This is a genomic window from Devosia sp. WQ 349K1 (genome assembly GCF_016595685.1).
GTDB lineage: Bacteria > Pseudomonadota > Alphaproteobacteria > Rhizobiales > Devosiaceae > Devosia.
On the sequence record NZ_JAENGO010000003.1, the window covers coordinates 1 to 115,343 of the forward strand.

Consider the following 115,343-nt stretch of genomic DNA (forward strand, 5'->3'; position numbering starts at 1 on the left):
TGCGTAAATCCAGAACCTCATCATTGGTGGCGGCACGAGTTGTGTCACCAGCCAAACGTCGCTTGCCAGCTTCCATGAACTCCTTTGACCAAGAGTAATAGACGCTCTGGGCGATGCCTTCACGCCGGCACAGCTCAGCAATGCTGTCCTCGCCACGCAATCCGTCGAGCACGATCCGGATCTTGTCCTCGGCCGAAAAGTGTCGTCGTGTCGCGCGGCGAATGTCCTTCACAACCTGCTCTGCGGATGATTTCGTCTTCGTTGTTTTCGTCGTCATTCTGGGTCTTTCGTCACGCAGACGAGACCAGAACTCTACTTAAATCGCAAACCCATTTCTGAGACATAGGTCCTGATCCCAAACAGTCTGCCCCTACTCTTGCGCAGTCAACTACCACAGCCATTTCAGACGTTTGCCAACTCTCGCCATTCTCCAGAGAGCTGTCGCTACGACCGTATCACATAAACGGGGCCAATTCCCGGATCAGCAGGCCGAAGGCAACCATAAGACGCATGCGATAGACTGCGAACGCAGGCTATTTGGCAACAACCATGGGACGATTGATGCCGCCTGAGTCGAACGAGCTCAGGCGGCACGTGAAGGGGCAGATATTCAACGCACGCTAGTTACTAAAAGCATGCCAGTGCTTTGCCAAAGTCGAGGGCGTGTGCATGTTGTTGTAGAGGTACTCCCAGAACGCTTTGCGTTGCTCGGGCCTGACCAACTTCCACACAGCATTCACCGCCATGTCGCCACCGTAATAGGCATAGACGAAGGGGGCACGCAGGTTGTGGCTAAGGAAGGCCAGACGCGAGCGGGCGGTTATTGGGTCCTGCAAGGCCTTGTCAGCCATAATCGGGACGATCTCATCGAGCGACATGCCTAGGGCGTGCATCATCCAAGCGGCGTTGCAACGCATAGCGCTGCGCAGACGCTGTAGGGCGACACCGAGCTCGTCTTCAGGACCGTTGACCCAATCTAGGAACTCCATCCCGTTGTCGGCAATGCCTTCAAAGATGGCGGAGCTGGCCGACGACGTAACCACCTGCGCACCGTCTAGCGGCATGCTTTCGGCCTCAACCATGTTCTCGCGGATATTCATATGCACGAGATGGCCAGGGAACACTTCATGCGTCGCCAGATGCTTGAGCGAGAAGCGCGTGTAAGGGAAGTCGAGGTTAAGCAGCACCTTGCGGGTTGGGTAGTCGCAATAGGCTGAAAACGGCACTGCGGTTACGCCTTCTGGCGTCATGCCTTCATGATCGTACGGATACATTATGGCGGTAACGCGGGTGCGGGCCTCGGCGATCAGTTCGTTGAGAACGGCAAGGACCTGAGCGGTTGGAACGCGTGCCTGCGCTTCGTAACGCTCAAAATCTTCCGCTAACGTGCCGCCGCTGTAGCCAAGCTCGTCAAGCTTTTCGCGGATTGTCGCGCGATAACCATCGAGTTCTGCATCTGGGACGAGGGTCTGCGGGACGCGGATTTGGCGGGCGACGCGGTCTGCAAAGGAGATTGGAGTGCCGTCAAATGTGTCGATCAACGCGAGTAATGAGTCGATCATTTCGGCCACGTAGTCAGCGCGCAAGGCGCTTTCCGCTTCCGCCGGCAGACGAGCCGCAAGCGCATGGAGCTTTTCGCGAGCGTCGTCATAGCTAACCAGTGGCAGAGGGACAACCTCTGCCATCGCGACTGGGATCAGGCCTTCCTTATTGAGAAAGCCGTCGCTGTTCTGGGTGGCGCGATACAGCGCGTCTAGGCCAGCGGTGAGTTCTGCAAGTTCCTTGCCGATCTTCATCGGATCAATCCTTAAACGTGACCAGCGACGCGCTTTGGTTCGTATGGCGCTTCCATTTCAGCGATGTCTTCGGCTGTCAGCTTCACTTCGAGCGAAGCAATCGCGTCATCAAACTGGTGGAGCTTGGAAATGCCAACGATTGGAGCGGTGATGCCTGGGCGACGCGCGACATAAGCATAAGCTATCTGTGCCGCTGGACGGCCATGGCGTTCGGCGACGTTACGAACGGCCGCGACGACGGCGTCGTCTGTTTCCTTGGTGCGATCGTAAAGGGCGGATGCGGTCTTGTCGGTCTGCGAGCGAGTTGAGTCCGGCTCTGGACGCGCAGCCAGACGACCACGGGCGAGAGGCGACCAAGGGGTGATGCCAATGCCTTCCGACATACACAGCGGCAGCATTTCCCGCTCTTCTTCGCGGTAGATCAAGTTGTAATGGTTCTGCATGCAGACGAACTGCGCCCAGCCGTTGGCGCGCTGCATGCCAATGGCCTTCATGAATTGCCACGCGTGCATGGACGAAGCGCCGAGGTAGCGAACCTTGCCCTGACGGACGACATCGTTGAGCGCGTCGAGGGTTTCTTCGAGCGGTGTTTCGTAATCAAAACGGTGCAACGAATAGAGGTCGAGATAGTCGGTGTTGAGGCGCTTGAGCGTGCCATCGATGCTGTCGAAGATATGCTTACGCGACAAGCCACGGTCGTTCACGTCGCCGCTCATTGGATTGTAGAGCTTGGAACCGTAGACGAGCTTGTGGCGCGGGACATTCTTAAGAACGCGACCGACAACTTCTTCCGAGGCGCCGAGCGAGTACATGTCGGCGAGGTCGAAGAAGTTAATTCCGAGATCGACGGCCTTTTCTAGAATCGGACGGGACCGCTCCTCGTCGAGCACCCATGGCGCCCAAGTTGGCGAGCCAAAGGTCATGCAACCCATACCAAGCTTGGAGATTTTCAAGCCAGTTCGGCCAAGATTGACATATTCCATTAGCACACCTCGATAGAATTCTGGGTTCTAAGATGAGGACACTAGGGACAAAAACGCCCAAAATGCCCAGAAAATACCGCCCTTCTGCACAAATTCACGGCTTTCCGGAATCAAGTGCAGAAAATGCGCAGATGCACTTGCATACACAACTGCGTGACCCTAGGGTAGGTGTACTAACAGAGCAGTACACATGTTCAAGTTTGACGCATCAAGCATAGACAAGTCGCTCCCCGTCCCCGTCGGGACGCAGCTCTACGGGCTGTTGAGCTATTTCCTGTCGTTTGCCGATCTGCCTCGTGGCACCAAGCTGCAGTCAGTGCGTCAGCTCGCGGCTGAAATCGGCGTCGCGCCGATGACCGTCAGCCAAGTGTACCAACAGCTACGCGATGAAGGTTTCATCGAGATGCGTTCGGGGTTGGGGGCATTTGCAGCTCGCGACCCGGGCGCCCCTTCCGAACAGATCAACCCGCTCACTCTTCTTAGCCGCGATATCGACGCCATTCTTGCCAAGGCCGATGGTCTCGGGATCAACGCGATGTCGCTCGTATCGATGATCAGCGCCCGCGCTCATATCCGTTCGACCGAAACGGGGCTCAAGTTGGTCTTCGTCGTCATCTTTGAGGAGGTCGGCCGGGACTATCTCGAGCAGATCCGCCCTACTCTCTCCTCGCTCGACCAGATCACGCTCGTGACCCTAGACGAGCTGCGCTTTGACGAAGCGGCGCGTCAGCTCTGCTTTGATGCAGATCTGGTGCTGACTTTCGGCAATCGTGAAGCGGAAGTGCGCGCGACCTTGAAGGGCCTCAATGTTTTTGGCCTGAAATTCATTCCCAGCCAGACCACACGCCAGACTTTGGCCGGTCTCGACTCTCGTGCCAGAGTCGCCGCGGTATCGCGCTTTAAAGAGTATATCGCCGTCATGAGACCGAGTGTGCGCGAGTTCGCACCGCACGTTGCGGACGTCGTCGTCACCTATACGGACGCGGCCGATTTGAAGGCCGTCATCCAGAGCTGTGATGCAGTTGTGTACGCATCAGGCGCTGATGACGTGAATGAACTGGCACGGAAGGGCGTGCCTTGTTTTGAGTTTAGGCACGTACCCGACCCGGTCGCGCTGGACACAGTTTTGGCCCCCAAATTGGCGTTACTGCGCCAAGGCAAGGCAACCAGATAGCGGGCACTCCACCCGTCCAAAAAGAAGTACAAGGGAAAAACATGAAGAAGTTTCTTATGGCAACCAGCGCCATCGTTGCGCTGAGCATGATGCCAGTTTCGGCGATGGCAGAAACATTGGTCGTCGGTCTTGACGTTGATGCGGGCACTCTCGACCCACGTCAAAGCCGCGACTCGTCCGCCAATCGTGTTGCTGACCTCATCTATTCGGGTCTCGTCCACATCACCCCCGGCCTAGAAGCCGTTCCTGATCTCGCAGCCGGCTGGGAAAGCCCAGACCCGCAGACAGTGATCTTCACGCTTCGCCCTGACCTTAAATTCTCAGACGGCAGCCCGCTTACCGCCGAAGACGTCGTCTACACCTTCACAACGCTTCTCGATGCAGATTTCAACGCGCCGCAGCGCGCGCTTTATGCGCCAATCAGCGCAATCGAAGCTGTTGACGCTACTACCGTAAAGTTCTCACTTTCAGCTCCATACGCTCCCCTGCTGAGCTACCTCGACATTGGTATTGTGTCCAAGGCACTGGCTGAATCCGGTCACGACCTCGCCCTCAACCCGGTTGGCGCAGGCCCAATGAAGCTCTCGAACTGGGTTCGCGGCTCGGAAATCATCCTCGAGAAGAATGAAAACTTCTGGGGCACTGCAGCAGCGTTTGACAGCGTCTCTTTTAAGGTCATTGGCGACAACTCCGCACGTGCGCAGGCTTTTGAAGCTGGCGACCTCGATGTCATTCAATCTCCCTTGCCGCCTCAGGATATTGAACGTCTGCGTGGCGACGACCGCTTCGGCAACGTCGTTATTCCGGGTCTTGGCGTGACCTACGTACACTTCAACGTCAATGATCCGCTGCTCGCAGACGTGAAAATGCGCCAAGCGTTTTCTATGCTAATCGATCAGGAGACCATCGTAAACGACATCTACCAGAAGGTAGACGAAGTCGCGACCTCGATCCTGCTTCCATCGTCGTGGGCCTATGATCCAAAGATCGTGCAGCCGGCATTTGACTTTGACGGCGCAAAAGCTCTCTTCGCGGAAGCTGGCTGGACCGACACCAACAACGATGGTTTCCTCGACAAGGACGGCGCACCGCTCGAAGTTATCCTGTCGACGCACTCGGAAGACACAAACCGCGTTCAGACCGTTGAATTCATGCAGGCCATGTTCGAACAGGCTGGCGTGAAGGCTATTGCTCAGATCACTGACTGGCCTTCGTTCTCGACCAACTATGTTCAGCAGGGCAAGCACCAGATCGCCGTCCTCGGCTGGCTCAACATTGTTGACCCCGATCGTCTCATGTTCGCACAGCTCTCGACCGGTGGCCCGACCAACTGGGGCGGCTACTCGAACGCTGAAGTCGACAAGCTGCTGCAGGACGGTCGTTCGACCCTCGACGTGGCGGGTCGTACTGCTGCCTACCAGGCTGCCGCGACCATTCTCGCTGAAGAACTGCCGTACTACATCATCTCGGCTCAGGGCTACCAGCTGTTCCACAGCAAGGACCTGCCGATTGAAGTTCAGGCAACTCCGCGCGGCAACCTTCGTGGTTTGATCGGCCTCAACGACTGAGAGCTAACGCTCTGGCTGGCGCTCCGGCGCCAGCCACTCCTCCCAATTCCAGGACTAGTGTCATGGCTTTCAATCAGCGCCTCAGCGCGGAATTTTACGCACGCGTACAACGCGACCTTCGCACCAAAATGGACCGCGAAGGACTTGACATCCTCGTTCTCGATTCCAATGACGACATCCTCTACACCACTGGCTTCACCCACTACACAACCGAACGCCCGGTGTGTGTGGTTCTGACGCAAACCTCGACCTATCTGCTGATCCCTGAGCTTGAGCGGCACCACGCCAGCTCGCAATATGATGGCGCAGAACTGGTGGTCTATTTCGAATTCCCGGGCCGCGATCCTGCCTTTGTCGTGTTGGCGCGTACCCTTGGTAATCTGACTGGCACAATCGGCCACAGTTTTGGCATGGCTAACGGCCGTGTCAGCCACATTCAGGACGCCTTTCCGAACGCGCGGACGAAAGCAACCGTTCTCGTCTCGACGCAGCGTCAGATTAAGTACGCTGAAGAACTCGTACTGCACCGCGAAGCGGCCCGCATTTCCGACAACATGGTCAATGCTGGCGCTGAGCTGATCTCAGATGCGCTGCGTACCGGCAAAACCATGCCGAGCGAAATCGAGATCGAAGGCTTCGTCATTCGCAATGCGCTCGACACTATGCAGTCTGAGCACGACGACATTATGTATGTGGCAACGCTTGCGGGTGGCCTCGTCTATTCAGGCCTGCGTTCATCTCTGCCCCACGGCATGCCATCCAAGCACCGTCCGCAGCGCGGCGAGAGCATGATCCTCTCACTTGGATGCCGCGTCGGTGGACGCGCAGCTGAGAGCGAACGCACCTTCATTCTGGGCGAGCCAAGCGCTGAGCAAGAAAAGTTCTACACACTGGCACAGACCGCTCAGGCCGTTGGCACGGCGGGCTTGGTTGCTGGCCAAACCTGTTCGACAGCCGATGATTCAGCTCTCGATTTCTATCGCGAAAACAATGTCTTCCAGTTCTGTCCTCACCGTGTTGGTCACGGCATGGGCGTGCAGTTCCACGAGCCACCGTGGGTGGAAGGCGGCGACGAGACTATTTTGCAAGCAGGTATGATCTGTTCGTCCGAGCCCGCGCTTTATGTGCCGGACCTCGGCGGCTTCCGTCTCGCCGATACGGTTCTGGTTACCGAAAACGGTCCAGAATCCCTAACACATTATCCCCGCAAGCTGGAAGAGATCATCCTCGGATGATCACTCTCCCCTCCAACTAAGGGTAGGTCGCAATGCTCGCCTACGTCATTCGCCGCATGCTGCTGCTGGTCCCGATGGCTATCGGAATGGTGGTTGTCACTTTCGGCCTCCTCCTCATTATTCCTGGCGATCCAGCTTCGGTTCTCCTTGGGCAGGATGCGACCCCCGAAGCCATTGAACACCTCCGGACTACGCTCGGATTGAACGATCCTTGGTATGTGCGTCTTTGGGACTATTTCGCTGCCCTTTTGCAGGGCGACATGGGGCGTTCAATCTTCCAGAACCAGCCCGTCAGCGAGATCATCTTTGGTCGTCTCGGCGCAACCATCGAGTTGGCTGTAGTTGCGCTACTCTTGGCAAGTCTGCTTGGAATCACACTCGGCGTACTCGCTGCAATCCGTCAGGGCTCTTGGGTTGATACCGTGACCATGCTGTTCGCGCAGCTTGGTGTGTCGATGCCCGTGTACTGGCTCGGCCTCCTGCTGATGCTGCTATTCGCCGTAACTCTCGGTTGGTTACCCTCGATTGGTCGCGGCGTACCTATGCATGAAGCGGTATGGTTGGCGCTTACCGGACAGCCGCAAGTTCTGTGGGACAGCGTTCGCCACATCGCCCTGCCCGCGCTGGCGCTTGCGGCAAACTCTGCAGCGATCATCTCGCGTCTGGTCCGCGCCTCAATGCTGGAAGTCCTGCGTGAAGATTTCGTGCGTACCGCATACGCAAAGGGTCTGCGTCGCGGTCACGTGGTTGTTCACCACGCTTTGCGTAACGCCCTGCTGCCAGTTCTTTCAGTCATCGGCCTGCGTTTTGGAGCTTTGCTCGGAGGCGCGGTTCTGACGGAATCCATCTTTGCTTGGCCCGGCCTTGGTCAGCTGACAATTGCCGCAATCTCGCAGCGAGACCTGCCCCTCATTCAGGGCATCGTCCTCACCTTCGCCATCGTGTTCGCTCTCGTGAACCTGATTGTTGACCTCCTCTACGCCGCGGTCGATCCGCGCGTACGTCTCGGATAACGACCATGCGTTTGCCTAAAGCACTCAAAAACACCTCTCTGGTCGTTGGCGCCATCATCACACTATCCATCGTCTTGCTGGCAATCTTTGCGGATTTCTTCGCAACACACGCCGTCGAGCAGATGGACATGAAGAACCGGTTTTCGACGCCGACTGCAGCGCACATTCTTGGCACCGACAATTTCGGTCGCGATCTCTGGTCGCGCCTTATTTACGGCGCGCGCATCTCGCTCACCATTGCGGTGATCTCGGTGACGGCGTCCGCTCTGATCGGCACTGTCGTTGGTCTGGTTGCTGGCTATTTCGGTGGCTGGGTCGATCAGCTTCTTATGCGCATCACCGACATTTTCCTCGGCTTCCCAGCAATCGTTTTGGCACTTGCGATCGTCGCAGTTCTCGGACCTGGCGTATTTAACGTCGCTCTCGCCATCATTGTTGTGGCGTGGACGGAATATGCCCGTGTCGTGCGTTCGACCACACTCGTCTTGCGTGAGCAGAACTATGTGCAGGCCGCCAGGGCGCTCGGCGCCGGCCCGGTTCGCATCATCTTCAAGGAAATCCTGCCCAACGCGCTCGGCCCGATCATCGTACTGGCCTCACTCGGCCTCGGCACTGCGATCATTTCGGAATCCGCGCTGAGCTTCCTCGGCTTTGGCCTGCCACCTCCAGAACCAACCTGGGGCTGGACGCTCGCCTACGGCACACGCTTTATGCGTGACGCGCCATGGCTTTCCATCATCTCGGGCCTGACCATCATGGTCACCGTGCTCGGCTTCAATCTCCTCGGCGACGGCCTGCGTGACATTCTCGATCCGCGTCAGCTGTCCCGTGGCGGCGGCAAAGCTGCCAAGTAACTAAGGAATAAAATCATGGTCAAAGCGATTAATCAGCTGCGTCCCAAGTTCACCACCAATGCCGACGGTTCGGATGCCGTGCTTTTCATCACAGAGCTCGTCGGTGAAGAAGACGGTCCAACCATTGGTATTTCGGCGTCGATCCACGGCAACGAAAATACCGGCTCGCAGGCAATTCTCGATCTCTACCGCCAACTCAAGGATATGCCGCTCAAGGGCCGTATCCTGCTGCTGCCCGTCGCGAACCCATCGGCGTTTGCCGTTAACGAACGCTATGCAACCATCGACAAGGTCGACCTAAACCGTCAGTTCCCTGGCAACCCGAACGGCACCTATTCTCAGCAGCTCGCTCACGCGATAACCAATGAGTTCCTCAACGTCATCGACGTGCATATCGACCTGCACTCGGGCACCGATCGTCCGACCGTTGACTATGTCTACATCTGGAACGACGAACGCCTGTCGCGCGCTTTCGGCTCGAAAGTTCTCTACCGTCCTGTCGAAAACAAGCAGGGTACAGTCTTTGGTGGCACCACCAAGACCGTAACCATCGACACCCGCAACATCCCAGTTGCCGTGATCGAGCTGGGCGGCGGCATTGTGGACCAGACCGGCTACGTTAAACAGACCGTTGATGGCGTGCTGAACATGCTCAAGACCACCGGCACCATCGCTGGCGAACCTTGGGAGAACCCAAAGCAGGTCGTTGTTAGCGAACTCGCTGGCGTCCGCCCGACACAGGGCGGCTTCATCGAAACTCTCGCCCCTGCGAACGGCGAAGTTATCAATGGCGGTGAGCTGCTCGGTCGCGTTGTCAGCCCATACACCTTTGAGGTGCTGGAAGAGATCAAGACCCCGTTCGAGAACGGCATCATGATCATGCAACACCTCACCCGCAACGTCGTCCAGTCCGGCGACTACGCGTATATGATCGGCAACCTCGACGGCGCCACCGATTGATAAAGGCACCCCGGTCAACCCCTAGACCGGATTAGGAGACGATGGCGATGAGCACAACGAACGCTATGCAAAAACCAGCGATTGAGGTTTCTAATCTCAATATTGAGATTAGAGGCGAGCAAGGCTCATTCGCCGTCGTTTCAGATATGAGTTTGGCGGTGCATCCGGGGGAAACCCTTTGCATCGTCGGCGAGAGCGGTTGCGGCAAGTCCATGACCGCCCTCTCCCTTCTGCGACTGCTGCCAGAAGCTGCACGTGTCGCCAGCGGCTCCATGCTGATCGACGGGAAAGACTTCCTTGGCATGAGCCAGCGCGAAGTTGAGCAGTTCCGTGGCGAAAAAATCGCAATGATTTTTCAGGAACCGCTTACCGCACTCAACCCTGTGCTACGCATTGGGGTGCAGATTGCCGAAGCCGTTCGCGCGCACCGCAAATGCACTAAGGCTGAGGCGAATAAGCGCGCTGTTGAAGTGCTCACGCTGGTGCAAATGCCAGACCCTGAACGCCGCGCGTTGCAGTTCCCGCATGAGCTTTCCGGCGGCATGCGTCAGCGGGCGATGATCGCACTGGCCCTTGCGTGCGAGCCCTCCATCATCATCGCCGACGAGCCAACCACGGCGCTAGATGTGACCATTCAGGCACAGATTTTGGGTCTGATTTCAGACCTTCAAAAGCGCCTTGGTACAGCTCAAATTCTAATCACCCACGACCTTGGCGTCGTGTCTGAAGTGGCTGACCGCGTTATCGTTATGTACGCCGGCCGCAAGGTGGAAGAAGCCTCCATTTACGATCTCTTCGACAACCCACTTCACCCCTATACCGTCGGCCTCATGGGCGCCGTTCCCGGCGCTGGCAAGTCCAGCCAAGCAGGCGACCGCCTAGCCGACATCTCCGGCACCGTTCCACCCATTTGGGACCTGCCCAAGGGCTGTGCGTTTGCGCCGCGCTGCCCGAACGCGTCCGCACGTTGCCTAGAAGAACGTCCGCCATTTGAAGAAAAACGCCCTGGCCATTGGGCCGCTTGCTGGGAGCACGATAATGCAGCCTGAAAGCACTCCCCTGCTCTCCGTTGAAAATCTGCAAGTTCACTTCCCTATTCGCGCCGGGGTTTTGCAGCGCCAAGTCGGTGCGGTGAAGGCTGTCGACGGCGTCAGCTTCGCACTCAACCGTGGTGAGACGCTTTCGCTAGTGGGTGAAAGCGGCTGCGGCAAGACTACAACCGGCCTCGCGCTGATGGGCCTCGTTACGCCTACTGGCGGCAAGGTCGAGTTTGACGGCCAAGGGATCAAGGGTTTTAACCGCAACGCTCTGAAGGCTTATCGCCGCCGGATGCAGATCGTGTTCCAGGACCCGTTCTCGTCCCTCAACCCGCGCCAGCGCGTGAAGGACATTATCCGCGCGCCGCTCGATATTCATAACGTCGGTACCAAAGAAGAGCGTGAGGCACGTGTCGCCGAACTTATGGCTCGTGTCGGCTTGCGCCCTGATCAGGCTGACAATTTCGCCCATCAGTTCTCCGGCGGACAGCGCCAGCGTATTGGTATTGCCCGCGCTCTCGCATTGAACCCTGACGTGATCGTTTGTGACGAACCGGTGTCGGCACTCGACGTTTCGGTGCAGGCGCAGATCCTCAACCTTCTCAGCGATCTGCAGCGCGATTTGGGTGTGTCCTATCTCTCGATCTCGCACGATCTCGGGGTGGTTGAATTCATCTCCCATCGCGTAGCGGTGATGTATCTGGGCAAGATCGTTGAGATTGCGCCCAAGACGACCATCTTCTCGGCGCCGCTCCACCCCTATACCGAGCTCTTGATGCGATCCGCGCCAGCACGTGATCCGCGCAAGCGCCACAGCTTCTCTGCCACCAACGACGATATTCCGAGTGCGACGCGCAAGCCGAGCGGCTGCTCGTTCCACACGCGCTGCCCCTTCGCGACCGCCCTCTGCCAAACAACCGAGCCTGAACTGACGGCCCGTGCCGACGGCCAGCAAGTCGCCTGCCATCACCGCTAAGAGAGTGTGACCATGACCACTTCATTCGTTTTCACTGGCGGTAAAATTCTCGATACGACTGAAGGCATTCTCCGCGACGACCTTGAGGTTCTCGTTGTTGGCAACACCATTGCCGAAGTCGCGCAGACCGTGTCGCGTCCAGAGATCGCTCAGGTCATCGACCTCGCGGGCAAGACCCTCATGCCCGGCATGATCGATTGCCATGTGCACGTCGTCGCCGAAAATCTCGATCTTTGGGGCAATATGATTGCCCCCTCCTCACTCTCCGCTTTGCGCTCGGCGCGCGTCATGGAAGAATCGCTGCAGCGCGGGTTCACGACGCTACGCGATCTCGGTGGCGCAGATCACGGTCTCGTCTTGGGTGTTGATCAAGGGCTGATCAACGGTCCGCGTCTCATCATCTGCGGCAAGGGGCTGACCACCACTGGCGGCCACGCCGATCTGCGTAAGCGCACTGATGATCGTCCCGGAATTATGTCCGAACGCCTCGGCTCAATGGGGCTGATCGTTGATGGCGTCGATAATGTTCGCGCGGCCTGCCGTTCGTTCATCAAGGAAGGCGCTCATTTCATCAAGGTGATGGCAAATGGCGGGGTTTCTTCGCCGAACGACCCAATCCACTCGATCCAATATTCCCGTGCGGAAATTGAAGCGATGGTCGAAGAAGCCGACAATGCTGGGCTCTATGTCTCGGCCCACGTCTACACCGACAAATCCATCCGCCGCTGCGTAGAGCTGGGCGTGCGTTCGCTCGAGCATTGCAACCTGATCGAGCCGGACACTGCCAAGCTGGCCGCAGAAAAGGGCTGCATCGCTGTTCCAACGTTGGTTGCCTACGACGCTCTTGCACTCGAGGGCGAAGCGCTGGGCCTCGGCGCAGCCGAATTTGCGAAGATCGACACTGTTCGGTCTGGCGGCCTGCGCTCGCTTGAAATCATGCGCGATGCCGGACTGCCAATGGCATTCGGCTCGGACCTCTTGGGAGAACTGCGCAAATATCACTGCATGGAATTTGAACTGCTCGCCAAGGTGCTCACGCCAGCCGAGATCATCCAATCTGCAACCCTAGTCGGCGCCAAGCTCTGCCACCTCGAAGGCAAGGCGGGCATCATCGCCGAAGGGGCCTTCGCAGACCTTATCGTCGTTGACGGCAATCCACTGTCCGACATCTCGCTTTTGCAGGGCGACGGGATGCATATGCCGGTGATTATGGCGAATGGGCGAGTGGTCAAATCTAGGCCATAACCATAGTCTTTTCGCACTCCCGTCCAGCATAAACACCTGTCCCTCGAACAAGGTTGGCGATCTAACGCGAATTTGGGCCTGTTTGTATGACAAAATGTTGAGGAAGACGACGAAATTGGCAAAGATCTGAGCGACTGGCGAGGAAGTGGAGAAAAACATTCGCCGGCCGCCGTCGCGGCACCCTTCCTCGGATAATCAAATCCAGATTGTGCTAGGCAACCTACGGGTCAGGGACAGCTTTGCGCCCTCATTTCAGACATTTGTTCAACTGCCGTCAGCTCCTAAAAGCAGACGCACTTCGCTCCATGCCAAACTCAAATTTTGCGGCATCGCGGCATAGCTGCCTAGCTGCATAGCTGCATAGCTGCATAGCTGCATAGCTGCATAGCTGCATAGCTGCATAGCTGCATAGCTGCATAGCTGCATCGATGATGTGCCGGCCCTGCCCTAGTGTCGTCAACCGCCCCCTTCTCCGACATGCAGCTGCTTCAATTTCACAAACTAAAACCCGTATTTCCGACCAGAATACCCCAGCTTAAGCTGTAAACTCGAGCGATATTCGTCGTCTTAATGAAGCGATCAGCGCAAAATTGGACGAGCTATTTGAAAAGGCCAGAGAGATTGTCCTCAGGCGAGGTAAAGAGGCCGAAGCGCTCGCAGAACGATTGATCTACGAAAGGTTAGTCACGAACATTTTTTAGCCCCAAAAACGAAAACACCGCAGCCTGGTGGACTGCGGTGTTGTTGTTTGTCGGTGCTGGAAGAAGTCTTAGGCTTCCTTGACCTGGGAGATGAGTTCGACGAGCGACTGCTTGGCGTCGCCGAAGAGCATCGAGGTCTTTTCGTCGAAGAAGAGTTCGTTCTCGACGCCGGAGAAACCCTTGCCTGGACCGCGCTTCATGGCGATGACGCTCTGGGCTTCCGAGACCTTGAGGATCGGCATGCCATAGATGGGCGAGGACGGGTTGGTGCTGGCGGCAGGGTTGACCACGTCGTTGGCTCCGATGACCAGCACCACGTCGGTTTCCGGGAACTTCTCGTTGATCTCGTCCATGTCGATCAGCTTGTCGTAAGCGACACCGGCTTCGGCGAGCAGCACGTTCATGTGGCCGGGCATGCGACCAGCGACGGGGTGGATGGCGAACTTGACGTCGCCGCCGCGCTTTTCGATGAGGTCGGCAAGTTCGCGGACCTGATGCTGGGCCTGGGAAACGGCGAGGCCGTACCCCGGGACGATGACCACGCGCTTGGCATAGGCCATGCGCAGGGCTGCGTCTTCAGCCGAGACCGGCTTCATTTCTCCGCCGGTCGAACCATCTGCGGCAGTCGCGGCTACGCTGTCCGAACCAAAGGCGCCGAACAGCACGTTGGCGAAGGAACGGTTCATGGCCTTCGACATGGCGAGCGAGAGGATGATGCCGCTGGCGCCATCGAGTGCGCCGACGATGATCAGGATGTTGTTGTCGAGCGCGAAGCCGGTCGCCACGGCGGCAAGACCTGCATAGGCGTTGAGCAGCGAGACCACCACCGGCATGTCGGCGCCACCGATCGGCAGAACGATGAGCACGCCGATGGCCAGCGAGACGACCAGCATGACGATGAACACTGGCCAGGCATCGGGCACAATGATCATCCAGACAAAGCCGATGACGGCAATGCCGAGCAGGATGAAGTTCGAGATGTTCTGGAAGGGAAAGGTGATTGGCTTCTGCGGCAACCAGCCCTGCAGCTTGCCAGCGGCCATGATCGATCCGGTGACGGTCAGGCCACCGAGCAGCACTTCGAGCGCGAGGGCCGCAACGTGGCCGCTATCGAGGTGATTGGTGGTGAAGCCGTGGTGGTATTCGCCCAGGCCCACGAGGGTTGCAGCCAGCGCACCAAAAGCGTGGCTGATAGCGATACGCTGGGGCATGGCCGTCATCGGCACGAACATGCCGAGCGGATAGCCGATGGCGGCACCGGCGAAGATGCCGACCACGATCCAGTGATATTCAACGATACGGGCGTGGAAGAGCGTTGCTACCACGGCAATGAGCATGCCGAGGGCTGCCATCTGCATGCCGCGGCGCGCCGTTTCCGGACGACCGAGGACGCGCAGCGCGTTGATGAAGAGGAATGCCGCTACAAGGTAGGCGATCTGAATAAAGGTATCGGTCATTTCGCTGCCTTATCGGCCTTCTTGTTGTCGGTCTTGAACATGGCCAGCATGCGGTCGGTGATCAGGAAGCCGCCGACGACGTTGGCCATGGCCATGGCCACGGCGATGGTGCCGAAAATGGTGCCGAGCCAGCCGTGATTGGCGCCGGCCAGAACCAGCGATGCCACGAGCGAAATGCCGGACATAGCATTGGTCGCCGCCATCAGCGGGGTGTGCAGCAGGGGCGGCACGCGGTGGATGGTCATGAGGCCGACAAAGCTGGCCAGCAGGAACACGAAGAGTTGGATGGTCGTTGTTTCGGGCATGAACCAGCCTCCGTGTTAAGCGGCTGCGCGAGCAGGCAGAGCCTGATCGCCAGCGAGGGCATCGAGAATTTCGTCGCCAGCCTGCAAATTGAGCGGGCCCGCCTTGCAGAGATGGGTCAGCAGGGTGCGCATGTTGCCGCTGTAGAGGCGGCTGGAATCGGTGGGCGCAGCGCTTGGCAGATTGGTCGGGCCGATCACGGTGACGCGGCCGTGGCGAACGATCTGGTCGGGCTTGGTGATTGTGACATTGCCACCGGTTTCGGCGGCCATGTCGATGATCACCGTGCCGGGAAGCATGGCCGCGATGGTTTCCTCATCGATGAGGATCGGCGCGACGCGACCCGGGATCTGCGCGCTGGTGATGATCAGATTGGTGCGCGACAGGGCCTCGGTGAGGGCGCGGCGCAGGCGGAACTGCTGGTCGTCGCTCTGGGCGGCAGCGTAGCCGCCAGTGCCTTCGGCCTTTGCATCCGGAACGTCGGGGAAGACAAACTCAGCGCCGAGGCTTTCAACCTGCTCGCGGGCGGCTTCGCGCACGTCAAAGCCATAGGTGACTGCGCCGAGACGGCGGGCGGTAGCGAGGGCCTGCAGACCGGCAACGCCGGCGCCGAGGGCGATCATCTTGGCCGGGCGGACGATGCCTGCGGCGGTCGTCATCATCGGCAGGAGGGTATCGAGATGGCGTGCGCCTTCGAGAACCGCTGAATAGCCGGCGATGGAGGCCTGGGACGACAGGACATCCATGCTCTGGGCGCGGGTGATGCGCGGCAGGCGCTCCATGCCGAGATGGAGGATCTGCGCCTTGGCAGCAGCATCGGCGACGGCAGCGTCGCGGCCACCAAGCGAAATCACCACCTTGCCGGGGGCAAAGCCGGCGAAATCGGGTGCGCGGACGGCCAGAACCAGATCGGCGGCGGCAATTGCCTCGGCGCGCGCAAGAATCTTGCCACCGGCAGCGCTATAGTCTTCGTCTACAAAGCCAGCATTCAGGCCAGCACCAGCCTCGACGACGATGTCGTATTGGGCGAGCTTGCCAATATCTGCTGGCACTAATGCAACGCGGCGTTCCCCTGGCAACGTTTCCGCCAGCACAGCAATGACGGCCTTATGCGTATTCTGGCCCATTAAAATTCCTCTCAACTAGCCCAGGACCGCTGAGAGCGGCCTCGCGGGCGGTCGAGGAATATGGGCGATGATGTGGCAGCAGTCAGCACCCCGCCAGCTATAAGACTTTGGTATTAGTAGATTAAAATCTGACGCTTAGGGTTTCCGGCGTTCGAAAATACGCAGAATAATCGTACTTTTAAATTATCCTCCGACGCACCCTATTTAGAACTGATGTACAAAAAGTCGCAGGTTAGCCCGATTTACTATGAAAATAACGGCCCAACTCCCATACAAGAGTTCGGTTTCATGTAAAATGTAGCATCAATGGTTTTCAAAATAGCTTCTACTTACAGTCATGCGTAACCTGAAAATCTCCACGAACTTTTGGAGATAGAAAAAGAACAACCCCGCCTAGAGTTTGGCACTGCATTTCTTTAATCCCGTCAGTTTCCGTCGTAACGACAAGCGACAGAATCCGTCCATCAGAACCCGACGCAACTGGAGCTGATGCGCGAAAAGCGTCATTGGCATTGAATCTTTTCCACCCTGCTGCGCCCGCTTCCTCGGTGGCGTCGGGCAGGGCGAGCAGATTGCTGAAGCGCGCCAGAGCCAGTCAAAGCCCTTCTAGGGCCCTTTCGAGGGCAATGATGATCACAACATGGTCGCGGTTGTTCTTCTGGGCAGGGAGCTCGAGCGCGGCCGAAACCCGCTCGAGTTTGCCCGGATCATTATCCACCAGGTCGGCAACACGTAAGGTCCGCTCGTCGGTCGTCCGTGGGGATAGGCATCGGCACCACAACACGATCAGGTGCCGCCGGAAAGACCACCAACGGCCAGTTTGTCTATGGGAGGTATTTAACTTGGCTGAAAACGAAGCGCTGGAGCCTCGGCTCTCTCGCCGACATTTCTTGGCAGCCGCAGGCGCCGAGGCTGCAGTGTCTCTGGGGCCAGTGGCGCCCCTCCTGGCCCAGGAAGTCGCTGCAACGAGCGGCTGGAACGACACTACAGATGTTATCATCTGTGGGCTCTGGTGGCGCGGCAAGTGCTGCGGCGATTCTAGCCATCGGCAATGACGCAGAGGTCATTCTGCTCGAAAAGTCCGCCACTTATGGTGGGACAACTGTCAAGTCGGGTGGCGTGTACTACGTCCCGAACAACGCTGCAATGAAAGCCGAAGGCATCGAGTACCCCGAGGATGATGCAATGCGTTTTCTCGCCCGCGGTGCTTATTAACAGCCAGTTCGCTTTCGGCCCTAACCGAGACCTAGGTATCCCGCCGAACCAATGGCTACTTTAGATCATACACCGCCCAAAGCGGACATTCAGCAAACGCCCCCATTGTGGTCATTCTGATATCGTTCAACATTTCCCGAAAGCTGCCGTTGGGCGGGATCCGCTCCACCACGTTTAGGCGCCCCTGTCTCCCAGCCGGTGGTGTGTGGCTGACGATTGTTGGGGGCGTCTAATTCGATGGATCGGCTAGTCCAAACATAGTCAACGCGCTGTCTGTTATGGACGCCTCAGCGTCGTCGCCCGCATTCGTCTTTCACAACCTGAGATACTTGGGGAAAAGATGTGCGCTCTTAGCTCCGCTATGTAGTTACAACGGAGCGCCCTATAAGATGCCGATGCATACTCCAGATTGAATATTGAATATTGAATATTGAATATTGAATATTGAATATTGAGGATTGAAGGCTGAAGATGAAGTCAAAGAAAAATAGCTCGAAACAGAAGGGCCGAACACGGCTGAAGCGCCCTCTGAGCAGCCTACAGGCTCAAATTAGAGCTGACCCATCTTCCTCCAAACTGGTCGCGAAAACTGCGAAGCAGTCGTCTCTAAGGAACCTGATTGATCTTCTTGAATGGTACATTCCGCGGTATCGCATAAAAGACAACTTGGTCTCCCTACGACCGAAGCGACCATCGCAACTGCCTGAATATGTCCAAAGTGCAGATGGTTCCCTAGGGGAGCAGATACGGTGGACCGTCGCGGCGACCAAGCTTCACATAGTGGAAATACTGCAGCACAATAAAAATCTAAATTTTACTAACACCAAAATAGAAGATTATTCATCCAGCCTAGATCAATCTCTTTCTGAAATAGAAAATGAGATGTGGAGCTTCTCGGCGATCTCTCAGCTGCTATTCGCATTCGCTGCAGTGAAAGGGTTAGAAACACAAAGGGCTTGGCTCACATCGAATGGCTACGTATCGACTCCTTCGATCTCAAATCTTATATTGTACAGCAAGGCAATCGCGTGCGAAGTTGATAGGCATCCAACAGATATTCTTGAAATATTGAATATCTCACTATACAATAACCTGCGCAACGAAAAGCTGAATCTCTTTCTATATGCAATAACGTTTAGCCCAATATTGCATAAAATGGTGTACGAACAGCTCGTGCAGATGTACGCCTACTTCCCTGTCGTTGATCAATACGAAGCGCTCATAAACGTAGCGACCTCCTCCATCGACGTTGACGCGCAAAGCATTCTTTCAGTTCATCCCGAAATTCTTGAGCTGATGGAGCAGGCAGGCGACTGGCGGTTTAAACCGGCGCAAAGACTTGTCGGCAATCCACAGAGAGGCGAGATTTCTCTTCCCATTATCCCCCCCTCAGCTTCCAGCTTTTTGAACAGCATTGGTATTGTTGATGCGCCCGCCACAGCTGCCGATCGTACGTACGACATCGCACTCGCGAATGAATTTCTTTTCCAACCACAGAGCCCAAGGGGTTATTTGGCTTCCGCCTTTTACGGGATTAAGACGGCTGAAACGTTAGAAGAAGTACAGGCTGCTATCACCCGCCGCAAGCTTGCAGCTATACATTTCGGGTGTAGCGCTGCCTCCCCTCACCCGGCCATCAAGTTGACATTTGATAGCTTGAGCACTCACCTCGGGCGCTCTGACTCTGCCTTCGAGCAGAGAGAAATTTTCCTCATCAGCAGTCTTTGCGGAATAGAAGAAGGAAGATTGCATGAGGTTCTCCTCATGCTCTATGATTTTACAAACAATGATCCTTTAGGCACATCGTATTTCCCATCTGCTCGTTTACTTCCACTGCTCACTGAAGACACTGTCAGCCACCTCGGGGAGGACCCAAGAGTCGCGGTTGCATTAGCCAGAGTAGCGGTTCATTTGGGCGAGGAAGGTGAGAACCTTGTATATCTAGCAGTCGAGCAATTTCTTACTTCTCGTGGCCTCTTGAAACCCAGCGAGTTGGCCGCGAACGACAGCTCCATTATCGATTTCCTATACGAGGCCTGCACTACAAGTTCACTGAGGCAGTCGCTCGAGTTCACCTCCAAAGAAGAAATGGAGGAAGAGCGCATCCATATTTTGTTCAATTTGGAGCAGGCAAACCCAGAGCGGGAAGATGAATATCTGTCGGAAGTTCATGACATTATTGGGCAGCAGACAATTGATGAACTGCTGAAAAGGTTTCACATTGGCAAAGTGCAGTGCGACGAGGAAGCCCTCTCCAAATGGGCAGCAGCCGATCTTTTGCCGAAGTTTAATAGGCTTAATGACTTTATCGAGGCCGGCCTTCTGCCGGTTGAAAAAAACGCTGATACCGAATTTTTGGCCTACCTAACGTCGGGCAGCGCTGAGAAATTCACGTTTGTCATACCTAGTAATGAATCTTTGGATATCGCGAAAAACATCCTCAGCGAGCTTATACAGAAGTACGCAGTAGATCCTCGTTACGGGGTAGATTCTTATCTTAGCCTGGGCATGCGGCACGGCGCTGTCGCGGAGCATCTGCGCTCACCGTTGCTGGCTGAGAATATTTTGACCCCAAAAGGTCTTACAGAGTACCCAGAAGACTGCTTTTGGAAGGACTATTACCTGCAGGATGGCTCAGACGCGTATGGCAATGCAATCGGAGCCATTCTTGCTAAATTCTCGGAGGCGTTCGACGAGAAGCTCGAGCAGGTCAAGGAAGATTTGCTACATGTACGGAGACCCGACAAGCCGCTAGGATTAGTTGTCTGTGATTGGGCTGAATCGACCGTATTATCTCTATCCTCAAGATTCGCGACAGCATCAACAATTTCAGATTTTCTCCCAGAATTTAGTGCTGTTTTCTGGGCCAATCTAGACAATAATCTAGTAGAATCGCGTAGATATATTGAAGTTGAATTGTCAAAGCAACTCAATGACCTCATCGACAATATGGAAGAGGAAGTGAGGCTAGCTACTGGCAGACCGAGGCTGTCTCCCTTTTCAGACGCGCTGATGCGCGCCCGCCAAGAACTGGCGAACTCGATAAAGGATGTTTCATCGTGGCATAATGTCGCCCGATCAACAGACGTAGAGCCGCTTGGTCTAGTGGATATAATATCCGCTGCGCAAAAGATCGTTACACGCCTTTATCCCGAGTTTCAGCCAAAGGTTCACTTTAGCGGAGATACGCAAGTCTCCCTGACGTACTCCCTCCACATCCTAATTGAGGTTTTCAAAGCACTATTTACAAATGTGTACGATCACTCTGGATGGAAATCTCCGACGATCGAGGTGACTATAACCGTGATTGGCCAAAACGCGCTTGGTGTGGACTTTACAAGTGACTGTGTCGATGTCGATAAGGCTGAGCAGGCCGCTCTAGATAACAACGAAAAGATCCGAACTGGTGAGTATGAAAAAAAGCTGCCCAAAGAAGGGGGATCTGGCCTTGCAAAAGTCGCGAGATCAACCGTGAGAGAAGGGAAGCCCAATACCATCGTAACAGTTGACCGCGAGCGTTCACGCTTCGGTGTGAGTATGATCTTCAATCTGGTAAACTATTAGAGGTCGATCATGCGAGCGTTATTCGTCGAGGACAATCCTAAAAAGCGCGAGCAACTAATCAGCTTCTATGAGGCTGAATTTCCCAGTGACGAAGTAACTCAGGCATCCGCTTTGATTCCGGGTCTCCGGCTAGCACGTGAAATCAGGCCTGAACTTGTAGTCCTAGACATGACATTGCCGAACTATTCTGTTGCGGACAGCAAGGGCTCTCCGGTTGAGCTTTTGCCATTCGCGGGCAAAGAATTTGTTATGAGAATCAATCGGATGAACATCGACGTCAAAGTCATCATCGTCTCGATGTTCGAAACTTTTGGCACGCTACCAAATCTCATTACTTTGAACAGCATAGATGCGGAGCTGCGGAACCGCTTTCCACGTGTCTATATTCGGGCGGTTCACTACAATCCATCGCAGCCTGAGTGGAAAATTGCCATTAGGGATGTCAGGCTGGATCTGGAAAAAATTGAAAATACTTATCGTTGACGACGAAAACAGCAAAGTCGTGGAAATATTCTCTGTCCTCTCTAATTCGGGAATCATCAGAGAAGATATTGTGGTGGTTACCACGGGATCGGCGGCCCTTAAGGAGCTGAGGAACGAATATTTTGATCTTCTGATTGTTGATATGTATCTGCCAAATCGTATTGGAGAGGCGCCCAGTATGTCAGGCGGTGTCGAGCTGTTGAAGCGCATCCGTCGGGGAGGAGATGTGACTCCGCCGGAGTACATTTTCGGTCTCACATCAAACTTAGAAGCGATGGAGATTTCCAAGGAAGAGTTCGCGGCCCAATCTTGGCAACTGGAGGAGGTCAGCGCGGTAAAGACAGGTTGGAAGCTAAAACTAATGGAGAAGCTTCGCTATCTAAAGGCAAGAGAAGAATATCATCTGCTTGAGGCTGGCAAGGCGTCCGAGCAGAAATCTGTGAAGTATGATCTACTTTTGGTCTGCGCCTTGCAGGAACCAGAATTGTCGGCATTGCTTAAGGTGTCCAACGGCGAATGGTCGGTTGTCTCCTTTCCCGGCGATCCCCACTTGTATTGGCATGCGGATCTAAATTCTGGCGCAACGACTATACGCGCAATCGCACTTTGCCTACCTCAAATGGGACTGGTGGCAGCTGGAGTAAGCGTTTCCAAGGCAGTGACGTTATTCAAACCTAGAGTCGTTGCTATGTCCGGCATTTGTGCTGGCCGAAAAGGCGACTGCAAGCTCGGTGATGCAATAGGGGTCAACCTGACATGGGATTATGGAAGTGGCAAGTTTACTGAGGTAGATGGATCAGTTGTATTCGAGCCTGCCCCTTTCCAAGCGCCGGCCACTGCGCGTGTGGTTGGTGTCTTGACCGAAATCCGCGCAGACGCCACGGAAATCGGCAATATTTACAGGGACAGCCCAGGTTATCGGCCCGCTTCTGTGCCAGAGTTTCATGTGGCCCCCATGGGATCCGGAGCCGCAGTTCAGAATCACAAGGAGTTCTTCTCGGGTGTGGTAACGCAACAACGTAAGATTCTGGGCGTTGATATGGAGGCGTTCGCGGTTGCTTGGGCAGCGCATGAGGCGCTCGAACCTCAGCCCCACTGGCTCGTGATCAAATCCGTCGTAGATTTTGCTGACGGCACGAAAGACAGCGAGATACAGGGTTTCGGTTCCTATTTTAGCGCTCGACTGCTTATACTTGCAATCGAGAAACTATTTGCGCAAAAACTTTGATCGCGAAGCGGGCTGCGGATCGTGGAAATGGTGCTCAGCCCCGGGATGCGCATTCAAATCTACCCATCGGCCCAGCGCAGGTGCTCTGACTAACCTGCGATAGTTCTCATGTAGTACATACGTGAGCGCGACCTAATGATGGGCCCTGGCGAGGGCTATCGCATTTCCGTCATCCTTCGGCGGTCACCGGAGGGTGCAACGTGGCCTGCGGCGAAACGGACTTAGATGGCAGACGACTGCTTTTAGGTACTAGGAGCACAATGGGGCGAGCCGTTTCTGCCCGCGACCGATCTAGCCGACGGACCCTGATGCATGGCCATGTCTGCGTTTGCAGCGTATCGCCCAAAAGCTGTCGGTCCGCTGTCGGCCCCTAATCCGCCGTAAAATGAAATGTCGGACGCTGCGTTAGTTTTAGCTCCACCTGCCCCAGCCGCTTGGCGAGTTCCGCTTCGCGCTCTTGGCTCTGGCGCAATACCAGAGCACGCGCCTCGTCCTCCTGATGGCGTTTACGAGCATGCTGATGGTGATCGAGAGGAGCGCACCCTTGCTCCCATTTGCGATGAGTGTCTCGTGCTCGGGATTGATGCCCCGAGCACGCAGGCACAGTCTCTTCGTAGACCTCCGGTCATAGGCGAAGATGTGGATTGGCTCGGCGTCCGTGATCAAACTCTCCCCGACGGCAGTGACGGTTCCATTTTCCTATCGGCATTCGAATACTCGATAGTTTCGAACGGCTCGTTGATCTCGGTGAGAAGAAGTTCAGAGAGCCGCTCGCCGGTCACCACACGTTCGAGCAGCAGAGCGTCGACAAGCTTGCCGATATCGTCGCGGCGACGGTCGACGATTTCGCAGGCTTGCTCCAGAAGCCGGTCGGTTTCGGCACTGATGCGAGCCCAAAACGTGGTGCCTTGATAATGTCGTAAGTCAGTGTTGCTTGGTGTTGTCAGTGAACCATAGAGCCCGAGCTCAAGCATCGCCGAACGCAGCATGCTGTTGACGGTCTCGAGGTCGTTAGCCGCGCCTGCGTGGGCACCACCACCCAGCACCATGTCGGCCGCGCGCCCAGCCAACATCAGCGTGGCGGTTCGCTCAACCATATCACGGGTCAGCAACGCATGATCTGGCTTGGTATGAACCCAGCCTCCTACGTCGCCGGAGCCGATGATAGAGATTTCCAGCACCGGCACGCCAAGCTCATGGGCGACAATGGCATGGCCTGCCTCGTGCAGCGCAACAGCGCGATCCATCTGCGGCGAACGCAGACTTGGCGGTGCAATTTGGGCGATAAGGTCGCTCAGTGCCAGAGCACGTTTCTGAGCTGCAGCCGTGGCGAAAGCACCCGCGCACCAACTCTCGATTTGAGCTGGGGTAGCTCCGGATGAGAGGCGCGCTAAGATGCAGATGCCCTCAGCCGTAATGCGATCGCCCAACACCTTGCGGAACATAGCCCGACGCTCATCCCCGTCAGGCAGCAGCACGCTGACGCGACGCTCGAGGCGCCCGGGGCGGATGAGGGCAGTGTCTAGCTTCCCGAAATGATTGGTGGCGGCGATCAGAAGCACTGGTCGACCGGATTTGCGCACGCGGTCGATCTCGGTGAGGACGAAGTTGATCACCGGCGTCCACCAAGAGGCGTCATCTCTCCCCATGGTCGCCCTGTTCGGCAGTGCATCGATCTCGTCAATGAGCCCCACGACCGGCCCCGTGTTTAGAGCAAGCTCGTCAAAGAACTTTCTTGCGGCGCGGATGACATCGCCAAGATGGCCACCGGATTCGGCAAACCATGCTCCGACAGAAGAGCTGTGAAATGTCCATCCGGCAGAAACCGCGAGAGCGGCAGCAACCGTGGTCTTGCCGGTTCCCGGCGGGCCCTCGAGGCAAGTATGACGCAAGGCTGCAGCGTCCAGCTCGCCATTGGCCACTTTACCCATCAGATTGACGGTGTCCTGCGCCCAGTCCGCAACAACCTTGGTCAGGGCGAGGTCTTTGAGGGAAACGGCGATGTTGGCGTCCGGCGGCGCCCTCCGCGCAGCAACAGCGCGGCGCAGGTTCGCGAGGCATTCCTGCGGCGAGAGCTTGGGACGGATTGCCGTAGTAAAATCGGTAGTCCCCAAGCCTTCAAGATCAGCTGCCGTGAGGCCATGGACGCGCTTGCCGGTGACCAAAAATATAGTTTTGCGGATGACAGCGACATTAGGCGCACCAACCTCAATGACGGCATCCGCGCCGTTCAAAGCTTCCGGGACAAGGTATCGACCCGGATCTTGGGAGATCAAAATCACGGTGCGGCCAAATTCGAGGCCAGCAAGTTTTGTGCTGTCGCGTGGTTCGGACTTGCCGCCACTCTTGGCCAGGGCGCTGACCGCTTCCACCATCATGCCCTGCCGGAACCGGCGCAGATAGCGCGCGAGTAGCTCTGCACAGGCACTATCCGCCGTTCTGATAAGGATCAGCCGTGGCGGGGATGCCATGAGACGACGCAGGCGCGGTGTGAGGACAGCGTCGAGCATGGTTTCGGCCAAGGCGTCGCTGGTGCGGAGAGGGAGTTTGGTCTCAGGGGAACTGTCGGTTGGGCAGTCATTGTCGTCATCAACCGAGGGCGCACGATTGGCGAGGTTATGAAGGGACATAAAAGGTCTCCCGGGCAGCGGCCAATGGCAGGCCGCGCCACATATAGAAGGGGATGACAGAAGGGTGAGAGGATCGCCGTGTTAGCGAAGGGGGAGCGTCAGCTCCGCATCGGCATCCGCATTGATCGGCCGCCAGCCAGCGCGCCCAAATCCCTTGGACCCGGAGACAAAGTGACTGACGGCGCTGCCCGAAGAGAACATGAGGTCGCGCATCACCACGTAGCACGAATTATCAGCGGCCGGCACGAGCAGGCCTGCGTGCTGCCAAGCTGCACGCTGGAAGGCAGCGGTACTATTGGCTGAGGCGACAGTCTCAAGGCGCACGTCCGAGCCGCGGAGCAGCACCCATGAACCATCTTCGCGCTCGGCCGCCAGAGCGGTGAGCCCGCAGTAATTGAGCTCCAACACCCGACCATCGGGCAGGTCATCGAGACGACGAGGTGCTCCGAGCCTCCCCGTTTCCGTCCGCGGGCCTGCAATTGCCGCGCGCGCTGAGCTTGCCTGAAACATGTAGCCTTCTTGACGCAAGGCCAGCGCCACTTGACCGACAAACAAAGACAACTGGTCGTAGCGCTCCGGTTTAACCACTGCGCCATCGGGCAGGCCGTTGACGACCACGAAGTCAGCATCCGCAGCCACGCGAGCCCACAGAATGCGCTCAAGGGCTTTGCCGTCATTCTCGCTCAGCCGGTCGTCGGCGTCGGTAATGGTGATGATGCGCTCAGGCATACCTTCCGGCATCTGGCGGCCGGCGGCAATCCGGGCTCCGACATTGGAGCCGTAGCCGACGTAAGCGTCGTGGCCGCGTAGCAGGATGTAGACACCGGGGCGCTGCAAATCGGCAGCACGCCCAAAGTCAGCGCGTTTCTTACCCGAACCGACGATGACCTGAGGTCGCAACTGGCCTGCCGTCACCGACGTCAAGCCGACTGGCAGGATGCTGGGTATCGTAGCCGACAGCGTGTCAATGGCGGCGTTATCCCCTCCATTGCACCCAAAGGGACCCGGTGCGCCACCAACACCGCCATGCTCACCGCCGCTCTGGCAACGCACAACAATGCTGTGTGCATCAATGATGCCAGGCGTGATCACCTGAAGAACCTTGCCGGTAATCAGAGCGAAAATCGCTCCGACCGGATCTGCATGCTCTGGCAACGCGGCGATGAGGTCGCCAATGCTGGCCGAGCCAGTGGCATCCACCACCGATAGGATCTGCACCTGAACGCCGGGCGTTACCAGCGGATGGGCAACCAGTCCGGGATGCACGGAAACGGCATCCTTCGGCACAAGATTGTCGATGGCATAGGAATGGGGGTTGCGCGCAGCCGCACGGCCGCTAGAAGTGGCTTTAGCCATGATTTTACTGCCTCCAGCAGTATGTCTGTGGTCAGGTCGACGGCGGGTTTGCAGACCTTCCGTCGGCCGCTCTTTTGCAGAGAGCGGTTCCAACCAATCGTTGCCGGGAATCGGCACCGTTCTGTGAGACTACCGGATCATTGTCGCCGGCGTCTATACTGGATCGCAAACTTGGTTAGTTCCTGCTAACGCTCCGAGAAATTGCCGTCGAACGCGACCTGGCGCTGTCGCAGAGGCCAGATTTCCGGATGAGCCGAAGCTCAAAAACCACCCGCTGGATCCCGCCCCTGTTGTCATTTTCGACAGTTGGCACTGGCGCGATGATCATGGACTGAGTGTCGCGCCATCTATGCCGAGGTATCTGAACGGATCAGAAGCGAGGACCGTAACCAGCATCGGCGACCTTACGTTCCCGGACACGCTGGACCATCTGGGGTGACGGCTTTGCGGTGTTATCGACTTTCCAAGCCTTGCCCTTGGGCGCGTAATGCTTTTGCGCTGTATAGATGCTGACGTGTCCAGCAAAAGCGGCGACCTGCTCATCCGAAGAGGTCGATTTTTTGTTGGCAATCGCCTGATGGCGCGTTGTGTAGAGCGAAAAGACAGGGACCTGAAGGCTCATGCAAGCGCGGCGCAAGCGGCCCCCAAGCCGATCGATGAGCGCGGCCACATCGCCCTTCGCCGCCACTTCAATTTCCGCGATGAGGGTTTTGAGGTTCTGCACTTGCTCGACTGGAAGCCCGGCCAATCCCAGTTCTCGCGTCTCACCGAGGGAGCGGCCGTTGGTCGCCTTGGCACACGGCACGACGAGATAGAATTCCTCAACCTTCGCGCCGTGGTACTCACACGGACGCAGTCCGAATGTGACGTTTTGCACGAGGAGGCGCACGAGCAGGCGATCGTCTTTGCGGCCGCGACGGCGTAGCTTGCTACAAACCAAGCTCAGAACCTGCGTCGGTACTGATTTCGCTTTTTTGGCAGACGTACGTTTTTCGGCATTTTTCGGACGAGGGATAGGCCGGTCCGCCAATCGCCTCCGACACGCCTGCGCTACCTCGACCGTGATACGGCGATATCCTTCGAAGTAGTCAATCGCAAAACTCAGCGCCGCGGCATAATTGCGAATAGTGGCGGGAGCGAATTCTCCATCCGCCGAACAGAAGCAATCCACGATCTCAAAAAGCGTCGCTTCGCGACCAATCGCCTTTCTGGCACGTCGCTTTAGGGTCAACAGACGTTTGCGATACAGCACCTCCGTCGACACCTCGCGTGTTACCTCAAACCCCAGACCGTCAACCCGATTTTCCATGTCCATTTGCCCGTTACTCGTCGGAATTTTCCGTCGAGCCGACACTGCGTCACGGTTTGGCAAGGAACAAATTGGCGACAAGAAAGACGTGTCGGAAACGCGTTGTACGTGCCGGAGAACCCCTTTTAGAACGACAATAGGTGTGTGGGAAAAGTGTTACTTGATGCGGATTTGGTGTTACCAACCGCGCGGCACTACTCCAACGCTTTCGCCAATCGAAGCGGATATTGTCGAACCAAGAGAGTTCTTCGGCGGTTCGGAGCGGAAGGCTATATCGGGCAAAAGCGTTCTTACCGCGAGCCTTACTAGGCGAATTCTCTATTCCCTGAGCAGACGCAATCCAAGATCTCAAACAGCATCATTTCTCGACCAATCGCCGTCCTGGCATGACGCAATAGAGTCATCAGACGTTGCCACACACCGCCTCCGCGCCATACCTCACGCGTCACCTCCCCCAAACCGTCGACCCGACTTTCCATGCCGATTTACCCGTTACTCGTCGGAATTTTCGGTCGAACCGGCACTGCGTCACGGTTGGCACGGACCAAATTTGCGACCAAGAATGAGGTGCCGATAACGCGTCGTGCGTGCCGGAGAACCATTTCTAGAACGACGATAGGTTTGCGGGAAAAGTGTTACTTGATGCGGATTTGGTGTTACCAACCGCGCAGTGCTACTTCGTCATCTTGGCTAATCGAAGCGGATCTTGTCGAACCAGGCGAGCTCTTCGGCGGTTGGGAGCGGAGAGCCATATCGGGCCGAGACGTGTTTACCGCGAGCCTTACTCTGCGCATTGTCGTCACTGCCCTGCCCCTGTTCGTGACCCATAAACAGATTTCGGACAGCAAGTGGGATCCCCGCATCATCACAACGCTTCGCGAAAGTGTGGCGAGCGCTATAGGCGACAATGCGCCGATCCGGCGTTATGCCGCGCACCAATCGGTTCGCACGCTTTGAGAGTGCTGAGGAGCTGTTGCCGTATTGGTCAGCGGTCTCGTCAGGGAAAAGGCGTGCATTGGGTCCATCCTCCTTGCGGCGCCTGGCTATGAGGTCCAGCAGACCATCATTGAGAAGCTCCCGCGCCACCGGAAAGATACGGCGCGCTGAATTGGATTTTAGTTGCAGCTGAGCGCGCCGTAGGGCGTGGTGCTCGTCGCCATCGAAATCAAAATGCAGCAAGTCCACGCACAACCGACCGTGTAACTCACGAAAGTCCGATACGCAGAGCTGCGTGAATTCGTGCAATCGCAGGCCCTGCCGGCACGTGAAACGCGGCCACCAATAGTCTGCGGACATTTTCGGCTTCTTGCTGGTCAGCCGGTAGATTGCGTGTTCGATTTCGGGCGTGAAGGGTAGACGAACTTCGACGTCCAGAAGATCCTCTCCATCCGCCTCTTGTTCGGACTGGACATTGGCAACGGGATTACTCTCGAGGTACCCCTTCCGGATCAGGTAGTCGAATATGCCGCGTATCGTGCTCAGATATTTGGCATCGACAGTTGTGGAGCTGATCGGCGGCAGCGGAAATGCACGCTTGGCGTTCAGAGCGATGGCCTTCACCGGATCATCGGTCTTGAGATGCTTGATAGCATCAACGGGCATTTGGTCGATCAAATCCCGATACCGCAGCATGTCCTCCTTTTTGTACTGAAAGACCGGCTTGTCGCCCATGGTGGCAATAAAGATTTGCAGCTTCGTGCGGATTTCAGCCAGATATTTCGGGGACCTCCGCTTCCTGAGCAGATCTGCAAAATGTCCTTCAATATGCGCTGTTAATGGCTTTTTCGCTTCAGGATGGAGTGTCCCCAGCCGCATCGCTTCCGCAACTGCCAGCGCCAGTGCCTCTGGCGTCTGGTTACTAATGGCCGGCACAGGAGACGCTGCTCGCGCAGAACCCGTTGAGAATGCGAAAGATGAGGGAGCCATATCGGCAGGCTTTTGACCGTCGATCACACACTGCGTGGGAGCCGGTGCAGCCACCGCAGCATCAATGGTGTCGTGCCCGACCTTGCCAACGGACGCCTCATCGTTGATCCCGGCATTCAGGCTGTCGAGAAGCATGCGATATTTGGCGCGCTCTGCCCAGGCCCGGCTGTCGCGGTCAAAGTCGTCCATCACACGGCCCAGGACGACATTCAACGCATCGCGTGCGCCCGGCTTGAGCCCAGCGTCGCGGAGTATCGCGAAAGCCTCTTCAACCAGCAAAACCAGTGTCCACGCTCTTTGCCGGGCCACCCGCTTATTGCACGTACGCAATGACCTGCGGATGTCCGTGTTGCCAAGGCGATCGATCAGGTCAACCGGAACCGAGCGACGGAACCAGTAGACCGGACCTCGCCGGTGAACAAAGGATGAAATGGAACTTGGCAAGGAACAAACACTCCCGTCACTGTGACGGGATGCTGTGACAGAATCCGTATTTTGATTCGGATTCAACTCTAGCAATATCAATGGCTTAGAAGTGGCGGAGAGGAAGGGATTCGAACCCTCGAGACCGTTCCCGATCTGCACCCTTAGCAGGGGTGTGCCTTCGACCACTCGGCCACCTCTCCACACACGGGGAGATACAGGGCTTCGGCGTTGTCTGGCAAGGGATTTATCGCCCCATTTGGGTTTTTCCCCATCGAGTGCCTCGATTGCTGTGTTTTTGGCATTTATGGGCCGATGTTTGGCATTGTGCCGGCATTGTTTAGCCTCCTGCGGGGCAAATCAGTGTCAGTTAGGGGCCAAATTTGGCGTCGCACAGCGACACTTGAGTATTCGCCCCTCCCGGAGCTGGGAGGGGCATTTTATTAGCGGCGGAAGATCTGCATCTGCGGATTGCCATTGCCGCGCTGCGAAATGGAAAATCCGTGCTCGTCGAGCGTTGCGGTCACGCGATGGCGCAGGACCGCGAACATGAAAGTGGGCGTGACATTGACCGGTTCGTCAAATTGGATGGCCACGGTATAGCTCTGCATATTACCAGACATCTGGACGCCGATGATCTGGCCGGAAAAAACCTGCTCCAGATAAAGCCCTTTGACCCGCTCGCCGACCTGATAGGGAGCGATCGCGCGTTCTGGCAGCGCCGCCCGAGCGGTGTTCCAATCGCGGAAGCCATGCTTTTGCGCGATTTGTTCCAAAGCCGCACTGTGGCTGAGCGTCTGCCCCATCCGAGCCAAGCTGTCGCGCAGGTCTTTGGCTTCAGATTTCAGAGTGGTGGCGGTCGGGGTATCAAGTGAATACGACATTTCGGTCTCTCCAATGAGAGGCGACTGTGTTCATGGGAGCCCGCATTGCCATGATGCGCCTTGGGAGTGTTCCGAAGCGGATCGTGTATCACGCTGACTTCACCATAGGCCAAAGGCCCGCGAGCGGCAGGGGCAGCACCCTGTCGCGTAAATGGTGCGACGCCGCGCGGAAGTCAAGAGCAGGTCCAACCGAGGCAAATTGGGGTGGACGGAGGCTGCCAAACCTCTAGTGTTTAGCAAAGCGCCAAGCGCTTGGGGGACTTATGACTGAAATCATTTTGCTGTTGGCCGGTTTTCTCGGCGGTGCCGTGAACTCTCTGGCGGGCGGCGGCTCGTTTATTGTGTTTCCGGCGCTTTTGTTTGTCGGCGTACCGCCGGTTTTAGCCAATGCCTCCAACACTTATGCGGCCCTGCCCGGCTATGCCAGCGGCGTAGCGGGCTATTGGCAGTCCATGAAGATGTATCGGGGGCAAATGCTGTCCTTCGGCATTGTCGCGATCATCGGTGGGTATATCGGCGCGGAACTGCTTCTCGTCGTCAGTGACGCACAGTTTGAGTTGGTCGTGCCTTGGCTGATGAGTTTTGCGGTCGCGCTCTTTGCCTTTGGCAATCAGCTCAACGCCTTTATCAAGGCGCGGTCCAGCGGAACAAGCCGCATGGCAAAGCTCGGCGCGGCGCTAATCCTGCTGCTGATGGGCGGCGTTTGTGTCTACGGGGGCTTCTTTAATGCTGGCCTAGGCATTCTGCTTTTGGCAGCTTTAGCCATGGCCGGGCTGACCAATATTCACGCGATGAATGGGCTAAAACTCTACATCTCGACGCTGGTGGCGCTCGTCGCCGTGATCCGCTTTGCGCTCAATGGCTCGATTGATTGGTATCATGGCTCCATCGCGCTGATTGGCGTCACCACGGGCGGCTATCTCGGCGCGCGTATGGCTCAACACATCCCCGGCCAATGGATCCGCATAGGGGTCATTGTCTATGGGATGTTTATGACGGCGTATTTCTTCTGGGCGGCTTATGGATGAGATTTTGGGGCGCTAGCCCCCCACCCCGGCCCTCCCCTCAAGGGGGACGGAGAAGAAGGAGTTCTCGGCGAAATAGTAAGGCCCCCTCACCCGGCCTCAACACCGTCATTGCCCGACTAGATCGGGCAATCCAGTTCTTTTTGATGCCGGTCTGGATCACCCGATCAAGTCGGGTGATGACGAGGGGGAGAGCGGTGAAACACACGTCGCGCGAGTGAGTCCCCCACCCCGGCCCTCCCCTCAGGGGGGAGGGAGAGGTGGAGGGAGACTACTGAGCTCGCTTCAGCCACACAGCGGCGTCGTGGAAGGGGACACCGCCGAAGGGGGCGGCGGGGATGGCGCTGGTGAGAACGTTGATCCCTTTACCACCACGATGGGATTTGTTGCGGTGCAGACCTTCGGCAATCAGCACCCCCGTTGAAAGCCCGGTGTGGATACGCGCAGTCAGTTCAACCTCGCCACGATCATTGCCAAGAAGGACGGCATCGCCATCGGCAATGCCAAGCCGCTCGGCGTCCTGAGGATGGACGAAGACCGAAGGCTCGCCTTCGCGTTTGAGACTGCCCGGCGTTTGGTTGAACGAGGAATTGAGGAAGGTGCGCGCTGGGCTTGTCGCCAGCTTAAAGGGTAGCGCCTCGGTGACGACTTCGTTCACCGCCCAATGATCGGCGAACTTCGGCATGATGGCGGGATCGCACACCCAACGATAGCCCTTGCGATCGGCGACCTCCTGCCAATTGGGCGCAAACCGGTAGCGTCCGTCTTCCCAATTAAACCCCTTAGCGAAGCGGGCAACATCGTCAGGCCGCTCACGATCGACATAGCCCGTTTCTTCCACCTCTTCCAAAGCCGGATAGCCGGAGCGGGCAAAGGTGTCAGCGACGACTTCCCGATCCTTGGTGAAGAACACCGGATCGGTTTCGCCGAGGCGAATGGCGAGGGCGTTGATCAGCTCGTGGTTCGACCAGCATTCGCCGGGGCGATCCACCACGGCTGGGCCATAGAGCACACGCGTATGGCCGCCACGAGTGTAATAGTCGTTGTGCTCGAGGAACATTGTGGCGGGCAGGACGATGTCCGCCAGTTCAGCGGTTTCAGTCAGAAATTGCTCATGCACGACGAGGAAGAGATCGTCGCGCATAAATCCTTCGCGCACGCGGTTCTGCTCAGGGCAGACCGAGGCGGGATTGGTGTTTTGAACGATCATCGCCCGTACTGGCCCACCGCCCTGCAAGGCGTTCGCGTCGCCCGTCAGGATCGGCCCGACCTCGGACATGTCCAAGGCGCGCGGCGCGCCCTTTTGCAGGAACGTGCCTTCGAGACGCGATTTATCCAGCCCCCAGGTCCCGGAGTTGGAGTGAAACGCGCCACCGCCGCGATATTGCCAAGCGCCGGTCATCGCCGGAATGGAGAGCGCGGCGTGCACCGAGGTCGCGCCATTGCGCTGGCGCGAGAAGCCATAACCGAGGCGGAAGAAGCTTTTCTTGTTCTCACCGACCAAACGGGCAAAGGCTTCGATTTCATCGACACTTAGGCCGGTAATTTCAGACGCCCATTGCGGGGTACGCGCTTGCAGATGTGATTCAAACTCTGGCGAGAAGTCCGTGTATTTACGCATATAATCCCGATCCGCGAGATTATCGCGGAGGAGGATATGCATCGTCGCGACGGCCAGTGCCCCATCGGTCCCCGGACGCAGGATGAGCGCCAGATCGGCCTGATCCATGGTCGTCGTGCGGTAGATATCGATGACCACGATTTTAGCGCCACGGGATTTGCGCGCGCGGGTGGCGTGGGTCATAACGTTGATCTGGGTGTTGACCGCATTGGTACCCCAGATCACCACGCAGTCGCTCTCTGCCATTTGCTCGGGATTGACCCCGCCGAGCAGGCCCGTGCCAGCGATATAGCCCGGCCACGATAGGCCTGTGCAGATGGTGTCATATTGGTGCGAATAGCCACGGGTGGCGCGCAGGCGCTCGATCCCGTCGCGCTGCACATGTCCCATCGTGCCCGCATAGAAATAGGGCCAGATGGCCTCGGCCCCATGCTCGGTTTCGATGGCGAGAAAGCGGGTCGCAATTTCGTCGAGCGCTTCATCCCAAGTGATGCGCTCCCACTGCCCTGCCCCCTTGGGGCCGACACGACGCATCGGATGGGTTAGGCGTTCAGCGTGATGAATACGCTCGGCATAACGCGCCACTTTCTCGCAAATCACACCGGCTGTGTATGGGTCGTCCTTAGCCCCGCGCACGCGTCCCACCTTGCCATCAGGCAAAATATCGACGTCGAGCGCGCAGACCGACGGGCAGTCATGCGGGCATACAGAGCGGATGGTGCGGCTGGGGGCTTGTGCGTTCATAGGCGAAAACTACCCCCAAGGCCTAACCCGAGCAAACGCAGAATTGCGATAGCTCGGATCAATCCCGTTGATGAATTAGAGACCGAAAGCGCTTGTGGCGGTTTCCGAATTGCGCCGCGCACGCATGGCGGCGTGGCTCACCAGCTGCGCTGCGCCAGCGTGAAACTGAGAAAAGGTGATGGCGCCGGTCGAAGCGACCACTGTAACGCCACGCCAATTGGGCATGACTTTGTGCACCTTGCTCCATTCGATTGTGGTGGTTCGCCCCAAGGCCGAGCGATGCACCAGACGGCGGTGATCCCAACGGGTGTTGGTAAAGAGGCCGGCCAGCCCGATACCGGCAGCCCCGACCAGCAATAAGAACGCGGCCAGATAGGTGGCAAAGACTTCCAGCAGATCGGCACTATGTCCCAAGGTGATCACACCCAATAGCAGCACCATCGACAAAGCCGCAGCGCCGTAACAGGCAAAATATTCGACCAGCGAGGGCCGCAATTCGCTCCAGCCGTCCTCTGTCGCAAGGGCGACCTCAGGCTGCATCAATCGCAATGCGAGGAAGGCGGCATAGCCGAAGGCAACAACACCCGCTGCTCGTGAAAGAGGCAACTGACTGAACGCCGGCACATATTTGAGGGCGATCAAGACAGTAATAATAACGAGCGGCAGAGCCACTTCTTGCCAACGCAAAGGCACGCTTTTGTCTCCAGAAATAGGCCGCGACGCAAACGGCAATAATTTCGCCTACATCGCAGTAGGAAACTTGTTTTGGCTATTCACAATTTTGCGGCTCGCAGGAATGTCAGCACTTCTTGCTGGGGGTGTGTCTCGCAGCCCTCACAGAATTGACCTGATCAATTGAGCCCAATCAGGCCTATTGAGAGACTTGCTTTCTCCATCATCACTCAGTTTGATTTCAGAAATTGTCGTTTTTCATTAGACGGAAACGATTTACCCCCTTACCCGTCCTCCTGCCGTTTGGGAGGAAACAATGGGGCATTCAGTCCGCATGCCGGTGACGCCGATGCTGGGAACATCCATGTTCTTTTCCGGCATCACCTATGCGGCCACCGCTCCCTATGCGTCGCTAGTTGGCGTCGACGCACTGGGCATGGCACCAAGCGTTTTCGCAACGGTGATGGCCATTGGTTCGTTGATCGGCCTGATCAGTGCTGTCGGGCTGGGGCTGCTCTCGGACCGGATCAAAGATCGCCGCTGGCTTGTCATTCTGACGGCCTTTGCGGGCATGACAGGCCACGCACTGATATTCTGGGGTCAATCGCCCCTCACCTTCATCATCGCCACGGCCGTGATCATGCCTTTGGGCTTGGGGTGTTTTTCCCAATGCCTAGGCTTTATGCGCGTTTACTTCGTGCACCATCGGCCGGACAGGGCCGACTTCATCATGACCATTATGCGCATGATGTTCACTCTGGCCTGGGTGATCGTCCCCCCGCTGGTGGGATGGATTGCTTCGGCCTACAGCGTTTTTCTGGTCTATCTGCTCTCTTCGCTGAGCTATTTGGCCATTGGCGCCATATTCCTCGTCTTGCTGCGGAACCGCGACACGGCGGTGCAATCGCCACGCATCGAAAGAGCGGAAGGGGCATCATTGCTCTCAACCTTTGCGATCGAGCGACCCAAGATTTTTGGCCTCTGTTCAATCGTCCTGATGTGGACCGGCGCGCGGACGGCGAGCTACATCGTGCCGCTTTTTATCGTCAAAGAACTGGGCGGCACGCTTGCCAATGTGGGAATTTATTCTGGCATCAATGCTGCGATTGAAGCGCCGAGCATGTTTGCCATTGCGTGGCTGACCACCAAGGTCAGCAAGGAAACGCTGCTTGCAATTGCCGGCCTGTGCCTCGCGGTGTTTCTCGCCAGCGTGAGCCTCGCGCCCTCCATCCTTGTGATCTACTGCCTGCTCGTCATTAACGCTGTCGGCGTCGCGCTCATCCAGACACAGAACATCGCCTATGCGCAGGATGCGATTAAGGGGCGCGTTGGGTTGTCCACCTCGCTGATCGACCTAATGGGGATCGCGACAAACCTTCTATCGGCTGCAGCATTCGCTGTGCTGATGGGTTTGAACGACTACCGCCTCGCCATCGCTTGTGCGGCCGGTTTCTCCCTCATTGGGGCGCTCTCTATGGCGGGTAGCAATTTCAAACGCCTTGGCCGCCTCCGTTCGGCCTAGGCCGATCATCATCCGAGATGGCTCAAATTAGCGTTTTTCATTAGACGAAATCGATTTAACCCCTTACCCCTTTGCCGCCTTGAGGGAGGACATTATGGCTAGAACGCTTCGAATGCCGGTTACACCAATGCTGGCCACGTCGATGTTCTTTTCGGGCATCACCTATGCGGCGACCATCCCCTATGCCTCGCTCGTGGGGGTCGACACGCTGGGCATGAGCCCCGGAGTGTTTGCAACCATCATGGCCATCGGCGGGGTCGTCGGCACATTGGTGTCACTGTTTCTGGGCTATATTTCCGACAAGATCAAAGATCGACGTGGTCTGCTGCTTTTGTCGACCCTTGCCGGGGTTGCAGCCAATTTCACGGTCTATGCCGTTCCCACCCAATTCGGCTTTGCCTTTTCGGCCATAGTGCTCATGCCGCTGGCGGGCGCGAGTTTTTCGCAGTGCTTTGCCTATATCCGCGTCTTTTACGCCAAGAACGCGCCCGCTCGGGCAGACTTCATGGTCACGACGCTGCGCTCGGTGTTTACGGCGGCCTGGGTGATCGTCCCACCGCTTGCGGGCTGGGTGGCGGCTGAGTTTTCGATCTTCAACGTCTACCTCATGGCCGCTTTGGCTTATGTGGTCATTGGAGCAATTTTCGCGCTGATGATGGTTGATCCGACCACCGCGGTCCAAATGCCACCGCCGGTCCGGGCTGAAGGCGCGTCGCTGCTGTCCACCTTCGCACTGCCCCTCAGCACCCTCGGGGGGCTGATCAGCCTTGCCGTGATGACCGCCGCAGCGCGCATTCTCACCTTCACGGTGCCCCTGCTCATTGTCACCAATCTGGGTGGCTCTCTGCCAGACGTGGGTTTTTACGCCGCCATTACCGCAGCGATTGAGGTTCCGAGCCTGCTGATCTGGGGCTGGCTGGGCATGCGCTTTACCAAAGAGATCCTGCTCGCCAGCGCGGGCGTTATCCTCGCGCTGTTTATGCTGAGCGCGGCGATGAGCCAGTCGCTGCCGATGCTGTATTGGCTGCTCATCCTCAATGGCTTTGCGACTGCAGCACTGATGGGGCTCAATATTTCCTATGTTCAGGAAGCCATCAAAGGCCGTGTCGGGCTTTCGACCTCGCTGCTCGATGTCATCGCCATTTCCGCCAATCTGATGGGTGCGACGGCTTTCGGGGTGCTGACCAGCGGCGGCGACTATCGTTTTGCGCTGATGGTCGGTGCGGGCGTGGCGGTTCTCGGCGTGGTCATTATGGTCGGGGCAAATGTGAAGCGGCTGCGGCTTTTGCCGGTGAATGAGGGATAGCGCGCGGAGTACCCCACCCCGGTCCTCCCCTCAAGGGGGAGGGAGAAGGAAGGGTGCTGAGATACAAGCATACGCCGAATAGCTCCCCATCCCCACAAACAAAAGAGCCGGAGGTTTCCCCCCGGCTCTTTTAAAACTCTGCGCTCTTATTCAGTGCGCTTCTTCTTGTGGTCCTTGACCTTAGGCTTCTTCACGAAGAAATCGCCTTCAGTTGCTGGCTTGGACCAAGCTGGCTTGCCTTTGTCCTTGTCGAACTTTGGCTTGTCAGCGCGAGGACGTTCAGCGCGTGGCTTGTCGTCCCAGGTCTTTGGCTTGTCGTCCCAGCTCTTGGCTGGACGCTCACCACCGCCGAAGTCGTCAGAACGTGCCTTCTTTGGGTAACGTGCCTTACGGTCTTCGCGTGGCGCCATCGGATCGTAGCTCGATGGGCCGGTTGGACGACGGTTGCCCTGCGGACGCTCGCTGGAGCGCGCTGCTGGAGCTTCGGTCTCGGAGATGTAGACACCCTTTTCGAGCGTGCCGCCCTTGCCGACAGCCTTCTTGAAGGCGTCAACCTTGTCAGCAGCAACTTCAAAAACGGTTTCCGTTTCAAAGATGCGGATCGAGCCGACGGCAGATTTGCCAACGCCACCAGCCTTACAGATCATTGGCAACAACCAACGTGGCTCAGCGCGCTGCTTGCGACCAACCGAGACCTTGAACCATGCGCCGCCATTGAAGGCGTCACGCGATGGACGTTCGCGGGAGTTGAAGTCGTCGCCCGAGGATGGGCTTACATCTTCTGGAACCGGACGTGCTGCCAGCTGCAGACGGATGTATGCCGCCGCGATGGCTTCTGGCGCATGACGCTCCAGCAGTTCTGCCACCAATGGTGCTTCATCTTCCGAGGCCGCATTGCTCAGCATTTCTGCCGAGAGCATCTGCTCGCGATAGCGCGCATCGATCTCGTCTGCGGTCGGCGGGTTGATGTTTTCTGGGTCGATCTTTGCGCCCCGCAGGATCGACAGCGCAACGCGCTTGCGGTGTGCAGGAGCGATAACAACGCAGGTGCCCTTGCGGCCCGCACGACCGGTACGGCCCGAACGGTGCAACAGGGTTTCCGAGTTCATCGGCAGATCAGCGTGGATCACGAGATCGAGGCCTGGAAGGTCGATACCGCGAGCCGCAACGTCGGTTGCAACGCAGATACGAGCGCGACCATCGCGCATCGACTGCAGCGCATTGGTGCGTTCAGCCTGCGACAGTTCACCCGAGAGGGTCACAACAGCGAAGCCACGGTTGGCAAGACGAGCCGAGAGGTGCTTAACCGCTTCACGGGTCGAGGCGAACACGATGGTGTTGGTGCTTTCGTACCAAAGCAGCGTGTTGATGACCGCGTTTTCGCGTTCGGAAGCGGAAACCGACATCAGCTTGTATTCGATGTCAGCGTGCTGCTGGCCCGAGCTGGTGGCGGTGATGCGCAGTGCGTTCTTCTGGAAGGTCTTGGCCAGTTCAGCAATCTGCTTAGGAACAGTTGCCGAGAACAGCAGGGTGCGACGGTCTTCCGGAGCAGCGTCGAGAATGAACTCAAGGTCTTCGCGGAAACCGAGGTCGAGCATTTCGTCTGCTTCGTCGAGCACAACGGCACGCAGCTGGCTCATGTCGAGCGCGCCACGGGTGATGTGGTCACGCAGACGACCCGGTGTACCCACAACGATGTGAGCACCACGATCGAGCACACGACGTTCGGCGCGCTGATCCATGCCGCCGACGCCAGCAGCGGTAACCGCGCCAGTTTCAGCATAGAGCCAGGTCAATTCGCGCTGAACCTGCATAGCAAGTTCACGGGTCGGAGCAATGCAGAGGGCGAGCGGTGCGCCCGGAGGCGGCAGACGGTCGTCTTCGCCGAGAAGGGTTGGCGCAATCGCCATACCAAAGGCCACGGTCTTACCGGAGCCGGTCTGTGCGGACACGAGCAGGTCGCGTCCTTCGGTGTTGTCCTCGATCATCGCAGCCTGCACAGGAGTGAGGCTGTCGTAGCCCTTTGCGGTCAGCGCGCGGGCGATTGGAGCGAGGATGTTTTCAGGCAGGGTCATCACGTTCTTTCATGCGATGCAGCATGCTTGGCGGTTGCCGGTTCCGACAAAGAAGGAACGGATGACCAATAAAGCTTCTGCATAATTTGGGTTCCACAGGGGGCTAGGGAACCCGGAGGTTTGTTGTCTATAGCACAAACAAGCAAAAAGGCCGCCTCTAGCGGGCAGCCCCATGAGTCTCTCAGTAACGAGGACTGGAGCAAAATACCAGAGACAGGTTGCCCCACAGGCATGGTGCGTCACTATGGACCGTGCGACAGAGGGGCATTTAAAGGGAAAGGGCGAACCGTTTTGGCCCGCCCTTCCAATCTCTAGAGCTTATCCCGTTATCGGAATGAGCTCTGTCATCGGCACTTAGCCAACGATTTCTGCGTCGGTGAAGAAGTACTTGATTTCTTCAGCAGCGGTTTCTGGAGCGTCCGAACCGTGTACGGAGTTTTCGCCGATCGAAAGAGCGAATTCCTTACGGATGGTGCCTTCAGCAGCCTGTGCTGGGTTGGTCGCGCCCATGACTTCACGGTTCTTGAGGATTGCGCCTTCGCCTTCCAGAACCTGAACAACAACCGGCGAAGCCGACATCTGTTCTACGAGTTCACCGTAGAATGGACGTTCCTTGTGAACTGCGTAGAAGCCTTCGGCCTGTTCGCGGGTCATGTGGATCTTCTTCATCGCAACAATGCGAAGGCCAGCGTCTTCGAACTTGGCAGCGATCTTGCCGATGAGGTTACGACGGACGGCATCTGGCTTGATGATGGAGAAAGTACGTTCGAGCGCCATGGCGGTCAAATCCTGTTGCGTGGAGAAAGGTGGGGCCTTTTAGCGGAGCCTTGTTACAGGCGCAAGACGGTGTGCGCGCTCGGATGAGACTTCATCGCCGAGCACACACAAAAAGTGACAGCCCGGCCCCGCGAGCCGGTCTGCCATTTCCCTTAGCGGTCGATGGTGACCACTTCACTGCCCAAAACCTTGCCGTCGGCACTGGTCAGGGTGACATTGAGCTGGGTGATCGTCTCATCCGCTTCAATGACATAGGTCACATCGCCTTCTTTATCGCGGGTTGTGCAGTTTGGGCTTTCGCCAGAAACGGCCAGTTGCACTTCAAGCACGCCATTGGTCAGCGCACCCAGAGTTGGCACACCGATCTGGTCACACCCGCCATTCTTATATTCGATGACGAACTCGACCTGCGTAGCATTGACGCGTTCGGCATCAATGTCCGCAAAGCGCAGCGCATTGGCCGCTTCCTGCGCAAAGACAGGCGTTGCCAGTGCAGTTGCAGCGACGAGGGCTAGAGCTAGAGTGGTCTTCATCATGGTTCGGTCCTCTTCGGAGTTGGTCCTCGTCAATGGCCAAGCGATGATTTCGCTCCCCCTCTTGTCCCATGATATTCGCCCAGCGGTTGCCAACGCAGCGCTTAGCCCCTAATCCAGCACCAATCATTTTTTCTAAAGCGCCGGTGCAAGCTGGCGCTGACTAGCGGATCGACTTGGCCCATGCTGACCATCAACAATCTGACCTACCGCATCCAAGGGCGCGAGCTCTTTGAAGATGCGTCGCTGGTTCTGCCCGATGGTGCCAAAGTTGGGTTCGTGGGCAAGAACGGCACTGGTAAAACCACGCTGTTCCATATCATTCAGGGTCACATCAACGCTGATGCCGGCTCGTATGAGATCAACAAAAAAGCCAAGCTTGGCGCCGTAGCGCAGGAAGCCCCTGCCGGCGACGAAACCGTGCTCGACGTTGTGCTCGCCGCCGATAAGGAGCGTACCGCGCTCATGGCGGAAGCAGAAACGGCCACCGACCCAGATCGTATTGGCGAAATTTACACCCGCCTTGCCGACATTGAGGCCCACACTGCTGAGGCGCGCGCGTCCACCATTCTCAATGGCTTGGGTTTTGCGCAGGATCGTCAAAACTCCCCTACCCGCGAACTTTCGGGTGGTTGGCGCATGCGCGTGGCGCTCGCGGCCGTGCTGTTCAGCCAGCCCGACCTGCTGCTCCTCGACGAACCGACCAACTATCTCGATCTGGAAGGCACGTTGTGGCTCGAGAAATATCTCTCGACCTATCCCTATACCGTCTTCCTCATCTCGCACGATCGTGACCTCCTCAATAAGGCCGTCAATTCGATCGTTCACCTCGAGCATCGTAAGCTGACCTTCTACAAGGGCAATTACGACACCTTCGAGCAGACCCGTCGCATGCAGATGGAGCTCAACAACAAGAGCCGCGAGAAGACCCTCGACCAAATCGCGCATCTGCAAAAGTTCGTGGATCGCTTTAAGGCCAAGGCCACAAAGGCCAAGCAGGCGCAGGCTCGCGTCAAGATGATCGAGAAGCTGCGGCCGCCTGAAGCGATGTTTGACGAGCACTCCTCGCCCTTCACCTTCCAGCAGCCAAAGATCGACCTGCCCACGCCGATGATCACCCTGGATCGAGTGTCCACGGGTTATGGCGACAAGGTCATTCTGCGCAATATCACCCAGCGCATTGACCCAGACGCGCGCATCGCGCTGATCGGGGTCAACGGCAATGGTAAGTCGACCTTTGCCAAGCTGCTCGCGGGCGACATCCCGGTCATCGATGGCGCGATGAAAATGCATAAAAAGCTCGAAATCGCCCACTTTGCCCAACACCAGATGGACAAGCTCAAGCCCGAGTGGACGCCGCTTGAGCACGTGGTCGATCTCACGCCCTATGACACGGAAGCCAAGCGCCGCAGCCGTCTGGCTCAGATGGGCCTCACCACCAGCCGCATGGACACCAAGGCCAAGCATCTTTCGGGTGGCGAACGCGCGCGCCTGCTCATGGGTCTGATCACCTTTGGTGGCCCCTCGATGATGATCCTCGACGAACCGACCAACCACCTCGACATCGACAGCCGCGATGCGCTGGTGCATGCGCTCAATGACTATCAGGGCGCAGTGTTCATCATCTCGCACGATCGTCACTTGATCGAAGCCACTTGCGACACGCTCTGGATTGCCGAAAACGGCACAATCCGCGAGCTGGACGAAGACCTCGATAGCTATCAGCGCAGCATTACCTCCGGCAAAGACACCAAGGGCAATGGCTCTGACGCCAAGGGTGAACGCAAACTTGGTCGTCAGGAAGCCGCGGCCCGTCGCGCTGAGCTTGCGCCGCTCAAGAAGAAGATCACTGACGCTGAAAAGAAGATGGCGCGGCTCAAGACAGAGCTCGACAAGATCGACGCCCAGCTTGCCGACCCGGCCATTTACAACGGCCCCTCGGACAAGATTATCGCGCTGGGGAGGGACAAGTCCCGCTTCGGCAGCGAGCTCGAAACCCTCGAGGAAAGCTGGTTGATGCTGTCAGCCGAGCTGGAAGAGGCGGAGAAGGAATAAGCCTTCTTTCGCCTTTCAGCGGCGCTGTGCCCGAGCATATTGGAACTGGCGGCGTAGATCTGACAGTTTTTCGAGCAATATCGCCGTGCCACCATCGGGCACGCGGGTGAAACTCACCGCATAGCCAACATCGTGCAGCAGAATGGCGACAAACGCCGTCTGCTGATCGGCTCGCTTTGAGCCCTTATCGACAGCAAAGCGCTTTGCGCGGTCGAACCCCAGATCTGAGAATTGCGCATAATTCTGGTGCTGCTGCACCATATGGATCAATTTGGCTTCGACCGGACCGTGGCGAAACGCAGGACTGGTGAAAAACAGATAAGCCGCGATAATTGCAGCAACGAACCAAAGCTCAGCGTAATAAAATCCGCCCAGCAGCAGGCAGCCTAAAATGAAATACATAATGCCGGTCTCACATAGGAATGTCCGGCAATGGTCGAGCGCAGGCTCTGTTCCATCACGCACGCGGATGTGAATCTGCTCCGCGCCCCGCAATTGGGTGCACGCCCCCGAGCTCTAGGGGCCATCAAAACCGAGATACTCATAACTACTCAAACGGCTTAAAAAAAACTCTTGATCGAGCTAAGCACCCATGGGCCCCAATGACAAGCGCCAGAACAGCGAACTTTGGCAGCCTCTTCACCAAATTCACACGCCCAGATTGACACCACGCCATGGGTCTTCTTTCATGCCAGCAACAAAGGGGCGTGTTGATGCGTAAATTTTGGCTGCTGCTCACCGTCGCGTTGATGGCAATTGTGCCTGCCGCAGCTGCCGATTTCGGGGATTTGCCAAAGCACCAGCGCGCCGACGCTCTGCGCTATGCCGCAAACAACAGCCTCTTTACGCTCTATCATGAGACGGCCCACCTGCTCATCGACAAGCTCAACCTGCCGGTTCTGGGGCGCGAGGAAGACGCAGCGGACACGATCGCGACCTATGTGATGCTGGAGAAAAAATCCCCCGACATGAACCGCGCCTTGCAAGATGCGGCAGAAGGGTGGCTCACCACGGCGCGCAATTATCAGGCCGCGTTCAATATCGAGGACTATACCGCAGGCTATAGCCCAGATCGCCATCGCGCTTATCAGATCATGTGCCTGATGGTGGGTGCCGATGGTGCAGCGTTCCGCAAGTTTGCCAATAGCCACGGCTTAGCCTCTGGCCGCCAACACGAATGCGCCTTCGTTTATGAGCAGGCCTATCAAAGCGTCTCCTCGCTTTTGAGCAAGCAGACAGGCCCTTCGCGCGTTGATGTGAAATACTTTCCCGCCGGGCGCTCGCTGCGCCTCGCCGAGCGCGCTTTGCGGCGGAGTGGCGTCATTGAAAAGGTCGCCGACGAGCTGCGCACCAACTTCAAAATCCCCGGTCGGGTGCTGATGACGGTGCGCGTCTGCGACGAGCCCAATGCCTTTTATGACACCACGACCAGCGAAATCATTTTTTGCTACGAACTGATGGAAGAGTTTCTCCAGAGCTATTCCGCGGACCTTCCCACTGCAGTAAATCAGCGCTAGAAAATTGTGACGTGATCGAGGGATCACGTATCGGGGGATTTCTCATGCGCAGAGGTTTAGGGGCCAGTCTGGTGGCCCTTAGTTTTGTTTTGTCTGCAGGCACGGCTTTAGCCAAAGACGGGCCGTTGGATGAAGGGGAAGGCTTTAACGGCTTTGCCACCTATTCGTCCCACAGCATCACGCGGGAAGCCGCATCGGACGAGGCGCCAGCCGAACTGCCAGAAGACGCAGGCGACATCATGAGCGATGCCATGACCTTCGCCATGCACGATGCCAGCTTCACCATTTACCACGAAGTCGCGCATCTGCTCATTGGCGAGCTCGATCTGCCAGTTCTGGGCAAAGAAGAAGATGCCGCCGACGCTTTGGGCACGATCTGGCTGCTGGAGTTTGACGAAGCCGAGGATAGTTACGACGCTTTGGTTAGCGCCGCCGATGGCTGGTATTTCAACGCTCTAAAGGCCGACACCAGCACGTTTGAAGAGCTCGCCTATTCCGCCGACCACACGCTGGACCTCCACCGCGCCTATGCGATGGTCTGCTATATGGTTGGCAAAGACCAATCGGTGTTTGGCGATACGGCGGATGATTACGACATCGACAGTGACCGTCAGGAGAGCTGCGAGAGCACTTATAGTGACGCCTTCCGAAGCTGGATGCGTCTGCTCGAACCGCACATCACCGAGAGCGATGCGGTTTCAGATTATGAGGTGATTTACGAGGATGCTGGCGACTATCAAGACATCGCCGATGAACTCAAGTCCCGCGCCATTATCGACATCGCGGCCGCATCTATTGCCACGACATTCACCCTACCCCGCAAGGTGACTTTCCGCGTAACGCAGTGCGGCGAAGCCAATGCCTATTATTACCCGGCGGAAGGGGAAGTGGTGTACTGCTACGAGTTGGCCGACGCCATGCGCACCCTCTATGTCTATGACATCATGGGATGGGGCGACACGGCCAATTAGCTAAACCCGACGTAACGGCCGGGGCGGTGGTTGAGCGCAACAATCATGTTCATCACCAGCGCCCCGAGCACCGAATAAAAGACGCGGTCGAGGGGCAGGACGAAGAAGGCGGCGACCAGAATGGCGGCGTCCACTGCCAGTTGGAAATAGCCGGCGCGAATGTTGAAATTCTCTTGCAGGTAGAGCGAGAGAATATTGATCCCGCCGACGCTGGCTTTGTGCCGGAACAGCGAGAGCACACCCAGCCCAATGAGCCCGCCACCCACCAGCGCTGCAAAGAGCGGGTTGATGGTTTGGATATCGATCCACACCGGAATCTGGGCCGAGAACAACGACACCAATGCCACGCTGAACATGGTTTTGAGACCGAAAGGCACGCCCATGCGCATAAAGGCCAGCGCGTAAAACGGCAGGTTGATGGCAAAGAACAACCAGCCGAAAGGAATTCCCGTGGCGTATTGTAAAAGCAGAGCCAGGCCCGCCGTACTGCCCGTCGCCAATTGGGCTTCGGCGTAGAAGGCAATGCCGAGCGCCACCAGTGTCGTGCCAATGAAAATAGCAAAAATGTCTTCGGCAAGGTTGTGCCGGCTCGGCGTTAGAAGATCGTGCGTCATGCCTTTTTGACCCAGCGTCCAGTCGGCTCTTGCTGCCAATACGTCACTTCATTGCCCGTACGCAGCGCTTTCCAAGCGACACGCGCCTGCGCCACGGCGTTCTCATCATGGCCTGAAAACATGAAGACGAGGCGATTATAACCCTCTGCCGATTGCGGCACTGCGCCATCGACAAAGAACCGCACCGTCGCCTGATTGGGGTTTTCCTGGCCAGTGGTTATCAGAATAGGCTGTTGGCTGTCCAACTCGTCACCGGCCAAACCATGGGCCACAAACGAGTCATCCCGGAAGGTCCAGAGCAGAGAATCAAGCGCTTCTGCTTTCTCCTGGCTCCCCACTTCGACAACTGCACGCCAACCGCGTTCTGCGGTCTTCTCAAGAAGTTGCGGGATAACAGCTTCCAGCGGACGCGCTTCGAGGTGATAGAAGAGGATTTCGGCCATGAAAGCGACCTTATCGCGCTTCAAATCGGCGCGCTAGCACAAGACAAGCGCTGGTTCTGTCGCCTAACAGATTGTTTGCCGGGGCGAATTCAAGCATGGTGCAGCCGATGAAGAAGCTGACAGCCTATATTTCGCGATTGTTCGCCACAGACGCGGTGATCCTGTTTGTGATCGCCTGCTTTTTGTTGTGGCTGGTGAACTGTTTGCGCCAGTTCGATGTGGTGTCCGTCAAGGGCCAAGGGTTTGCGACCCTCGCTGTCCAAGCGCTCTACACCATGCCGCCTTTGGCACTCGCCTTCTTCTACATCTGTATCGGCATTGGCATTGTGCGCGCCCTCGCTGCGCTGCAAAACAGCCACGAGTTGCACATCATCCATTCGAGTGGCGGCTTGAAGTCGCTATTCCGGGCAACGACGTTCGTCTGCACGCTCTCCGTTATTGCGGTGATGTTCCTCGCGCATATCCTTGAGCCGATGGCCAACCGCAAATCCTATGAGCTGCAGGCTGCGGTCGCCGCCGATCTCGTCAGTTCCACCCTCAAGCCCAATCGCTTCACACAGGCAACCCCGGGCGTCGTGCTGCTCATCGGCGGGCGTGAAGGCAGCGGGCTGATCAACGAATTCTATGCCGATGATCGACGCGATCCCGGCATGCGCCGCACCTACATCGCCGAAACTGCACGCGTTATGGGCGACGGCGAAAACTACTTCCTCGAATTGCGCGACGGAAAAATCGAGAACCTCGACGCCAATGGTCGCTATTCCGAAGTGCGCTTTGCCCGCTATGAGCTGGGCATCGACACGCTGAGCCAGCAAAGCGTTTACGTCGACAAATACGCCTCCATGGATTCCATCTCCATGGTCCGCGAAGCGCTTGAGACGGGCAATTGGCACAGCGAAATCCTGCGCCACCTGTCGAACCGCTCCGCCGAAGGCCTGCGGGTCATCGGCCTTTGCGTTCTCGTTGTCGCTATCTCTGGCTTCCCGAGCGGCAAGCGCACCCGGTTTAAACTGCCGATGGAAGCCGTCGTTATGCTCATCGCCTTTGGCGAACGTGGCATGAGCGCTTATTCTCCTTGGGGCCCCGGCACCGGTGGCGTCGTGCTCTTTGTGGTAGGCATTCTTGTCTTTGCCTTTAAGATTTGGCCCCGGCGCATCACGCGGGATGGGGTTGCAGCATGAACCAGATAGATCGTCTCGTCCTCGGCCGCCTCGCCTCCCGTATCGGCGTCACAGTCTTCATCTTCTACGGCCTGATTGCGCTGGTCGAGTCGCTGGACACCTGGCGCTTTTCGGTTGTTGAGAGCGAACGCGGCTTCCTCATGGCCCTTCTCATGGTTGCCATGAGTGCTGTGCGCTGGACCATCAAAACCCTGCCCGTGACCGTTTTGATGGGGGCCATTCTGGGTCTGGTTGACCTCAAGATGCGCCACGAGCTGACCGTCATCAAAGCCAGCGGCATTTCCATTTGGCGCGTGTTGCGCGCGCCCACTCTGGTGCTCGCCGCTGCAAGCCTCGTCATTGCCATTGGCGCAGAAACCGTCAGCACGCAGATCAATCGCGATCTTTATCCCATACCTCCGGGTCAAACCGCCCAACTCACCCCCGCGGGCGAAATCTGGCTGGAGCAATACGGCGAGGACAGCCATTACGTGCTGATGGCACGCGCCATGTCGCCGGGCGGCGAACAGCTGACCGATGTCACGGTGTTTAACCTCCAGGAAGCCGATTACGCGCGCTATGAAGCGCCGACGGCCGTGCTCCAGCAAGGCTATTGGGTTCTGAGCGATGCTATTGGCCGTCGTGCCGACGCCGTCGCCAAAACTTTGCCTTCGGTGCGCCTCTCGACCATTTCGACGCCATCCGAAATCAGCCTCAAAACCTCCTCCACCGACGATTTGACCTTCTTCGAGTTGGCGACACTGATGCAAAAGGGCATCGCTGATCCAATGGTCGCCTCGGCCACGGCGATGCGCCTGATCAAGCTCCTCGCGCTGCCTCTGGTTCTCGTCGGCTCGCTGTTCATCGCCTTTGCCTTCACGGCAGGCTACAGCCGCCGCATGCAAATCGGCCCTTCGGTACTCTATGGCATGGTGCTGGGCTTCTTGGTTTTTGTGATCACCGAGATGGCGGATCGTGCAGGCTCGACCGGCGCAATTGATCCATTGATCGCAGCTATTTCACCGGCCCTCGTTGCCATTATCATTGGGGTGACCGTATTGTTACGGCGCGAAGATGGTTGGACTTAACCCTGCCAACAGTCCCATTCGGATTTTGGCCGTAATCATCAAGCAATTGACAGTCCTGTGCGGACGCCGCATTGAAGGCGGCAAATGAATGAGCGGACGCGAACTATGACTCTTGTCAACCTTCGGCGCGGTTTGAGCGCAATCTTCGTGAGCCTTATGCTCGTTGCTGGCGGTGCGACCTCAGCTTTTGCTGCCACGGTTGCCACAGTGAACGGCGAGCCTGTTACCGACGTGCAGGTCGATCAGCGCCTGCGTCTCTTCCAGATGGAAGGCAATAAGACTGGCCGTCAGGGCGCGCTCAAGCAGCTCGTTGATGAAGCCATTCAGATGCAGGAAGCTAAGCGCATCGGCATCACTGTCTCCAATGCTCAGGTCGATGACGCTTTCCTTCAGGTCGCGCGCAATCTTCAGCTCAGCCGAGATCGCCTAATGCAGGTTCTTCAGCAGGGCGGCGTTTCCGCCCAAACCCTGCAGGATCGTCTGCGCGCTGCTATCGCCTGGAACGGCATCCAGCAGTCGGCAGTGGCTTCGCAGGTCCAGATTTCCGACCTTGAACTCGATCAGCGCGCCGCCTCGCAGTTGGCTGATTTCCAGAGCTTTGATTACATCCTCAAGGAAGTCATCTTCGTTGGTGGTGGCGGTCGTTCCGGCCAGGCCAATAAGTACCGTTCGAGCTTTGCCGGTTGCGACACGGCCGTCGATCTCTCTCTCGCCTATAACGACGTTGCTGTGATCGACGTTGGTCGTCGTCACGCCACCCAGTTCCCAGATGCCCTCGCTAAGGAGCTTGCGGCTCTCAATGTCGGCGGCGTCACCAAGCCTCGCGCTGTCGAAAACGGCCTCTCCATGCTCGCAGTCTGCGAAAAGGTTCAGGCGCAGGATCTGACCTTTGTGAAGGGCGGTCTGCGTGACGAAGTTGGCCAGAGCCAATACGAGCAGGCAGCCAAGGACTATATGGAAACGCTGCGTACCAACGCTAAGGTCATCTACAACTGATCTTCAGCGCAGCTGATTGGACCAATCCCAGCGGCCGCAGTTTTGCGGCCGCATGATTTATGAGAGCCAGAATGACTGCTCCATTGGCTGTGACCATGGGCGAACCGGCCGGCATCGGCCCGGACCTCATCCTCCAACTCTACGCTGAGCGTGATGCGCGGGCCCTGCCCGCTTTTCTCGTTTATGGCCACGCCGAATTTCTTCGCCAACGCGCCCAGCGCCTTGGTCTTTCCCTATCCATCGTTGAGGCGACGCCAGAGACGGCAACTTCACAGTTTCCGAACGCCCTGCCCGTGCTCTCGCTACCCGGTGACGTGCCCGACACGCCGGGTCAGTCCGTTCCCGGCACCGGCCAAGTGGTGATTGAGGCTATCGCCCGCGCTGTAGCCGATACACGCGCCGGGCGCACCAGCGCCGTGGTGACCGCCCCGATCAACAAAGCCGCGCTCTATGAGGTCGGCTTCGCGCATCCTGGCCACACCGAATATCTTGCAGAACTCTGCGCCGAAAACGGCATTGTGCCTCTCCCGGTGATGATGCTGGCGCATGAAGACCTGCGCACCGTTCCGCTGACGATCCACGTCCCCATCAAGGACGTGCCGGGGCTCATCACCCACGATCTCATCGTCGAGACCCTCCGCGTCATGGCGCGCGATCTCACCGCGCGCTACGGCATCGCTGCGCCAAAGATCGCTGTGGCTGGGCTAAACCCGCACGCGGGGGAAAACGGCACCATTGGCCGCGAGGATGTTGAAATCATCGTGCCCGCTCTTGAGGCCGCGCGCGCCGAAGGCATTGACGCCATCGGCCCGCTGCCCGGCGATACGCTGTTCTTCCCGCCCCACTGGCGTCAGTATGATGCGGTGTTGGCGATGTATCATGATCAGGCCCTGATCCCGATCAAAACCGTGGCGTTCGACGCTGGGGTCAATGTCACCTTGGGCTTGCCCATCGTGCGCACCTCGCCCGACCACGGCACCGCTTACGCTCTTGCCGGCACCGGCAAAGCTTCCCCTTCCAGTTTCGCTGCGGCCATTGCCATGGCGCACCAAATGACGGCCAATAAGTCATGAGCCAAATCGACAATCTCCCGCCGCTGCGCGACGTCATCGCCGCCCACGATCTGCGCGCCAAAAAAGAGCTGGGTCAGAATTTTCTATTCGATCTCAATCTCACGGCCCGCATTGCCCGCGTTGCGGGTTCGCTCGAAGGGGTTCGCGTTATTGAAGTCGGCCCCGGCCCCGGCGGTCTGACGCGCGCTTTGCTCGCTGAAGGCGCTCATGAGGTTATCGCCATCGAACGCGATGCCCGAGCTCTTCCCGCCCTTGCCGAAGTCTCCGATCACTACAATGGCCGCCTCACCGTCATCAGTGGCGACGCGATGGAGATGGACTATCGCTCCCTCGCCTCAACCACTGGTCCGACGCGCCTCATCGCCAACCTGCCTTACAATATCGGCACCCCGCTGCTTATTGGCTGGCTGACGACCGATCCGTGGCCACCGTTCTTTGACAGCTTGACGCTGATGTTCCAGCGCGAAGTGGCCGAACGCATTTGCGCCCAGCCGGGCGACAACCACTATGGCCGCTTGGCCGTTCTCGCCAATTGGCGCTGCCACACGCGCATTGCCTTCAATGTGCCGCGGCAGGCTTTTGTCCCGGCCCCGGCCGTCACCTCGGCTGTCGTCCATCTGGTGCCCAAGCCAGTGGAAGAAGGTCTTGCGGTCAAGCATGTCGAGCAGATTACCAAGGCCGCCTTTGGCCAGCGCCGCAAGATGATCCGCCAGTCGCTCAAATCGCTTGGCGTGCCGGTTGAGGCCCTCCTCGCGGCGGCTGATTTGAAGGGCGACGAACGCGCTGAAGTCCTTCCGGTCGAAAGCTTCCTCGCCATGGCCCGCGCGCTCCCCGGCCTGCGCCAGGGTTAAGCGCCGCCACAAGTCTTTAGGGTGGGCGTAATAGCCAACAAAAAAGCCCCGGCTCACGCCGAGGCTTCAACATCCAATAAGACCAAAAATCAGCCTTCGATTTGGCCCTGCAGCTCGCGGACAAAACCTTCAAGGTTCACCTGACGACGGCTCGCAAGACGTGCTGAGGCCAAAATGGCCCGGACGCGCGCCACGGACTGTTCCAAATCCTCATTGACGATCACGTAGTCATACTCAGCAAAGTGGTCCATCTCGATCTTTGCATTCTTGAGGCGCTTCTCGATCGTGCCGACGCTGTCCTGCGCGCGACGCTCAAGACGGGAGCGCAGCTCCTTAATCGACGGCGGCAGAATGAACACGGTGACCATATCGGCGCGCGCGTTTTCATAGAGCTGCAGCGTGCCCTGATAGTCGATATCAAAGAGAATATCGTGGCCAGCGACCAGCTGCTCTTCAACCTTAGAGCGCGGCGTGCCGTAGAAATTGCCATGCACCTCAGCGGACTCGAGCAGATCGCCCGCAGCCTGCATCTTCTTGAACGTCTCGACGTCGATGAAGTGATAGTGCTTGCCGTCGATTTCATCGCTCCGGCGCTCACGCGTCGTCACAGAGACAGACAGGCGAATGTTTGGATCATCACCAAACAGGGCTCGCGAAATCGAGGATTTGCCTGCTCCTGAGGGAGATGCAATCACCAGCATGACGCCGCGGCGCTGAAAGTCCATTGTCGGTTCTCTTATCGTAAAACTCTTGTCGCGTTTGTTGCGACATCCCCCCAAATTGGTCAAGGGCAAGGCAGGCTTTACGCACTGCCCTGCCCTCAATCTCACCTTATTGTGGCGCGTCTTCGGCTTCTTCAGCCTCTAGCGCCTGCCTTGCAGCCTCGGCTTCTGCCTCGGCCTGAGCTGCCGCTTCACGCTCAATTTCACGGTAGCGGGCGACGTTCTGACGATGCTCGTCATAGGTCTCGGCAAAGACGTGACCTTCGCGCGGGGTCGCACCCTTGGCCACGAAGTAGAGATAGTCGTGGCTATCTGGGTTGGCGACAGCGCGGAGCGCTTCAATGCCAGGGTTAGCAATGGGCGTCGGCGGCAGACCGTCGATCTGATAGGTATTATACAGGGTCTTGGCTTCGATTTCCGAGCGACGAATGCCGCGGTCGAGCGTCGATTGACCCAGCGTAATGCCATAGATGATCGTCGGGTCAGACTGCAGACGCATGCCGGTGCGCAGACGATTGACGAACACCGCAGCGATCTGCGGACGTTCCGAGGCAACGCCAGTTTCACGCTCGACGATCGAGGCGAGTGTCAGCATCTCCGCTGGCGACTGTAGTGGCAGATCTGGCTGACGGCTGTCCCAGACTTCGGCCAAAGCCTGCGTCATCGCCGCCTGCATTCTTTCGAGGACAGCCTGACGCGAGTCGCCTGGCACATAGTCATAGCTGCCCGGCAGGATCGAACCCTCTGGCGGCAGCTGACTGATGTCACCGGTCAGGCGATCATCGGCATTGATGCGCTGCACGGCCTGCCAGACCGTCCAGCCTTCTGGAATGGTCACAGCATAGCGCATGGGGTCGCCAAGCGTCAGCTCTTGCAAAATCTTGGACATGCTGGAGCCAGCAGGGATATTGAAATCACCAGCCTTGACGACAGCACTTTGCTCAACGCGCGATCCAAATTGGGTGAAGATCAGCGAATTGGAAATGAACCCCTGCTCTTCCAGACGGTTCGCAGTGGTGCTCAGCGTATTGCCGGACTCAACGCGAAACACGCGGTCTTCCTGCGTTGGGCCATCACCATAATACTGGGAAGCGATATAAAAACCTGCACCGCCCACAACAACCAGCCCGATTACGAGCAGTGTAAGAAGGCCATTGAGAACGTCAATCAGCCCGTTACCTGAGCGTTTGCGGCGGCGTTTTCTGTGCTCGTTCATCTATCAACTCTCTCCGGGCCTTGAGGTGGCCTTTTGTCAGTCTTCTAGTGCCAAACTGTGGCGAAGACCGATTAAAGACAAGGGGCTCCGCGCTGGAAAGCGCAGAGCCCCTCGCAAAATATTGGAAAAAAGCGCTTAGACCTTGCGCATCACCAGAGTAGCGTTGGTGCCACCGAAGCCGAAGCTGTTGGAAAGCGCCACGTTGATCTCTTTCTTGATCGCCTTGTGGGGAACAAGATTGATGGCGGTCTCGACGGAAGGATTGTCGAGATTGAGGGTCGGCGGCACGATTCCATCGCGCATGGCGAGCAGACAGAAAATCGCTTCAACCGAACCAGCAGCACCCAGAAGGTGACCGATAGCCGACTTGGTCGAGCTCATAACTGCTTTGTTCGCAGCATCGCCAAGAACACGCGTTACTGCGCTCAGTTCCAGTTCGTCGCCGAGTGGCGTCGAAGTGCCATGAGCGTTGATGTAGTCAATCTCGGAGGCAGAAATGCCTGCGCGCTTGACTGCAGCACTCATTGCGCGGAACCCACCTTCACCTTCCGGTGCTGGTGCAGTGATGTGATAAGCATCGCCGGAAAGGCCATAACCGATCACTTCGCCATAAATCTTGGCGCCGCGAGCCTTAGCGCGCTCGTATTCTTCGAGCACGACAATGCCAGCGCCTTCGCCCATCACGAAGCCATCACGATCCTTGTCATAAGGACGCGAAGCTGCGGTTGGGTTGTCGTTAAAGCCAGTCGAAAGTGCGCGGGCAGCCGCAAAGCCGGCCAGCGACAAACGATTGACGCAAGCTTCCGTACCACCCGCAACCATAACGTCTGCATCGCCGAACGAAATGAGACGGGCCGCATCGCCAATGGCGTGCGCACCGGTGGAGCAAGCGGTTACGACGGAATGGTTCGGCCCCTTGAGACCGAAACGGATCGAAACATGGCCAGAGGCCAAGTTAATCAGACGACCTGGGATGAAGAAGGGGCTAATCCGACGTGGGCCCTTCTCGTGCAGCGTAACGGAGGCATCATAGATGCCGCCGATACCGCCGATACCCGATCCGATCAGAACGCCTGTGCGTTCCTGCTCTTCTTGGGTTTTGGGCTCAACGCCCGCATCCTGGATAGCCTGAGTGGCCGCAGCCATGGCGTAGACGATAAACTCGTCGACCTTGCGCTGCTCTTTGACCTCCATCCACTCGTCGGGGTTGTACATGCCATCGGCATATGCCCCGCGAGGAACTAGGTGGGCGATCTGGCAGGCAATATCGTCGACTTGGAAGCCGTCGATACGCTTGGCGCCACTCTTCCCAGCCAGGATGTTGGACCATGTAGCCTCAACACCACAGCCAAGAGGCGTGACTAGACCCAGTCCGGTTACGACGACTCGACGTAGTTCCATGGTGTGGCCAGCCAATATTAGCTGGTAGCCTTGGTCAAGAACGCAACGGCATCGCCGAAGGTCTGGATCGACTCAGCTGCGTCGTCCGGGATCTCGACCGAGAATTCTTCTTCAAAAGCCATAACCAGCTCAACCTGATCGAGCGAGTCTGCACCCAGATCGTCAATGAAGCTGGCCTTTTCTACGACCTTTTCCGCATCCACATTGAGGTGTTCTACAACGATCTTGCGGACCCGATCAGCGACATCGCTCATGTTTGACTTCCTTTTTGAAATCGACGTTTCGTATTCGCTTCTTATTGGCGGCAAGCCAATACATCAAGCATGCTGTTGACTAGCTCGGCGGCAATGTAGGCGGCATATTGTGCGCCCGCAAGCCGACGGCATGGGTAAACGCGGCGCGGGGTAACACGTTTCCCCAGGCAAGGCCAGCCGCGAATACACCTCTATCCAAGGCTAGAAGCCTTAGATCATCGCCATACCGCCGTTCACGTTCAGTGTGTGACCGGTGATATAGGCTGCAGCATCGCTCGCCAAAAAGACGGCACATGCTGCAATTTCCTGACCGGTGCCGAGGCGACCAGCTGGAACAGAAGCGAGAATGGATTCACGCTGCTTTTCGTTCAATTCATCCGTCATTGCCGATGCAATAAAGCCGGGAGCGATTGAGTTTACAGTGATATTTCGGCTTGCAACTTCGTAGGCGAGCGCCTTGTTCATGCCGATCAGGCCAGCCTTAGAGGCTGCGTAATTGCCCTGCCCCGCGTTGCCGGTGACACCGACAACCGAAGAAATACCGATGATGCGACCCCAACGGGCCTTCATCATGCCGCGCAGGACGGCGCGGTTGAGATGGAATGCCGCAGTTAAATTCACTGCAATCACTTCATCCCATTCCGCATCTTTCATGCGCATAAAGAGATTGTCGCGAGTCAGACCAGCGTTGTTCACGAGGATATCGACGCCGCCCATAGCGGCTTCAGCCGCTGGAACGAGCGCATCGACCTCTTCGAGCTTGGACAGATTCGCTGGAAGAATCGGGCAGTCCTTGCCGATTGCATTGGCGGTTTCTTCCAGAGCTGCAACGCGGGTCCCAGAGAGGGCAACAGTTGCGCCTGCAGCAGCGAGGGCCTTGGCGATTTCACGACCAATGCCGCCGCTGGCACCCGTTACGAGCGCGCGCTTACCGGTAAGATCAAACATGGGTGTCCTCTTTCGGGGATGTATCTCAGATGGGGCTTTTAAGCCCAAATTATGCGTTCAGCGAGGCGACGAATGCGTCGATATCGGCAGGAGTGTTGATAGCCTGGGCCGCCAGCTCTGGAGCGATGCGCTTGGCAAGGCCTGTAAGCACCTTGCCCGCACCGGCTTCCACCAGCTTGGTTACGCCGCCTTCGTTGGCCAGCCAGGTGACGCTCTCGGTCCAGCGAACAACGCCAGTGACCTGCTCAACGAGGCGCTGACGAATCTCAATCGCATCAGTGATCGGCGCCGCGAGGACGTTCGAAATCACGGGGACAACTGGATTGTGCATCGCTACGTCGGCAAGCGCTACCTGCATGGCTTCTGCCGCAGGCTGCATCAGCGCGCAGTGGAAAGGTGCGCTCACAGGAAGCAACAGGGCGCGCTTGGCGCCCTTGGCCTTGGCCAGTTCCAGCGCGCGTTCAATGGCAGCTGTGGTGCCAGAGACAACCACCTGCCCTGGCGCATTGTCGTTTGCGACCTGACAGACGTCGCCCTGTGCGGCTTCTTCAGCCACAGCGCGTGCGGTGTCGAGATCAAGGCCCAGCAGAGCGGCCATAGCACCATGCCCGACCGGAACAGCCTTCTGCATGGCCTGACCACGGGTGCGCAGCAGACGCGCCGCATCACCGATGGAGAAGGTGCCCGCAGCGCAAAGCGCGGAATATTCGCCCAGCGAATGGCCAGCAACAAAAGCAGCATGATCGGCAAGCTTGACGCCCTTGGCCTCAAGCACGCGGACAACGGCCATCGACACAGCCATCAGTGCTGGCTGGGCATTCTCGGTCAGACGGAGTACGTCTTCCGGGCCTTCAAACATGATGGCGGTGAAATTCTCGTTCAGCGCGCTATCGACTTCTTCAAAGACTGCGCGTGCCTCAGGGAACGCGTCAGCGAGGTCCTTGCCCATGCCAACGGCCTGGCTGCCCTGACCTGGAAAGGTGAATGCTGTGCTCGACATTATGAATTCCCCGGTAACGAATTCGTTGGAAGGTGGCGATAAGGTAAGTCGCCGGTAAAACGGGCTTTGCAACCTACATGCGGCGGAGTCAAGGCATCGCGCGTATCACCAAAGCCCACAGAACCACGTGGAGCTGTTCCACAACGACAAAGTTTAAGAGCACCATAAGTTATGCAGTGGTTATCGAAAAGATTGAGTGCCGTCCCTCTCGTCAGGCCTTGGGTCCTCGATAACCTATTCTTGGGCATCGTTATTTTGCTGGCGTGCTACGTCGGCATTCAGTCTCGGATGATTTTTTCCTTGGCCAGCATATGGCCAGCGAATGCGATCCTGCTGTCTTTTGTGCTCCTGCGCGCACAATCGGTCACGGCGCTGACGTGGATTGTCGCCGCAGCGGCCTATGTAATTGCAGATCTCACAACCGGCGCGCCGGTCAATCTCGCCCTCATCTTAAATGGGGCGAATATGGTGGGCGTTCTCGTCGGCGCAGCACTTGCGCGTGTCCTGACACGCGAAACCTTGACCCTCGCCCGACCCGACGACGCCATCATCATCATCTTCATTATGACCTGCGCCTCCGTCGCGACAGCGATGGCGGGGGCAATCATTGGCCCGACGCACTTTAATATGGATGCCTCCCACTCCTTTATGGTGTGGCTCGCAGCCGAGCTGGTCAATTACGCTATCTATCTGCCCGTACTGCTGGCCGCCAACATTGGCACGACGCGCCGCCTCCGCTTCTTTTCGGCCAATGCGAACCAACGCAATAATCAATATGCAGCGCTCGCCTGCGCGTTCCTGCTCGTTGGCTTCATGGTGCTCATTGGCGGGCCCGGCTCGCCCAATTACGTCATTCCGGGCCTGATCTGGTGCGCGATTGTGTTCCGCGCCTTTGCCGCCGCCGCAATCAGCGCGATCATTATTACCTTTATGCTGATCGCAGCTCCCCTCGGCGGTATCGATCTTGGCTATGACCTCACCGATGCGGACGCCCTGACCTCCTTCCGCCTGTCTATCGCCATGATCGCGATTGGCACTCTGGCCATCACCATCATCAATTCCGGCTGGCGCACCGCCCACCACAATCTCGAGCAGCTTGCCAACCAAGATTCGCTCACGGGCCTCCTCAATCGTGGCGGCACTATCGAAGTCCTCAATAATGCGGTTTACCGCGCCACTCCGTTCTGCCTGATCATGGGCGATATCGACCACTTCAAAACCATCAACGACACCTTCGGCCACAATGTCGGCGATGACGTGTTGCGCAACGTCGGCTTCGAGCTGCGCGAGGGCCTGGGCCGCAACGAAGGCGCAGGACGAATCGGGGGCGAAGAATTTGCCATCGTTATCAACGGCACTTTGGAAAATGCCGTGCGCCATGCTGAGAGCATTCGCAAACGTCTGTTGGGCGTAGAGGTGTTTGACGCGGTCGAAAAGCCTGTGCCCTTCACCATGAGCTTTGGCGTCGCCGAGTTCGGTCCTGGCGCTGACAGTGTTGAAATGCTGCGTCGTGCCGATAACGCCCTCTATCTCGCCAAGCGCACTGGGCGTGACCGCGTTGTCGCCTTCACCGAAGAGATCAAGCAGATGGTCAACTCCCCTGTCCCCGACCGGCGTCACAACCGCTAATTCAGCGGATGCACCGGGGGGGCAAAAGCGGCTACTGCCCCCCTTCACAAAGCTGTCGCCGCAGACCAAAACCACAGCGTTTCCGCTTGATCTTCCCCCATGAACCTCCTATAGCCCACCCAGCAATTCGTTTGGCCGGGGGCTGAACGGAGGGTTTTGCCGTTTGGGCTCTTGCCCATATGGACAAGATAGGACCGTCAAAAAGTCCGGCCTCCCGTGTTCCCGCTCTTTGCAAGACTGCTTTGATGCCTTTCCGGCTTCGAAGGGGCTCCGCGCCAGAAGAATGCTTGGTTCAAATCCAAAGGAAGGCGCATCCATGGCCCTTTACGAACACATTTACCTGGCTCGCCAGGACGTTTCTCAGCAGCAGGTTGAAGAACTGACCGCTGCGCTGACCGAAATCCTCGGCCAGAACGGTGGCAAGGTCACCAAGAACGAATACTGGGGCCTCAAGGGTCTCGCGTACCGTATCAAGAAGAACCGCAAGGCTCACTACACCCTGCTCAACATCGACGCCACTCCGGCTGCCGTTGCTGAAATGGAACGCCAGATGCGCATCAATGAAGACATCCTGCGCTTCATGACCATCGCTGTTGAAGAGCTTGAAGAAGGCCCATCGGCAATGATGCAGAAGCGCGATCGTGATGACCGCGACAACGCCCGTGGCGGTGATCGTGGTGGCTTCTCGGGCGAACGTCGCCCACGCCGCTTCTAAGATATAAGGAACGAGAACAATGTCTATTAAAGACCTGACCACTTCCCAGGCTCGCCGTCCGTTCCAGCGCCGTCGTAAGACCTGCCCATTCTCGGGTGAAGGCGCGCCAAAGATCGACTTCAAGGACGTTCGTCTGCTGTCCCGTTACGTTTCGGAACGCGGCAAGATCGTTCCTTCGCGCATCACCGCCGTTTCGGCGAAGAAGCAGCGTGAACTGGCTCGTGCCATCAAGCGCGCTCGCTTCATCGGCCTGATGCCATACGTCGTATCGTAAGACCTAACCGTCTTTCGAAAACTCATTGTTGGGGTCGCGGATGGTCCGCGGCTCCTAACCGTTTCTCGGAAACGGGACAGCCAAAAGGATAAATGACATGAAGGTCATTCTGCTCGAACGCATCGGCCGCACCGGCACCATCGGCGACGAAGTCACCGTAAAGGACGGCTTTGCACGTAACTTCCTGCTCCCACAGGGCAAGGCACTGCGCGCAACCGAAGCAAACCGCAAGAAGTTCGAAGCTGAGCGTGCTCACATCGAACAGCGCAACGAAGAACGCCGCACCGCAGCTGCTGGCATTGCTGAAGGCCTCAACGGCCACGCAATCATCATGGTTCGCCAGGCTGGCGAAACCGGCCTGCTGTACGGTTCGGTTGCATCGCGTGACATCGTCGAAGCTCTCGCAGCTGACGGCTTTGTTATCCAGCGCAACCAGGTTGATCTGCCAGACGCTCTCAAGACCGTTGGCGTTCACACCGTTCCGCTGAACCTGCACTCGGACGTTGCTGTTAAGATCACCGTCAACATCGCTCGTTCGGCTGACGAAGCTGAGCGTCAGGCAGCTGGCGAAGACGTCACCGTTCACTCGTTCGATCTGGAAGACAACGGCGATTTCGCTGCTGGCCAGAAGGACGCAGAACAGGACGACCGTTTCGAAGACTAATCTTCGGTACGCGACGACCCCTTTGGAAAAGCCGGGCTTCATGCCCGGCTTTTTCTTTTGCCCGTTGACACGTTCGGCCATAGACTTAGCTAAATTCGTACCTAAGTTATCCCCATTGTTCCCAGTCTTCACATTGGGTTATTCGAGAGCATGGTCAGAGACGTTAACCCTAGGGACGTAAGCCAGACTCACTGCAAACTCGCCTGACATTGATACGGTGAACATCAGGAGTGCGCTTTGGCTGAGATCGCCCGTCTACATCCCACAGCAGAAGAAAAATCGTTCCGCGTCGCACCGCATAACGTCGATGTTGAGCAGGCGCTGCTGGGCGCGATCCTGATCAATAACGACGCGTTTTACCGCGTTTCCGATTTTCTGCTGGCCGAACATTTTTACGAGCCCATTCACCGCGAGATCTATGAACTCGCCGGTAAAATCATCCGCGCCGGTAAGGCTGCGGAGCCGGCGACGCTCAAAACCCACCTGCCCGATCAGCTGCTCCCCGACGTCACCATGATGCAATATCTGTCGCGTTTGGCGGCAGAGGCGACGACGGTTCTGAACGCACTTGATTACGGTCAGGCTATCTATGACCTCGCCATTCGCCGCAGCCTCATCCAGGTTGGCGAAGAAATGGTGCAGACCGCCTATGACGCGGACATTGAAACCACGCCAACCAAGCAGATCGAAAAGGTCGAAGGCGAACTCTTCCAGCTCGCTGAAAAGGGTCGCGCGGAAGGTGGCTTCCAGGCCTTTGGCGCAGCGCTGAGCGCATCGATCCAGATGGCAGGCGAAGCTTTTGCCCGTGACGGTGGTCTATCAGGTGTCGCGACGGCTCTGCACGACCTCGACAAACAAATGGGTGGCCTCCAGCGCTCCGACTTGATCGTTCTGGCAGGACGTCCGGCGATGGGTAAAACCTCGCTGGTGACCAATATCGCCTACAACGTCGCCAGCGCCTATCGCGCCGAAGTGCAGGCCGACGGCAATCTGAAAACCGTCAATGGCGGTGTTGTTGGCTTCTTCTCTCTCGAAATGAGTAGCGAACAGCTCGCAACGCGTATTCTGGCCGAGCAGGCGGAAGTCTCTTCCTCCGACATCCGCCGCGGTCGTATTCACGACGAGCAATTTGCTAAGCTGGTCGACGTGTCCAATATGATGAGCAAGGTGCCGCTCTACATCGACGATACCGGTGGTATCTCGGTAGCGCAGCTCGCGGCACGCGCGCGTCGTTTGAAGCGCCAGAAGGGGCTCGACCTCCTCATCGTCGACTACTTGCAGCTGCTCTCGGGCTCGTCAAAAGCCTCCCAGCAGAACCGCGTGCAGGAACTGACGGAAATCACCACGACGCTCAAGGCCATGGCGAAGGAGCTGGAGTGCCCAGTGATCGCCTTGTCCCAGCTCTCCCGTCAGGTTGAAACGCGCGATGACAAGCATCCGCAGCTTTCCGACCTTCGCGAATCGGGTTCTATCGAGCAGGACGCGGACGTTGTAATGTTCGTGTACCGCGAAGAATACTATCTCAAGAACAAGGAGCCCAAAGAGGGGACGCCCGAACACCTGACTTGGCAGGCGGAAATGGAGCAAGTGCACGGCAAGGCGGAAGTAATCGTCGCCAAGCAGCGTCACGGCCCCACCGGTACTGTTCAGCTCAGCTTCGAGGCGCAATTTACCCGCTTTGGTAATCTTGCTCGGGCAGACTATCTGCCCGAACGCATGGAATAGGTATGACTCTGACCTCCGGCCTTGGCGGCCAACTGAGCATTGATCTGGGCGCTCTTGCCCGTAATTGGCGCGCGCTCGACAAGGTGAGCGCGGGTGCGTTGACGGCTGCCGTCGTCAAAGCCGATGCCTATGGCACCGGGACGGAAGCTGCGAGCAAGGCGCTTTACGCCTCTGGCGCGCGCTTCTTCTTCGTGGCCACGCCCGATGAGGGATTGGCAGTTCGCGCCGCCGTTCCAGAAGCGCATATCTTCGTGCTGTACGGGCTCTATCCGGGGGCGGCGAACCTTTACATTCGCCAGAACCTCATGCCCGTCCTTGGCTCTATGCCAATGCTCGAGGAATGGCTCGCCAAGTGCGTCGAACGCAATGAGGCCTATCCAGCCGCGTTCCATTTCGACACCGGCATTAATCGCTTGGGGTTCCGTCTTAGCGAAGCCAGCGCCGTGCGCGAAAAGATCGAAAAGCTCGGCTTTGCCCCGCAGATGATCATGAGCCATCTGGCTTGTGCCGATCAGCCGAACCACGAGAAGAACCGCACCCAGCTTGCGCTCTTTGGCTCGGTCATGCAGCAATTCCCCGGCATTCCGGCTTCCCTGGCCAATTCGGCCGGGCTGATGAGCGGCCGCGACTACCATTTCCAAATGGTGCGTCCGGGCATCTCTCTTTACGGCGGCCGAGCCGTTGCGGGTCGCAAGAACCCAATGGCCAATGTCGTGACGCTCCATGTGCCGATTCTGTCGGTCATTGAAGGTCGCACGGGTGAAACCGTCGGCTATGGCGCGTCCTATACGCTCAATCGCCCCTCGCGCCTCGCCGTCATCGGTCACGGCTATGCCGATGGTCTGTTCCGCTCGCTCTCTGGCACCAATCAGCGTCCGGGCGGCAAGGTCTTCGTGCGCGGTCGCCTCTGCCCGATCGTGGGCAAAATCTCGATGGACCTGACCATCGTCGACATCACCGAGCTTGGCTCCGATCTCCCCACGCCGGGCGAAGGCGTAGAAGTGCTCGGCGCCAATGTTCCAATCGACGATCAGGCCGACGCTGCGGGCACCATCGGCTATGAAATCCTCACCGCCCTAAAAGGGCGTTATAATCGGATCTACATTGGTGATGGCGCGCTGCCGCCAAGCCAGCCGTCTCAGCCCCACCCACAGGGCTGATTACAAAGTTCCGCCTTTGTTCTTGTTTTTTGAAACCACTTGCTGTTAGGCTCCGGCCCAATAGCAGGTGGTTTTGCGGTTTTGGCGCTCCCTTCTTTGTTGGCACTGAGGCCCCAAAAGGCCAATCGCGTGCCCATCGAGAAGCCAGAGAATGCCAGCCAGAAGCCACCTATCCGCCCGGCCGCGCCCTAGAGGAAAGTACCCACCTTGGCTAAACTGAAATCTTCGTTCTTGTGTCAGGCATGTGGCGCGGTTTCGAGCCGTTGGCAGGGGCGGTGCGACGCGTGTGGTGAGTGGAACACCATTGTCGAAGAAGTTGTCGATTCTGGCGTCGGTGCGGGCCCCAAATCCGCCAAGGCCGGTGGCCGCGCTACAACGCTGGTGTCTCTCGCCGGTGAAACCGAAGGCGCAGCCCGTGTGGTCAGTGGCATTGCCGAACTTGATCGGGTGACCGGCGGCGGCTTTGTTAAAGGCTCGGCCCTCCTCGTTGGCGGCGATCCAGGGATCGGCAAATCGACCCTGCTCCTCCAGTCCGCTGCCGCCCTCGCCCGCCAAGGCAAACGCGTTATCTACGTTTCGGGTGAAGAAGCGGTCGCGCAAGTTCGCTTGCGGGCTCAAAGACTTGGCCTTGCGGACACAGGTGTGCTGCTGGCGGCGGAAACCAATGTCGAAATCATCCTCGCCACCCTCGAAGAAGGCCCGCCGGCCGATCTCGTGATCATCGATTCGATCCAGACCCTATGGACCGACCGGGTTGATTCCGCTCCCGGCACCGTCACGCAGGTCCGCACTTCGGCTCAGGCTCTCACCCGTGTCGCCAAGAAAACTGGCGCGGCTGTCGTTCTGGTTGGCCACGTCACCAAGGATGGCTCCATCGCCGGGCCACGCGTGGTCGAGCACATGGTTGACGCCGTTCTTTATTTTGAAGGCGACGCCAGCCACACCTTCCGCATTTTGCGTGGCGTGAAAAACCGTTACGGCGCGACCGATGAGATCGGCGTCTTCACCATGACCCAGGGCGGTCTCGAGCAAGTCGCTAATCCGTCAGCACTTTTCCTTGATCAGCGCGATAAAAACTCCGCCGGTTCAGCCGTCTTTGCAGGGATGGAGGGCACCCGCCCCCTGCTCATCGAAATCCAGGCGCTCGTCGCGCCCTCCCCCCTCGGCACCCCACGCCGCGCGGTTGTCGGTTGGGATTCGCAACGTCTTTCCATGGTGTTAGCGGTTCTCGAAACCCGCTGCGGCGTCCGTATCGGCGCCAATGATATCTATCTCAACGTCGCCGGTGGCCTCAAAATCAACGAGCCTGCTGCTGACCTCGCCGTCGCTGCCGCGCTTATTTCTTCCCTCACCAATTCCCCCCTTCCGCAAGACGCTGCCTACTTTGGCGAGATCTCATTGGCGGGCGGCGTGCGCCCAGTTTCCCATGCTGGGCTACGCCTGAGAGAGGCAGAAAAGCTGGGGTTTGGCTCCGTCGCGACAGGCAAATTGGGCAAGGCCGATAAGAGCAAAAACCTCATGGTCACTGAATATGCGCAATTGGCCGACATGGTGAGCGCCATTGCAGCCAAGGGGCAGCGTGCCATTCCTGAGCCAGAGGCGGAGGGATGGTAAACAAACGGTTTTCGTGGACTTTTGCATGCTGGCTTTTACACAGCCTTGGCAGGCCCTACTAACTCCGTTAAAGCTGCCTCAATTGACTGTCGGCTCGGACAAGTAGGCGAGAACATATGCTAACTGCATTTGACGTTGGTGTTGGTGTACTGGTGCTCATTTCCGCTATTTTAGCGACCGCACGAGGCCTTACACGCGAGGTTCTCTCGCTGGCGACATGGGCTGGCTCTGCCGCTATCGCTGTCTATATGTGGCAGTACCACCCCGAAATCGCGCGCGGCTACATTGCTGAGCCGGTTGTCGCGGACATTGCCACAGTTGTCCTGAGCTTCATCATCTCGTTGATTGTGCTCCACCTTTTGACCATGCGCATTGCTGACTTTGTCATCGATAGCCGCATTGGGCCGATCGACCGTACGCTTGGCTTCGTCTTCGGTGTGCTGCGCGGCATTCTGATTTCGATTGTTATCACCATCTTCGGCGTGTGGCTCTTGGGAACCAACCTGCCGGAATGGGCAGATAAGGCTCAGACTCGCCCACATCTGCAGAGCATGGGCACAACCCTGATTTCCATGCTGCCAGATGGACTTGAAGCTCAAGTCACCGACATTCTGCGTGGCGGCGGCGGCAATCTGACCGACGATACGGAAGCGCCAGTGGCTCTTCCACCTGAAGCTGTCGGCAATGGCACTGTCGCGCCTGCGCCAGCCGCTTCGCCGTCAATCACCACATTGCCAGCGACACCGCAGAACTAAGAATCATTCGCCTCAACCGCTTAGGCGGGCGAACGAAACTGTCATTTTGCTAGCCATAGCAAAATGGGCTATTGGCGGGGCTCAACAGCTGGCGTAAACGAGCCCCATTCCTGTTATGGAATAGCTCGGTCCAACTGCAAGGAGACCCAAGGTGACCCATCTCGCAGATGACGCTTTCGACCTTGATGGAGACACCCTGCATGAAGAGTGCGGGGTGTTTGGCATTTTAGGACACCCTGAAGCTGCCACCCTGACGGCGCTCGGCTTGCATGCTCTCCAGCACCGCGGCCAAGAAGCGGCCGGTATCGTTTCCTTCGACGGCGAGCGTTTCCATCAGGAAAAACGCATGGGCCTCGTGGGTGATCACTATACCGACCCCGCCGTTCTCGCCGGTCTCCCCGGCCCTATGGCCATCGGCCACACCCGCTATTCCACCACTGGCGAAGTTGCCCTGCGCAATGTGCAGCCACTCTTTGCAGAACTTGATGCCGGTGGCATTGCCGTTGCCCACAATGGCAATTTCACCAATGGTTTGACCCTGCGTCGCCAGATTATCGCGACCGGCGCAATCTGCCAGTCGACCTCCGACACTGAAGTCGTTCTCCACCTCATCGCCCGCTCCCGCCAGACCTCCTCGACCGACCGCTTCATCGATGCTGTTCGTCAAATGGAAGGCGGCTACGCCATGTTGGCGCTGACCCGCACCAAGCTGATGGCCGCGCGCGACCCTGTCGGCATTCGCCCGCTGGTCATGGGCGATCTCGACGGCAAACCAATCTTTGCCTCTGAGACCTGCGCCCTCGACATCATCGGCGCGACCTATGTCCGCGACGTCGAAAATGGCGAAGTGATTATCTGCGAACTGCAGCCCGATGGCACTGTGACCATCGATGCCCGCAAGCCGCGCGATACCCAGCCGGAACGCCCGTGCCTCTTTGAATATGTCTATTTTGCGCGCCCGGACTCCATGGTCTCGGGCCGTAGTGTTTATACGGCCCGCAAAAACATGGGCGCGAACCTGGCCAAGGAAGCGCCCGTCGTCGCCGACGTTGTCGTGCCCGTCCCAGATGGCGGCACGCCAGCTGCGATTGGCTATGCCCAACAGAGCGGCATTCCGTTCGAACTTGGCATTATCCGCAACCACTACGTGGGCCGCACGTTTATCGAGCCGACCCAGCAAATCCGCGCGTTCGGCGTCAAGCTCAAGCATTCGGCCAACCGCGCTGTCATTGCTGGCAAGCGCGTCGTGCTGGTGGACGATTCTATCGTGCGCGGCACCACTTCGGTCAAAATCGTACAGATGATCCGCGATGCTGGTGCCACTGAGGTTCACCTCCGCGTGGCGAGCCCGATGATTTATCATTCCGATTACTATGGCATTGCCACTCCGGACCCGGAAACGCTGATCGCCAATCAGTACGAAACACTGCAGCAGATGTGTGAATTCATCGGCGCGGATTCGCTGGAGTTCATCTCCATCGATGGCCTGTACGAGGCTGTTGGTGGCGAAAAGCGGAACCCAGAAGCTCCGCAATTCACCGACCATTATTTCACAGGCGATTATCCAACGGCTTTGACGGACATGAATGGTACGTCTAAGCACGACCCACACAAAGCTTCGCTTCTGAAGGTGGCTGGTTAATGTCTGAAAATACTGAACTTGCTGGCAAGGTCATTGTCGTCACCGGAGCCTCGCGCGGCATTGGCTACGCCACTGCCCTCGAGGCTGCTCGACGCGGCGCACATGTTATTGCCATCGCCCGCACGGTGGGCGGCCTTGAAGAGCTAGACGACGCCATTCAGGCGATTGGCGGCTCGACAACCCTTGTTCCGCTCGACCTGCGCGATGGCGATGCCATTGATCGCATTGGCGCGGCCATCTACGAGCGTTGGGGCAAGCTGGACGGTCTCGTTGCCAATGCTGGCCTTCTGGGCGTGTTGAGCCCGGTAGCGCATTTAAAGCCAGACGAGTTCGACAAGGTCTTCTCGGTCAACGTCACCGCCAATTATCGCCTCCTGCGCTCGCTGGACGTGCTTTTGCGTCAGGCCGATGCTGGTCGTGCGGTTTTCGTCTCTTCCTCGTCAGCGCGCTCCGCAAAGCCTTTCTGGGGCCTTTATGCAGCCAGCAAGGCTGCGCTTGAGGCACTGGTGAAGTCGTATTCGGGTGAAATCAGCACCACCAATGTGCGCGCCAATGTGTTCTATCCGGGTGCGGTCCGCACAGCGATGCGCGCCAAGGCCATGCCGGGCGAAGATCCAAACACCCTGCCCCAGCCGTCTGACATTGCTCCGGCAATTGTCGATCTGCTGAGCGCGTCGGTCACGGAAAACGGCAAGGTTTTCAATATCGAAACCAAGGCATACGAAGCGATCTGATCGCAGCCGATACTCAAATCAAAAGGGCCCGCACCATTCCGGTACGGGCCCTTTTCTTATTCTGTTTGATCGGCTCAAGCCGCAGGGGCGACCGCTGTCACCAGCACCTTATCGATGCGGTGACCATCAAGGTCGATCACCTCAAACCGCCAACCGTCCCGCTCAAAACTCTCACCCAGCTTTGGCAGGTGATTGAGAATGGAGAGGATGTAACCGGCGAGGGTTTCGTAGCGCGCATCCTTGGGGATGTTGAGCTTGAAGCGCTCCGACAGATCATCGACAGGCATCCAACCGGCAACCAGCCACGAGCCGTCATCGCGCTGAGCGATAGCGGGTTCGTCGCCCGGTTCTTCGTTGTAAACGCCTGTAATGACTTCGAGAATATCGCCATAGGTGACGATACCTTCAAAGTGACCATATTCGTCGACAACGAGCGCCATTTGGGCTGAAGAGTTGCGAATGGCTTCGACGACGTCGAAGGCATCAGCGTGTTCCATGACCACCGGCATAGAGCGCACGAGCTTGCGCAAATCGGGCTGCTGTCCGGTCGCCATTGCAGGCAGAAGGTCTGAGAGCGAGATCACACCCATGATCGAATCTTCGTCGCCATCGGCAACGAGGACCTTGGTGTGGTTCGTCGACAGAATCGTCTGCAGGCTGACCTCGTACGGGTCGCGAATATCGATCGTCACCACGTCAGGGCGCGGGGTCATGATGCCGCGAGCAGAACGGTCCGCGAGGCGCATAACGCCCGAAATCATCGAATGCTCTTCGGTTTCGAGAACACCGGCAGTAGTCGCTTCAGCGATGATTGTGCGGACTTCTTCTTCCGTCACAACTTCTTCGCTCTGACCACTCTGACCGAGCAGGCGCAGCACCAGCTTGCCCGAAATATCGAGGAGCCAAACGATCGGCGTACCGACCTTAGCCAAGATATACATGGGCTGGGCAACGCGCGACGCAACCAGTTCGGGATTACGCAGCGCCACTTGCTTGGGCACCAACTCACCCAAAATCAGCGAGCCGTAGGTGATCAGGACGACAACGACACCAACACCAGCGACATCGGCGATGTTGGTCGGCACGCCAACGGAGTAAAGCCAGACGGTTAAGCGCGCACCGAGTGTTGCACCGGAGAAGGCACCCGAAAGGATGCCGACCAGCGTAATACCGATCTGGACGGATGAAAGGAACTTCCCAGGCTCTTCCGCGAGACGCATCGCGGTAGCTGCGCCTTTATTGCCTTGGTCAGCCATGACCTTGAGGCGCGCGGGACGGGAAGAAACGACGGCCAGTTCTGACATGGCCAAGGCGCCGTTCACGAGAATCAGAACGACGACGATGAGGATCTCTGTAAGCAACAAAGTGCAAAATTGGCAGGCCGTGACCAATGACGGGCTGTTACGACCGCGCCAGTATAGGGATCACGGTCCAGATGTGAATAGGGGACGAGGGAGTAAGTTTGCCTTACAATCCCTCGTCCCCCTCTTTACTTTTGGAGCTAGCTCCGAACCGAAACGCTTAGTCTTTTGGCGCGTAGGGGTTTTTGCCGCCGCGCAGCCAAATACGGATAGGCGAGCCCTTAATGCCAAAGGCTTCACGAAGGCCGTTCACAAGATAGCGTTGATAGCTCATGGGAACGACTTCGGGGCGCGAAGCGAAAATGATGTACGAAGGCGGACGTGTCTTAGCCTGCGTCATGTAACGCATCTTGAGACGACGACCAGCAACTGCCGGAGGTGGATGGCTCTCGATCATGCCCGAAAGCCAACGGTTGAGGCGCGAGGTCGAAACGTGAGCATTCCAGGAACGCTCCACCTCGAAAATCGCTTCCATCAGACGATCGATATTCTTGCCGGTAAGGCCAGAAAGCGTCACGAGCGGAATACCGCGTACCTGCGGCAGCAGGCGTTCGCATTCTTCACGCAGCTCGGTGAGCGTCTTGTTTTTGTCTTCGATCAGGTCCCACTTGTTGAGCGCGATGACCATGGCGCGGCCTTCACGTTCCACAAGATCGGCCAGAGCCAAATCCTGCTTTTCAAACGGGATCGTCGCGTCGAGCATAAGCACGACGACTTCCGCGTATTGCAGCGAGCGCAGGCTGTCGCCTACGGCCAGCTTTTCAAGCTTTTCCTGTACGCGCGAACGACGACGAATACCGGCGGTATCGACGAGGTTGATCGTGCGGCCTTCCCATTCCCATGGAACGAGAATGCTGTCGCGGGTGATACCGGCTTCCGGGCCGACCAGAACGCGTTCTTCGCCAACCATGCGGTTGACGAGAGTCGACTTGCCCGCATTCGGGCGGCCGACGATGGCGACGTTCAAATAGCGCTTCGGGTTCCACCGCAGTGTTGCGTCGTCGCCTTCGCCTTCGAGCATGTCGGGAGTGATATCGACGTCAACTTCAGGCAGGAAGTCGAGATCGGACTGCTCGCCAGCTGCAGCGTCAGCTTCTTCCTGCGCCTTCTTTTCAGCAGCCTTATCAATGGCAGCCGAAACGATGGAGTAGAGTTCAGAAAGACCAAGACCATGTTCTGCCGAAAGCGCGATCGGCTCGCCAAAGCCGAGCTTGAACGCTTCCACGAGGCCATGCTCGGAAGCCTTGGCTTCGGCCTTGTTGCCCACGAGGTGGACATGCTTGCCCGCCTTACGCAGAACCTGCGCAAAGCGTTCGTCGAGCGGCACAACGCCAGCGCGCGCGTCGATCATGAACAGAATGACGTCGGCTTCATTGATTGCCAGCTCAGTCTGCTGGCGCATGCGATCTTCTAGGCTGCCGTCACGAACGTCTTCATAGCCTGCCGTGTCAAGAACACGGAAGGTAAGATCGGCAATATGACCTTCAGCTTCACGGCGGTCACGCGTGACGCCGGGGGTGTCGTCAACCAGCGCGATCTTACGACCAACGAGCCGGTTGAATAGGGTCGACTTGCCTACGTTTGGGCGGCCGACAATGGCAACGGTAACCGTCATGGCGGCGTCCCTTCAAGGGGTATGTTATTCAGCTGCCGGGGCTTCTTCAGCCGCAGGCGCTTCGTCAGCGGCTGGAGCCTCATCAGCGGCAGGCGCGTCAGCAGTGACAACGCCTTCCGAGAGCATTTGTGCAAGATAGAACGACATGCGGCTGCGCGTAGACTGAGCAGCGAGCGGATCATTCAGAACCGCTTCGAAGCTGGCCTGAGCCGCTTCGCCTTCGCCAGCCTTATACTGAGCCAGGCCCAGCAGTTCGCGCGCCACACGGCGCAGTGGATTGTCGTCAGTTGCCAGCGTTGCAATGCGCGCTTCAACGTCAGCCAGAGTGCCCGTGTCGACGAGCAATTGAGCGGCCGACAAGAGAGCCAGCTCACGCAGGCGCGGGTTGGACTGGGTGTTGGCTACACCATCATAGGCGGCAACGGCGGCTGTCGAGTCGCCCTGTTCACCCAGAAGTGCTGCAGCGCGGAACTGCGCCAGAACAGCGTAGCCGCCGCCCTTAGCCGAGATGGCTTCGAGCTGAGCGCGAGCCGCTTCAAGATCACCATTTTCGGCCGCATCATAGGCCAAATAGAGTTCTTCTGACGCCGCTGCCGACTGTGATTTCGTATACCAGCTCCAGCCTTCGTTGACCGCTACCAGAGCGACGATCGCGACGGCACCGCCAATGACAAAAGGAGCATACCGCTTCCACATGGACCGAATACGGTCTGTGCGCAGTTCTTCATCGATTTCGCGGAAGATATTGTCCTGAGACATTGGCAACCTGAATTGGTTCGAAATTTCCCGGCAGCTTTAGCATGAGGTCCCCGGATTGCAAACATCCATAGGCTGCGTCTCGTTGGACTATTCTAGGCTTCCCCCGCAGTGTTGATCACATATCTATCGCGCCCCTGCTGTTTGGCTTGATAAAGCGCCTCATCGGCTCGCGCGATCAAGTGTTCGACAGATCCTTCGACATTCGCGCCAACGGCGCATCCGGCGCTGACTGTTAGTCGCCCCGTGTGCGAGGTGAGGTGATTAACGTCCAACTCGCGCACGACTTCGTTGATGCGGTTGAGTATGGTCACAGGCCTGATAACGCCGGGTAGAGCCATCAAGAACTCCTCGCCGCCGTAACGGGCGACAAGGTCGGTGCTCCGGGTGAGCGAGAGCAACGCTTCGGCGACCCGCTTGAGCACAGCGTCTCCCGCCAGGTGCCCATAGTGATCGTTGAATTCTTTGAAGTGGTCGACATCGACCATAACAATCGCCAATGGAATTCCGGTCGATTTGGCGTCCGCCCAGAGCTTACCAAGCCGATCATCAAGTTCGCGCCGATTGGCAACGCCCGTTAGCGCATCTTGAGAACTCAACAGCGCCAGAGATTCGCGCTCAATCAGCAAACGCTGATTTTGCTCCTGCAGGGCCTGCTCCCGCAGCACGCTCTCAGTGACATCAACCATGAACCCGGTCGCCCGCACCGCCTGCCCGTCTTGCGTTTGTATCGCCGCTGCCGAGCGCACCCAACGGACTTCACCGTCTGGATGCACCACGCGGAAGACGATCCGGTAGTCTTCACCTGTGGCGAGCAGTTCTTCGGCTGTGTGGCGCACCTCCGTGGCGATCTGCACATCCTCGGGATGGATCATCGGTCCAAATTCGGCCACCGACGAGATCGGCTGCGCGGGGTCACGACCGACGATGCGATACCAGTTATCATCGCAAACCATTTTGTCGGCGCGAATGTCATAGTCCCAAATCCCTAGGCCACCAACATTGGCTGCCATGCTCAGGCGCTCTTCACTCTGCCTGAGGGACTGATTTGCAGCGTGCTGCGCGGAGACCTCACGCGAGACCACCAAGATCGCAGTGGTTTGCCCATTGGCATCCAAAACCGGGGTCAAGCTATTGTCCCAGTGCTGCGGCGCCTCCCCCGGAATGACGCTTCTGCCTGCGAAACGCCCAATATTGCTGTTGCGCGCGGCTTCAATGGCCGCTCGGCCCTCCTGACGGACATCGTCGGGCAAAAGATCCAACCAAGCCATTCCAAAGGATGAGTCTTCTGGCACCCCAAGTGCGCGGCAGCCAGATTTGTTCATATGCAAGACCATGCCGTCCGGCGTGATGAGCTTGATGCAGTCGAGCGAGATGTCGAGCATCTGTGTTTGCATCGACGCCTTCGTCTCGAGCAATCCCTCTCGACGGCGAATGGCATCGATGTCCGTGGCGACGCAGAGCACGGTGTCTTCGGACAGAGGGCTCAAGGTGACCACATGCCAGCGGGACATGCCCGAGCGTGTTAACAGCCGCAATTCCATCGAGGTGCGGTCGTTGGCAGCAGTCTCAGAGAAGCACGATAGGGCCACATAGCGATCCCCCGGCTCAACAAGGTTCATCCAAGAGCTTCCCAAGCTGGTGGTTTCTGCCTGAAAGTTGACGTCCTGCCATTGGCCATTGATCGCCAAGACCAAGCCCTGTCGGTTCAGAACGGCAGCGGGGGATGGCAAAGCGGAAATGATGGTCGAAGCCAAATCGCCGACCGGTAAGCGGGACAGCGTTTCACTCTTTTTCGGAGGCGCCCCTGCCTGCAATGACACAATGGAGAGATGGTTCGTCAATTCGCTCAACCCCCTATCGGCGCCCGCCAATCGAAGAACTATCCCAAAGACTGCTGCAAATCTGAAATCACAGACTCTGCTGCAGTAAATGAACCCTTCAACCGGCACTGACGCCAACCGACACTTCTTGCCTTATTGGCACCATAATAACGCGTCGACCGGAGGCGGAGTTGCAAACCAACGGCAACAAACAAAAAGTGCCGGTAGATTGCTCTACCGGCACTTTCAAATCAGGTGAGGGAGATCACTCCCACTCAATGGTGCCGGGTGGCTTGGACGTCACGTCGTAGACGACGCGATTGATGCCACGGACTTCATTGATGATGCGCGTCGCGGTCTTACCGAGGAAGTTCATGTCGAACTGATAGAAATCAGCCGTCATGCCATCGACCGAGGTCACGGCGCGCAGAGCGCAGACGAATTCATAGGTACGACCATCACCCATCACGCCAACGGTCTGAACCGGCAGCAGAACGGCAAATGCCTGCCAAATCTTGTCGTACTGACCAGACTTGCGGATTTCGTCGAGATAGATCGCATCTGCCTTGCGCAGAATGTCGAGCTTTTCGCGGGTGATGCCGCCTGGGCAACGGATCGCAAGGCCTGGACCCGGGAATGGGTGACGGCCGATGAAGCTATCCGGAATACCGAGATCGCGACCAAGCTGACGGACTTCGTCCTTGAACAGTTCGCGCAGCGGCTCGACCAGCTTCATGTTCATGCGTTCTGGTAGCCCGCCCACATTGTGGTGCGACTTGATGGTGACCGAAGGACCACCGGTGAACGACACAGATTCGATGACGTCTGGATAAAGCGTGCCCTGAGCGAGGAACTCTGCGCCGCCGAGCTTTTTGGCTTCTTCTTCGAAGGTTTCGATGAAGAGACGACCAATGATCTTGCGCTTGGTTTCAGGATCGACCTGACCTTCAAGTTCGCCAATGAACTTGTCGGAAACGTCGACGTGAACCAGCGGAATGTTGAACTGATCGCGGAACATGGTCACGACCTGTTCGCTTTCGTTCATACGCATCAGACCGTGGTCGACGTAGATGCAGGTGAGCTGATCGCCAATGGCTTCGTGGATCAGAACAGCGGCAACGGAGGAGTCAACGCCGCCGGAGAGACCGCAGATAACGCGTCCGGAACCGACCTGTTCGCGGATCTTGTCGATCATCTTCTGGCGGTAAGCCTGCATGGTCCAGTTGGACTGGAGGCCGCAAATCTTATGGACGAAGTTCTGGAAGAGTTTGGCACCATCTGGAGTGTGAACCACTTCAGGGTGGAACTGAACGCCCCAGATTTTCTTCTCTTCGTTCGCAATCATCGCGAACGGCGCATTCGGCGACGTCCCAACGACTTCGAAACCTTCTGGCAGGGATACGACGCGGTCGCCGTGGCTCATCCAAACTTGGTGAGCGGCACCGTCATCCCAGACGCCTTCGTAAAGCGCGCTAGGCTTGGAGACGACAACTTCGGCGCGACCGAATTCACGGTGGTGACCGGCTTCGACCTTGCCACCGAGCGCCATGCAGAGGGCCTGCTGACCGTAGCAAATGCCGAAGATTGGCAGGCCAGAGGTCAAGATGACTTCTGGAATGTGGGGAGCGTTCTCATCCAGCGTCGACGCTGGGGACCCCGAAAGGATCACGCCTTTGGGCTTCATCGCCGCAAAGGCGGCGTCGGCGGACTGGAACGGATGGATTTCGCAGTAAACACCAGTCTCGCGGATACGACGCGCGATCAGCTGGGTGACCTGCGAGCCATAGTCGACAATGAGGATGGTGTCGGTGGGGGCGGTGTCTGGGTGCTGCATGGCCGGGCTTTACAGCCAGTTTCGGGATTCCGCAAGACCAGTGATGCGCAGACTTGCGTTGCAAAATCGAGGGAGCGGATCGCTCCCTCAGTTTCGCAAGGCTTAGCTGTTCATCGCGGCGATTGTGCCGCAGAGGACAGTCGCAAAACTCACCCACGCCAGATAGGGCACAAACAGCCACGCCGCGAGCGTATCGCGATGGCGCACAGTCAAAATGAAGGCGACGATTGTTACCCAGAGCACCACAATAATGCCGAAGGCGAGCCACGGCATTTCCGCCCCGAACCACACGGGCGACCACAGAAAGTTCAGCACCATCTGGGCATACCACAGCATCATGGCTTTGGATTTGGGATTGTCCATGACCACGCGCCAACCAGCGATAGCGATCATGACATAAAGGATGGTCCAGACGGGGGCAAACACTGCGGCGGGCGGGTTCCACGAGGGCTTAGCCAAGCTCTCGAACCAAGGACCGGGAGGGGTTTGGGTGCCGATAAAGCTACCGATCCCCACGACGGCGACAATGAAGACAGCGAGGACAATCCAGGATTGTGGCGTGCGGTAGTCAGTTGTCGCGGCGGACATTAGCGTTCTCCAGGCCCATTTGGGAGGAGAACGCCGGGTTTGTCTTAAAGTTCAATGCGGAGGGCGGTTTATGCCTTTTTGCGCAGCAGGTGGATGTAGAAACCGTCGGTACTGGTGCGTGCTGGCGTTAGCATCAGGCCACCGGCTGGGGTCTCCAAACCTTCTGGCAAGTCCGAGATCAATGCCTTGCGCCAAACTGTTGCCATCGGGACGGTTTCGACATTGGCGTGGCTCTTAACGAAATCAACGACTTGATCATCATTCTCCTCTGGGAGAACGGAGCAGGTAATATAAACCAACGTGCCGCCCACCTTCAGGAAGGTCAGAGCCTGTTCCAAGAGGGCAGCCTGTTCAGACTGACGCAAAGCGATCAGCTCTGGAGTGAGCTTCCACTTGGTGTCCGGGCGACGGCGCCAAGTACCCGTACCGGTGCAGGGCGCATCAACAACGACGCGGTCGATCTTGCCGATCAAGTCGTCGAGAGCACCCGGGTTCGGAGCACGAACCTGCGCATTTCGCACGCCATTGCGCTTGAGGCGATCATAGATCGGGGCCAGACGCGAACGGTCGCTGTCATAAGCGAAGATCTGTCCGGTGTTACCCATGGTCGCTGCGAGAGCGAGGGTCTTGCCCCCTGCCCCAGCGCAAAGATCAAGAACCTGTTCGCCTTCCTTGGCGCCAGCCAAAGCCGAAACGATCTGGCTGCCCTGATCCTGAACTTCAAACCACCCTTTGAGGTAGCCCTCATCAGTTGTGACATTGGGCGTCCGCGCATCGCGTGGACCGGCCGGCATGGTCAGACCGAATGGCGCAATAGCTGTTTCTTCAGGGGTAAAACGCGCCAGCGATTTTGCGACCTTTTGCGATGTCGCCTTCAGCGCGTTAGCACGAATATCGAGCGACGGACGGCCAGTCATTGCCTGACCTTCGGCAATAAAATCATCGCCAAAAGCGCGCTTGAGTGACGGTACGAGCCATTCGGGCAAATCGGCCTGGACGTGTTCCGGCGCGCTCGAAAGATCGGCGGTCGCGCCAGCGATTTCTTTAGCGCTCAGCGCTTCTGGCGCGTGGCTATCCGCAGCAAACAGCTCGTTGAGCGCCTCCGGGCTTTCGCCCCAGCCGCGCAGGATAACGCCCAACACAAGGGCGCGCGGGGTGTCTGCGCCCATGGCAGCCGCGAGTGAGGACCGCGAACGCAATGCGTCGTAGACGATATTGCCGATAGCAGCGCGGTCACCTGCGCCAGCGAAACGGTTGTTGATACCCCAAGCCTTGAGCGCTTCTGAAACCGGGCGCTTGCGCTGCTCCACATCGGACAGAACTACAATGGCGGCGGCGATACGGCCGGGAAGACGCATGGACAAATACTCAGGCTAAGAGAATGCGAATGAGGAGCCATAGCCAGAACAGGGCGAGCACGACAAGGCCGGTGCAATAGACCACGAACCGCTTTGGCAGATTATTGGTAGTGACGTGTATGCCAGCGTGGATATAGCGAGACGCCACGAAAAGCCAGCCCAGCGCCGCTTCAATCCACCCGACCGCGCCAATCTGTAGCGACAGCACAACGGCCACATAGAACAGCACGGGGAGCTGGAATTGATTGTCAAAGGAGTTTGAAAGCAAACGCGCTTTAAGCGGATAAGCCGTTCGGTCGACCGCAACATCCGCCATGCGGATTTCACCGCGTGCAATGCGCGGCACCCGCTCCCGCCCCATCAAAACCAAGATGACGAGCGTGAGGATCACTTGAGCGACAACGGCAGATAGCAGAATTTTCGCAGTTAGCGGCATTTGGCAAAGCTCTGGAAGAGAGTCGGGATGCGGGGCTAACGCGCAGAAAGATAGGATGTTTCGGCCGACAGTGTTTATTCAGCCGGACGGTCACCCTTGCGGTCGCGCTTGTCAGAGTACGCGTCCAGAACGCGGAAAAACACGATCAGGCTCAAGATCACGCATGGGCCCCACAGCCACAGGAACACCGTCATGCTCATTCGCTCGCCTCCAGGCCACGCAAACGTCGACTAGCTTCAACGATGCACATAGCGCCTAATATTACTCCCAACGCACAAGCAGCCGCAAGGTTGAGTACACTAACCGTCGGTGTCAGCGTTCCTGTGGCTATACCAATATAGGGCGCAACAAGAGATGTGAGTATCGCGCCGCATCCGAGATTGGCTAACGCATTTGCAGCAAGTTTGATCTGCTCATGCTTTACAACGCTTTGCATCGTCTTCCCTCCCTAAACAAACTTACTGCTCAAAAAGGGGTCTGCACACCGGCAAATCTCCCAAAGAAAAAAGGCCCCTCCCGTGCGGGAGAGGCCTTCAATTTCAACCGGCTACAAACCTTAGCGGCCGGAGCGGTAGTTCGGCGCTTCGCGGGTGATGGTCACGTCGTGGACGTGGCTTTCGCTCAGTGCAGCGCCTGAAATCTTGACGAACACAGAGTTCTCGCGGAAGTCCTTGAGATTGTGCGCGCCGGTATAGCCCATGGATGCACGCAGACCGCCAGCGAGCTGGTGGAGAACCGCGCCAGCCGGGCCCTTATATGGAACCTGACCTTCGATGCCTTCAGGAACGAGCTTCATCTGATCGCGCACGTCCTGCTGGAAGTAACGGTCAGCCGAACCGGCCCCCATTGCGCCGACCGAGCCCATGCCTCGGTAAGACTTGTACGAGCGCCCCTGATAGAGGAACACTTCGCCCGGAGCTTCGTCAGTCCCTGCGAGCAGCGAGCCAACCATGACGCAGGCTGCACCGCCAGCAAGTGCCTTGGCCATGTCGCCAGAGAACTTGATGCCGCCGTCTGCGATGACAGGAATGCCGGCCTTTGCGCCTTCTTCGGCACAGGCCATAACGGCCGCAAGCTGCGGAACGCCAACGCCAGCAACGATGCGGGTGGTGCAGATCGAGCCCGGACCAATGCCGACCTTAACGGCGTCAGCGCCAGCATCGATGAGGGCCTTGGTGGCTTCCGCAGTCGCAACATTGCCCGCTACAATGCGGACATTATTGTTTTCGCGCTTGATGCGCTCGACAGCTTCGGCAACGCGGACCGAGTGACCGTGGGCGGTGTCGATGACCAGCAGGTCAACACCAGCGTCGATCAGGGCTTGCGAGCGTTCGTAACCATTGTCACCGACGGTCGAGGCTGCAGCCACGCGTAGGCGCCCCTGCTCGTCCTTGACGGCGTTCGGGTGGAGCTGAGCCTTCTCCATGTCCTTAACCGTGATCAGACCGATGCAGCGGTAGTCTTCATCGACGACCAGCAGTTTCTCGATGCGGTGACGATGCAGCAGAACCTGCGCTTCTTCCTTCGAAACCCCTTCACGGACCGTGATCAGGTTCTGATGAGTCATCAGTTCCGAGATCGGCTGTGCTGGGCTCTTTGCGAAACGCACGTCGCGGTTCGTGAGGATACCGACCAGCTTGCCAGTCAAACGACCGCCCTTACCGCCGTTTTCGACAACAGGAATACCCGAGATACGGCTCTTCTGCATAAGCGAGAGCGCATCCGCCAAGGTCGCATCGGGACCAATGGTGATCGGATTTACGACCATGCCGCTTTCAAACGACTTGACCATGCGAACCTGTTCCGCCTGCTCAGTAGCGGTCAGGTTCTTATGGATAACACCCATGCCACCGGCCTGCGCCATAGCAATCGCCATGTTCGCTTCGGTAACGGTATCCATGGCCGAGGAAAGGATCGGCAGCTTGAGCGCGATATCCTTGGTCACGTAGGTCGAAATGTCGGTTTCGGTCGGCAGAATGTCAGAGCGCGCAGGCTGGAGGAGCACGTCGTCAAACGTGAGCGCGGCATCGCCAGTGATAGTGGTAATAATCTTTGCCAAGGCCAGAACCTTCCTGCCTACTGTCAGTACAGAGATGTTGGAATGTGAACCGGCGCGGAGACCGTCGCGGGTTCAGGTTGGCGATGGTGCATACCACCGGAGTGGCGACTTGCCTAGTGCCTGAGTGCGTCTGATTGGTAAGGGGACACAATCAGAAGCTCATCGACACATTTGATGTAATAGCGCGACAAACTTAAATCACTTAGTAAATAGCTATTGGCACTATGCATAGTCTTCCGGTGGGGAACTAGTATGCAGCCCAACATGGGTTTCGGTTTCAGGAGATCAGCTTGAGAATTCGCGCTATCTCCCGAATTACCAATGCTTTTCGATCGGCCGCAGCGCGCTTAGGTTTCCTGCGCACAATCGCGATGTTGAGCATCATCGTTTTTGCGCTTCACCAAGTTTCACAGGCCCAACGCTGGTCTGACTATATTCCTGATGCTTTCCCCTTCGCCGACCATGCACTGGTTCTGATGGCAATAATTGTGGCCTGCACGATCATTGTCTTTCTACTTTTCGAGATTTCTCGAGTGGCGCGGGAAGTCACTATCGTCGAACAATCGGACGCGATTACCGAAGTATTCACCCGCGAACATGGTGCAGCGATCATTCGCAGCGAGTTCAATCGCGCGCTCCACAACAAGAATTTTCTCGCAGTCATGATCTTGGACATCGACAGCTTCAAGAAGATCAACCTTCAATATGGCTATGCTGCGGGCGATAAAGTCCTCGCCATGCTGGTTGAGCGATGCCAAAGCCTATTGAGACGTCAAGACGTCATTGGCCGCATGGGCGACGCCGAATTCTACGTCATCCTGCCCAGAACAGAGATATTGGCAGCGCATATTATGGCCGAGCGATTGCGTGCAGCCGTGGCCAGCGACGCGTTTATGCTTGGTGGGGTCCCCGTCGCCATTACCATCAGCGTAGGCGTTGCAGAGCTTGAGGCAGAGGACACGCCCGAGACACTTATTCGCCGCGCCGACGCGAAATTGTCGGTCGCAAAAAGCGAAGGTAAGAATAGAGTTCGATAGAACGAACGATTTAAGATGGATCGGGCTGGCCGCAGGAGGTCAAACCCACCATAATTGCTTCGGCTTCTGCCTGCCCTTTCCATAGACTCATTGGTTAGCTTTGTGATCCGCGTCACCCCGCTCATTTTGGCGGTCGCTCTGTTCATGGAACAGATGGACTCGACTGTCATCGCCACCAGCCTACCTGCAATTGCAGCCGATATCGGATCTGAGCCCATCGCCCTAAAGTTGGCGCTGACGGCTTACTTCGTGGCGCTGGCGATCTTCATCCCCATTAGCGGGTGGATGGCCGACCGTTTCGGAGCGAAGAACATCTTCCGTCTGGCGATCTTCGTCTTCATGCTGGGATCGCTGGCATGCTCCTTTGCCAATTCGCTCGAGACCTTTGTGGCATCGCGCTTTTTCCAGGGCATCGGGTCGTCCATGATGACACCCGTCGGGCGCTTGCTGCTCGTGCGTTCAACGCCCAGAAACGAACTCGTGTCGGCCATGGCGTGGCTCACGGTCCCCGCGCTGATTGCTCCTGTGACAGGCCCGCTTATCGGCGGTTTTCTGACGACATATCTCAGCTGGCATTGGATCTTCTGGATCAATATCCCGATTGGTATCGCCGGGATCATCTTTTCGGGCATCTACCTAAAAGTGCCGGATGAGCGCACACCGCGCCCAATCGATCTGGTCGGGTTTCTCATCGCCGCCGTCGCCTTCTCGGGCACGGTATTCGGCCTGTCCGTGATCAGCCTTCCAGCCGTTCCCATCACCTATGGCTATCTCACACTGGCGATCGGGCTTGTTGCTGCTGCCCTTTACGTGCTTCACGCGCGCCGGGTGACCTATCCCCTGCTCGATCCCAAGCTGTTGCGCCACAAGCTTTTCCGATCCTCGATAACGGGCGGCTCGGTGTTTCGCATCGGTGTGGGAGCTGTTCCGTTTCTCCTCCCGCTGATGCTGCAACTCGGCTTTGGCATGACCCCATTTGAAAGTGGCGCCATCACATTCGTGTCGGCGCTCGGCGCGATGGGGAGCAAGTTCATCGCCGAACGTGTCTACGCCCGCTGGGGTTTCCCGCGCGTCCTGGGCGTCTCGGCGGTGTTAGGCGGCCTTCTCATCGGCGCGCAGGGTCTGTTCACAGCCGAAACAGCGGCGGCGGTCATGATGGGCGTAATCGTATTCGGCGGCGTACTCCGCTCGATCTTTTTCACGGGGTCGAACGCCCTGGGCTACGCAGACATTTCCGATGAAGAAGCCAGCCAAGCCACCGCCATCGTGGCGGTATCCCAGCAGTTGTCGGTCGCCTTCGGTGTTGCCGTGGCGGGTGCCGTGATCGAGATCACGCGCCATTTCACCGGCGGGGAGCTGACGCTAATAAACTTCCAGATCGCATTCTTCGCGGTCGGCGCCCTTAGCGCCCTCGGTGGATTGGTCTATTTCACCCTACCCGCCAACGCGGGCAGCGACGTGTCGGGGCATAAGGGCCGCGCTAAAGGCTAGCCCGCACCAAAATGAAACGAAAAGACCGCCTCGAAGGGCGGTCTTATGGTTCAGTCTCGCGGCTGACTATTCGTCGTGATCGTTGTTGTGTTCATGCCGGAAATCCAGGCCTTTGAACCCCTTCGCCACGAGATAAGCCTCTGCGGAGTCTTTGCGGCTTGAGGGCGGCTTGGAGTGGAAGGTCGTATCAAAGTGACGCTTGAGCATGTGCAACAGCTCATGCTCGGTGCCGCCTTGGAAAACCTTAGCCACAAACGTGCCGCCGGGCTTGAGGACCTCAATGGCGAAGTCCGCCGCGATCTCGATGAGATGAACGATACGAAGGTGGTCCGTCGGACGGTGGCCTGTCGTCGGCCACGCCATATCAGACATGACAACGTCGGCCTTGTGGCCACCCAGCATGTCGATCAACATGCCCGGAGCATCATCCTCTGTGAAATCCTTGCGCAGCAGGTTTACACCCGGGATGTCGTCCATTTCGATATAGTCGATACCGATGACGAGCACATTGTCCGGCGTCGAGCCAACAGCGGTGGCCGCTACCTGCGACCAGCCGCCTGGCGCTGCACCAAGATCGACGACGCGCATGCCCTTTTTGAAGAACTTGTGCTTTTCGTCCATCTCTTTGATTTTGAAGGCAGCGCGAGAGCGATACCCTTCAGAGCGTGCGCGCGCGACATAGGGGTCGTTGAGCTGGCGCTCAAGCCACTTCGTCGACGCGACTTTACGGCCCTTGGCCGATTTAACGCGAATTTTAAAGTCTCTGTCGGACTTACGACCGCCTGTGCCCAGGGCTTTACTATTGGCCATTGCCCGCCCTCCTTGGATGTCGAATTGGACGCTTCTGGGAGCGATCAGCGTCCATAAGGGAAATCAAAATACCTTCACGAAGACCACGATCGGCAACCCGAACACGATCCGTAGGCCATTCACGACGGATGGCCTCAAAAATAGCACAACCGGGAAGCACGAGATCGGCGCGATCCTTGCCAATGCAAGCATGCGCGACACGGCGCTCGAATGGCATGTTCAGCAGAACGCGCATGGTTTCATCAACCTGATCGCGCCGCATCCACAAGCCGTCAACTTTCAGACGCTCATAGCGTTCCAGGCCGAGATGTAAACCCGCAAGCGTCGTCACCGTACCAGAAGTGCCAATCAAATGGACTGGATGTTCGGCAATCATCTGACGCAGCTTTTCGCGGCCACGGAACTGACGGAGGTGCTCAGAAACGTAGGAGACCATGTCTTCAAACGTCTCGCGCGTGACATTCACACCGCCGAATTTTTCGGCAATCGAGACCACGCCAACCGGCATGGACTGCCAAGACCGAATAGAAGCAGACATCCGCCCCTGCGAACGCGGTCGACCGCCACGGAAGTCGAGCCAAGCCAACTCCGACGAACCACCGCCGATATCAAACATCAGCGCGCCTTGCGCCTGAGTATCAATCAGATCGGCGCAACCGGTAACGGCCAATTCGGCCTCCGTGCGACGATCAACGATCTCAAGTTCGATCCCAAGCTCACTCTTCACACGGGCCAAGAATGCAGGACCATTTTCAGCGGCGCGGCAGGCTTCGGTTGCGATCAAACGCATGCGCGTCGGCTGATGCTCGCGCAACTTGTTCCGGCACATGCGAAGGGCGTCCATGGTGCGTTCCATCGCACCATCAGCCAAACGACCGGTGACAGAAACGCCCTCGCCTAGTCGGACAATACGTGTGTAGCCATCTAAAATGCGAAAACCCCTTTCATGGGGTCTGGCAATAAGAAGACGGCAATTGTTCGTTCCCAAATCGAGCGCAGCGTAAATGGCGCCGCGGTGTCGACGGGGATTCGGGGCGTTTAGGGTCCGCGGATCCGGCGATCCGGGCGGCGCAATGGCTGCCCTATCCTTCCGGCTTTGACCGGAAGATACACCGGCCCCTGCCTCGGCTTTTAAGACCGAAACAGCGGCGGACCGAGTAAGATCGGCCACGGGATGTCTCCTTAGTGCGCGGTCGCCAAGGCCGGAAAGCCGGCCGCGCCCGAACGCACCTTTGTTGCGTTGTTGAGACTAAGGTAGAGCATGGCATGCCCCAGCGCAATCAAAAGCATCCGCCTCATCCTCACACGCGGATGATATCGAGACCTTTCAACGTCGTAGCGTCGTCAAAATATGTGGCGGGATCACCGTTTGTAACAAGCACATCGACTTCGGAGAGATGCGTGACAACATGGGGCGCGTTCTGGCTGAATTTTCCGTCATGAGCGACGAGTACGACGCGCCGACTCAAAGCAAGAACGTCACGCACCAGATCGACCTCCATCGGATCGAACTCCAGCACAGAGCCCTCCCGGTCAATCGCGCTAGCGCCGATGATGGCGATATCAAACTTGAACTTTTGCCGACTACCGTCGGCTAGAGTGAGGATGGAAGTGTCCTTATTGCGCACATAGCCGCCGTAAACATAGACGGTGGCGTCCGTATTCATCGCGCAGCTATAGATGACTTCCAGATTAGGCGACGCCACTAGCATGCCAGGGAAGTCGGCAACAACTTGATGGAGGCCGTGGAAGGTCGTCCCTAGGCCCACAAACACCGTGGCGCCGTCAAACAAGATCGGCTTGAGCGCATTAACGAGCTGGCGTTTGATGTCGACTTCGGTGCTACCGCGCTCATTATAGGTGTATCGCGCGACACCCGGGGCCGCAAATGCACCGCCAAAGCCTTTGACCAGCAGTCCCCGTTCGTTGAGCAACTTCAGGTCACGCCGAATAGTCTGGGTGGTGACGTTAAACTGCTCAGCAAGTTCCGAAACAGACGCTGCGCCATTAGCGCCTATGGCGGCAAGAATTTGCTCTTGCCGCTCATTCAGGCCGTTAGAAGCGGCCGGAGAGTCCGCGCGCTGAGACAACAATCCTTCAACACGCTTCCGGCCACTCATTAGAGCTTAATCCCTAGATAGGTTCTATCATCGGTGAGTTGGGTATCAGTCGTACCCTTTGTGCTCATATAGCGGGCGATTTTGTGGAAGTCTTCTGCCTCCACCTCTTCGTGACCGGCCTCCCATGAGGCCACGCCGAAACGATCGCCAAGCTTGAAATAACCATCGGAGAAAAGCTCGATGGTGTGAACGTCCTTGAGGGAGTAGCTGCGGGTTTCGATGTAGCGTGAAGGCACCGCAAAACCGTCGAGCCCGCCGTAGCCCAGCACCAAGTCGGTCACGTTCTGGAAATCGCCCTGCGCGAAGCAGATACCACCATGAATGAGCGCCTGAATTTCAGCCTCAGGAACATTCGGCAAATGCGCCGTGCACGCCGCCAGCGCGCGCTGCTCGATATTAGCGAGGAATTGTGGATCGGCCGTGTCTGTACCAGCTTCCTGATGCTTGGTGCCGCGCCAAGTGATGTTGGCTGCAAGCGCATCTGCACGCACGCTATCGTAGCCTAGAGCGCGGAAATGGCTCCATGTTTCGCGGCGCATGATAGCCGTAACATCGTCCAAAGGCTTGAGGACCTGCAGAACGTCTTCGCCATTGATGCGCACGCCACTGTCGCCAACAGCGACGATCTCTAGGCGATCACCGATGATCAGCGCGGCCATGACGGTACAACCGCCACGCAGCTTCCAGTCCGCTGTAACGGCGTCGACTGCGCCGGCCTTCTCATATTCGGCGAAAATTGCCTGCCCGAGGTAGTCGATGAAATGCTCGGCACCTGCAAATTGCAGGTTCGGCTGGCGAGCATCGCCCTGTGCCAGAAGGAACTTCTCGATGGCCGCTTGGACGGTGCGTGAGGCAAACTGGCCCGACAACATGCCGTTATACCGCGTCCCATTGCGGTCGGTTACGCCGTCGATAACGGCGTAACCCCTATTTGGTAGAATGACGAGACTATCTTCATTGGCCCCTGGATCGGCGAACTTCTTGCCGAGCGAAAAGGCTTCCATGTGCTTCATTCAAACAAATCCCGTCAGTCTTATAGATAGTCAGATTATTCGCCGATTGCCGTGCGCCACTTGGCCAGCACTTCTTCGGTGCCACCAAGATCGTCGAGCGACTTGATCTCAATCAGTTTGACGGTGTTCAGGTCTGGTGCACCTGGAGGTGGAGCAACGTCGGTGCGGATTGCACGACGGCCGATCTCGTTGGCAAGCAGTTCCTGCGTCGACTTGGACATTGCCCAGTCGAGGAAGACCTTACCGCCATCTGGGTTTGGCCCACCCTTGACGAGCGCGATACCATCTGGCGCCGCGACAGTGCCGTCAGCGAGAAGTACGACAGCCATTGGCGCGCCGCCATTGCGGTATTCAATAGCGTTATCTTCAAGGGTCAAGCCCATCGAGGTTTCGCCGTCAGCGATGAAGCGTGGAACAGCGCCCGAGCTGTCGGTGAAGACGAAATTCTTCGCCATTTCAGTGTATTTGGCCCAGCCATCATCACCGAAAACGGTGAGCGCGGTCTGAAGCTGCTGCACAGCCGAACCCGAGTTATCTGCGCGAGCAGATGCGATCTGGCCGTGCCACTTAGGATCGACCAGGTCAGCCCAGTTCTTTGGTGCGTCTTCGAGCGAGACCATGTCGGTATTCACGGCGAGGACATAAACAACCGCAGTATACGGGGTCCAAGCATCGCTCCGAACGAACTCAGCGTTGAGCGCTGCGTGATCCTTAACCTGATACGGCTCGAGCAAATCAGCATTTTCAGTCAGCAAGCTACCGGTCACCGACCAGATAACGTCTGCCGCTGGTGCACCTGCTTCAGCGCGTGCGCGGCGGAAGATGTCGCCCGAACCGAGCTGAATAACTTCGGCCTTAAGGCCTGTGTCGGCCTCAAATACTGGCAGAAGGCGGTCCACGATGGATGACTTGTGCGCAGTGTAAACGACAACCGAGCCTTCGGCTGCCATTGCGGGGCTCATTGCAGTCGTTGCTGCTAGTGCGAAGGCAAATCCGACCAATGTCCGTTTTGCAACACTCATTTGTTCCTCCTGTTCCCTTTTGATCAAACTTATGATCGTTTCTGATCATGGAGCGACATTGCACTTGTTGCAATACGAAAATTGTGTTTGCTTTCAAAGCACAGAGAACGAGGGAAATGAGGGGCTGGAATGGCTTATTTGACAGTCACCGACGGGGTGAAGCAGTTCGTGGGCTTCCGCGCACTCAATGGCGTTTCGATTTCAGTGGAGGAAGGAGAATTCTTCACGCTGCTGGGACCGTCTGGCTGCGGGAAAACCACCCTTCTGCGCGCCATCGCCGGATTTAACGATCTGACGTCGGGCAGCATCACATTGGCAGGCAAAGACCTGCGCGCGCAGCCACCTCACCAGCGTGACATCGGTATGGTCTTCCAAGACTACGCCGTTTTCCCGCATTTGAGCGTGTTTGATAACGTCGCTTTTGGCCTTAAGCCCCGCAAGGTTCCTGCCCCAGAAATCAAAACCCGCGTCGCTGCGGCTCTCGACGCCGTGCACTTGGGGGCACTGGCCGAACGCCTCCCCGCCGCCATGTCGGGCGGGCAGCAACAGCGCATTGGCCTCGCTCGCGCCATGGTCATCAATCCATGCCTTCTGCTTATGGATGAACCGCTTTCCAACCTCGACGCCAAGCTGCGTATCGAGTTGCGTGAAGAAATTCGTGACATTCAGAAGCGCGTCAATATCGCGACGATCTATGTTACGCACGACCAAGAAGAAGCGCTGGCGATCTCCGACCGCATCTGTGTGATGAGCGCGGGCCAGATCGAACAGATCGGCACCCCTCAGGAAATCTACGGCAATCCGCAGACCCTGTTCGTCGCGAACTTCGTCGGGACACTGAATACGTTCTCGGCCTCAGCGGGGCTCACGCAGCTTCTCAGTCAGCTCAACCTTGTGGCCGCAAACGCAACAACTTGGGCCATCCGCCCAGAAAGCATGCGTCTTCTGGCAGCAGATGAGGCCGCCGGTTTAGGCGCTGTGGCTGTTGACGGCGAGATCGTCAAATACACCTACCTCGGCCGTGAAGCCCATATTCTCGTAAAAACATCCGCGGGCGAGATCACCGTTCAGCTCGGCGCCGCCGAATTGAAGCGAATCTACACTCCAGGCGATGCCGTCCGTATTCTTATTGCTCGCGAGCACCTTATGGCGTTCGACGCAGATAAGAAGCGCGTGGCTCTGGGGGGCTGACCATGACAGCGCGTTTCGACTTTTGGAAAATCGTAAGTTTCGCGACGTGGGCGATCCTTGCGCTCTTGTTGATTATACCGGTCGGCTCGGTACTCATTTCGAGCTTCGTCGATCGTTCCGGTAACACCGGGCTCGCCAACTATTTGGCGTTCGTTATGGAGCCCCGCTATCAGCGGGCTTTCTTGAATACGCTCGTGGTGGGCTTTGGCGGACTATTTGGCGCCATGTTGCTCGGCTCGATCATGGCCTTCTGCATCTCGCGCTTCCAGATTAAGGGCGGCAAGTTCGTCTCGCTCCTCGCGATCCTCGCCCTCGTGTCACCGCCCTTCATCGGCGCATACTCGTGGATTGTGTTGTTCGGCGCTGGCGGTGTCGTCCGCAGTTGGGCCCGCGAAATCGGGATCAACATGCCCCCGATCTATGGGCTGGGCGGCATTCTCATCGTCTTCGCGCTGAAGTTCTATCCCTTCGTCTACCTGATGGTTTCGGGCGCACTATCGAACGTCAACCGCTCGCTTGAAGAGGCAGCAGAAGGCCTTGGCCTGACCCCACTACAGCGGACATTCAAGATCTCGTTTCCGCTCGTTCTGCCAGCGCTCTCGGCAGGCGGTCTTCTGGCGCTCATCCAGTCTATCGCGGACTTCGGTACGCCACGTCTGCTCGGCCGTGGCTACAACGTGCTCGCCACCGAAGCCTATGCGCTTTACTCGGCTGAAGTTGGGTCCAACATGTCCATGGCGACCACCATTTCGGTGGTGCTGATCATGGTCTCGATGGCCTTTGTGATGATCCAGCGCTTCATGTCGCGCAAGAACGTCTACCACGGCAACATGATCAACAAGCCGATCAAGATCCAGCTCCAAGGCTGGCGCAATTGGCTGGCGCACTTCGCTGTCTATTTCATCGGCCTGTGCGGTGCCATGCCAGTGATTATTTCGGTCATTTACTCGCTGCGTAAGACCAACGGCCCTGTGTTTCAGGATGGTTTCGCGTTGCAAAGCTATGAGCGCATTATCTTCAACCTCGGCGATGTTGTGCGCAATTCGCTCACCTTTTCCGCTATCGCCGTGGCGTTGATCGTCGTCGCTGGCACCATAATCGGCGTGCTGGTCGCTCGCCGCACCAGCATCAACACATCCCTGCTCGATGGGGCGTTCATGATCCCCTATGTGATGCCGGGCATTGTTATCGGTATCGCCTATATTGCCGCGTTCAACACGGGTCCGCTCGTGCTGACTGGCACAGCAGCCATCATCATCCTCTCGATCTTTATTCGTCGCCTGCCCTATACGGTGCGCACGACAAGTTCGGCACTGCGCCAAATCTCGCCCAGTCTTGAGGAAGCAGCGGTCTCTCTGGGATATAGCCCATTCCAGGCATTCCTACGCGTAACCGTGCCGCTGATCGTTCCCGGCATCATCGCCGGCGCCATGCTCAGCTTTGTCACTGCGATCAACGAGCTATCGTCCTCGCTCGTGCTTTATGTCGGATCGACGATCACCATGCCGGTGCGCATTTACGTGCTCATTCTCGATGGTGACTTCGGGGTGGCGGCCGCTATGTCTACTATTCTGCTGTTGATCAGTGGCATTGCGGTCTACATCGCGTTCCGCCTGATGGGCAAAAATGAGCAGGCTCTGCTCTAGCCTACAAAATTGCCATCTCGCCCAAAGCGAGATGGCCCTCCTGTCGATGGAGAACGCGAGAAGAAATCAACAGGATTTCGCGAACTCGCGCACTGATTGCCCAATGAAGGCTTGACCCAAAGCCCACTCCGCTTTTAAGACACAACCATCAGCGGGACAGTGAAGTTTACGAATTTCGCCCGACTGACCAGCAGCCACGCTGCCAGCCCTTTGGGCCTGCTGGGGAATAGTTCAATGGTAGAACAGCGGACTCTGACTCCGTCAATCTTGGTTCGAGTCCAGGTTCCCCAGCCAAATTTCCCTAAGCTTCGAAATCGGAATAAGTCTTAGGAAATCTAGGTTTTTGGCGACCGCCTAGTGCCCTACCGATTGCGGATCCGAGATATGGTCGGGGCATTCGGGGTACGAGATCATTCATACCGCTAGTGCACGCTGTTTCCGTCAATCGCGATCTTGGGATGGCTCCCAGCGTCACCGATGAGGTCGGTGACCGTGATATCCCTCCACTGCGTGCCGACAATCGCGTGTAAGCGAATGCCAGACAGCAGGTTGTCGCTAATTCGGGACGGCCCGGCCCCGTCGACAACACTGACGGAAATGCCAATATCGCAGTGTCGAACGACATTATCGCTGACCAGCACATCCCTAAGATAAGTGCCCCAACCAACAACGATCCCCGTCCCCGGAACCGCTTCGACGATATTCCCCACGATAGCTGCGTCGGCCTCTGCCGCGATCCCATAGGGAACAACATCGGGATTTGTCAGTGAGGCGCTTGCAATATTGCGGACAATATTGCCTTTGCAGACGGACAAACGTCCATTGTGGTCGAAATTCGTCATTGAAATCCCGGCCGCTGCGCCGTCGATCACATTGTCGCTGATGATGGAGCCAGAGAAACCGAACTCGGAGTAGATGGCGACTTCGCCGCTCTTCTCGCAGTGATTTCCGATGACGCGGGTGTCGGTGGTGGCGTTGAGCCGTATGGCAGAAAATGTGCAATCGACGATGTGGTTGTCGGTTATGCTCACGCCATCAGCGCGAAATACGTTGATGCCATTGCCGTTCTGCCCGTTGCCGCCATCGTTCCAATCGATCGTGCTTATACGGTTACCAAAGATGCGCGAGCGGTCAGCACCACTCTCCGAACGCCAGATGCGGATACCGCCATTCCCACACCGCGTTATGACATTGCCGCTCACGTCTAGGCCCCGGCTATCAGTCGAAAACAAAGCGGTGTCAGCGATGTCAGAGAAGTCGCAATCCTCGATGCGACCTTCGGCATCTTGTAACCAGACCCCCATCCCTGACGAAGACACGAAGCGACAAGCTCGCACTGTGAAATTGCTGGCACTCACCAATTCCAGCAAGGCGCGCCCCCCGCGAGACAGCGGATTGCCTGCGAGGACCAGCCCTTCAAGCACGACATGGCTGCAGTCTTGTACCGCCAAGATCGTGTCAGCGACGTCGAGGCGAAGAACGGTCTGCCCTGAGCCCCGGACGGTGATTGGTCCACCTATGGAGACTAGATTGGTCGCGAATTCCCCTGGGCCGATCAAAAGTGGTTGTTGCAGGCTTATGGCGGCGTCAACCGCGGCCTGAAGTGAGCTGGTCTGGTCGCCGTTTGATGGCGACAGTCCAAAATCATTTGCATCAACAAAGCGTTGAGCGGCAGCGTTTTTTGCGAGTGCTAGACTGGCCCCGACGCCAATACTGCCACGGAGAAGGTTTCGGCGTGAGACTGTCAACTTGGCCTCCTCTCAGCGCGGTTTCGCGCAGACGATTTCATGTCGAACGCCAAATTACGACGTGCGCGGTTAGCATTTTCTTCAGCCAGCGCCAATACTATAACGCTCACTGCTTAAGTAAAGAACGCTATGACCGATGTACTATCCGCAAGTTCGGCGGAAAACCTAACCTCGGCGCAAATTCGTGGCCGCGCCTATATGAGCGCAGTGGCATCAAAAGTCTTTGTTGCGGTCGTTTGGATCTGGGTATTCTCCGGTGGCTTGGTCTTTTTTGAACCATCCCTGTACGAAGTTTTGTTCTTACTGACGCTTGGCATGATGGTGGCAGTCCGCATGCCCCTATTTCCTTCCACCTTGCCATTGCTGGGATTGATCATCCCGTTTACGATATTCGCGACAATTGCCGCGTTTCAAGTGCGTCACGCTCCGTTAACGGACGCGCTTATTTTTAATGCCGTCACGATTTACCTGTTCTTGACGAGCTTTTTTGTCGCCAATTTTATCGCCGATGCGCCCGAGAAACGATTAGCCGTCATTCGCAATGCCTATGTGGCTATCGCCATTGTCTCCGCTGCAATTGGCATCCTCGCCTACCTGCGCCTGATGCCAAACGCAGACATGTTCCTGCGGTATGATCGCGCTAAGGCGATGTTCAAAGACCCCAATGTTTATGGGCCTTTCCTCGTACTACCGGCCATGATGGTGCTGCGCGAGCTGTTCTTCCAACGCAAGGGCCAACTGGTGAGCGGCGCGATTGTCTTGCTGATCATGCTTGGTGTGTTTGTTAGCTTTTCGCGTGCGGCTTGGGGGCATTTTGCGGCGTCCGCATTCCTCGTATTTGTCCTGTGTTTCCTGCTCGAAGCGAAAGCGCGGATACAGGTCCGCATGCTGACCATCGCCATCATCGGGAGCATACTCGTCGTCGTCATGTTGGCAGGATTGCTATCAGTGCCTGAGGTCCGCGAGTTCTTTGAACTGCGAACGATGAGTCAAGATTATGACACAGGTGAGAGTGGCCGCTTTGGACGACAAGGATACGCGTTTGATCTTGCCCTCGACCACCCGCTGGGCCTCGGCCCTACCGAGTTTACTTACCTGGAAATCTCAGAGCAGCCGCATAATACCTATGTGACAGTTCTACACGGCTATGGATGGGGCGGTGGCCTCATCTATTACTTTCTTGTTGCCCTCACATTCTGGCGGGGACTTATTGGGCTAAGAGACCCAGAGCGGCGCGGCCTGCTCATTCCAGTTTTTGCTGTCTTTATCCCACTGGCCCTGCAGTCTGCGATCATCGACACAGATCATTGGCGTCACTATTTCCTCGTCGTTGGGCTGATCTGGGGAATAACGGCGCATTCCGCTCCGCCGGGTTACAGCGGGCTGACACGGAAACGCACTCAAACGTCCACGGCATGAGGCTCACGGGCAAGCACATGGTATCGAATGATGGCAATCAAGCTTTCGCGCGAGTTCGATTTGAGGGCTAAACCAGTAGCCGACCCTCAACCCGACTTGTGGGTCAGTCGCGTGTCGAGCAACTCACCTTGCTCACTGAGAATCGAGTAGGCGATCCCGCTGAATAGCGAGTTGATCCGGCGCAGAGCATGGATCAGCTCCAAGTGCAGTTCGCTCGTATCAAAACTCGATGTGTTACCTGAGCGGAGCCTCGCGAAATGGCTCTCCATGCTGGCGCGCTCAAGGGCACCAACTTCATCCTTCTCGACGACCAAACGGCGCGCGGACTCTGTGTCCTCAGAGACAAGAACATTGAGAGCGAGCTGCATGTTGCAAAGTACGCGGTCGTGCAATTGAACCAGTTCGTCCCAACCTTGGGTCGAAAAGGATAATCTACGATCGACTTTTTGATCCGCGATGCGCAACAGCTCGCGAGAGACTATATCGCCGGCCTGCTCTAGAGATATGGCAAAGGACGATAGATCCGATGCGCGGTGCGTTTGACTAGAATCCATGGAGCTCCAGTCCAAACGACTGAGGTAGAGTTTGATGGCGCGATTGGCCCGATCCACGCCAGACTCAATTTCCTTCACGCGCCGAACAGCTGCTCTGTCACCAGTTTTGATGATGTCCATTATCGGCTGCAACATCACTTCAACCATCTCGCTCATGCGAAGCAGTTCTCGTGTGGCGCTGGCGAGTGCCGCATCAACGTTACCGGCAGGATCAGCGACAAGAGCCGTAGCGCGCAAGCGGGCGACGTCCGTGTGCGTCGCATCAGTGACCTCGCCGATGAAGTGTTCCGCGAGCCGGGACACAGGGCCCGATAGCAGCAATCCAAACAGCAGAACCCCAAAGTTGAAGGCAATATGCAAAAGGCTGCTCTGTTGCCCGACATCTCCCGGCAAACCGAGGCTGTGCACACCGAAAACCTGGAACAAGACGAGCACGAGCAATGCCATCCCGCCCCGCATGGCCAAAGCAGCAGCAGCCACGCGTCGGGAACGAACGTCACCGCCTTTTGTAATGGAGTAGGCAATGAAGGTGCCGCCGAGATTTGCACCAAGAATAAACGCAGCCGAGACCTCGAACGGTATGAGGCCCGCAGTCCCAAACGTAATGATAACGAGAACGCTGGCGACAGAGGAATATGACACCCAAGTAATCAACGCAGCGACAATGAATGAGGTCCAAAGATCACCACTTAAATAGGTGATCACCCAGCCCAACACTTCACTTTCGCGCCATGGCGCTGTCGCCTCAGACACCATCTGCAGCGACAGAAGCACAAAGGCTATGCCAAGTACGAGACGTCCCAATTGTTTGGAGCGACGTTGCGTGCCCCGAAGAAACAATGTCCCGCCGAGGATGATCAGAGGAGCAAGGAAGAATGAGAGATCAAAGGACAGGATGCTCGCGACGAGCGCGGAACCTAGATAGGCACCAAGCATCAACACAAGCCCTGTCGCGGTCGACATAAGTCCCGTTGAGGCAAAATTGGAAGCGAGTGCTGCTACCGCCGTCGAACTCTGCAACGCCACCGCCAGACCGGCCCCAATGCCGGCCGCGATGAAGCGGCTACGTTCGGCCAATGAGAGAGCGCGTTTGAGTTCTGCCGCATAGGCCCGCTCCACCGCCGTGCGGACCATGCGTACTGCCCAAAGCAGCAGGACGATAGAAGCCAACAGCTGCAAGATTACAAAATACAAAACCCTCTCCCTAGTAACGCGATGGGCTCGCTCACCATCATGTTCACATGAACCATGACCTTGCAAGTTGCACAGACCACATCGGGCCAAAGCAGGTAAAATCCGGCACTCTAATTGCTGATAAGGCCCACAGACGCGGCAGTATCTCGCCGTTTCTGGTTAACTCCATCGGCACTCTGATGTTCACATGAACATTTTGATTTGCAAAATATGAATTCCTAATATCATATTGATCCAAAGCTAGGGGCGAGGAGGCCCCGGCTAATATCAAGGGAGAGAGTATGTTTAAGAACGTAACCTTGCTGTCTGCTGGCGTTGCAGCGATGCTGACCGCGAGCCCTGCCTTTGCTCAGACCCAAATCGCGTGGTGGCACGCCATGGACGCAGAGCTTGGCAAGAAGCTCGAAGAAATAGCGACGAATTTCAATGCTAGCCAGAGCAACTACAAAGTCGTCCCGACCTACAAGGGCACGTATGCCGAAACGCTGACTGCCGCGATTGCCGCATTCCGCGCCAATGAACAGCCCGCAATTGTGCAGGTTTTTGAAGTTGGTACCGGCACTATGATGGCAGCCAAGGGCGCCGTTAAACCAGTATACGAAGTGATGACCGAGAATGGTCAGGCTTGGGACCCGTCGGGCTTCCTCGCCCCAGTAACGGGCTATTACTCGGACACCGATGGCAACATTCTTTCGCTGCCATTCAACTCATCAACCCCAATCATGTACTACAACAAGACCGCCTTTGAAAAAGCTGGCCTTGACCCAAACACCCCACCCAAAACCTGGGCAGAACTCGAAACCATGGCGCGCCAAATCAAGGAATCAGGCGCTGCTAACTGTGGTTTGAGCTCAGCTTGGATCACCTGGATCCAGACTGAAAACCTCTCCGCTCTCCACGACCTCCCATTCGGCACGAAGGAAAACGGCTTCGGCGGTTTTGACACCGAGTTCACGTTCAATGGTGAGCTACAGGCGCGTCACTGGGGCAATTTGAAAAAGTGGTCTGATGAAGGCCTCTTCCAATATGGCGGCCCAGCTGGCGGTCCAGACTCCGGTCCGAAGTTCTATTCCGGTGAATGCGCCATCTTCATGAACTCCTCCGCTGGTCGCGTCGGCGTTATCAATAACTCCAAGGACTTCGAGGTCGGTTTCGCTCCTCTGCCTTACTACGACGATGTGATCGCTGAACCGAAAAACTCGATCATCGGCGGCGCAACTCTTTGGGCCCTGACCGGGAAGTCGGACGACACCTACAAGGGCGTTGCGGAATTCTTCTCCTATCTGAACAGCTCTGACGTTCAGGCCGCATGGCACCAGTACACAGGCTATCTGCCAATCACGATGGCAACCTATGAAGCGGGCGTTGCGGCGGGCTATTACGAAGCCAACCCCGGCTCGGACATTGCCATCAAGCAGATTACGCGAGGCACTCCGTCCGCCAACTCGAAGGGCATTCGTTTCGGTAACCTGACCCAGGTCCGTAACGTGGTCGACGAAGAGTTTGAGGCAATGCTTGCCGGCAATAAGACCGCACAAGAAGCGCTCGACTCGGCCGTCACACGCGGCAATGTCATCCTGCGCGACTTCGAAGCTGCCAATCAGTAATCTGACAGCGCAAGGGTGCTCCGTCTTGGAGGAGATGGGGCACCTTAAGTTTCGCGCCACTTGCGCGAAAAAACATGAGGCGGAGCATGCAGGCGAAACGCACAATATTCCCGAATAAAATTTTACCCTACTGGCTGCTTCTGCCGCAGTTGGTCATCACCATCATCTTTTTCATTTGGCCTGCGGCCCAAGCGGTTAAGTCATCGTTTGAAAGGGAAGACCCCTTCGGCTTCCGGACTACATTCATTTGGTTCGAAAACTACACGCGCCTATTTGGTGATCCCCTCTACCTCAATTCCCTATGGAAGACGGGCTTGTTCGCGGTCTGCGTCACCGCGCTTTCGATGGGCATCTCGCTTTTACTCGCGATCGCGGTCAATCGAGCGATCAAAACCAGCCGCGTTTATACCACCATGCTGGTGTGGCCCTATGCGGTGGCCCCAGTGGTGGTCGGCATTCTGTGGTGGTTCATGTTCAACCCCACAATCGGCATAGCGCCCTATATACTGCGTGGCCTCGGCATCTCGTGGAACCATCGCGTTGATGGCACACAAGCCATGATCCTTGTGATTATCGCTGCCAGCTGGAAGCAGATTTCTTACAATTTTCTCTTTTTCGTCGCAGGACTGCAGTCCGTACCGCACTCGCTGGTGGAAGCGGCAGCAATTGACGGCGCAGGTCCATTCAAGCGCTTCTGGACAATTGTCTTCCCGCTACTGGCACCGACGACGTTCTTCCTTCTCATCGTCAACATCAACTACGCAATGTTCGACACTTTTGGCCTGATCGACGCCACCACTCAGGGTGGGCCAGCTCAGGCGACGAATATTCTCGTTTACAAGGTCTATTCGGACGGCTTCCTCGGATTGAACATTGGCTCATCCTCGGCACAGTCGGTCGTGTTGATGCTGATTGTTATCGCCCTCACCGCAATTCAGTTCCGCTTTGTTGAGCGGCGGATCCAGTATTAAGGGGCATGCAAAATGGTTGAAAATAGACCGTTCCTCAACTTCATAACCCATCTGTCGTTGATCGTCGGTGTGGTCGTTGTGGCCTTCCCCGTGTACTTGGCCTTTATCGCCTCTACCCACGGCTCGGGCGACTTCATGCGAGGCGTGGTGCCGCTGCTGCCTGGCCCACATCTGATCGAAAATTATAGTTTCATGATCAATGAAGGGGTTTCTTCAGCAGGTGCACCTCCTCTCGGCATCATGTTGATGAACTCGCTGATTATGGCAGTGTCCATTGCGGTCGGTAAGATCGCGATCTCAATCCTGTCAGCCTATGCGATCGTGTATTTTAAGTTCCCGTTCCGCATGGTCGCCTTCTGGATCATCTTCATTACGCTGATGCTCCCGGTCGAAGTCCGCATTATTCCAACTTTCAAAGTCGTCGCTGACTTGGGAATGCTGAACTCGTATCATGGTTTGATTATCCCGCTGATCGCTTCAGCTACGGCAACATTCCTCTTCCGTCAGTTCTTCCTGACGGTTCCCGACGAGCTGGCGGAAGCGGCACGTGTCGACGGCGCGGGACCACTGAAGTTCTTCCGCGATATTCTGCTGCCCTTGAGCCGCACCAATATCGCTGCGCTCTTCGTCATCCTCTTCATCTTCGGATGGGTGCAGTACCTGTGGCCCATGCTCATGACCACCGACAGCAAATATTACACTGTCGTTATGGGCATTAAGCGCCTCGCGGCTACCGCCGACTCTGAACCCCAATGGAACCTAGTTATGGCCGGCGTCATGCTCGCCATGCTGCCACCCGTCCTCGTCGTTATCTTCATGCAGCGCCTGTTCGTTAAAGGCCTCGTGGAAACGGAGAAATAAGTCATGGCAACGATCAATCTGGTCGACCTCAAAAAAGACTACGGCAATGTACCGGCCGTCAAAGGCGTCAACCTCTCCGTTGCTGATGGCGAGATGATTGTGCTGGTTGGCCCATCCGGTTGCGGAAAATCCACCCTACTGCGCATGGTCGCGGGCCTCGAAAGCGTGACATCGGGCCGTATCGAGATTGGCGGCCGCGACGTGGTGAAAGCCGAACCGGCCGAACGCGACATCGCAATGGTGTTCCAGAACTACGCGCTCTACCCGCACATGACTGTGCGTGGAAACCTTGAGTATGGTTTGAAAAACCGCAACACGCCGCGCGCCGAAATTGACCGTCGTGTCGCGGAAGCTGCCGCTATCCTAGAAATCGGACCGATGCTGGATCGCAAGCCGCGCCAACTCTCGGGCGGGCAACGCCAGCGCGTTGCCATGGGCCGTGCAATTGTGCGGGAACCGGCAGCGTTTCTCTTCGACGAACCCCTGTCGAACCTAGACGCCAAGTTGCGCGTACAGATGCGCGTTGAAATCCGTAAGCTGCAACGTCGCCTCAAAACCACCAGCCTCTATGTGACCCACGATCAGCTTGAAGCGATGACGCTGGCGGATCGCCTCGTGGTGATGAATGGCGGGCTGGTCGAGCAAATTGGGACGCCCACCGAGGTATATGATCGTCCTGCAACGCTGTTCGTGGCAGGCTTCATTGGCTCCCCGCCGATGAACCTCATCCCGGTTTCCTCGGTCAGCAATACCGATAACCTCAGCGCGCTGCCTCAAAACACCGATATTTTGGGCATTCGCCCAGACACCATGGTGTTGGAGCAGCCGCTCGAGCCGTCTGTCGCCTTTGCTGCCACGGTAGAACTGCTCGAGCCCATCGGCGGAGAAAGCCATTTGCACGTGCGGCTCAACTCGACGGGGCAGTCGATTGTCCTAAGCATCCCTGGGCGCCCCGACATTGAAGAAGGCAGCTCAACCACAGCCTACGCACCAGTGAGAAGCTTGCATCCATTCAGTGCTGCAACCGGCAAGCGCACAGACTAACCTTTTCGAATTGAAAACAGCCATGACAACAAAACAAAAAACAGGGCCGATCCGCGACGAAGTGCAGGGCCATCGAGGCTCGTCCGCGATTGCGCCGGAGAACACCATTGCTGCCTTTCGGCAGGCCGCCGAACATGGCGCCAAATGGGTGGAGCTTGACGTTGCATTGAATGCTGACGGCGACCTCATCGTCATTCATGACGATAGCGTCGACCGGACAACCGATGGCTCGGGTAACCTCGGTGCGCTCACAACGGCACAAATCAAAGCGCTCGACGGCGGGTCGTGGTTTGGTACCAACTTCACCGGCGAGAAGATACCTACGCTTGATGAGGTTATTACGGCACTCGGCGGTTTTGGCCTCAACATCAACGTCGAAATCAAACAGCACCCGCACCACAAGTCGCTCGATCAACTAGTCAACGCTGTGGCAGACGCGATCGCTAAGCGCCCATCGCATATGGAAATCATGATCTCCAGCTTTGATCCTGAATGCCTCAAAGCAATGCATAAGCGCGAGCCGAACCTCGAACTTGCCATGCTGTGGGGACGCGTACCAGACGACTGGGAAGCGAAACTCGCCTCAATTCCGGCGACCTCTATTCACGCCCATTATAAGGGCCTTTGTATTGGCTTGCTGGAGCAAACCTCCGCCAAAGGCATCAAAGTGCGCGCATGGACAAGCAATGACCCTGTTGAACTGGCCAGCTTCTGGCACGCGGGTCTGACCGGCGTGATAACAGACGACCCTCGCGTTTATCTGGGATAATCACTGTGCCTGACCGCGTCGCCCTATCGATACGACAGCAGCAAATCCTTAGTCTTCTCCAGACTGAGGGACCGCAGTTTATCGACCAGTTAGCGACGCGGTTTGACGTGACTACCCAAACTATTAGGCGCGATATCAACGACTTGTGCGATCGAGGCGATGCGCGTCGTTTCCACGGTGGAGTGGATCTGCCAGTTGAACCACGCAATCTCTCGGTCAATGCGCGCGCGGCGCTTAACAGTCCTGCCAAGCAGAACATTGCCGCCAAGGTTGCCGCTGCCATTCCTTCCGGTTCAACCGTATTTATGGGCATCGGCAGCACGGTTCAGTTTGTCGCAAAAGCGTTACGCGACCACGATAAGCTACGAGTCGTGACCAATAATATCGACGTTGCTTTGACCTTATCTGACGCTCCCCAAATCGAAGTGCATCTTACCGGCGGGTTGTTGCGCCACAATGACCGAGATGTGGTGGGCCCAGATACATTGGACTATTTCGAAAAGTTCTACGCCTCATTCGCAATCGTTGGTGCTGGCGCACTCGACCCCGAAAAGGGGATTTTAGATTTCAGCTACAGCGAAGCACAACTAACTCAAAAGCTCATGAGCAACGCCCGACTGACATTCCTGACAGCCGACTCCAGCAAATGGAGCCGCGAAGCCTCTGTTCGCGTCGCTAGACTTGGCAGCGTAACGCATTTTTTTACGGATAAACTTCCAGACGACGGTGTGGCAGCCCAGATCTTTGCCGATGCAGGCACGCATGTTGTAATTTGTGACGGTGACATCGAGTGACATTCTTAGGCCCAGCCCCGAGTGTCGATGACCTCCGGGATATTCGCTACGTTCTCACCGATATCGATGACACACTCACAACAAAAGGCCGCCTCCTACCTGAGACCTATGCGGCCCTCTGGGATCTCAATTACGCGGGCATCGAGGTCATCACTGTAACCGGTGGTTCCGCGGGGTGGTGTGAGCATATTGCGCGTGCATGGCCAGTGACCGCTGCCATTGGCGAGAGCGGCGCGTTCGTCATGACAGCGAACCACAACACGGTCAGCGTCGAATATTGGGAAGACGAAGCTCTTCAGATCGAGCGGCGTAAGGCCCATTTGGAAAACGTTGAGGCCCTGTTGGGTGAGCGTTTCCGCTTTGCCCATGACCAACAATTTCGCCTTGCCGACGTGGCGGTCGATATTATTGGCTACCCGCGCGATCAGGTGGATTCACTGGCGGAGCAAATTCGTGCGACGGGTGCCAGTGTGGCAATCAGCTCTGTGCATATCAACTCGTGGGTCGGCGACTATAATAAGCAGACGATGAGCGAGCGTGTCTTGCGCAGACTGGGCCTTACAGATGGAGCTTTGCAGCAAGAGGTCGCCTTTTCTGGCGACTCCCGCAATGACGGCCCGATGTTCGCATTCTTCGACAAGACCTTCGGCGTCGCCAATATACTGCCCGTTCTCGACGACTTACCGAAAAAGCCACGCTGGATAACCAGTCGCGACGCGGGGCTAGGCTTTGTAGACCTCGCCAAAGCCATCCTCGCCGCTCGGTAAGCCAAACCATCGCGGGGCATGGCACTGCGGTCCTTTGCGGTGATCCCAATCGAACTAAATCTCAGAGCGTCGCTTGGTTTGATCAGACGGCACATACACTGTCACACGACCCGATCTCGTCACCGTAACAGCAGGGGCTGGCAGCTCTAGGCTCCCAGCCCCTTCAGATACATCATTTAAGCTGAGGTGTTTCTGCTTTCGTATAGAGCCTTCATATCCCGGGCGATGGCAAGAGATTGCGGCTGCTCCGCCCGATAGCGTCGGTCAATCTCCATCAAGAGAACCGTGTCTGGCAGGAAGGTGAACTCGGTAAAAATTCGTTGCCAGTCGATGTCGCCCCAGCCTAGGGGCATATGCAGATCGCCAATACCGAGTGCTGTATTTTCAGCGGGGAAATAGGGCTTAAAAAAGCGCTGCGGGCGACCGAAACTGTCATGTACGTGAAGATGCCCTGTCACCGGCGCCATCGCCGCGATTTCAGCATAGAAGTCGAGGCCACGATACGTCGCTTCGATATAGGCGTGACTGAAATCAATGAGGGCCATCAGATTGGGATGATCAACGGCCCGGACTGTGTCGGCCAATTGTGATGGGGTCTGACGATACTGGCCCGCCTCGCCCGTAAAAATGTTCTCCAAAGCAATGCGCACACCATAGCCTTTGGCAAAGTCCGCGAGTTCAGCGAGCGCTTCGCGTTCACGACGATCGGCATCGCCTCTCTCGGCCAATTGGTTGGCACGCAGCGACCCGCCGTGTTGGACCAGAATACCAGAACCGATATCGTCGCACAGCTGCACGAGCGCCTTGGCAGCATCCAATTGATAGCCGCAGGTATCAGGGTCCATGAAATTGGACGAAACCAGCCCGTGCACCGTGTATTTCAGGTCAAAGGCTTTGGTACAGGCTTTGAGCCGTGCGCGCCGGTCCGGAATGATCCGGCCGCCAGCAATCAGGTCGATACTGGTAAGGCTGATCTCCGCATAGTCAGCGCCGATGTCGGCAAGGATACCCAATTCCTCCTCAATGCTGGCGAATTCGCCGTTGACGGAGGTGACTTCAAAACCCATGCCAAGGATGGTGCTCATAGCGTGCCCGCTGCTTGTTTTTCAAATGCTGGAACAAGCAGATAGATTTGGCAAGTGACAAAGAGTTGGCGGTTTCATGACACTGCCATAACACGCGTGCACGGCGACCATTAGACCACCCTCCGCTGCCAAACGGGTGACCGGGGTGGCGGAAGCTGGGAGCTCAAAAGCATTCACAGCTTCCGCATTGGATCAGCTTTTCTGCGCAACCTGGGTCGTTACATTTGCACCGAGGTCGACCAGCGTTTGAACGCGCTCGTGCGAGACAGCTTCGCTCAATTCTAGTGCAACCTGTACGCCGGCCAGCGACGCCCTGATCGGCATCGCATCAATGTTCAGCGGCAAATAGGCGTCCTTGACGATCACCGCTTCCACCTTGTCGGGGAAAATCGCGGCCAAGGTGAGTGCGACCATGCCGCCCTCGCCGTATCCCAGTAGGTTGAGCTTGGTACGACCATAGCGCTGCAGATTTTCGTCGAGCAGCAGCTCAAGCTGGTACAATCCGTCGCCGAGCGTGGACAGCTCTGGGTAATCCTGTGGCCCAACGGCCCAGAAATAACCCATGACCTGCCCAGTGCCACCGCGGCTTTGCGCACGAGGCGCACGGACGCTGACGGCCAAGGCGTCAGGCCCGAGCCGTTCGGCCACTGTCACAGCATCTTCGAGCATCTGCCAGCGGTCGTGGAAGACAAACCAGAGCGGCGCCGTTTCCGGACCGTGTCGCTGTGTCTGCAGAAAGCTTTCAGACGTCATTGCTCGACCGTGCAGCCTTCGATCCACGCGATAATGGCTTCGACTTCGGCTTCGCGCAGACGGCCGCTTGGAGGCATCTTGCCGCCCGAGCCACCAACGCTTTCATGCGTGTCGCTGATCTTGTGTGCGAGGTAGCTCTGGCTGGTATCGCCAGGGGTAACGCGGTTCATGGTCGGCAGCTGCTCGCTGGCAACATTGACCAAGAAATCATAGCCACTGCCCTTCTGGAACGACACGCCCGAACCAGGCGATGCGTCGTTGTGGCATGCAGCGCATTTGCGCGCGAGGACCGGCTCTGCCGTCTCAGTGTAAGTGGCAAGGCAGGTGTTGGCGAAGGCCGCCGAGCTGCCAACGATGAAGAGACCTGCGGTAAGGGCCGTGCGGAGAAAATTCATAGCATGTCTTTCTAGTAGAGAAGGTGCGCAGCCGAAGCTGCGCACCCAATGATTAAACGGTCTGAGCCGCTGCGTGCTGACCAGCGAGGTAGCCGAAGGTGATCCCGAGGCCGAGGGTGCCGCCACCGCCGAGATAGCTCTTGCCCGAAGGGGAAGCCGAAGCGTTACCGGCGACATAGAAGCCCGGAATTGGTGCATCCTTGACGTTCAGAACCTGACCATTGACGTCAAACATCGGTCCGCCCTTGGTGTCGAGTGTGCCAGCGCCAAGCAGGATCGCGTAGTAAGGACCTGTCTCAGAGATTGCAGAGATGTAAGGGTTCTTATTACCCTTATCGACGGTGATGTAGTGGAAGTAGCCATCGATCGGCGCTTCACCACGGCGGAAGTCGGTGTCGACACCGGTTTCTGCGAAGCCGTTGTAACGGGTGATGGTTTCCTTGAGGTTGTCGAGGAAAGCAGTATCCAGCTTGTAGGTGCCGATGCGCTCGGCCAGGCCGTCGAAGCGTGCCTGAATGTTGGCCGCAAGCTCTTCCAGCGTATTGCCGGTGATCACATGCTTTGGCAGGTCTGCACCAACCTTAGGGATTTCGTAGCCGCCGAACTCACGAGCGCCATCATCGAAGATGAAGATCTGATACAGGTTCGGGTATTCGCCAGTCCACTGGTCGTAAACTTGGTGCGAACGGGTGCGCTCTGGGTAGACGTATTTTTCGTCATACATGCGCTGGCCGAACTTGTTGACCGCAATCGAGCTGTCGCCACCAAGGAAGAACACGCCGCTTGGAACGCTGGAGAAATCCAGAACCTGTTCTAGGATAACCTGCTGGTTCCACGCTTCGTTGAGGTTGCCAAGCTTTACGCCCAACTCGGCCGACATGTTGATCAAGTCGCCTTCGTTGGTTGGAACAGCGCAACCGCCCAGAACAGGGGTACGCAGGAACTGCGTGCGCATGTGCGGGTTGTGGGTGAAACCACCGGTGCCGAAGATGACGCCCTTCTTGGCAGCAATGCGGTTGAGACCTTCTGGGGTCTCGACATGCACGCCGATGACGCGACCTTCTTCATTGCGCACGATCTGCACAACGCGATTTTCGGTGCGGATTTCTGCGCCATTGTCTTCGGCATAGATCGACATGAAGTCGACCATGTCGGCGCCGCTGCCGTTCTTGCCGTCGACGTTGACGGCGAGCTGGCGACCGAGAATCTGGCCGTTTTCAGCAATCTGACCATGATAATCAGGAGCTGGCTTGCCGTCCCAAGAGGTGAAGACCTTGGATGGAAGAGCGCCGACTTCGTCGAGCTTTTCGAACACAGGCGCTGCGTTTTCCCAGAAGGCGTTCAGCTGCGACCAATGGTGTTCGGTCATGCCAAGAGTCGGGCTCTTGTCATTGTAGAGTTCAGGGAACGAAACCTTGGCGACATAACGCAGGAAAGCGTCCTTGTCGTCCTTCTGGTCGAACTCGCTCATCCACTTGTTATTCGGGACCCACGAACCACCGCCGGACTTGCCGGTCGTACCGCCGATGAAGGCTGCCTTTTCCAAGATAACGACGCTTGCGCCGCCATGGAGTGCGCCGATAGCACCGGCCAGGCCTGCACCGCCCGAACCAGCAACAACGACGTCAAATTCTTCGTCCCACTGCAACTCCTGCGCATTTGCGGCAGTTACAGTTACCGAGCCAAGAGCGGCAGTAGCAGCACCCAATCCCGCTGCTTTCATGAAACCACGACGAGAGACGCGGCTATTTTCTTCGGAAGTCATATACGTGACCCACATAGTTCTTTTGACGCGCGTCAAATTAGCCCAAGCGCAGATAGTACACAAGGATACAGTTATGTTTTCGATCTGTCATCGCGCCACTCTTTTCGCCGGACGTTAACAGGCGTAGAGAGGGGGCGCACACCTGACTGGAGCGCAACGTGAACGAACCCCTTGATGAACAAGGCGCAGCCGAACGTCGCGCAACAACCATGTATCGCATCCACGAGGTGGCGCGCCTGATGAGCACTGAGTTTGACAAACTCGTCGCCGAGCATGGCATCACTCGCGCCCAGTGGGCCGCGTTCATGCATATTTCGCTGAACCCCGGATGTCGGCAGACTGAGCTTGCTGACAAAATGCAAATGGGGCGCGCGGGCGCAGGTAAGCTTCTCGATAAACTCGAGGAAAAAGGCTGGATCCGGCGCGAGACTGATCAGGACGACCGTCGCGCGCGACGCGTTTGGCTCAAGAAGGATACGCCTGAGCTTTTGACGATTATCCCCGAAGCTTCAGACCGCTTTCTAGACCGCGTTTATAAAGACCTATCTGAATATGACGTCGAACGCCTCGCCTTCGCATTAGACACGGTCATTCGTAATCTTGGCAGGGACAATGAATAGTCAGACCTGCCGCGAGCAAGTGATACCGCACCGGATACAAAATTAGCGTCCTATAAAATTGGCTCTTGGGCAGATGTGATCCCCGCTTTCGGAACAAGACCTGAACCCGGCCATTGATCGACTTCACATTAGGAGCGACACAATGGCTAACAGCGAAAAGACGCCCACAAAATCTTCGTCCATGAGCGAAGACAAGAAGCCAGCCTCTCGTACCAAAACGACCAAGTCCGGCAAGACGCGCACAGTGTCTCGCGCTAAGCCAGCTGCAGAGCAGCGGCAGCAGCGCGCCCAATCGGTCAGATCAAAAGCGCAAAAGGCCCCTGCCCGCAAAGCAGCTGCCACAGAGGAGAAAGGCCTGCTGGACCTTTTCGAGCATGCGCTGCGCGACATGTATTATGCCGAGCGGAAGATTTATCGCTCACTTCCAAAAATGATCAAAGCGGCCGATGACGCTGCACTGTCCGAAGCGTTGAGCAACCATCGCGACGAAACGCAGGGTCACATCGAGACACTCGAAGAGGTCTTTGAACTGATGCATTTGCGCGTGAAAGGCGAAAAATGCGACGCCATTGATGGCATCCTGGAAGAAGCTGACGGCATTCTGGAAGATTTTGGCGGCACCCTGGCTGGCGACGCGGCGATTATTTTCTCGGCTCGCGCGGTAGAGCATTACGAAATCTGCCGCTATCACGCGATGATCGGGTTTGCTGATGCGCTGGGCCTTGATGAGGTGCACGCCAAGCTGCAATCGATCTATGACCAAGAGACGGCATCGGACACGCTGCTAACGTCGTTGGCTGAGGACAGTGTTAACGAAGCCGCGTCTGAATACGACGAAGGTGACAGTCAGTAACCTCGGCAAGTTTCGGCCCGCTCCTGTGAGCGGGTCGATGTCTTTTCGGAGCGGGATATTCAACCCAGCGATCGTTGGGCGCCAAAGGTGCTGCCGACAGGTTTTGATGTGGACAACTAGAAAAGCTCAGTTCAGCCCTTGACCCGCTGCAAAGAGAATTTTATGTAGCACCCATCAACGACGAACGCACAAGTGCTTCAGAACGTTGATGTCAGCAAAGGTTAGCTACAACCTTTGACCAGCCCGCTCATCAGGGCCATGCTGGGGAATAGTTCAATGGTAGAACAGCGGACTCTGACTCCGTCAATCTTGGTTCGAGTCCAGGTTCCCCAGCCAATCTCTTCAAAATTCCAGCGACATATCTGCTCTGCGACTTTGCTGGCTTGATGCTCGGCTCCCTTCCGTTGAAGTTTAGCTAGGCTTTTCAGGGCTAAGCATCGCTGCCCCCTAATGCGAGCGCAACCGTATATTGACCACTCCCGTTGAGTATTCAGGCTCCTGTCTCCTTTCCGACTTTGACAACGTTTCGGTCCGTCCGACGCAGCGTGTTGCCGACTCCTTACCCTCTTTACATATAATAGTACTTTATGTAGCGTTTGATCATCGTCGAAGGTGAAAACACCGCGACGGCACATTGGGAGGACATCGTGACCATTTTTTCCAAGCTTGCCCTCGCGGCAAGCCTCGCTACTGCTTTGACTTCTGTCAGCATTGCTCAGGATAATCTGAACGGCATCGTTGTTGGCTTCAGCCAGATAGGCTCAGAGTCTGGGTGGCGTGCTGCCGAAACCTCAGTGACTAAACAACTAGCCGAAGAACTTGGGATTGACCTGAAATTTGCTGATGCACAGCAAAAGCAGGAAAACCAGATCAAGGCCATTCGCGGCTTTATCGCCCAAGGCGTTGACGCCATTCTTGTTGCTCCCGTGGTGGCGACAGGCTGGGAAGACGTGTTGAGTGAAGCCAAGGAAGCCGAAATTCCAGTGGTGCTTCTCGACCGCGGCGTAGACGCGCCAGAAGATCTCTATTTGACCTCCGTCGCCTCAGACCAGGTGAAGGAAGGTCGTGTTGCCGGCGAATGGCTCGTCGCCGACGTCAATGGCGCAGACTGCAAGGTAGTGGAACTGCAGGGCACGGTGGGCTCGACGCCGGCCATTAACCGCAAGCAGGGCTTTGAGGAAGCCATTGCTGGTAAGGCCAATATCACACTGGCGCGCAGCCAGACTGGCGACTTTACCCGCGCTAAGGGTAAGGAAGTGATGGAAGGCTTCATCAAGGCCGAAAACGGTGGCGCCGATATTTGTGCGGTTTACGCGCACAATGACGACATGGCCGTTGGCGCTATTCAGGCGATCAAGGACGCAGGTCTCAAGCCGGGGACTGACATTAAGGTCGTCTCTATTGATGCTGTTCCTGACATTTTTGCAGCCATGGTGGCAGGCGAAGCCAATGCCACGGTTGAGCTAACCCCGAACATGGCAGGTCCCGCCTTTGACGCGCTTTCGGCCTATCTCGCCGATGGCACGGAGCCTGAAAAATTCATCATTACTGAATCCAAGCTCTATACCCCCGCCGATGATCCGCAAGGCGAATACGATCGCCGTAAGGGCCTCGGTTACTAGGACGCAAGCCTCGCTCCTTCCCGAAACGTCATCCCGGCACCAGCCGGGATGACAGTTTGTTGGCGAGGAGTAGAGTGACTGCGGGGGGAATAGGTATGACTGAGAATAGCAACGTGCTTGAAGCGCGCGGTGTGTCCAAGATTTTCGGCACTCACACAGCGCTCGACCATGTCGATTTCGGCCTGCGCGCGGGCGAAGTCCATGCGCTGCTTGGCGAAAATGGTGCGGGCAAATCGACCCTCATCAAAATCCTGACTGGGGCCTATCGGCCAACAAGCGGCGGCGTCTATCTCGAGGGGAGCGAGATAACACTCGATAACCCGCTTCACGCGCAGGCCTATGGCATTGGCACTGTCTATCAAGAGGTCAATCTGCTGCCCAACCGCTCGGTAGCGGAGAACCTTTTTCTCGGACACCAGCCGCGCAAATTCGGCTTTGTTGATGTCCGTAAAATGGAAGCAGACGCGCGGGTCCTGCTGGCGAATTATGATCTGCACATCAATCCTGGCAGTGAGCTGGGGAGCCATTCCGTGGCTGTGCAGCAGATCGTGGCGATTGCCCGCGCAGTGCAGCTTTCAGGCAAAGTGCTTATTCTTGATGAACCCACTGCCAGCCTCGACCGCAATGAAGTCGCCCGGCTGTTTGAGGTAGTAAAGGGCTTGAAGGCCAAGGGCCTCGCCATTTTGTTCATCACCCATTTTCTTGATCAAGTGTTCGCCATTTCGGACCGCGTCACGGTGTTGCGCAATGGCAAGCTCATCGAAACGCGAGACTTAACCTCGCTCAATCGGACAGATGTGGTGCGGTTGATGTTGGGCAAGGACATTGCGTTTTCCGGGGCGACCGACATCGAGCCGATTGGTACGCATGATGAGGTGCTGCTGGAATTTGAAGGCTTTGGCCGCAAACGCAGCGTCGCACCATTTAGCCTTGTCGTGCACAAGGGCGAAGTTATTGGTGTTGCCGGCCTTCTGGGATCTGGCCGGACCGAAATGGCGCGCATCATGTTTGGCGCCGACGCTGCCGATCAGGGCAAACTGCGCGTCAACGGCGTCGAAACCACGATACACCGCACCACTGACGCCATAAAGAAGGGCTTCGGTTTCTGCCCCGAGGACCGAAAGGCCGAGGGCATTTTGGGCGATCTGTCAGTGCGCGAGAACATTGTCATCGCGCTGCAGGGAAAGTTGGGCTGGTTCAAGGCGCTCGACCGAGACGAGCAGCTCGAAATCGCCGGAAAATTTGGCGAGGCGATGGATATTCGAGCCGCATCGCTCGACATGCCGGTCAAGCTCCTCTCCGGCGGCAACCAGCAAAAAGTTATCCTCTCGCGTTGGTTAGCGACTGACCCTGCCTTTCTCATCCTCGACGAACCGACCCGCGGCATTGATGTGGGCGCGCATGCTGAAATAGTGCGCACCATCAACCGCCTCCGCGACGAAGGCATGGCCATGCTGGTGATCTCATCAGAGTTGGACGAGGTGGTTGCTTACAGCTCGCGCATTGTGGTGATGCGTGAGCGCGAGATGGTTGCCGAGCTCACGGGCAAGAACATCAATGCAGGTGTGATCGTGCACGCAATTGCCAACAACAACGCCGGAGTGGAAGCATGAAGCGGCTCTATCTCAGTCATTTAGCCAACACGCAGATGCTGGCACTGACAGCCGTTCTGCTAATTAACTGGATCTTGTTTCCGAACTTCTTCCGCATCTCTTGGCAGGATGGACGCTTCTTTGGAAGCATGATCGACGTGCTCAATCGCGGCGCGCCCGTCGCAATTTTGGCCATTGGTATGACCGGAGTCATCGCAACGAAAGGGGTAGACCTTTCCGTCGGCGCGATTATGGCGGTGTGTGGCGCCGTCGCGGCGACGATGGTTGTTGCAGGCTATCCAACACCTCTAGCCGTTGTCGCAGCGTTGGCCGTTGGGCTAGCATGCGGGCTTTGGAATGGTTTCCTCGTTGCAGTGCTCGACATCCAGCCCATTGTGGCGACGCTGGTTTTAATGGTCGCAGGACGAGGGATAGCACAGCTGATCACATCGGGATCAATTGTCACCTTCAATGACCCTGCGTTGATTTTCCTCGGCACCGGCTCATTCCTGGGGCTACCGATGGCTGCCGTGATCGCCGTTGTGTTGATGGTTGTGGTGACGTTCATTGCCAGGCGAACAGCGATCGGGCTTTTCGTGCAAGCGATTGGCGTTAACCGCGCAGCAGCATCGCTGGCCGGCATTCATTCGCGCGTACTGCTGATGCTGGTCTATAGCCTCAGCGGCTTTTGTGCGGCGATTGCTGGCGTCATTGTAGCGGCAGATATTCGCGGGGCGGATGCTAATAATTCAGGCCTATGGCTCGAACTCGATGCCATTCTGGCTGTGGTGATCGGCGGCACATCGCTGCTCGGCGGTAGGTTCTCCATCCCGCTCGCGGTCGTCGGTGCAATCATTATTCAGGCGATGAATACAGGGATTTTGGTGTCGGGCTTCCGGCCCGAATTCAACCTGATTGTCAAAGCTGGGATGATCATTCTCATTTTGATGGTGCAGTCGCCCCTGCTCGGCTCGGCACTGGGCGTTTTCAAGCGTGACCGCAATCAGGTGACATTCAAATGAAGCGCAGCTTGCGACCTCTGGCAGCCACTGCCGTAATCTTCATAATCGCCTATGCTCTTTCGGTCATGCAGTTTCCCGGCATGCTTTCAACGCGCGTCCTTGGCAATTTTCTTACTGACAATGCCTTCCTCGGCATCGCAGCGGTGGGGATGACCTTTGTCATCATCTCCGGCGGCATCGACCTGTCTGTGGGGGCGGTGATCGGGTTTACCGGCGTTTTGGTTGCCGTTCTGATCAGCTGGATGGGGTTCCATCCGCTGGTCGCGTTCATCATTGCCCTCGGGATTGCGGGGCTGTTTGGCGCGGCGATGGGTGCAACGATCCACTATCTCCAAGTGCCAAGTTTTATCGTGACATTGGCAGGGATGTTCTTGGCACGAGGTGGCGCTTCGGTGATCACGCAGGATAGCGTTCCCATCAACCACGAATTCTATTCCCTGATTACCAGCCTCATCATCAGGCTGCCCGGTGGCGGGCGACTGAGTTTTATCGGCCTTTTGATGGTCGCGATTTTTCTCATCGGCGCCCTCGTGGCACATAGGACCAGGTTTGGCTCCTATGTATATGCTCTAGGTGGAAACCCTGTTTCTGCCTCCCTGATGGGCGTTCCGGTTGCCCAAACGACAGTCCAAATTTACATGCTCTCCAGCATGTTGGCGGCTTTAGCTGGCATCATCTTTTCCATTTACACATCAGCGGGTTATCCGCTGGCGGCGGTAGGCGTCGAGTTGGATGCGATCAGCGCTGTGGTCATCGGCGGCACACTTCTCACCGGAGGGTACGGCTTCGTGCTCGGCACGTTTGTGGGGGTAATGCTGCTGGGTTTGGTCCAAACCTATATAATCTTCGACGGGACGCTTTCGAGCTGGTGGACCAAGATCGTCATCGGCATTTTATTGTTCTTATTCATCGTTTTACAGCGCATCATATTCGCGGCGTCAGCCTCTAGAAAAGATTCGCTCGAGAAAGCTTAGTATGATCGAAACTGGCAGCCTTATTCGCTCTCTCTCGGGGCGACCTGCTGCACGGAATTTCCATAATTTCGTTATCAATGAGATTGGCCTGTCCATTGTCACTGGGGCGTTTCCCGTCGGATCGACGCTCTCAAGTGATCAGGTGATGATGGAGACTTACGGTGTGTCGCGCACAGTGCTGCGCGAAGCGCTAAAAACACTTGAGGCCAAAGGACTTGTCGAAGCACGGCCTAAAGTGGGCACTCGCGTCTCGCCTATAAGCCGCTGGAATTTCTTCGACCCGCAAGTGTTGAGTTGGCACTATTATACCAAGCCTGATGCGCGGTTTTATGAAAGCCTATTCGATGTGAGGCGGTCGCTTGGGACGCGCTCCGCGAGCTTGGCAGCGCAACGCCGCACAGCCGACAACGTTCGTGTGATGAAGTACTGGCTCCATCAAATCGAGCTCAATCAAACCAGTCCTGAAGGCCACGGCCTGGCTTGCCTTGAAATTCACCGCGCCATCGCCGAAGCATCGGGAAACAGCTTGCTACGGTCGGTAACAGGTGTCGTGGAACTCACACTTGCCCTCGCCATCAAGGCCAACTCATCTGGCGACACAAACGGCTATTTTGCCGATGGCCTGTTATTGCATCACGCGCTTATTGCTGCCGTCGAGAAAAGCGACCCAGAGGCAGCGCAAGACGCTGCATCTGCCATTATAGAACTCGACAACGAACAAGTCGTACGCTTGCTCACCCCTGCCTAGGTCTAACCACACTTTAGAAACACGACCATTGGGCTAACAAGAACCCTGTATGCCCCACTGGGCGCGGAGAGTCCTTACATTCCGTCCAACACGGTGATTTCGCGTCTCTGAGCCGCGATGCGGAACGGGGCATTGAACGCGCCGTAACCAGAATAGCCCCCAATGCGCTGAACGACTTCAAAGAAAAACCCTTCGCCGAAACGCGGCGTATAGAGCTGGAAATACTCGCCATTCGCGTCGCGGTCATACAGCAAATTGGCCGCTTGAAGCTTGGACAGCAGCTCAGGTGACAAAATGAACCGCGCGGCGAGATCGTCGTAATAGTTCTGGGAAATCTGCAAAGCCGCCAACCCGTTCTCCCGCAGAATACGGGCGGTTTCGAAGATGTCGCTTGATGCAAACGCTATGTGTTGGAGGCTCGAGCCGAAGGTTTCGCTGATAAAGCGCCCTGCTAGGGTTTTGCGATTTTCTGCGCCGTTGAGGGTTAGCCGCAGTTCACCCTTAGGGCTTTCGATTACCTGACTGCGGATGAGGCCTGCTGGGTCGACGACATCGACCATGGGACTTTTATCAAGCTCAAAAATGGAACGATAGAAGAGGATCCAGGTGAGCATTTCCGCGTAGTTCATCGTCTGAGCGAGGTGATCGACGCGGGTGAGATGGGCGCCTGCGGACTGTGCTGGAAGGGACACGAACTCTTTGTCCCACACATCGGCCAGTTCCGACTGCCGATCGAGGAAATAGATGACGCCGCCTCCGATGCCACGGACGGCGGGTATTTTGAGTTCGTTGGGCGCAACGTGCTGATTAAAGACCTGAGCATCCAGGGCGCGAGCACGGTCCAGCGCCCTGCCCGCATCCTCCACCAGTAGGCCCATGGCATAAGCACTGGTGCCGTGGGTGATGTAAGCCGCGTGCGCGAGCCCCTCTCGCTCCGTATTGATGACGATATTGATATCGCCCTGCGAATAACGATTGACCGCTTTTGAACGGTGATGCCCGGTGTGGTAGAAACCGAGTTTGCCCAAGAGGCCAGCCAGTTGTTCCGCTTCGGCTTCGTTGGCCGTGAACTCGACGAAAGAC

At 57.2% G+C, this 115,343-nt stretch carries 100 protein-coding genes and 3 tRNA genes (1 of these 103 running past the window's edge); 55 read left to right on the forward strand and 48 right to left on the reverse strand.

The genetic code is table 11. The features are described 5' to 3' along the window. From JHL21_RS06185 to JHL21_RS06195, 3 genes are all read right to left on the reverse strand, one after another. Nucleotides 1-277 (reverse strand): transposase (locus JHL21_RS06185; protein WP_200212530.1); only part of this gene is annotated, 277 nt, incomplete at its 3' end. Nucleotides 278-620: 343 nt separating this feature from the next. Next, the gene (locus JHL21_RS06190) at nt 621-1,796 is read right to left on the reverse strand and encodes a hypothetical protein (protein WP_200212531.1); all 1,176 of its coding nucleotides are present in this window, start codon (nt 1,794-1,796) and stop codon (nt 621-623) included. 11 nt (nt 1,797-1,807) lie between these two features. Then, the gene (locus tag JHL21_RS06195) at nt 1,808-2,779 is read right to left on the reverse strand and encodes an aldo/keto reductase (RefSeq protein WP_200212533.1); all 972 of its coding nucleotides are present in this window, start codon (nt 2,777-2,779) and stop codon (nt 1,808-1,810) included. 190 nt (nt 2,780-2,969) lie between these two features. On the opposite strand from JHL21_RS06195, the gene JHL21_RS06200 reads away from it, so the two are divergent. The 9 genes from JHL21_RS06200 (at nt 2,970) to JHL21_RS06240 (ending at nt 12,841) form a co-directional block, all read left to right on the forward strand. After that, the gene (locus JHL21_RS06200) at nt 2,970-3,953 is read left to right on the forward strand and encodes a GntR family transcriptional regulator (protein WP_200212534.1); all 984 of its coding nucleotides are present in this window, start codon (nt 2,970-2,972) and stop codon (nt 3,951-3,953) included. A gap of 41 nt (nt 3,954-3,994) precedes the next feature. After that, on the forward strand, nt 3,995-5,521 hold the full coding sequence (locus JHL21_RS06205) for an ABC transporter substrate-binding protein (protein ID WP_200212535.1): 1,527 nt from the start codon (nt 3,995-3,997) through the stop codon (nt 5,519-5,521). 62 nt (nt 5,522-5,583) lie between these two features. Further along, a complete protein-coding gene (locus JHL21_RS06210; RefSeq protein ID WP_200212536.1) occupies nt 5,584-6,756 on the forward strand; it encodes a Xaa-Pro peptidase family protein in 1,173 nt (390 codons plus the stop codon). 32 nt (nt 6,757-6,788) lie between these two features. Beyond that, the gene (locus JHL21_RS06215) at nt 6,789-7,769 is read left to right on the forward strand and encodes an ABC transporter permease (RefSeq protein WP_200212537.1); all 981 of its coding nucleotides are present in this window, start codon (nt 6,789-6,791) and stop codon (nt 7,767-7,769) included. A 5-nt stretch (nt 7,770-7,774) separates the two neighbouring features. Continuing rightward, complete coding sequence (locus JHL21_RS06220) at nt 7,775-8,623, forward strand: ABC transporter permease (RefSeq protein WP_200212538.1); 849 nt, start codon at nt 7,775-7,777, stop codon at nt 8,621-8,623. A gap of 15 nt (nt 8,624-8,638) precedes the next feature. Continuing rightward, nucleotides 8,639-9,583, forward strand: coding sequence for a succinylglutamate desuccinylase/aspartoacylase family protein (locus tag JHL21_RS06225; protein ID WP_200212539.1), 945 nt, complete (start codon nt 8,639-8,641; stop codon nt 9,581-9,583). A 47-nt stretch (nt 9,584-9,630) separates the two neighbouring features. Further along, complete coding sequence (locus tag JHL21_RS06230; RefSeq protein ID WP_254081960.1) at nt 9,631-10,632, forward strand: ABC transporter ATP-binding protein; 1,002 nt, start codon at nt 9,631-9,633, stop codon at nt 10,630-10,632. Next, a complete protein-coding gene (locus tag JHL21_RS06235) occupies nt 10,622-11,596 on the forward strand; it encodes an ABC transporter ATP-binding protein (protein ID WP_200212544.1) in 975 nt (324 codons plus the stop codon). Before JHL21_RS06230 ends, JHL21_RS06235 begins: the two co-directional genes overlap by 11 nt. A 12-nt stretch (nt 11,597-11,608) precedes the next feature. Continuing rightward, nucleotides 11,609-12,841: an amidohydrolase family protein gene (locus JHL21_RS06240; protein WP_200212545.1), complete on the forward strand. Its 1,233-nt coding sequence runs from the start codon at nt 11,609-11,611 to the stop codon at nt 12,839-12,841. A gap of 769 nt (nt 12,842-13,610) precedes the next feature. Here the strand turns inward: JHL21_RS06240 and JHL21_RS06245 are convergent. Genes JHL21_RS06245 through JHL21_RS06255 form a run of 3 tightly spaced genes read right to left on the reverse strand, consistent with a single transcriptional unit; the run spans nt 13,611 to nt 16,429 of the window. Then, complete coding sequence (locus JHL21_RS06245; RefSeq protein WP_200212546.1) at nt 13,611-14,999, reverse strand: NAD(P)(+) transhydrogenase (Re/Si-specific) subunit beta; 1,389 nt, start codon at nt 14,997-14,999, stop codon at nt 13,611-13,613. Continuing rightward, nucleotides 14,996-15,304 (reverse strand): NAD(P) transhydrogenase subunit alpha, encoded by a 309-nt coding sequence (locus JHL21_RS06250; RefSeq protein WP_169196235.1) that lies wholly within the window; start codon nt 15,302-15,304, stop codon nt 14,996-14,998. The genes JHL21_RS06245 and JHL21_RS06250 overlap by 4 nt, the downstream gene beginning before the upstream one ends. A 15-nt stretch (nt 15,305-15,319) precedes the next feature. Continuing rightward, a complete protein-coding gene (locus tag JHL21_RS06255; RefSeq protein ID WP_200212547.1) occupies nt 15,320-16,429 on the reverse strand; it encodes an NAD(P) transhydrogenase subunit alpha in 1,110 nt (369 codons plus the stop codon). Nucleotides 16,430-17,419: 990 nt separating this feature from the next. On the opposite strand from JHL21_RS06255, the gene JHL21_RS06260 reads away from it, so the two are divergent. The 4 genes from JHL21_RS06260 (at nt 17,420) to JHL21_RS06275 (ending at nt 22,919) form a co-directional block, all read left to right on the forward strand. Further along, nucleotides 17,420-17,644, forward strand: a complete 225-nt coding sequence (locus tag JHL21_RS06260) for an FAD-binding protein (RefSeq protein WP_200212548.1) — start codon at nt 17,420-17,422, stop codon at nt 17,642-17,644. A 471-nt stretch (nt 17,645-18,115) separates the two neighbouring features. Continuing rightward, complete coding sequence (locus JHL21_RS06265) at nt 18,116-21,208, forward strand: hypothetical protein (RefSeq protein WP_200212550.1); 3,093 nt, start codon at nt 18,116-18,118, stop codon at nt 21,206-21,208. Nucleotides 21,209-21,217: 9 nt separating this feature from the next. Then, nucleotides 21,218-21,691 carry a hypothetical protein gene (locus JHL21_RS06270; protein WP_200212552.1) on the forward strand — a complete coding sequence of 158 codons (474 nt, stop codon included), beginning with the start codon at nt 21,218-21,220 and terminating at the stop codon, nt 21,689-21,691. Beyond that, nucleotides 21,648-22,919, forward strand: coding sequence for a response regulator (locus JHL21_RS06275; RefSeq protein ID WP_254081961.1), 1,272 nt, complete (start codon nt 21,648-21,650; stop codon nt 22,917-22,919). Before JHL21_RS06270 ends, JHL21_RS06275 begins: the two co-directional genes overlap by 44 nt. A gap of 662 nt (nt 22,920-23,581) precedes the next feature. Here JHL21_RS06275 and JHL21_RS06280 read toward each other — a convergent pair. The 6 genes from JHL21_RS06280 to JHL21_RS06305 form a co-directional block, all read right to left on the reverse strand. Then, nucleotides 23,582-25,549 (reverse strand): AAA family ATPase, encoded by a 1,968-nt coding sequence (locus JHL21_RS06280; protein WP_200212556.1) that lies wholly within the window; start codon nt 25,547-25,549, stop codon nt 23,582-23,584. An 81-nt stretch (nt 25,550-25,630) separates the two neighbouring features. Then, nucleotides 25,631-26,905, reverse strand: a complete 1,275-nt coding sequence (locus tag JHL21_RS06285; protein ID WP_200212558.1) for a hypothetical protein — start codon at nt 26,903-26,905, stop codon at nt 25,631-25,633. Between the two features lie 370 nt (nt 26,906-27,275). Continuing rightward, entirely contained in the window at nt 27,276-28,220 is a 945-nt protein-coding gene (locus JHL21_RS06290) for a hypothetical protein (RefSeq protein ID WP_200212560.1), read from the reverse strand. 684 nt (nt 28,221-28,904) lie between these two features. Then, the gene (locus JHL21_RS06295) at nt 28,905-30,584 is read right to left on the reverse strand and encodes a DUF6538 domain-containing protein (protein ID WP_200212562.1); all 1,680 of its coding nucleotides are present in this window, start codon (nt 30,582-30,584) and stop codon (nt 28,905-28,907) included. A 92-nt stretch (nt 30,585-30,676) separates the two neighbouring features. Beyond that, nucleotides 30,677-30,766: transfer RNA gene (locus tag JHL21_RS06300), tRNA-Ser, on the reverse strand. Between the two features lie 240 nt (nt 30,767-31,006). Further along, nucleotides 31,007-31,447: a glyoxalase superfamily protein gene (locus JHL21_RS06305; protein ID WP_200212564.1), complete on the reverse strand. Its 441-nt coding sequence runs from the start codon at nt 31,445-31,447 to the stop codon at nt 31,007-31,009. A 263-nt stretch (nt 31,448-31,710) separates the two neighbouring features. Between JHL21_RS06305 and JHL21_RS06310 the strand changes: the two genes are divergently transcribed. Further along, a complete protein-coding gene (locus tag JHL21_RS06310) occupies nt 31,711-32,475 on the forward strand; it encodes a sulfite exporter TauE/SafE family protein (protein WP_200212566.1) in 765 nt (254 codons plus the stop codon). A 268-nt stretch (nt 32,476-32,743) separates the two neighbouring features. On the opposite strand, the gene JHL21_RS06315 is transcribed toward JHL21_RS06310, so the two are convergent. Both JHL21_RS06315 and JHL21_RS06320 read right to left on the reverse strand, forming a co-directional pair. Continuing rightward, a complete protein-coding gene (locus JHL21_RS06315) occupies nt 32,744-34,837 on the reverse strand; it encodes a molybdopterin-dependent oxidoreductase (RefSeq protein ID WP_200212568.1) in 2,094 nt (697 codons plus the stop codon). A 75-nt stretch (nt 34,838-34,912) separates the two neighbouring features. Continuing rightward, complete coding sequence (locus JHL21_RS06320; protein ID WP_200212570.1) at nt 34,913-35,530, reverse strand: hypothetical protein; 618 nt, start codon at nt 35,528-35,530, stop codon at nt 34,913-34,915. A 295-nt stretch (nt 35,531-35,825) separates the two neighbouring features. Between JHL21_RS06320 and JHL21_RS06325 the strand changes: the two genes are divergently transcribed. Further along, complete coding sequence (locus JHL21_RS06325) at nt 35,826-37,031, forward strand: MFS transporter (RefSeq protein ID WP_200212573.1); 1,206 nt, start codon at nt 35,826-35,828, stop codon at nt 37,029-37,031. Nucleotides 37,032-37,125: 94 nt separating this feature from the next. After that, nucleotides 37,126-38,337: an MFS transporter gene (locus tag JHL21_RS06330; RefSeq protein WP_200212575.1), complete on the forward strand. Its 1,212-nt coding sequence runs from the start codon at nt 37,126-37,128 to the stop codon at nt 38,335-38,337. 146 nt (nt 38,338-38,483) lie between these two features. Here the strand turns inward: JHL21_RS06330 and JHL21_RS06335 are convergent, their stop codons facing one another. The 3 genes from JHL21_RS06335 to JHL21_RS06345 form a co-directional block, all read right to left on the reverse strand. After that, a complete protein-coding gene (locus JHL21_RS06335; protein WP_200212577.1) occupies nt 38,484-40,412 on the reverse strand; it encodes a DEAD/DEAH box helicase in 1,929 nt (642 codons plus the stop codon). Nucleotides 40,413-40,766: 354 nt separating this feature from the next. Beyond that, nucleotides 40,767-41,189 carry a nucleoside-diphosphate kinase gene (gene ndk, locus JHL21_RS06340; RefSeq protein WP_169196717.1) on the reverse strand — a complete coding sequence of 141 codons (423 nt, stop codon included), beginning with the start codon at nt 41,187-41,189 and terminating at the stop codon, nt 40,767-40,769. 152 nt (nt 41,190-41,341) lie between these two features. Next, complete coding sequence (locus JHL21_RS06345) at nt 41,342-41,725, reverse strand: hypothetical protein (protein WP_200212578.1); 384 nt, start codon at nt 41,723-41,725, stop codon at nt 41,342-41,344. Nucleotides 41,726-41,905: 180 nt separating this feature from the next. On the opposite strand from JHL21_RS06345, the gene JHL21_RS06350 reads away from it, so the two are divergent. Continuing rightward, the gene (locus JHL21_RS06350) at nt 41,906-43,777 is read left to right on the forward strand and encodes an ABC-F family ATP-binding cassette domain-containing protein (protein WP_182395187.1); all 1,872 of its coding nucleotides are present in this window, start codon (nt 41,906-41,908) and stop codon (nt 43,775-43,777) included. 15 nt (nt 43,778-43,792) lie between these two features. On the opposite strand, the gene JHL21_RS06355 is transcribed toward JHL21_RS06350, so the two are convergent. Next, nucleotides 43,793-44,179 carry a hypothetical protein gene (locus tag JHL21_RS06355; protein ID WP_169196714.1) on the reverse strand — a complete coding sequence of 129 codons (387 nt, stop codon included), beginning with the start codon at nt 44,177-44,179 and terminating at the stop codon, nt 43,793-43,795. 311 nt (nt 44,180-44,490) lie between these two features. Between JHL21_RS06355 and JHL21_RS06360 the strand changes: the two genes are divergently transcribed. Continuing rightward, nucleotides 44,491-45,294 carry a DUF4344 domain-containing metallopeptidase gene (locus tag JHL21_RS06360; protein ID WP_200212579.1) on the forward strand — a complete coding sequence of 268 codons (804 nt, stop codon included), beginning with the start codon at nt 44,491-44,493 and terminating at the stop codon, nt 45,292-45,294. A gap of 71 nt (nt 45,295-45,365) precedes the next feature. After that, nucleotides 45,366-46,265, forward strand: coding sequence for a DUF4344 domain-containing metallopeptidase (locus JHL21_RS06365; protein ID WP_199531821.1), 900 nt, complete (start codon nt 45,366-45,368; stop codon nt 46,263-46,265). On the opposite strand, the gene JHL21_RS06370 is transcribed toward JHL21_RS06365, so the two are convergent. Continuing rightward, nucleotides 46,262-46,879, reverse strand: coding sequence for a YitT family protein (locus tag JHL21_RS06370; protein WP_169196711.1), 618 nt, complete (start codon nt 46,877-46,879; stop codon nt 46,262-46,264). The genes JHL21_RS06365 and JHL21_RS06370 overlap by 4 nt on opposite strands. After that, entirely contained in the window at nt 46,876-47,322 is a 447-nt protein-coding gene (locus tag JHL21_RS06375; RefSeq protein ID WP_169196710.1) for a DNA polymerase III subunit chi, read from the reverse strand. Before JHL21_RS06375 ends, JHL21_RS06370 begins: the two co-directional genes overlap by 4 nt. A gap of 107 nt (nt 47,323-47,429) precedes the next feature. Between JHL21_RS06375 and JHL21_RS06380 the strand changes: the two genes are divergently transcribed. From JHL21_RS06380 to rsmA, 5 genes are all read left to right on the forward strand, one after another. Continuing rightward, nucleotides 47,430-48,503, forward strand: a complete 1,074-nt coding sequence (locus JHL21_RS06380) for an LptF/LptG family permease (protein ID WP_200212580.1) — start codon at nt 47,430-47,432, stop codon at nt 48,501-48,503. Then, on the forward strand, nt 48,500-49,570 hold the full coding sequence (locus JHL21_RS06385) for an LptF/LptG family permease (RefSeq protein ID WP_200212581.1): 1,071 nt from the start codon (nt 48,500-48,502) through the stop codon (nt 49,568-49,570). The genes JHL21_RS06380 and JHL21_RS06385 overlap by 4 nt, the downstream gene beginning before the upstream one ends. 105 nt (nt 49,571-49,675) lie before the next feature. Next, nucleotides 49,676-50,566 (forward strand): SurA N-terminal domain-containing protein, encoded by an 891-nt coding sequence (locus JHL21_RS06390; RefSeq protein ID WP_169196707.1) that lies wholly within the window; start codon nt 49,676-49,678, stop codon nt 50,564-50,566. 71 nt (nt 50,567-50,637) lie between these two features. After that, the gene (pdxA, locus tag JHL21_RS06395; protein ID WP_200212582.1) at nt 50,638-51,639 is read left to right on the forward strand and encodes a 4-hydroxythreonine-4-phosphate dehydrogenase PdxA; all 1,002 of its coding nucleotides are present in this window, start codon (nt 50,638-50,640) and stop codon (nt 51,637-51,639) included. Then, nucleotides 51,636-52,490, forward strand: a complete 855-nt coding sequence (gene rsmA / locus JHL21_RS06400; RefSeq protein WP_169196705.1) for a 16S rRNA (adenine(1518)-N(6)/adenine(1519)-N(6))-dimethyltransferase RsmA — start codon at nt 51,636-51,638, stop codon at nt 52,488-52,490. The genes pdxA and rsmA overlap by 4 nt, the downstream gene beginning before the upstream one ends. A gap of 89 nt (nt 52,491-52,579) precedes the next feature. On the opposite strand, the gene gmk is transcribed toward rsmA, so the two are convergent. From gmk to fabD, 6 genes are all read right to left on the reverse strand, one after another. After that, nucleotides 52,580-53,215: a guanylate kinase gene (gene gmk, locus JHL21_RS06405; protein ID WP_169196704.1), complete on the reverse strand. Its 636-nt coding sequence runs from the start codon at nt 53,213-53,215 to the stop codon at nt 52,580-52,582. Between the two features lie 106 nt (nt 53,216-53,321). Continuing rightward, nucleotides 53,322-54,428, reverse strand: a complete 1,107-nt coding sequence (mltG, locus tag JHL21_RS06410) for an endolytic transglycosylase MltG (protein ID WP_200212583.1) — start codon at nt 54,426-54,428, stop codon at nt 53,322-53,324. Nucleotides 54,429-54,563: 135 nt separating this feature from the next. Then, complete coding sequence (gene fabF, locus JHL21_RS06415; protein ID WP_169196702.1) at nt 54,564-55,829, reverse strand: beta-ketoacyl-ACP synthase II; 1,266 nt, start codon at nt 55,827-55,829, stop codon at nt 54,564-54,566. Nucleotides 55,830-55,846: 17 nt separating this feature from the next. Beyond that, a complete protein-coding gene (locus JHL21_RS06420; RefSeq protein WP_169196701.1) occupies nt 55,847-56,083 on the reverse strand; it encodes an acyl carrier protein in 237 nt (78 codons plus the stop codon). A gap of 210 nt (nt 56,084-56,293) precedes the next feature. Continuing rightward, nucleotides 56,294-57,031, reverse strand: coding sequence for a 3-oxoacyl-[acyl-carrier-protein] reductase (gene fabG / locus JHL21_RS06425; protein WP_199531814.1), 738 nt, complete (start codon nt 57,029-57,031; stop codon nt 56,294-56,296). 49 nt (nt 57,032-57,080) lie between these two features. Beyond that, nucleotides 57,081-58,031, reverse strand: a complete 951-nt coding sequence (fabD, locus tag JHL21_RS06430) for an ACP S-malonyltransferase (protein WP_200212584.1) — start codon at nt 58,029-58,031, stop codon at nt 57,081-57,083. 300 nt (nt 58,032-58,331) lie between these two features. Between fabD and JHL21_RS06435 the strand changes: the two genes are divergently transcribed. The 10 genes from JHL21_RS06435 to JHL21_RS06480 all read left to right on the forward strand — a co-directional run bounded on the left by JHL21_RS06435 (nt 58,332) and on the right by JHL21_RS06480 (nt 68,943). After that, the gene (locus tag JHL21_RS06435; protein ID WP_210338861.1) at nt 58,332-59,660 is read left to right on the forward strand and encodes a GGDEF domain-containing protein; all 1,329 of its coding nucleotides are present in this window, start codon (nt 58,332-58,334) and stop codon (nt 59,658-59,660) included. Between the two features lie 316 nt (nt 59,661-59,976). Beyond that, complete coding sequence (gene rpsF, locus JHL21_RS06440; protein WP_169196697.1) at nt 59,977-60,375, forward strand: 30S ribosomal protein S6; 399 nt, start codon at nt 59,977-59,979, stop codon at nt 60,373-60,375. 25 nt (nt 60,376-60,400) lie between these two features. Next, on the forward strand, nt 60,401-60,649 hold the full coding sequence (rpsR, locus tag JHL21_RS06445; RefSeq protein WP_182395940.1) for a 30S ribosomal protein S18: 249 nt from the start codon (nt 60,401-60,403) through the stop codon (nt 60,647-60,649). 97 nt (nt 60,650-60,746) lie between these two features. After that, nucleotides 60,747-61,313: a 50S ribosomal protein L9 gene (rplI, locus tag JHL21_RS06450; RefSeq protein ID WP_200212590.1), complete on the forward strand. Its 567-nt coding sequence runs from the start codon at nt 60,747-60,749 to the stop codon at nt 61,311-61,313. A 237-nt stretch (nt 61,314-61,550) separates the two neighbouring features. After that, a complete protein-coding gene (locus JHL21_RS06455) occupies nt 61,551-63,038 on the forward strand; it encodes a replicative DNA helicase (protein WP_169196694.1) in 1,488 nt (495 codons plus the stop codon). A gap of 2 nt (nt 63,039-63,040) precedes the next feature. Beyond that, complete coding sequence (alr, locus tag JHL21_RS06460; protein ID WP_169196693.1) at nt 63,041-64,198, forward strand: alanine racemase; 1,158 nt, start codon at nt 63,041-63,043, stop codon at nt 64,196-64,198. Nucleotides 64,199-64,405: 207 nt separating this feature from the next. Next, nucleotides 64,406-65,812, forward strand: a complete 1,407-nt coding sequence (gene radA / locus JHL21_RS06465) for a DNA repair protein RadA (RefSeq protein WP_169196692.1) — start codon at nt 64,406-64,408, stop codon at nt 65,810-65,812. A 116-nt stretch (nt 65,813-65,928) separates the two neighbouring features. After that, a complete protein-coding gene (locus JHL21_RS06470) occupies nt 65,929-66,567 on the forward strand; it encodes a CvpA family protein (protein WP_200212592.1) in 639 nt (212 codons plus the stop codon). Between the two features lie 151 nt (nt 66,568-66,718). After that, nucleotides 66,719-68,209: an amidophosphoribosyltransferase gene (gene purF, locus JHL21_RS06475; protein ID WP_169196690.1), complete on the forward strand. Its 1,491-nt coding sequence runs from the start codon at nt 66,719-66,721 to the stop codon at nt 68,207-68,209. After that, nucleotides 68,209-68,943, forward strand: coding sequence for an SDR family NAD(P)-dependent oxidoreductase (locus JHL21_RS06480; protein WP_200212593.1), 735 nt, complete (start codon nt 68,209-68,211; stop codon nt 68,941-68,943). Before purF ends, JHL21_RS06480 begins: the two co-directional genes overlap by 1 nt. Before the next feature lie 74 nt (nt 68,944-69,017). Here JHL21_RS06480 and JHL21_RS06485 read toward each other — a convergent pair whose 3' ends face one another. The 10 genes from JHL21_RS06485 to guaB form a co-directional block, all read right to left on the reverse strand. After that, nucleotides 69,018-70,304, reverse strand: a complete 1,287-nt coding sequence (locus JHL21_RS06485) for a hemolysin family protein (protein ID WP_169196688.1) — start codon at nt 70,302-70,304, stop codon at nt 69,018-69,020. 160 nt (nt 70,305-70,464) lie between these two features. Then, nucleotides 70,465-71,919 carry a ribosome biogenesis GTPase Der gene (der, locus tag JHL21_RS06490; protein WP_169196687.1) on the reverse strand — a complete coding sequence of 485 codons (1,455 nt, stop codon included), beginning with the start codon at nt 71,917-71,919 and terminating at the stop codon, nt 70,465-70,467. A 24-nt stretch (nt 71,920-71,943) separates the two neighbouring features. Beyond that, complete coding sequence (locus JHL21_RS06495) at nt 71,944-72,678, reverse strand: tetratricopeptide repeat protein (RefSeq protein ID WP_169196686.1); 735 nt, start codon at nt 72,676-72,678, stop codon at nt 71,944-71,946. Between the two features lie 92 nt (nt 72,679-72,770). Further along, nucleotides 72,771-74,519 carry a diguanylate cyclase gene (locus JHL21_RS06500; RefSeq protein WP_200212598.1) on the reverse strand — a complete coding sequence of 583 codons (1,749 nt, stop codon included), beginning with the start codon at nt 74,517-74,519 and terminating at the stop codon, nt 72,771-72,773. A 244-nt stretch (nt 74,520-74,763) separates the two neighbouring features. Continuing rightward, nucleotides 74,764-76,332, reverse strand: coding sequence for a glutamine-hydrolyzing GMP synthase (guaA, locus tag JHL21_RS06505; RefSeq protein WP_200212600.1), 1,569 nt, complete (start codon nt 76,330-76,332; stop codon nt 74,764-74,766). A 102-nt stretch (nt 76,333-76,434) separates the two neighbouring features. Continuing rightward, nucleotides 76,435-76,920, reverse strand: a complete 486-nt coding sequence (locus tag JHL21_RS06510; protein ID WP_200212602.1) for a TspO/MBR family protein — start codon at nt 76,918-76,920, stop codon at nt 76,435-76,437. Nucleotides 76,921-76,988: 68 nt separating this feature from the next. Beyond that, nucleotides 76,989-78,278: an RsmB/NOP family class I SAM-dependent RNA methyltransferase gene (locus tag JHL21_RS06515; RefSeq protein WP_200212603.1), complete on the reverse strand. Its 1,290-nt coding sequence runs from the start codon at nt 78,276-78,278 to the stop codon at nt 76,989-76,991. A gap of 10 nt (nt 78,279-78,288) precedes the next feature. Further along, nucleotides 78,289-78,714 (reverse strand): MAPEG family protein, encoded by a 426-nt coding sequence (locus tag JHL21_RS06520; protein WP_200212604.1) that lies wholly within the window; start codon nt 78,712-78,714, stop codon nt 78,289-78,291. A 74-nt stretch (nt 78,715-78,788) separates the two neighbouring features. Continuing rightward, nucleotides 78,789-78,914 (reverse strand): hypothetical protein, encoded by a 126-nt coding sequence (locus tag JHL21_RS17880; RefSeq protein ID WP_302052369.1) that lies wholly within the window; start codon nt 78,912-78,914, stop codon nt 78,789-78,791. A gap of 356 nt (nt 78,915-79,270) precedes the next feature. Further along, nucleotides 79,271-80,773, reverse strand: a complete 1,503-nt coding sequence (gene guaB, locus JHL21_RS06525; protein ID WP_169196679.1) for an IMP dehydrogenase — start codon at nt 80,771-80,773, stop codon at nt 79,271-79,273. Between the two features lie 290 nt (nt 80,774-81,063). On the opposite strand from guaB, the gene JHL21_RS06530 reads away from it, so the two are divergent. Beyond that, complete coding sequence (locus JHL21_RS06530; RefSeq protein ID WP_200212605.1) at nt 81,064-81,810, forward strand: GGDEF domain-containing protein; 747 nt, start codon at nt 81,064-81,066, stop codon at nt 81,808-81,810. A 102-nt stretch (nt 81,811-81,912) separates the two neighbouring features. Beyond that, the gene (locus tag JHL21_RS06535) at nt 81,913-83,301 is read left to right on the forward strand and encodes an MFS transporter (RefSeq protein ID WP_200212606.1); all 1,389 of its coding nucleotides are present in this window, start codon (nt 81,913-81,915) and stop codon (nt 83,299-83,301) included. A gap of 66 nt (nt 83,302-83,367) precedes the next feature. Here the strand turns inward: JHL21_RS06535 and JHL21_RS06540 are convergent, their stop codons facing one another. The 5 genes from JHL21_RS06540 to JHL21_RS06560 form a co-directional block, all read right to left on the reverse strand. Continuing rightward, the gene (locus JHL21_RS06540; RefSeq protein WP_169196676.1) at nt 83,368-84,111 is read right to left on the reverse strand and encodes an RlmE family RNA methyltransferase; all 744 of its coding nucleotides are present in this window, start codon (nt 84,109-84,111) and stop codon (nt 83,368-83,370) included. Further along, nucleotides 84,101-85,099, reverse strand: coding sequence for a Ppx/GppA phosphatase family protein (locus JHL21_RS06545; protein ID WP_210338873.1), 999 nt, complete (start codon nt 85,097-85,099; stop codon nt 84,101-84,103). The genes JHL21_RS06540 and JHL21_RS06545 overlap by 11 nt, the downstream gene beginning before the upstream one ends. Nucleotides 85,100-85,412: 313 nt before the next feature. Beyond that, a complete protein-coding gene (locus tag JHL21_RS06550; protein WP_200212607.1) occupies nt 85,413-86,231 on the reverse strand; it encodes a DeoR/GlpR family DNA-binding transcription regulator in 819 nt (272 codons plus the stop codon). Further along, the gene (locus JHL21_RS06555) at nt 86,231-87,244 is read right to left on the reverse strand and encodes a hypothetical protein (protein WP_200212608.1); all 1,014 of its coding nucleotides are present in this window, start codon (nt 87,242-87,244) and stop codon (nt 86,231-86,233) included. The genes JHL21_RS06550 and JHL21_RS06555 overlap by 1 nt, the downstream gene beginning before the upstream one ends. Before the next feature lie 35 nt (nt 87,245-87,279). Continuing rightward, a complete protein-coding gene (locus JHL21_RS06560) occupies nt 87,280-88,266 on the reverse strand; it encodes an extracellular solute-binding protein (RefSeq protein WP_169196673.1) in 987 nt (328 codons plus the stop codon). A gap of 129 nt (nt 88,267-88,395) precedes the next feature. On the opposite strand from JHL21_RS06560, the gene JHL21_RS06565 reads away from it, so the two are divergent. From JHL21_RS06565 to JHL21_RS06575, 3 genes are all read left to right on the forward strand, one after another. After that, nucleotides 88,396-89,457, forward strand: a complete 1,062-nt coding sequence (locus JHL21_RS06565) for an ABC transporter ATP-binding protein (RefSeq protein WP_200212609.1) — start codon at nt 88,396-88,398, stop codon at nt 89,455-89,457. A 2-nt stretch (nt 89,458-89,459) separates the two neighbouring features. Continuing rightward, nucleotides 89,460-91,103 (forward strand): iron ABC transporter permease, encoded by a 1,644-nt coding sequence (locus JHL21_RS06570; protein ID WP_199531801.1) that lies wholly within the window; start codon nt 89,460-89,462, stop codon nt 91,101-91,103. Nucleotides 91,104-91,323: 220 nt separating this feature from the next. Further along, nucleotides 91,324-91,397, forward strand: a tRNA-Gln gene (locus JHL21_RS06575). A gap of 128 nt (nt 91,398-91,525) precedes the next feature. On the opposite strand, the gene JHL21_RS06580 is transcribed toward JHL21_RS06575, so the two are convergent. Next, nucleotides 91,526-92,851 carry a TIGR03808 family TAT-translocated repetitive protein gene (locus JHL21_RS06580; protein WP_200212610.1) on the reverse strand — a complete coding sequence of 442 codons (1,326 nt, stop codon included), beginning with the start codon at nt 92,849-92,851 and terminating at the stop codon, nt 91,526-91,528. Nucleotides 92,852-92,980: 129 nt separating this feature from the next. Between JHL21_RS06580 and JHL21_RS06585 the strand changes: the two genes are divergently transcribed. After that, nucleotides 92,981-94,270: an O-antigen ligase gene (locus tag JHL21_RS06585; protein WP_200212612.1), complete on the forward strand. Its 1,290-nt coding sequence runs from the start codon at nt 92,981-92,983 to the stop codon at nt 94,268-94,270. A gap of 86 nt (nt 94,271-94,356) precedes the next feature. Here the strand turns inward: JHL21_RS06585 and JHL21_RS06590 are convergent, their stop codons facing one another. Further along, nucleotides 94,357-96,018 carry a Na/Pi cotransporter family protein gene (locus JHL21_RS06590; RefSeq protein WP_200212613.1) on the reverse strand — a complete coding sequence of 554 codons (1,662 nt, stop codon included), beginning with the start codon at nt 96,016-96,018 and terminating at the stop codon, nt 94,357-94,359. 281 nt (nt 96,019-96,299) lie between these two features. Between JHL21_RS06590 and ugpB the strand changes: the two genes are divergently transcribed. From ugpB to JHL21_RS06625, 7 genes are all read left to right on the forward strand, one after another. Then, nucleotides 96,300-97,625, forward strand: coding sequence for a sn-glycerol-3-phosphate ABC transporter substrate-binding protein UgpB (gene ugpB, locus JHL21_RS06595; RefSeq protein ID WP_200212614.1), 1,326 nt, complete (start codon nt 96,300-96,302; stop codon nt 97,623-97,625). Nucleotides 97,626-97,711: 86 nt separating this feature from the next. Next, nucleotides 97,712-98,596, forward strand: a complete 885-nt coding sequence (gene ugpA, locus JHL21_RS06600) for a sn-glycerol-3-phosphate ABC transporter permease UgpA (protein WP_169194786.1) — start codon at nt 97,712-97,714, stop codon at nt 98,594-98,596. 12 nt (nt 98,597-98,608) lie between these two features. Continuing rightward, complete coding sequence (ugpE, locus tag JHL21_RS06605; RefSeq protein WP_169194785.1) at nt 98,609-99,457, forward strand: sn-glycerol-3-phosphate ABC transporter permease UgpE; 849 nt, start codon at nt 98,609-98,611, stop codon at nt 99,455-99,457. A gap of 3 nt (nt 99,458-99,460) precedes the next feature. After that, on the forward strand, nt 99,461-100,501 hold the full coding sequence (locus JHL21_RS06610) for a sn-glycerol-3-phosphate import ATP-binding protein UgpC (RefSeq protein ID WP_200212615.1): 1,041 nt from the start codon (nt 99,461-99,463) through the stop codon (nt 100,499-100,501). A 22-nt stretch (nt 100,502-100,523) separates the two neighbouring features. Then, nucleotides 100,524-101,270 carry a glycerophosphodiester phosphodiesterase family protein gene (locus tag JHL21_RS06615; protein ID WP_200212616.1) on the forward strand — a complete coding sequence of 249 codons (747 nt, stop codon included), beginning with the start codon at nt 100,524-100,526 and terminating at the stop codon, nt 101,268-101,270. Between the two features lie 5 nt (nt 101,271-101,275). Continuing rightward, complete coding sequence (locus tag JHL21_RS06620; RefSeq protein WP_169194782.1) at nt 101,276-102,064, forward strand: DeoR/GlpR family DNA-binding transcription regulator; 789 nt, start codon at nt 101,276-101,278, stop codon at nt 102,062-102,064. Continuing rightward, entirely contained in the window at nt 102,061-102,831 is a 771-nt protein-coding gene (locus tag JHL21_RS06625) for an HAD-IIB family hydrolase (protein ID WP_200212617.1), read from the forward strand. The genes JHL21_RS06620 and JHL21_RS06625 overlap by 4 nt, the downstream gene beginning before the upstream one ends. A gap of 176 nt (nt 102,832-103,007) precedes the next feature. Here the strand turns inward: JHL21_RS06625 and JHL21_RS06630 are convergent, their stop codons facing one another. The 4 genes from JHL21_RS06630 to JHL21_RS06645 all read right to left on the reverse strand — a co-directional run bounded on the left by JHL21_RS06630 (nt 103,008) and on the right by JHL21_RS06645 (nt 106,829). Next, nucleotides 103,008-103,916 (reverse strand): TIM barrel protein, encoded by a 909-nt coding sequence (locus JHL21_RS06630; protein WP_200212618.1) that lies wholly within the window; start codon nt 103,914-103,916, stop codon nt 103,008-103,010. Between the two features lie 192 nt (nt 103,917-104,108). Continuing rightward, entirely contained in the window at nt 104,109-104,669 is a 561-nt protein-coding gene (locus tag JHL21_RS06635; RefSeq protein WP_200212620.1) for an alpha/beta hydrolase, read from the reverse strand. Further along, complete coding sequence (locus tag JHL21_RS06640; protein ID WP_169194778.1) at nt 104,666-105,064, reverse strand: c-type cytochrome; 399 nt, start codon at nt 105,062-105,064, stop codon at nt 104,666-104,668. Before JHL21_RS06640 ends, JHL21_RS06635 begins: the two co-directional genes overlap by 4 nt. A 52-nt stretch (nt 105,065-105,116) precedes the next feature. After that, complete coding sequence (locus JHL21_RS06645) at nt 105,117-106,829, reverse strand: FAD-dependent oxidoreductase (protein ID WP_169194777.1); 1,713 nt, start codon at nt 106,827-106,829, stop codon at nt 105,117-105,119. Between the two features lie 158 nt (nt 106,830-106,987). Between JHL21_RS06645 and JHL21_RS06650 the strand changes: the two genes are divergently transcribed. From JHL21_RS06650 to JHL21_RS06685, 8 genes are all read left to right on the forward strand, one after another. Further along, nucleotides 106,988-107,449 (forward strand): MarR family transcriptional regulator, encoded by a 462-nt coding sequence (locus JHL21_RS06650; protein WP_200212621.1) that lies wholly within the window; start codon nt 106,988-106,990, stop codon nt 107,447-107,449. Between the two features lie 142 nt (nt 107,450-107,591). Next, a complete protein-coding gene (locus JHL21_RS06655) occupies nt 107,592-108,302 on the forward strand; it encodes a ferritin-like domain-containing protein (protein ID WP_254081962.1) in 711 nt (236 codons plus the stop codon). 262 nt (nt 108,303-108,564) lie between these two features. Then, nucleotides 108,565-108,638 (forward strand) — tRNA-Gln (locus JHL21_RS06660). 311 nt (nt 108,639-108,949) lie between these two features. Beyond that, nucleotides 108,950-109,924, forward strand: coding sequence for a galactofuranose ABC transporter, galactofuranose-binding protein YtfQ (ytfQ, locus tag JHL21_RS06665; RefSeq protein WP_367948163.1), 975 nt, complete (start codon nt 108,950-108,952; stop codon nt 109,922-109,924). Between the two features lie 95 nt (nt 109,925-110,019). Further along, nucleotides 110,020-111,537: a sugar ABC transporter ATP-binding protein gene (locus JHL21_RS06670; RefSeq protein WP_200212622.1), complete on the forward strand. Its 1,518-nt coding sequence runs from the start codon at nt 110,020-110,022 to the stop codon at nt 111,535-111,537. Further along, nucleotides 111,534-112,538, forward strand: a complete 1,005-nt coding sequence (locus tag JHL21_RS06675) for an ABC transporter permease (protein ID WP_200212623.1) — start codon at nt 111,534-111,536, stop codon at nt 112,536-112,538. The genes JHL21_RS06670 and JHL21_RS06675 overlap by 4 nt, the downstream gene beginning before the upstream one ends. Continuing rightward, entirely contained in the window at nt 112,535-113,512 is a 978-nt protein-coding gene (yjfF, locus tag JHL21_RS06680) for a galactofuranose ABC transporter, permease protein YjfF (protein WP_200212624.1), read from the forward strand. The genes JHL21_RS06675 and yjfF overlap by 4 nt, the downstream gene beginning before the upstream one ends. A gap of 1 nt (nt 113,513) precedes the next feature. Then, the gene (locus JHL21_RS06685; RefSeq protein WP_200212626.1) at nt 113,514-114,260 is read left to right on the forward strand and encodes a FadR/GntR family transcriptional regulator; all 747 of its coding nucleotides are present in this window, start codon (nt 113,514-113,516) and stop codon (nt 114,258-114,260) included. A gap of 74 nt (nt 114,261-114,334) precedes the next feature. Here JHL21_RS06685 and JHL21_RS06690 read toward each other — a convergent pair whose 3' ends face one another. Then, on the reverse strand, nt 114,335-115,343 hold the 3' portion of the coding sequence (locus tag JHL21_RS06690) for a bifunctional sugar phosphate isomerase/epimerase/4-hydroxyphenylpyruvate dioxygenase family protein (protein WP_200212627.1). 872 nt of this gene lie beyond the right edge of the window; only the last 1,009 of its 1,881 coding nucleotides appear in the window; the start codon falls outside the window, past its right edge; the stop codon is at nt 114,335-114,337.

What these genes read in the sequence shown, in the direction of transcription:
- JHL21_RS06190 (WP_200212531.1), bottom strand. Translation starts at nt 1,796, where the DNA reads ATGAAGATCGGCAAGGAACTTGCAGAACTCACCGCTGGCCTAGACGCG.
- JHL21_RS06195 (WP_200212533.1), bottom strand. Translation starts at nt 2,779, where the DNA reads ATGGAATATGTCAATCTTGGCCGAACTGGCTTGAAAATCTCCAAGCTT.
- JHL21_RS06200 (WP_200212534.1), top strand. Translation starts at nt 2,970, where the DNA reads ATGTTCAAGTTTGACGCATCAAGCATAGACAAGTCGCTCCCCGTCCCC.
- JHL21_RS06205 (WP_200212535.1), top strand. Translation starts at nt 3,995, where the DNA reads ATGAAGAAGTTTCTTATGGCAACCAGCGCCATCGTTGCGCTGAGCATG.
- JHL21_RS06210 (WP_200212536.1), top strand. Translation starts at nt 5,584, where the DNA reads ATGGCTTTCAATCAGCGCCTCAGCGCGGAATTTTACGCACGCGTACAA.
- JHL21_RS06215 (WP_200212537.1), top strand. Translation starts at nt 6,789, where the DNA reads ATGCTCGCCTACGTCATTCGCCGCATGCTGCTGCTGGTCCCGATGGCT.
- JHL21_RS06220 (WP_200212538.1), top strand. Translation starts at nt 7,775, where the DNA reads ATGCGTTTGCCTAAAGCACTCAAAAACACCTCTCTGGTCGTTGGCGCC.
- JHL21_RS06225 (WP_200212539.1), top strand. Translation starts at nt 8,639, where the DNA reads ATGGTCAAAGCGATTAATCAGCTGCGTCCCAAGTTCACCACCAATGCC.
- JHL21_RS06230 (WP_254081960.1), top strand. Translation starts at nt 9,631, where the DNA reads ATGAGCACAACGAACGCTATGCAAAAACCAGCGATTGAGGTTTCTAAT.
- JHL21_RS06235 (WP_200212544.1), top strand. Translation starts at nt 10,622, where the DNA reads ATGCAGCCTGAAAGCACTCCCCTGCTCTCCGTTGAAAATCTGCAAGTT.
- JHL21_RS06240 (WP_200212545.1), top strand. Translation starts at nt 11,609, where the DNA reads ATGACCACTTCATTCGTTTTCACTGGCGGTAAAATTCTCGATACGACT.
- JHL21_RS06245 (WP_200212546.1), bottom strand. Translation starts at nt 14,999, where the DNA reads ATGACCGATACCTTTATTCAGATCGCCTACCTTGTAGCGGCATTCCTC.
- JHL21_RS06250 (WP_169196235.1), bottom strand. Translation starts at nt 15,304, where the DNA reads ATGCCCGAAACAACGACCATCCAACTCTTCGTGTTCCTGCTGGCCAGC.
- JHL21_RS06255 (WP_200212547.1), bottom strand. Translation starts at nt 16,429, where the DNA reads ATGGGCCAGAATACGCATAAGGCCGTCATTGCTGTGCTGGCGGAAACG.
- JHL21_RS06260 (WP_200212548.1), top strand. Translation starts at nt 17,420, where the DNA reads ATGTTATCATCTGTGGGCTCTGGTGGCGCGGCAAGTGCTGCGGCGATT.
- JHL21_RS06265 (WP_200212550.1), top strand. Translation starts at nt 18,116, where the DNA reads ATGAAGTCAAAGAAAAATAGCTCGAAACAGAAGGGCCGAACACGGCTG.
- JHL21_RS06270 (WP_200212552.1), top strand. Translation starts at nt 21,218, where the DNA reads ATGCGAGCGTTATTCGTCGAGGACAATCCTAAAAAGCGCGAGCAACTA.
- JHL21_RS06275 (WP_254081961.1), top strand. Translation starts at nt 21,648, where the DNA reads ATGTCAGGCTGGATCTGGAAAAAATTGAAAATACTTATCGTTGACGAC.
- JHL21_RS06280 (WP_200212556.1), bottom strand. Translation starts at nt 25,549, where the DNA reads ATGTCCCTTCATAACCTCGCCAATCGTGCGCCCTCGGTTGATGACGAC.
- JHL21_RS06285 (WP_200212558.1), bottom strand. Translation starts at nt 26,905, where the DNA reads ATGGCTAAAGCCACTTCTAGCGGCCGTGCGGCTGCGCGCAACCCCCAT.
- JHL21_RS06290 (WP_200212560.1), bottom strand. Translation starts at nt 28,220, where the DNA reads ATGGACATGGAAAATCGGGTTGACGGTCTGGGGTTTGAGGTAACACGC.
- JHL21_RS06305 (WP_200212564.1), bottom strand. Translation starts at nt 31,447, where the DNA reads ATGTCGTATTCACTTGATACCCCGACCGCCACCACTCTGAAATCTGAA.
- JHL21_RS06310 (WP_200212566.1), top strand. Translation starts at nt 31,711, where the DNA reads ATGACTGAAATCATTTTGCTGTTGGCCGGTTTTCTCGGCGGTGCCGTG.
- JHL21_RS06315 (WP_200212568.1), bottom strand. Translation starts at nt 34,837, where the DNA reads ATGAACGCACAAGCCCCCAGCCGCACCATCCGCTCTGTATGCCCGCAT.
- JHL21_RS06325 (WP_200212573.1), top strand. Translation starts at nt 35,826, where the DNA reads ATGGGGCATTCAGTCCGCATGCCGGTGACGCCGATGCTGGGAACATCC.
- JHL21_RS06330 (WP_200212575.1), top strand. Translation starts at nt 37,126, where the DNA reads ATGGCTAGAACGCTTCGAATGCCGGTTACACCAATGCTGGCCACGTCG.
- JHL21_RS06335 (WP_200212577.1), bottom strand. Translation starts at nt 40,412, where the DNA reads ATGACCCTGCCTGAAAACATCCTCGCTCCAATCGCCCGCGCGCTGACC.
- ndk (WP_169196717.1), bottom strand. Translation starts at nt 41,189, where the DNA reads ATGGCGCTCGAACGTACTTTCTCCATCATCAAGCCAGATGCCGTCCGT.
- JHL21_RS06345 (WP_200212578.1), bottom strand. Translation starts at nt 41,725, where the DNA reads ATGATGAAGACCACTCTAGCTCTAGCCCTCGTCGCTGCAACTGCACTG.
- JHL21_RS06350 (WP_182395187.1), top strand. Translation starts at nt 41,906, where the DNA reads ATGCTGACCATCAACAATCTGACCTACCGCATCCAAGGGCGCGAGCTC.
- JHL21_RS06355 (WP_169196714.1), bottom strand. Translation starts at nt 44,179, where the DNA reads ATGTATTTCATTTTAGGCTGCCTGCTGCTGGGCGGATTTTATTACGCT.
- JHL21_RS06360 (WP_200212579.1), top strand. Translation starts at nt 44,491, where the DNA reads ATGCGTAAATTTTGGCTGCTGCTCACCGTCGCGTTGATGGCAATTGTG.
- JHL21_RS06370 (WP_169196711.1), bottom strand. Translation starts at nt 46,879, where the DNA reads ATGACGCACGATCTTCTAACGCCGAGCCGGCACAACCTTGCCGAAGAC.
- JHL21_RS06375 (WP_169196710.1), bottom strand. Translation starts at nt 47,322, where the DNA reads ATGGCCGAAATCCTCTTCTATCACCTCGAAGCGCGTCCGCTGGAAGCT.
- JHL21_RS06380 (WP_200212580.1), top strand. Translation starts at nt 47,430, where the DNA reads ATGAAGAAGCTGACAGCCTATATTTCGCGATTGTTCGCCACAGACGCG.
- JHL21_RS06385 (WP_200212581.1), top strand. Translation starts at nt 48,500, where the DNA reads ATGAACCAGATAGATCGTCTCGTCCTCGGCCGCCTCGCCTCCCGTATC.
- JHL21_RS06390 (WP_169196707.1), top strand. Translation starts at nt 49,676, where the DNA reads ATGACTCTTGTCAACCTTCGGCGCGGTTTGAGCGCAATCTTCGTGAGC.
- pdxA (WP_200212582.1), top strand. Translation starts at nt 50,638, where the DNA reads ATGACTGCTCCATTGGCTGTGACCATGGGCGAACCGGCCGGCATCGGC.
- rsmA (WP_169196705.1), top strand. Translation starts at nt 51,636, where the DNA reads ATGAGCCAAATCGACAATCTCCCGCCGCTGCGCGACGTCATCGCCGCC.
- gmk (WP_169196704.1), bottom strand. Translation starts at nt 53,215, where the DNA reads ATGGACTTTCAGCGCCGCGGCGTCATGCTGGTGATTGCATCTCCCTCA.
- mltG (WP_200212583.1), bottom strand. Translation starts at nt 54,428, where the DNA reads ATGAACGAGCACAGAAAACGCCGCCGCAAACGCTCAGGTAACGGGCTG.
- fabF (WP_169196702.1), bottom strand. Translation starts at nt 55,829, where the DNA reads ATGGAACTACGTCGAGTCGTCGTAACCGGACTGGGTCTAGTCACGCCT.
- JHL21_RS06420 (WP_169196701.1), bottom strand. Translation starts at nt 56,083, where the DNA reads ATGAGCGATGTCGCTGATCGGGTCCGCAAGATCGTTGTAGAACACCTC.
- fabG (WP_199531814.1), bottom strand. Translation starts at nt 57,031, where the DNA reads ATGTTTGATCTTACCGGTAAGCGCGCGCTCGTAACGGGTGCCAGCGGC.
- fabD (WP_200212584.1), bottom strand. Translation starts at nt 58,031, where the DNA reads ATGTCGAGCACAGCATTCACCTTTCCAGGTCAGGGCAGCCAGGCCGTT.
- rpsF (WP_169196697.1), top strand. Translation starts at nt 59,977, where the DNA reads ATGGCCCTTTACGAACACATTTACCTGGCTCGCCAGGACGTTTCTCAG.
- rplI (WP_200212590.1), top strand. Translation starts at nt 60,747, where the DNA reads ATGAAGGTCATTCTGCTCGAACGCATCGGCCGCACCGGCACCATCGGC.
- alr (WP_169196693.1), top strand. Translation starts at nt 63,041, where the DNA reads ATGACTCTGACCTCCGGCCTTGGCGGCCAACTGAGCATTGATCTGGGC.
- JHL21_RS06470 (WP_200212592.1), top strand. Translation starts at nt 65,929, where the DNA reads ATGCTAACTGCATTTGACGTTGGTGTTGGTGTACTGGTGCTCATTTCC.
- JHL21_RS06480 (WP_200212593.1), top strand. Translation starts at nt 68,209, where the DNA reads ATGTCTGAAAATACTGAACTTGCTGGCAAGGTCATTGTCGTCACCGGA.
- der (WP_169196687.1), bottom strand. Translation starts at nt 71,919, where the DNA reads ATGACGGTTACCGTTGCCATTGTCGGCCGCCCAAACGTAGGCAAGTCG.
- JHL21_RS06495 (WP_169196686.1), bottom strand. Translation starts at nt 72,678, where the DNA reads ATGTCTCAGGACAATATCTTCCGCGAAATCGATGAAGAACTGCGCACA.
- guaA (WP_200212600.1), bottom strand. Translation starts at nt 76,332, where the DNA reads ATGCAGCACCCAGACACCGCCCCCACCGACACCATCCTCATTGTCGAC.
- JHL21_RS06510 (WP_200212602.1), bottom strand. Translation starts at nt 76,920, where the DNA reads ATGTCCGCCGCGACAACTGACTACCGCACGCCACAATCCTGGATTGTC.
- JHL21_RS06515 (WP_200212603.1), bottom strand. Translation starts at nt 78,278, where the DNA reads ATGCGTCTTCCCGGCCGTATCGCCGCCGCCATTGTAGTTCTGTCCGAT.
- JHL21_RS06520 (WP_200212604.1), bottom strand. Translation starts at nt 78,714, where the DNA reads ATGCCGCTAACTGCGAAAATTCTGCTATCTGCCGTTGTCGCTCAAGTG.
- JHL21_RS17880 (WP_302052369.1), bottom strand. Translation starts at nt 78,914, where the DNA reads ATGAGCATGACGGTGTTCCTGTGGCTGTGGGGCCCATGCGTGATCTTG.
- JHL21_RS06540 (WP_169196676.1), bottom strand. Translation starts at nt 84,111, where the DNA reads ATGGCCAATAGTAAAGCCCTGGGCACAGGCGGTCGTAAGTCCGACAGA.
- JHL21_RS06550 (WP_200212607.1), bottom strand. Translation starts at nt 86,231, where the DNA reads ATGAGTGGCCGGAAGCGTGTTGAAGGATTGTTGTCTCAGCGCGCGGAC.
- JHL21_RS06555 (WP_200212608.1), bottom strand. Translation starts at nt 87,244, where the DNA reads ATGAAGCACATGGAAGCCTTTTCGCTCGGCAAGAAGTTCGCCGATCCA.
- JHL21_RS06560 (WP_169196673.1), bottom strand. Translation starts at nt 88,266, where the DNA reads ATGAGTGTTGCAAAACGGACATTGGTCGGATTTGCCTTCGCACTAGCA.
- JHL21_RS06565 (WP_200212609.1), top strand. Translation starts at nt 88,396, where the DNA reads ATGGCTTATTTGACAGTCACCGACGGGGTGAAGCAGTTCGTGGGCTTC.
- JHL21_RS06570 (WP_199531801.1), top strand. Translation starts at nt 89,460, where the DNA reads ATGACAGCGCGTTTCGACTTTTGGAAAATCGTAAGTTTCGCGACGTGG.
- JHL21_RS06585 (WP_200212612.1), top strand. Translation starts at nt 92,981, where the DNA reads ATGACCGATGTACTATCCGCAAGTTCGGCGGAAAACCTAACCTCGGCG.
- ugpB (WP_200212614.1), top strand. Translation starts at nt 96,300, where the DNA reads ATGTTTAAGAACGTAACCTTGCTGTCTGCTGGCGTTGCAGCGATGCTG.
- ugpA (WP_169194786.1), top strand. Translation starts at nt 97,712, where the DNA reads ATGCAGGCGAAACGCACAATATTCCCGAATAAAATTTTACCCTACTGG.
- ugpE (WP_169194785.1), top strand. Translation starts at nt 98,609, where the DNA reads ATGGTTGAAAATAGACCGTTCCTCAACTTCATAACCCATCTGTCGTTG.
- JHL21_RS06610 (WP_200212615.1), top strand. Translation starts at nt 99,461, where the DNA reads ATGGCAACGATCAATCTGGTCGACCTCAAAAAAGACTACGGCAATGTA.
- JHL21_RS06615 (WP_200212616.1), top strand. Translation starts at nt 100,524, where the DNA reads ATGACAACAAAACAAAAAACAGGGCCGATCCGCGACGAAGTGCAGGGC.
- JHL21_RS06630 (WP_200212618.1), bottom strand. Translation starts at nt 103,916, where the DNA reads ATGAGCACCATCCTTGGCATGGGTTTTGAAGTCACCTCCGTCAACGGC.
- JHL21_RS06635 (WP_200212620.1), bottom strand. Translation starts at nt 104,669, where the DNA reads ATGACGTCTGAAAGCTTTCTGCAGACACAGCGACACGGTCCGGAAACG.
- JHL21_RS06640 (WP_169194778.1), bottom strand. Translation starts at nt 105,064, where the DNA reads ATGAATTTTCTCCGCACGGCCCTTACCGCAGGTCTCTTCATCGTTGGC.
- JHL21_RS06645 (WP_169194777.1), bottom strand. Translation starts at nt 106,829, where the DNA reads ATGACTTCCGAAGAAAATAGCCGCGTCTCTCGTCGTGGTTTCATGAAA.
- JHL21_RS06655 (WP_254081962.1), top strand. Translation starts at nt 107,592, where the DNA reads ATGGCTAACAGCGAAAAGACGCCCACAAAATCTTCGTCCATGAGCGAA.
- JHL21_RS06670 (WP_200212622.1), top strand. Translation starts at nt 110,020, where the DNA reads ATGACTGAGAATAGCAACGTGCTTGAAGCGCGCGGTGTGTCCAAGATT.
- JHL21_RS06675 (WP_200212623.1), top strand. Translation starts at nt 111,534, where the DNA reads ATGAAGCGGCTCTATCTCAGTCATTTAGCCAACACGCAGATGCTGGCA.
- yjfF (WP_200212624.1), top strand. Translation starts at nt 112,535, where the DNA reads ATGAAGCGCAGCTTGCGACCTCTGGCAGCCACTGCCGTAATCTTCATA.
- JHL21_RS06685 (WP_200212626.1), top strand. Translation starts at nt 113,514, where the DNA reads ATGATCGAAACTGGCAGCCTTATTCGCTCTCTCTCGGGGCGACCTGCT.